The following is a 115343-nucleotide window of genomic DNA, read 5'->3' as shown; positions in this document are numbered from 1 at the left end:
TCTGCCCAAGCAAGGTGAGCGAGATGATGACCGCGGCGGCTTCGAAGTAGACGCCGATACGTCCATCTTGCATGAAGGTGGCGGGAAAGCTTTGGGGTAAGAGCGTTGCCATGACGCTGTACAGGTAGGCTGCGGCGGTACCCAAACCAATCAAAGTCCACATGTTTGGACTGCGATTTCTAATAGAGGCTATGCCCCTTACAAAAAAGGGCCAACCTGCCCATAAGGTCACCGGTGTCGCCAGAGCGAGCTCGATCCAGTTTTGGATCGAGCCGTGGAGGAGTTGTAACGAGTGTCCCGCCATGGCGAGCACGGTCACTATCACGGTTAATGGTAGCGACCACCAAAAGCGGCGGGCGAAATCCCGGAGTTCAGGATTTTCTTCTTCATCGAGCGCGGGCATGACCGGCTCTAATGTCATGCCACATTTAGGGCAGTTGCCGGGTCCGGGTTGGCGTATTTCCGGGTGCATCGGACAGGTAAACTCAGTGCCTGTTTGTACCGCAGACTCTGAAGTGGTGACGCGGGACTCGGCGCTCGAAACATTACCGCCGTAGCGTTCAGGATCAGCTCGAAACTTCTCCTGGCATTTCAGGCTACAAAATCGATACGTCTGTCCCTGATAAGACTCACCGAATTTACTTGATGAAGTGACTGCCATTCCGCACACCGGGTCACGTAGATCATCGTCATTGAGCGGAGCAGCATGGGCGTGACTGTGGTCGTGGTGGCTCGATATGGTAGGCATGGCTATTTCCCTTTTTCGTCCTTGTGGGTTGCTGCCTGATCGCCATGGCTATGTCCGCCATGTCCATGTCCAAAAAAGTGCATCAATGGACAGATCAACAGAATCAGATATGGCCAAAATGGATAAACGTGGCTGAAATGCTCCCGCAAAACGTAAAAGGCACCAATCGCAATGAGCATGATCAGTACAACGCCTGTTTTGCGCCTCCAAAATGGTGCGGTGGTGTTTCCATCCGGATGCTGATGGTTATTCATGATCTAAACCCCACGGTGTGAGCGTTGCTGTGATCTCTGCGACAGAGCGTAGCCAACTCTTGCGTCGAAGCGGTGTTAGCAGCCAGCTCTGGATTATTTCAGGTCAAACTGACCGACCATCCCTGACTGATAATGCCCCGGCACGTTGCAGCCAAACTGAAGCCCAGTGCTGTTGTTGAAGGTCCAGATCAGCTCTTTGGTTGTGCCAGGCTCAATCAGGACGCTGTTCGGGTCGTTGTGCTCCATTCCGACCATCTTCATTCCACCCATGGTGTGGCCCATACCGCTCATCGTTTTCCCGGTACCGGTGGGGTTAAGCGTTCCGTTCTGGAACATGCTTGCCATTTCTTTTTGGTGTGCTGCATGAGCAGCGGCTTTGCCGATGTTGAACTCGTGCAGCAGCGCCCCCTCATTGCGAAGGACAAATCGAATAGTTTCACCAGGCTTTACATCGATGCTTTCAGGTTTGAAGAAAATATCGCCCATCTCGACCTCCACCGTACGAGTAACCTCAGAGGCAACTCCAGGCTGGCCGATGTCCTCTTTCCCATGCCCTGCGCTGGCCATAGCCGTAGCACCGAAGAGTAGAGTGATTGCTGCGATGACAGGGGTAACGAGCTTAGCTTTCATAGTGACCTCGAGAGTAAGAGTGGGAGCATTGGCTATGCTAAAGACACGGAGCTGCCAGTTAACTGACCTGAACACTACATTTCTGTCAGTTTTCGAAATAAATACGGCGTCCAGATGACGCCGCATTCAAAAAGACTGTTCAAAAGCTCTCAACGAGTTGCTCACTGGTGGTTCTCTGAAAGCATCAGCTTGTGCTCACGTTGCATTTGGCTCAAAACGTCATCGACAATTTTGTCGTGCTTTTCCATCCAGGCTAGGTGCTGCTGGGGTGACATTGAGGCGTCGGGATGATCGTTATGGAGCTCCTTCATAAGATCGCCGAGCATTTTCATGTGCTCTGCCATGTGCACATGGCGTTGGCCCGCTGGGGCTTTTTCGGCTTGAATCAGAGCGGCTTCCGCTTTATTACGCATACTTTCCATGCGCTCCATCACTCGGTCTCCGCCCTCTGCAGCCCATACAGAAGCTGAGACGAGTATCGAGCTCACAAAAAACAGCATTTTCAGGCGATTCATGGGGCAACTCCTTATGGAATTGTTTTCCGGCTCCCAAACGTTTCATGCTGAAGAGTCGGTCGAGCACCAGGAAGTACTCATGCTTGAACCCTAGACAGCGCTTGCTGACATCTACCTGAAGCCAATATTACTTTTCTGTCAGTTGCTGGTTGGCTGCCGGTTTTCGTTGCAGACTCCGCTTCACCATTATCTGAGAACGACCCTCATGAGACTTCTTGTCGCTGAAGACGAACCAAAAATAGGTATCTATTTGCAGCAAGGACTCACCGAGGCGGGGTTCAATGTTGATCGCTTTACTAATGGCAAAGTGGCGCTTCAGCACGCTTTGAGCGAGGCCTATGATCTGCTGATTCTCGACGTCATGATGCCCGGGCTGGATGGTTGGGAAGTGCTTCAGAAGGTTCGTGCATCGGGGAAAGACGTTCCCGTGCTCTTTCTCACGGCGCGAGACCGTGTTGAGGATCGAGTAAAAGGACTTGAACTCGGAGCAGATGATTACCTGATTAAACCCTTCGCATTTTCTGAATTGCTGGCCCGTGTCAGAACGTTGCTGCGTCGGGGTAACGGCGCTCCCTCGCAAACCTACATGAAATTGGCTGATCTGGAGGTGGACCTGCTCAAGCGTCGGGCCATTCGTGGAGGCAAGCGCATAGACCTTACGGCCAAAGAGTTTGCGTTGCTTGAGCTGTTGCTACGACGTCGAGGAGAGGTGCTGCCAAAGTCTCTTATCGCCTCCCAGGTTTGGGATATGAACTTCGACAGCGATACCAACGTTATCGAGGTTGCAGTGAGAAGGTTGAGGGCCAAGATAGATGACGACTTTGAGGTCAAGTTGATTCATACCTCAAGGGGAATGGGTTACATGCTTGATGCACCTGATTCGGAGTCGGAATGAACCGAATGTCCCTGACGACCCGCATGAGTCTGATGTTCATGCTCGCGGTAACGGCCGTGCTCACGGTCGCCGGACTCAGTTTCAATAACCTCAGCCGGCATCATTTTAAGATGCTGGATCAGCAGGCATTGAACGAAAAGCTCCACTCGACCCAGAAAATTTTGTCCGGGTTGAACAGCATCGATCAATTCAGCGAATTTAAGCCTGAGCTGGAGGCGCTGCTGGGGGCTCACCGTGATTTGACTGCCCTAATAATCGATGGTGACGGCAAGCTGCTGTTTGCTGATCCCGGTCCTGTAGATATTCCGAAGGAATTCCGCACAACCACAAACAACAACGTCTGGGAGTGGCGGGAGCAAGAGCAGATGTTCCGTGGCGTGACAGCACAAGCCGTGGTGACGGGGCAAGACAAGCCGTTGACCGTTATTTTGATCTTTGACGTTACTCAGCATATGTCCTTTTTCGAGACGCTTGAGCGCTGGTTTTGGATAGGGTTGGTGATCAGCGCATTGGTCAGTGCTGCACTCGGCTGGATGGTAGCAAGCAGTGGCATGCGGCCTATTCGCCAGGTCACGCGGGTCGCTGCCTCAATGTCAGCAAAATCACTCAAAGAGCGCATCCCCTTAGCACCCGTTCCCAAAGAACTTCAGCAAATGGTGCTGTCGTTTAACGCAATGTTGTCCAGGCTCGACGATGCATTTGTCCGGTTATCAAACTTTTCCGCAGACATTGCCCACGAACTACGGACCCCCGTGAGCAACTTGATGACCCACACCGAAGTGGTGCTTTCAAGAAAAAGGAATATTGAGGACTACGAAGACAACCTGTACTCAAATCTTGATGACTTGAAGCGTATGAGTCGGATGATTGATGACATGCTATTTCTGGCGAAATCTGACAATGGTCTGATCACCCACGAGAACAAACCAATAGACCTGGTGGAAGTCGTGGAGAAATTGCTTGAGTACTACCGCCTTTTGGCTGATGAGCGAGGGATTGAACTCAAGGTTTCAGGACGGGGCAGCGTCCGAGGCGATGTCCTTATGCTCCACAGAGCCATTTCTAACCTGCTCTCTAACGCGCTTCGCTACACCTCTGAAGGGAAGACGATCAGTGTCGAAATCCTCCAGAAGGAGATGTCGGTATTGGTCGTCGTGGAGAACCACGGAGAACCCATTGCCCCCGAACATCTTGAAAAGCTTTTCGATCGTTTTTATCGCGTGGACCCAGCGCGGCGAGAAGGGAGTCCAAGCAACGCAGGGCTAGGTCTGTCGATTACCCGATCAATTATTGAGGCGCATGATGGCAAAATCTGGTGTACGTCACGTGACGGGAAAACGGCCTTTCATCTAGAGTTTCCTAGTGTTGACTTGAAGGTCAGCTGATCAACGGCGCATTTGTGATCAACGGCGATCTCTCAGCCTGCGCCCAGCGTCCACTTTCGTTATTTTTGAATGAGTGAGAACCCTAGTATCTGGGGCACGCGGTCTCGTCTTTAAGTCTCGCTACGCCCGCCAATTCGAGGCCAAACACCGCGTCAAGCTGACTGAAATGTAATCGAACAGTTTGCGTTCGTGTGGCATCGTGTTCTTGCACTGTGACGTTGGGGCCTAGTGAGTTTCTCGTGTTCAACCTGACCTAGAACACGGAGGCTACTAGCTAATAATCAGTGGTTTTAACAAGAATCGAAAAGTAAAAATTAGATATTCCCAAACAAACCTCGAATCAACAGCTCTTGCTGTGAGGAGTCTTGCATGTCATTCCTTAAAACTACGACCGTAGCTGTTGCACTTACCGCTGGTTTGCTTCTGAGTGCAGTTGCTCAAGCACATCCAAAGCTCCTTTCTTCCACTCCGGCAGAAGGCTCGAATGCGGCGGCCCCTTCGAAAATTGAACTGCACTTTTCTGAGAATCTCACCACTCAGTTTTCCGGTGCAAAACTGATCATGACCGATATGCCTGGCATGCCGAACTCCCCAATGGGTGTTAAGGCCGCCGTCGCTGGTGGCGGTGATCCGAAAACGATGGTGATTACACCGGCAGCACCTCTGACCACCGGTACCTACAAAGTCGAATGGCGTGCTGTCTCCTCGGACACTCACCCGATCACCGGCAACTTCTCATTTAAAGTGAAATGATTTATGAGCGACTCAATAAATATTGTGGTTCGCTTTGCTCTTTATTTCGACCTGATGTTGTTATTCGGATTGGCAATTTTCGGCTTGTACAGCCTCAGGGGAAAGGAAAGAGTATCGGGCACAGTCTTGAATTTTGAGTCGCTTCTTTACGGTACTTCTGTTGCAGGTGTAGCTCTATCCCTTGTCGCCATGTTGTTGCTTGCGAAAGCAATGAGCGGTGTGTCGGAGCTTATGGAGCTACATCACCATATTTTTGAAATGGTCCTCATGGGGACCGACGTCGGGTTGACCTGGATGGTCCGAATAGCTGTCTTGGTGATGGCAATTATTGGCGTCGCGTTGAATAAGCGATTTCCGACACCCAGTCTCTGGATCGTCACCGTATGCGGAGCGATTGCGTTGGCGACGTTGGCATGGACAGGGCACGGCGCCATGGATGAAGGCAGCCGACGCTACTGGCATTTCATCACCGATATATTCCATCTTTTAGCCGCCGGTGGCTGGTTGGGTGCTCTATTGGCATTCGCTCTACTGCTGCGGTTGAAATCGCTGAAGGGCGAGGAGGAAGCACGAATTCTTGCCCGCGTGCTGACTGGCTTTGAGTCGGCCGGCGGTGTGATTGTTGCGATCATAAGCGTAACGGGAGTCGTGAATTACCTTTTCATCGTCGGTCCAAACCTTGATGAGGTCATGCTGAGTACCTATGGTCAGCTGCTGTTTTTGAAGATCCTGCTCTTTGCCGGAATGATCGTTTTAGCCACACTGAACCGCTTTCACTTAAGCCCTCAGTTGGAGCGCTCAGTTCGCAATGGTCAATACTCTGTAGCGGTTAATGCCTTGCGCCGCAGCATGAAATTCGAATTCCTGATGGCAATCCTCATCATCTGTCTTGTCGCATGGTTAGGCACTTTAAGTCCGGAAATGGAAATGAGCGCGGAATAGAGGTTGGTGACAGCCGACTAAGGAGTCTAGAAGGTGAATTGTAAGGGCCATTTCCACCGGCTACACTCCAGCCCATGAAACGCTACCTACGGTTTTGCCTGATTTTCCTGATTAGCCTGGCGCTCCCCCTCAGCGGGATGGCGGGTGTTCAGGCGCCGACTGAGCCCTGCCCCATGAAAACCATGGGCATGGCGATGATGGACGGCATGGAGCAAGACTGCTGCCAGGACATGAAAAGTCCCACCGAGCACGGCAAACCCTGTAAGTCAGGTCAGGAGTGCAAGACTGGTGGCATGCTGCAAGTCTCCATCATCAAGCCTCCTATCACCTTATCCAGCCCCCTCGTACTGTCCTTCTCCCTAGACTCCCATCCAGTACAAACCCCGTCAGGGGTATGGCGACCGCCCCGCACTTGATTCCTGTACCACACTGAGCCTCATTCCGCGTTAGCGGGATGGCATATCTGCGTGCATGTCTGATGAAGCGCGCAGTGGATCATCACAGGAATCGTGAACATGAACTCCAAGTGCTATTGCACAGGGTGGTCCCTCGTGGCCGGCCTGGCGGCAAGCGTACTGGCATTGCCGAGTCTCGCTGCCGCATTGACACTCGATGAAGCTTTGCAGCTGGCTGAAAACAATGCGCCGTCGCTGACTGCACAAGACGCGAAAATTCAGGCTGCCAGTAGTGCGGCCATCCCCGCTGGTGAACTACCCGATCCCAAGTTGCTGCTAGGCGTACAGAACTACCCCATTGGGGGGCCGGATCGCTGGAGCATCGACCAGGACTTCATGACTATGCGAATGGTCGGAGTCAGTCAGGAGATGCCCAACAGCGCCAAGCGCAAAGCCCGAATCGAGGTCGCTGATGCGGCCATTGACCGCGCCGCCGCTGAGCGCCGGGTCGAACGTCTAAAGGTTCGTCAGGCCACGGCGTTGGCCTGGATCAACAGCTACTCGGTTGAGCGTAAAGACACGCTGTTTCAGGACTTCTACAAAGAAAACCGTCTGCTGGCCGATACCGTCCGGGCACAAATTGCCGGCGGCCGCGCTCAACCTGCTGATGCAGTAACGCCCAAACAGGAAGCGGCACAACTGGAAGAGCAGCAGGACGATCTGATTCGTCAGAGAGCGCAGGCCCGAGCTGCCCTGAAGCGCTGGATTGGACCAGCCGCCAATGGCAAACCTGTGGGCAGCTTGCCTGAATGGCCTGTCGAAGCCTCTGACTACTCTCATAAGCTGCAACATCACCCAGAATTGGCAGCTTTTGCGCCAATGACCCGCGAAGCGCAAGCCAAGGTCCGTGAAGCCGAAGCGGAAAAACAGTCGGATTGGAGCTGGGAAGTCGACTATCAGAATCGCGGCCGACAGTTCGGCGACATGGTCAGCGTGCAATTTTCATGGGATCTACCGCTGTTTCCTGACTCTCGGCAAAACCCAAAAATTGCGGCCAAGCACGCTGAACTCAACCAGCTTGAAGCTGAGCGTGAAGCCCTTTCACGCGAGCACACCCAGCAACTGGAGGACGAGCTGGCCGACTATGAACGCTTGAATCGTACCGTACATCGAACCCAGGACAGTCTGCTGCCCTTGGCCAAGGAGAAGGTCGAGCTCAGCATGGCCAGCTACCGCGCCGGCAAAGGCGATTTGAGCTCCGTCGTGGCCGCTCGGCGCGAGCTCATCGAAGCCCGCCTCAAACAAATTGACGTGGAAGAGCAGCGAGCGCTGACCAGTGCGCGTCTGTATTTTGCTTACGGGGAGTCCAGCCAATGAACCTTAGAAAGTGGAACGGGGCATTGCTGGTAGGCCTCTCGCTGGTATTGGGTGTTGCCGGTGGTTACTGGTTCGCTCAGCAGGGCATGAGCGAAGTACCTGGTGCAGCCCCGGAGCAGAGCCTCCCCTCTCTGGACGAACGCAAAGTGCTGTATTGGTACGACCCGATGTCCCCGCAGCAAAAGTTCGATAAACCGGGTAAGTCGCCCTTCATGGACATGCAGTTGGTCCCTCAGTACGCCGACATCAAAGGGGACAGCGCAGCCGTTCGCATTGATCCAAGCCTGACTCAGAATCTCGGTGTGCGACTGGCTACCGTCAGTCGAGGTGTGTTTGCTTCGAGTCTGGACGTTGTCGGTGTGTTGGCTTTCAACGAGCGGGACGTCGCCGTCATTCAAGCCCGTACAGCGGGTTTCGTCGAGCGCGTGTATGCCCATGCTCCTGGCGACGTGATCAAAGCCAATGCCGCCATGGCAGATATCCTTGTACCTGAGTGGGCTGCGGCTCAGGAGGAGTTTCTTGCACTCAAGCGCAGTGGCGATGCGGGCTTGCTGGCAGCGGCTCGCCAGCGCTTGCGGCTCACCGGGATGCCGGCGGCATCAATTGCTCAAGTAGAGCGTAGTGGCAAAGTCCAACCAAACCTGACCCTCACCAGCCCTATTAGTGGCGTGCTGCAAGAGCTCAATGTACGCGAGGGTATGACGGTGGCCGCCGGCGAGACACTGGCACGCGTTAATGGTTTGAGTAGCGTCTGGTTGGCCCTGGCCGTTCCGGAGACTGAATCTGGATCGATCCTCATGGGGCAAGCGGCAGAGGCGCGTTTGCCCGCGTTCCCTGGGGTTGTGCTCAAGGGCGTCGTCAGCGCGATTCTTCCGGAAACCAATCCGGATAGCCGCACCCTTCGCGTACGCGTCGAGTTACCTAACCCAGAAGGCCGTCTCAGGCCGGGTATGACCGCACGAGTGAGCCTCAATCATTCAACGGAGCAAAGTGTGTTGTGGGTACCGAGCGAGGCCGTCATTCGCACCGGTCGACGTGCTCTGGTGATGCTCGCTGAAGACGCTGGCCGCTATCGTCCTGTTGAAGTGTTGATCGGGCAGGAAAACGATGGCAAGACGGCGATCTTGAAAGGTCTGGAAGAAGGCCAGAAGGTGGTTACCTCTGGCCAGTTCCTGCTCGACTCGGAGGCCAGTCTTAAGGGCATCGTTGCAAACTCAGAGGAACAGTCACCAACCAACGCAACAGCCTCCAGTTTTCATGAGGCGGATGGGCAAATCGTTGAGATCAACGACAAAGAAGTCACACTCGCCCATGGCCCCTTCAAAACGCTGGGCATGCCTGGCATGACGATGACGTTCCCGCTCGCCAATCCGGCTCTGATGCAGGGCCTCAAAACGGGCGACAAGGTCCGGATTGCAGTGAGTCAAACCGACGATGGCTTGCGTGTTGAGCGTCTAGAGAAATCAGGGGGCCAGCTATGATTGCTGCCCTGATTCGTTGGTCAGTAGCCAACCGATTCCTGGTGCTACTGGCGACAATGTTTGTCACGGCTTGGGGCATCTGGTCGGTGCAGAGCACGCCCATTGATGCGCTGCCGGATCTCTCCGATGTTCAGGTGATCATCCGCACCCCGTATCCGGGACAGGCACCGCAGATTGTCGAGAACCAGGTGACCTATCCGTTGGCCACCACCATGCTTTCGGTGCCTGGCGCCAAGACCGTGCGCGGCTACTCCTTCTTTGGTGACAGCTTTGTCTATGTGCTGTTCGAAGACGGTACTGACTTGTATTGGGCCCGCTCGCGGGTGTTGGAGTACCTGAGCCAAATACAAAGTCGCTTGCCGGCCAGCGCCAAACCGGCGTTGGGGCCAGATGCGACAGGCGTTGGCTGGATTTTCCAGTACGCGCTGGTAGATCGCAGTGGCGGACACGATCTGGCGCAACTTCGTGCACTTCAGGACTGGTTCCTCAAGTTCGAACTCAAGACTCTGCCCAACGTTGCCGAGGTGGCCACCGTGGGTGGGATGGTCAAGCAGTACCAGGTGCAGCTTGATCCACTCAAATTGGCCAGCCTCGGTATCACGCAGGCCGAGGTGACCGAAGCGATCGGCAAGGCCAATCAGGAAACCGGTGGCGCCGTCCTGGAAATGGCAGAGACCGAGTTCATTGTGCGGGCTTCCGGCTACTTGAAAACGCTCAATGATTTTCGGGCGATCCCACTCAAGCTGGGATCGGGCGGTGTGCCGGTGACCCTTGGCGATGTCGCCACGATCCAGTTGGGTCCGGAAATGCGACGTGGAATCACCGAGCTCGACGGCGAAGGCGAGACGGTTGGCGGTGTGGTAATTCTGCGCAGCGGCAAGAACGCTCGCGAAACCATTGCGGCGGTCAAGACCAAACTCGACGAGTTGAAAAGCAGCTTGCCGGCGGGGGTGGAAATCGTCACCACCTACGACCGCAGCAAGCTGATCGACCGCGCTGTGGAAAATCTCAGCCACAAGCTAATCGAAGAGTTCATCGTCGTCGCGTTGGTGTGTGGCATCTTCCTCTGGCACCTGCGTTCATCTCTGGTGGCGATCATTTCGCTGCCGGTGGGGGTGCTGATCGCCTTCATCGTCATGCGCTATCAAGGGATCAACGCCAACATCATGTCCCTGGGCGGGATTGCCATCGCCATCGGTGCCATGGTCGACGCTGCCGTGGTGATGATTGAAAACGCGCACAAGAAGGTTGAGGCCTGGCACGTGGCCAATCCTGGGGAGGAACTGAAAGGTGAACGTCATTGGCACGTGATGACTGAAGCGGCAGCGGAGGTAGGACCAGCACTGTTCTTCTGTTTGTTGATCATCACTCTGTCGTTCATTCCGGTGTTCACTCTGCAAGCGCAAGAGGGGCGGCTATTCGGCCCGCTGGCTTTCACCAAGACCTACGCCATGGCCGCAGCGGCGGGATTGTCAGTGACCTTGGTGCCGGTGTTGATGGGCTACTGGATTCGGGGACGAATTCCCAGTGAACAACAGAACCCGTTGAACCGGTGGTTGATTCGGATCTACCAGCCGGCTCTGGATGCAGTCTTGCGACGACCGAAGATCACGCTGCTGGTCGCGTTGCTGGTTTTTATCAGCGCACTATGGCCAATGTCGCGCTTGGGTGGCGAGTTTCTTCCGCCTTTGGACGAGGGCGACCTGCTCTATATGCCTTCGGCTCTGCCGGGATTGTCGGCGCAGAAAGCGGCGCAACTGCTGCAACAGACCGACCGCCTGATCAAGACCGTGCCGGAGGTCGAACATGTCTTTGGTAAAGCCGGTCGTGCTGAAACTGCCACCGACCCGGCGCCGTTGGAGATGTTCGAAACCACCATCCAGTTCAAGCCACAGGAGCAATGGCGCCCAGGCATGACCCAGGAAAAGTTGGTGGAAGAACTGGATCGAGTGGTACGAGTCCCTGGGCTGACGAATATCTGGATACCACCGATTCGCAACCGTATCGACATGCTGGCTACGGGGATCAAGAGTCCCATCGGAGTGAAAGTTGCCGGCACCAACCTGACGGAGATCGATGCCGCGACTCAGGCGGTCGAGCGAGTGGCCAAGGAGGTACCCGGTGTCAGTTCGGCTCTGGCCGAGCGACTGACCGGTGGTCGCTATATCGATGTAGATATCGACCGCAAAGCCGCTGCTCGTTACGGGCTGAATATCGCCGATGTGCAGTCCATCGTGGCCGGCGCTATCGGCGGTGAAAACGTCGGCGAGACCATTGAAGGGCTCGCACGCTTCCCGATCAACGTGCGTTACCCACGGGAGTGGCGTGATTCGCTCGGTGCCTTGGAGCAATTGCCGATCTATACCCCGCTAGGGAGCCAGATCACCCTCGGCACAGTGGCGAAGGTCAAAGTCACGGACGGTCCGCCGATGCTCAAGAGCGAGAACGCACGACCTTCGGGCTGGGTGTACATCGACGTGCGTGACCGGGACATTGCCTCGGTAGTCGCCGATCTACGCAGGGTGGTCAACGAGCAGGTCAAGTTGCAGCCTGGCATGAGCCTGAGCTACTCGGGACAGTTCGAGTTTCTCGAAAGGGCCAACGCACGACTCAAACTGGTGGTGCCTGCCACGCTGTTGATCATCTTCGTGTTGCTGTACCTGACTTTTGCTCGCTTCGATGAGGCCTTGCTGATCATGGCCACTCTGCCATTCGCACTGACTGGCGGGGCATGGTTCCTCTATCTGTTGGGGTTCAACCTGTCAGTCGCCACCGGGGTCGGCTTTATCGCTTTGGCCGGTGTTTCTGCCGAATTTGGCGTGATCATGCTGCTCTACCTGAAAAATGCCTGGGCCGAGCGTCAAGACCTCGGTGACAACACAGAACGCGGGTTGATGGCCGCGATTCGTGAAGGCGCTGTGCAGCGCGTTCGACCCAAGGCCATGACCGTTGCGGTGGTTATCGCTGGTTTGTTACCAATACTTTTGGGAAGCGGTACCGGCAGCGAGGTGATGAGCCGCATTGCCGCCCCGATGATTGGAGGTATGGTTACGGCGCCCTTGCTATCGCTGTTTGTGATCCCGGCGGCCTATCACCTCATGCGTCGTCGACACTTGTCCGTTGAGCCTGGCAAGCACTGACGCGTAAAAATGCATACAAAAGGGGCTGCGCTTGCAGCCTCGTTTGAGCTGCACAGCCCGTTTTCATCAGTCCTACGCGCGGTATGTATCGAAATTAGCAAGTTTATGTCTTTTGCATATACTCGCTAATTTCGATACATACGCTGTGGTCAGTGCCATTACCCACCAGCACTTGCCAGAAAAACGAACGCTGCGACCACTCCGTTTCGATGAGCCACAAACAGCATCCTGCTTATAGCCGACTCAGCATTCGTCACCCTTAGATCTCTCTTGAAATCGAGGCAAATGACCCTAATATGATCTTATCTTGCCATCATCGTTTTCAATCATGGATGTTTCTCGGGGGTAGGTCGGAATGGCAGAACAAGAAGACGCTAAGCCCGCAAGCGGGCGCTTCAACACAAATGATGAGACGAAGCGGATCGTATGGACACAGACCGCTGGTCATTGTGAACTGTGCGGCACGGATCTGACGTTCGATTATCGTGCCGGCAAGCCAATGAAATGGGGCGAAGTGGCGCATATCCTGCCCGCCAGTCCCAAAGGCCCTCGGGGACGCGCGGATCATGATGCTGAGGCGCACACAAACGATACCGCTAATCTGATGCTTCTGTGCCCAGGTTGTCATGACAAAATTGATCGTGACGCAGATGGGTATCCTGAAAATGATTTGAGTGGTTTACACCAAGCGTACCTGGAACGCATCCGACTCGCCGCAACGACCCCCGATGGTGGCAGAGCCATTCCTCTCATCGTCCAGAGTCAGCATTTTCAGACGATCAACGATATCCCCGTTCGCGATCTGTTGACTGCGATGTCCGCCGAGGGATTAACCGCCTTCGATCAAGGCATCAAAATCGCCTTCGCTGCACCCGGACCACGTGGCAGGGACACTACCTATTGGCAGAACGTCAAAGACAGCGTCCAGTATGAGCTGGAGCAGCAACTCAAGCGTCGCGGCGGCACTTATGGCGATTCGCCCGCGCTAGCAGTAGTCGGCTTGGCCGACATTCCGGCCTTGATGATGTTGGGCCAGAGTATCGGCGACCGTTCCAAACGCTTGATCTTCTCTTTTCACCGCGAGCATCTTTTGCGCTGGCCCGATCAGTCTGCTGAGCCGCCTAGTTTTTTGTTTACGCCTCCACCCAACGGCGATGGCCCACTGGCGTTGGTGCTCTCCATTTCTGCGCAAGTTCCAGTTCGCGACGTGACCGACGCTCTACCCGGTGCACGTATTGCAGAGCTGTCGATCCCAGAACCAAGCTACGCGATGGTACAGAACCGTCGGGTGATTCATGCCTTTCGCGACGCACTTCAAATACGACTGAGCCAGCTTGAGGCTCTGACTCCTGACCCTATCCACGTCTTCGCCGCCATTCCTGCGGCATTGGCCATCGAGTTTGGCGCGTTGCTCACAACACAGCATCAACATACATACCTGATCTTCGATCGGGACAAAGAAAACCAAGATCGGTTTACGCAAACACTGCAATTGGGTCCCGTGGCCCAGGAGGCTATGTAATGCTTTTGAGCAACGAACAGACCAAGCGCAGCAGTTGGGAATATTTTCTGCTTCGCGCCGCGCGGGAAATCTCGCTGTCGGAAGCGCAGTACGAAAAAATCAATGACCGCTACTCCCAACTGGAAAAAATCCTCTCGGCTTCCGACAACCCGCTGCTCGCTGAAGCCCATATTTTCGTTCAAGGCTCGATGCGGCTGAAAACGACCATCAAGCCAATCCCCGGCGCGCCTGCGGATCTTGACACCATTGATGCGGACGCAATTATTTGGCTTCCTCACGCTCAGGGCGCTGGTGCAAAGGAAGTTCTAGAAGCGATTGAGCAGCGTTTTAGGGAAGGCTCCCGCGTTCAAGAAGAAGTTAAGCAATTACGTCGTGGCATCCGGATCGTTTATGCCGACGAAAATCCAGGTTTCCACATCGATGTCACGCCTGCCCGCGCGATCAACGGAAATGGCGAAGCAAACGGCGAAGGTAAGCTGGAGGTTCCGGATCGGGTCACAGGGTGGAAAGCAAGCAGCCCTATCCCTTACTCGAATTGGTTACAGGTTGCTTCTGCCCAGGAAATCTCTCTGGAAAGCTTGGTAGTTGCCAAAAGCCAGCGGATGCTCGATGCCGCGACACAAGATCCATTGCCGCATTATCAGGATTACATCGATCAAGATCCCCTGCGTGCGACCATAAAGCTGCTCAAGCGGCATCGCGATGAATGGGCCATCAACACAAGGAGCTCTGATACTCGCCCCATATCTGCGGTCATCACCACCCTGGCCACTCACGCATACCTGGATGTCGTGAGGGAATCGCAGTCCAAGCCTTTGGCTCCGCTCGATGCAATTTTGGAAATCGTCCGCAGAATGCCGCAGCACATCGCGCATAGAGGTAACGATTGCTTTGTCTGCAACCCTGCCGATAACGGCGAAAACTTTGCAGAGAAGTGGAATCGACCGGGCGAGGGGCAAGGCTATCGCCAAGCATTTGCCAAATGGCATGCGGACGCCAGTGCATCTGTTTCATTGGGTTTGGAAAGTTTTGAATCCAACGATTCCTTTGCCGAGGCAGTGAAAAAGAATTTCGGTATTGCACCGGCATTCATTACGGCAGTGAACAATGAGATCCCTGCGAACTGGACGATGCCCGGCCGACCGGATGGCACTACTCGAAACTCTGCTTCGATGGGTTCGCTCTTCGGAGGGGCCAGCGGTGGCGGAACCTCTCAGTCGAGCGTAAAGCCAGTTGGACGCCTTGGCTGATCCTATTAAGACGCCATTGCAGCGCGGAATCGCCGCACTGCGAAACACCCTAGGTCAGGATGCTGCCGATGCATTGCTCCAGCCCGCACCCACGCGGGCTGACGAAGCGGCGTGCTTTCACTTCCCCTTGCCCACCGATTACACGGGGCAGGAGCGCCGACTGCGTATAGGTTTCCCCTCCAACTTTCCCCGTGGACTCTTGCGGCTGAACGTCGAACCCTCTCCATGGCTGGTTTGGCCGCATGCCACCAAGTCGGGGCTTTGCCTTCATGGCTTTCAGGAGCGCCCCATTATGGGCTCCCCGGAGGTCGTGGTAGAGGACAGCCTTGCTCGCTTGGCCCAGATCGTTTCGTTGTCCAAGATGGGATCAAACCAGGCAACGCGCGATATCGAATTTCAGAATGAGATCACTACCTACTGGTCTTTTCAGCACGGTCAGTCATTCCAGAACCTCTTACTGTTGGATCGCCCTCAGGCCGCCTCGCAGTTGTTTGCTCTCAGCGATCCGCGCCGGGTTATGCCATCCGGTCAGGAAACGGTTTGGTTAGCATCGAACGTAGCTGCACTCAAAGGGCATTACCGACGGGTTGTCGGGCGCTCCGCTGTCATTCGCGCGGCCGAAACTCCCGGTTTTTACGTCAAGCTTCAGACTTATCCGGATATCCGCACCCCGGATCCGGAAGATTTATTGCTGTGGCTCACGCCACACCTTCAACCAGACGATGCCGAGCAATTGCTGGCATGGTTTGAGCTGCATGGAACGTTGGCGAGTCGATGGATTGTTCTGGAGCTTCCAGGAGGGGCAGATGCTCCAACATATTGCCTCAATGTGCGCTCGCTCGGCGTACAGCAGGAGCGGGGGGCAAAGTTTGGCTTGCGTACAGCGCGCCGTCGGCCAGCTATCGCAAATGCACATCCTCCGGCGCTCGTCCGAGCAACTGCCCTGGACGTGCTTGATCGAGCGTCCATTCTGTCCCGCGATATAAGCGGTACTGCACAGCACCTTGAAAATGCTCGAGTCGTTTGTGTTGGCGTTGGCTCGTTAGGCAGTGCGGTGGCAATACAATTGGCACGATCCGGTGTCGGCCACCTTACCCTCATCGATCCTGACACTTTGGTGTCAGCCAATCTGGGGAGGCACGTTCTGGGAGCGGATAGCCTAGGTAGACTGAAAGCCTCCGCGTTGAGGGACAAGATTCTGTTAGATCTTCCGACGACAGAATGCACCGCTTATGCGACTTTTGCCGAAGTGGTGATGAGCAGCAAACCAGAAGTGTTTGATAACGCAGATCTGGTGGTGATCACGACAGCAGACTGGCAGTCGGAGGTCACTGTATGGCGAGCCAAATCAAGCGGCGCTCCTTGGGGGCTTTTACAAGCCTGGAGCGAACCGTATACCCAGGTAGGCCATGCGCTATTCGCACCAGCCGGCACCTTTGATGGCCGTCAGTTGTTCACGGACGTCGGCGATTTTCTGCATAGATTTACAGAGTGGCCGGGAGGCGGTGTTGTTCCACTGCCCGCGTGTGGCGAGAGCTTTATCCCAGGCGGCTCGCTGGGAATGACCAATATCGCCTCTATGGTGTCGCACACGGCCTTACGCGCATTGACCGGCAACATCGCCACTGCATCTTGGGTCAGCAGTATCTACAGGCCTGAAGATGTTCTGAGCCTAGGAGGCCAATACCATGGTCCCAAACTGCCAGAGGGAGCGCAGCAAATCTTACTCGAGCGCGGATGGCCGGAAGATAAGGACGAAACGGTATGACGGATATCGCATGGCGCTGGCGATGGCCGGAGGTGAATTCCGAGCTATTGGTGTCCCAAGCTGTCGCGGACATCTTGGATAGTCATCGGCAGGGCCTTTTTGGCGTGGAGCGAGGGGGACAGTTATTTGTCAACCCGGTTGATCCGAAAGGGTTGCTGCTGGCCTTGGCCACGTTGCCTCATCGCGCCGATCGGTCAGGCTGGTCTTGGCTAGAGTTGGATGCGGAGCGGTGCCGTCAGGAAATCCAGGCTGCCAACGAACAAGGGTTACGTCTGGTGGGCTATTGGCATACGCATCCCCAATCCGTTCCGGTGATCTCTCCGGCAGACATCGGAAGTTTCTCCAAATTTGCTGCACGTTACACGCAGGATCTGCCGCACCCAATAGCCGTTATTGTCGGCAAGTCCGAAAAACCAGAAGGTATCAAGGCGTGGTCGTTCAGGGACGGCAGATATGTTGAGGCAACCTGTATCAGATGAGCTTCGAGTCAGTGCGGTGGAAGGTAGGTCAGCGTTTACCTTTACCCGCTAGCATTAGTGCGAAGAGCTCTGCCTGAAAGCGGGCATCATCCAATGCGTTATGGTTCGGTTCGCTGAGTGGCTTCAGCGCAGCGGTCATTTTGGATGATTTTGTTTCCTGCCAGCTGCAACCTACAGCGCCCATAAAGTAGGCCTTCATGTCGATAGCGGTAAAACCAAAGGGGTTGGTTTCCAGGTATTTGTGGAAGTAGTAATTGACGAATGACCAGTCAAACGGTGCATTGAGTCCTACGAAAATGACCTTTTGCCCCGGTTGGCAGGACGATTTCAGCCATTGATCAAATGTCAGCATCGCCTGTTGCGGAGCGAGGCCCTCGCGCTCCAGCTTCTCCAGACTCAGCCCCGATACTGCCAGTGCTTCCGGGTCGTGTTTTGGACTGTCAGGTCGTAGTTCAAGATAGATGGACGTTACAGGTTGGGCTACAAGACAAGCTCCAATGGAAAGCAGACTGTATTCGCCTGGTATAGGCCCAGAAGTCTCGACGTCGACGGAAACATAAAGCTCATCAGGGTGCATGTCATATCCTTTCGTGTAGTTACCTGATCACGCTCAGGCTCTTAGCCATGTGAAGGTGGAAAGGCAGGTATAGCCATTGCCCCATTTTTTGCTGTTTCACTCGCTATCCGGCGTTCGAGCAGCGGCAGTGCCTGTCTACCAGCGGATTGCGCGTTCCTTTGGTCAGCTCTGGGCCCAAGCATAATGATGTGTGTCATTCTCTGATGGCGGATGAGGGCCGGACGATCATGAGTGAAACTGAGCGCTGGATAGTAAAATGCCAGAAAACTGAGGACGGTACTGGCGACATCATCATTGATCTGCCTCAAGAGTTGCTTGACCAAATGAGGTTAGGTGTTGGGGACGACCTGGAGCTAACGGTAGTGAATGGCACATTAGTCCTGACGCCCGTGTGCAACGCAACATCAGTGCGGCCCATGTTTGCTGGCGTCCTGCGTCAGGATGTCTATCATGCTTACCGCATGCGTCTGGAGACGCTTCTTCATATCTCTGTCAATGCTTCGGATCTGGACATTCACGACATGATAGTAGCTGGCTTCTCGGTCAGCCTGATCAAAATGCTTTGTGATGATGGAACCCTCAGCGACGAAGAACGCGACAGAATCATTCAACCCAAAACGCTCAAAACAAAACTGTCAGCCAATCAGCTTTTAACGTTGCATGAGAGCGATCGCCTGTTCCGGTTTGCACATATTACCGCCATGGCCGAGGTGATCTTCGGTGACAAAGGGAAGGCCAAACAATGGCTTTCCAAACCCAAAGCCCGTTTTTTGGGAGAAAGCCCATCGGCGATGGTCACTACAACCTTTGGCACACATCTAGTCGAAGAAATGCTGATTCAAGTGTCTGAGGGCATGTCATTTTGATTCAGCCGCAGCCAAACGGCTTCTACCGCTCCTTGAGTAACATGGATTTCATGCGCCTATACCGGCGTCGCCTTGCCGAATACGACATGCACGGGCATCCATGAAGCACTAGGTTTCACCCACATCGGCACCTACCGCTAGGTAGGGTTCACGCACGGCAATGGCATAGCTGGGTACTGGCGAAAACCCACTTTATCCGGTGACAGCTAGATAGAAATCATCCCGTTCAGTGGGATGAGGGGAGAAGACGGACCAGCTGTGAAATGGCCCAGTCTTCGGCATCGGAACCTCGTGTGTCGATGGGAGCTAAGCTGATTGATGCTTCTCGTTCGAATCGTTTTTTTGATCGGCCGGAGGTACAGATGAATCTGGCAGATTTTGTCTCAGTGCTTTCTGCGGGTGAGAAAATAGATGGGTGCCAACTCACCACCTCAGATGCTGTGGCCCTCGCCAGTCTGCATTTTCCTTCCCATGCCTATTGTCTTGTTGCTGATTGGGCAATATTGGATCTCGACATTCCAACACGTCAGCGAAAAGCCATTACGGATAGACAGCTAATTCCTGCTCTCGTTTACGCTTTGACCGTTATCCAAGACAGTAAAGGCCGCTTCCCGCCTGGTGATTGGGTCCGAACAACGCTGGGTGTTTCCTTCACCCATGACTGCTTATTTCGAACAAAAAACACAGTTTATGTGCTGATGGGGACTGGTCGAAGGTTGCACACGGATTTAGACATCGCACTGAGCCTGTGCTGAAAAAAGACTATTTCCGCACAGGTGAGTGACCGGTCGCGCTCACATAATATTTCGGCCTGAATGAACGCTCTCGCTGTTGTGTCAATCTATGTTGTTACCAATCGAGCCCCGTATTTGAAGTGCGACCCGTCTGTGTCAGTCTATGTTGCTGTCGTGTGGATCCCGGATCATCCTACAGGCCCCGATTTACGAGAGGGGCTGTGTCAAACTATGTTGTTGGTAACCAACCCTTAAAAATCGCAGCCTACGGTTGCGATTTTTTTTATCTGAATAAAGGACATGCCCCATGGACCGATTCCAGGAAATGCAGGTCTTCGCCGCCGTCGCCAAGGCGCAAGGTTTCTCGGCGGCGGCGCGAATTCTGGGGATGTCGGCGGCGAGCGTCACCCGGGCCGTCGCGGCACTGGAGCAGCGCATTGGCACGCAGTTGATCACCCGTACGACCCGCAGCGTGCATTTGAGCGAGGCGGGGCAGCGTTATCTGGACGACTGTCGCAGGATTCTCGCCGAGGTGCAGGAAGCGGAGGATTCGGCGGCGGGGAGTCATGCACAACCCCGTGGGCAATTGACGATCACCGCGCCGGTATTGTTTGGAGAGTTGTTTGTCACGCCAGTGATGGTTGATTACCTGGCGCAGTACCCTGAAGTCTGCATCAATGCGCTGTTGCTTGATCGCGTGGTGAGCATCACGGAAGAGGGCATCGATGTGGCGGTGCGCATCGGCGATTTGCCCGACAGTAATCAGCATGCGATCCGGGTCGGCGAGGTACGGCGGGTGATTTGTGGTTCGCCAGCGCTGATCGCGGCACATGGCCGGCCCTTGCATCCGCAGGAACTGGTACAGGCGCCGATTATTGCAACATCGGCCACGGGCCAATTACGTAACTGGCCCTTCCTTGAAAATGGCGAACCGCTGTCGGTGCGCACGGAGTCTCGGCTGGTGGTCACCGCCAATCAGGCTGCCATCACGGCCGCCTGCCTGGGGCTGGGGTTTACCCGCGTGTTGTCGTATCAGGTCGCGGGAAAGGTGGCGGCGGGTGAGTTGCAAATCATCCTGTCTGAATTCGAATTGGCGCCGTTGCCGATTCACGTGATTTATCAGGGCGGGCGCAAAGCGCCAGCGCGAGTGCGCAGTTTTGTCGACTTCACGGTGAAGGCCTTGCGCGAGCATCCAGCCTTGAAGAGCGAGGCACTATTGCTCCAGCTGAAATAATGGATTGCATTTGCTGGTTATTCTATTGTTTCGATAGCAGGCGGAAGATGGCAACCCATCGGCGCCGACTCTTTCCAAAGGGCGCCTCCACCCAGCGGAGTCGACCATGCAAGCCATCAAACTTTACAACTTCCCACGCTCTGGCCACGCTCACCGTGTGGAGCTGATGCTGTCCCTGCTGCAATTGCCGACAGAGCTAGTCTTTGTCGATCTGGCCAAGGGGGCGCACAAGCAGCCGGATTACCTGGCGATCAACCCGATGGGTCAGGTGCCTGCCATCGATGACCAAGGCGTCGTGTTGGGCGACTCCAATGCGATCCTGGTGTATCTGGCGCAGAAGTATGGCAACGGTCGCTGGCTACCGACTGATCCTGTCGGCGCTGCCAAGGTTCAGCGCTGGTTATCGATTGCTGCCGGGCCGATTGCCTTTGGTGTGGCCAGAGCCAGGTTGATCACCGTGTTCGGCGCGTCCTACAACGCTGAAGAAGTGATCGCCAATTCCCACGCTTTGCTGAAAATCATCGATCAGGAACTGTCTGCCACGCCATATCTGACGGGGAGCGAGCCGACCATCGCCGACGTCTCGGCCTACAGTTATATCGCCCATGCGCCGGAAGGCAATGTCTCGCTCGACGACTACCCCCACATCCGTGCCTGGCTGGCGCGCATTGAAGCCCTGCCAGGGTTTGTCGGCATGCCACGCACGGTGGCCGGCCTGCAAAAAACTGCCTGATGTTCACGGCCCGATCCGCTCGGGCCGTTCACGATGCGCCATGGGCGCAGGGGAGGAGCCGTTATGGAACATTCACCTTGGCACGCCGGCGAGAAACAGTTGCAGGCTCATGTGGGGGTTGCCGAGCGAATGGAGGCGTTCGGACGTAAGGTGATTCGCAGCCAGATGCCGGATCAGCACCGCACGTTCTATCAGCAACTGCCTTTCATGCTGTACGGCGCCGTTGATGTCGAAGGCAACCCCTGGGCCAGCATTCTTGAAGGGCAACCGGGTTTCGCTCATTCCCCCGATCCATCGCTGTTGCAGTTCGACCACCTGCCGGGCGCCGATGACCCTGCGCAGCTGCAAGACGGTGCTGCCATCGGTTTGCTCGGTATTGAGTTGCACACCCGGCGCCGCAATCGCCTCAATGGCCGAGTCAGCGCCGTTACGGCCAGCGGATTCGGCGTCACGGTGGAGCAATCGTTCGGCAACTGCCCGCAATACATCCAATTGCGCCAGTTTCGTTCGGTGCCCTTGGCGGACCCTTCGAGTCGCGTTGCGCAGCACCTGACTGAACTGGATGATGCGGCCAGGACCATGATCGTCGACGCCGACACATTCTTTGTCGCCAGCTACGTGGACGTCGATGGACAGCGTTCGGTGGATGTTTCTCACCGGGGCGGCCAGGCCGGTTTCGTACAGGTGGAAGGGAATCGCCTGACGATCCCTGACTTCGCCGGCAACCTGCATTTCAATACGCTGGGCAATCTGCTGGTCAATCCTCGCGCCGGTTTGTTGTTCATCGATTTCAATTCTGGTGACCTGCTGCACCTCAGCGGGCGTACCGAAATCATCCTCGACGGCCCGCTAATCGAAGCCTTTCAAGGTGCCGAGCGGCTGTGGACCTTCGAAGTCGAGCACGTGGTGCGCCGGCCTGCAGCGCTGGCTTTGCGCTGGCGCTTTGACGGCGTATCGCCCACCAGTCTGCTGACCGGCACCTGGGCGCAGGCCAATGCACGCCTGCAAGCCAAGGCTTTGGGCGATCATTGGCGGTCGCTGCGGGTGGCGCGAATCGAACAGGAAAGCCACCACATTCGTTCGATCTACCTGGAGCCTGCCGATGGCGCCGGATTGCCGGTGTTCCAGGCCGGGCAGCATTTACCTTTGCGGTTCAACATTGACGGTGACGTGCATATCCGCACGTACAGCCTGTCGAGTGCGCCGTCCGATGACTTTTTCCGTATCAGTGTGAAGCGTGACGGATTGGTGTCATCGCACCTGCATGAGCGGATTCGTGTCGGTGACGTGCTGGAAGCCCGTGCGCCTCAAGGGCATTTCACCGTGGCACCGCATGAGCGGCGCCCGCTGGTATTGCTGGCCGCTGGCGTGGGCATTACGCCGCTGCTGTCGATGGTGCGTGAGGTGGTTTATCAAGGCCTGCGCACGCGGAGCATCCGCCCGACCTGGTTCATCCAGAGCTCGCGAACCCTGGCCGATCAACCATTCCGCCCTGAACTGAACCGCTTGCTCGACGGGCTCGGCGACGCGGTGCGAGTCCTGCGTTTGCTCAGTCAGCCGGAGCCCGAGGCGCGCGAAGGGGAAGATTTCGACCTGACCGGTCGAATCGACGCCGACCTGCTCAAGAACGTGCTTGAGGTGGAAGACTACGATCAGCTGGATTTTGTCCTCTGCGGCCCAGGAGCGTTCACCCAGGCGATGTACGACAGCTTGCGTGACATGGACATCCGCGATTCAAGGATTCACGCCGAGACCTTTGGGCCGTCGACGTTGCGCCGGGTAGCCGATCCGGATGCAGTGATCATCGAGCAACCACCGGCCGCCACGACGTCAGTACCGGTGGTGTTCGAGCGCTCGGCCAAAGAGGCGCGCTGGAAACCCGATAGCGGCAGTTTGCTGGAGTTGGCTGAAAGCCGTGGTTTGCGCCCGGAATTCAGCTGCCGTGGCGGTTCCTGCGGGACCTGCAAGACGCGCCTGATCAGCGGCGAAGTGACTTATCCACAAGTGCCGGCAGAAGTGCCCGGCGCTGGAGAGGTACTGATTTGCTGTGCGGTGCCGGCGCAGGGTTCGAAGCCGCTGGTGCTGGATCTGTAACCCCAGGTCCTGCGGCTCAACCCCTGTGGGCGCCGGGCTTGCCCGCGATGACGGTTTAACATTCAACATTCATGTTGACTGACACGCCGCCATCGCGGGCAAGCCCGGCTCCTGCAGGAAAGCAGTCAGGCGTAAGACAGGGATTTTTCCTCAAGCAGCTCTTCGTACAATTCGGTCCATTTGCGACCCATGTCGTCGGCTGTGAATAACTGCCGATACCGGGCCTCAGCCTTCACGCCCATTTCTGCCGCACGTGTCGGGTTTTCCCACAGCGTGCGCATCGCTTCACGGAAGGCCTGTGGATGACTTGGAGGCACCACCAGCCCGGTTTCATTGTGGATGTTGATGTAACTGGTGCCGGTGCCGATCTCGCTGGAAATCATCGGCTTGCCATACATCGCACCTTCCAGCAGCGAAATGCCGAACGCTTCAGAGCGCAAATGCGACGGGAACACCACGGCATAGCTCAGTTGCAGCAAGGCCACTTTATCCTCATCACCCAAACGTCCCAAAAAGTGCAGGTTCTGCAAACCCAGTTTTTTGGCCTGAGCATGCAGTTCAGCTTCCAGGGGGCCGGCGCCGACGATCACCACCGGATAATTCAGCCCCTGCATCGCTTCGAGAAGAATGTGCAGTCCTTTGTAGTAACGCATAACGCCGACGAACAAGAAGAACTTGTCGCCCAACTGTCGACGCCAGCGGTCAGTGCGCTCCATTTCAGGCTGTGGATAACCTGCCTTGTCCAACCCATAGGTGATTACCCGGGTTTTTTCGCGGTAATCCTGAAGAATTTCACTGGTATGAAAGTAGTTGGGTGAAGCGGCGACGATTCGATCGGCGCTGTCCAGAAACCGGCGCATCAAGGGTCGATACAGTTTGAGTAAATGACGCTGGCGAATGATGTCCGAGTGGTAACTCACTACGCAGGGCTTTTTGGTTGCGCTACAAAAATGCACCAGATCCATGAATGGCCATGGGAAGTGGTAGTTGACCACGTCGGCCTCTGCCGCCAGCTCACGAAATTGCTTGAACACACTGTAGGAGAAGCCGGTGGACGCCAGTTGAAAGTCCATTCTGGCCTGATGGACCTGATGTTCACGGATCTGGATCACGCCAGGTGCCGGGTTGTTACTCAAGGTCAGGACAGTGCTGTCGACCCCATGTCGCGCGCCGCTTTCGCACAACTGAAAAATGACCTGTTCGATACCGCCCATGGAGTCGGGCAAGTAGGTTTTGTAAAAGTGCAGTACACGCATATCAGTCTCCCATAACCTGACGGTAGGCTCGGGCCGTGACCTTCGCGCAACGCTTCCAGGAAAAAAGCTTCGCTTGTTGCAAACCGGCGTCGCGGCATGCCTGCCAGTGAATGGGGTCGTCGATCAACCGGTTCATGGCATCGCGTAAATGGTCTGGATTATCCGGCTCGATGTAGTTGCCAGCGGTTGCAGCGACCTCCGGCATGGCCGAATGGCGCGTCAGAATGACCGGCGTTGCGCTCGCCATGGCTTCAAGAACGGGCAGCCCGAACCCTTCGTACAGCGAAGGAAAGATCAATGCCCGGGCACCGGCCAACAGTTGCGCCAGATCTTCATCCGGAAGATACCCGAGCAGGCATACGTCGCCTGTGGCCAGGGCTGTGCGCAATTCTTCACTGAACTGCTCGTGTTGCCAGCCGGCCATACCGACGATCAGCAGCGGAAAACGCTGACGCACCGCCTCCGGCAACAAAGCGTGGGCGCGCAGGGCGAGGGTCAGGTTCTTGCGCGGTTCCAGGGTGCCGACGCAGAGGAAATATTCCCGCGCGACGACGCCATGGGCCTTGAGAACGGCGTCGATGGCCTCGGGAGTCCGAGGGTGGAAACGCGCCGCTGCACCCAGTGGTGCGACGACAAACCGCTCGGCTGGCAGCCCGAAATGCGCTTGGGCTTCGTCGGCAATAAACTGCGAGTCGGTAAGAATCAGGCTCGCCTGGCGTACGCCGTCGGCCAGCCGCCGTTCGATTTCCCGCAAACGCGCGGGCGGCTGTGTGTCGGGGTAGTGCAGGTGAGTCAGGTCATGCAGAGTGATGATCGTCGGGCCGTCGAACGACAGCGGCCACAAACTTGGTTCGTGGTAGAGGTCGATGGATTGCGCGCGACCTTGATCGAAGCGTTTCTGCTCCAGCCAGCGCCGGGCCTGATAGGCCCCTGGAATCTGGCGCAGCAGCGGCGTCAGTCGCGAATAACCGGGCATGGCCGCTTCCGGCAGAGCCGAGCTCCAACCCCAGCCATGAAACAGCGCCAGTTCGATATCCGGCTCATCGGCTAACGCGTTCGCCAGTTCGGCGACGTAGTGGCCAATGCCGGTACGCGGAGCCTGGAGGATCCGGGCATTAAGGGCAATTCGCATGTTGCCTCTCTGTCATGACCGGCGCTTCTACAAGATTGTGCAGGGTTCGTTCGGCCAACTGGGCACTCGCTTCACGCCAGCCGATCCAGCGCCAGTGCGCGACGTCGCGGGTGGCCGGGAATTGACCGCTGCGCTCGAAATCCACGACCAGGTCGCACAGGCTGTGTGGCTCGGCCAGATCGAAGTACGCCATGAACTCGCCACCGATTTCGCGAAAGACCGGAATATCGCTGCCCATGGCCGGCAGTCCGCGCTGCATGGCTTCCACCAGTGGCAGGCCGAAGCCTTCGACATACGATGGAAACACCAGTGAGCTGGCGTGGCTGTAGGCGTGTTCGAGGCTGGTGTCACTCAGGTCGTTGAACATGAACAGACGCTGGTTCAGTTGCGGGTGATTGCGTACCCGCGCGAGCAGGGCGTCGCACTTCCAGCCGATTCGACCGGCAATGCACAACCGGGCCTTGGAGCCCGCCGCCCAAGCCAATTCGAAAGCGTCCAGCAGGTAATCATGGTTCTTGCGCGGCTCGATAGTACTGACCATCAAGAACACCGGTTCCGGTGTTTCAAATAGCCGGGCAAGGCGCGGTTCCACAGCCGCGGTTGCTTCGCTGAGGTCGAGTTCGGAACCAAGGTGGAAATAGTCGAACCACAGCTCATTGGCCTTGGCAGGACCGAGACGGCGCTGTAATTCCTCACGCACCTGGTCACACACCGTGGCAGAAATTGCCATGTAGCCATCGGCCGTTCGGGTGATCCAATCGAACCATTCGTTGAAAACCTGGACTAGCCGGGTGTCGTAGAACTGCGGGTGAGTCAGGGGAATCAGATCGTAGACCACCGAAATGATGCCCACGCCTTCACGTTTCAGCTGTTCGGCAAACGGGAAAAAGTCGGTATGCCAGGACGAGTCCAGCAACACCAGTTGATCCCCTGGCTGGTGCAGCAACGGCGTGCAGCGTTTGGGCAGTTGATACTGGTTGATGCCTTCGATCACCCGCAGTGGAATGCTGAAGCAGGTGATCGCCGTCAAACGGTAGGCCACGTGCAGCAAGCGTTTGATCACTCGCGAGTGGCTGCGGTTATGCAGGCGTTGGTGCAGTTGCCAGATACGGTGAGCCAGGCGTTCCAGGCGTCCACCGAAGGTCATCAAGTGATCGAAAATCGGGATGTTCAGCGCGCCGAGCATCAGTACTCGATAGAGCTTGCCTTTGAGCATCACTACCGGGATGCAGTCGACACCATCCACCGATTCCGGCAATTGATTGACGACGTTGCGCACCACTCGCTGGATGCCCGAGTTGACCTTGGGGTGCTGGAAAACGTGGGTGCATTCCACCAGAAGGCGCGTCATGGTGTGTTTTCCGGCATCAGCGTTTCAACGGAGCGGGTGATGGTGGTTTTCGCCCCCAGCCACGAGCAGCCCACGAAGTCTTCGTGGCGGTTATTGATCACGTGGAACACCAGACCGTAGTCCCGCCATTCGAAATTGCGGTCCAGGTGCGAATCCAGACGGGACAGACTCAGGGCCACCGAATAGTTACCCTTGCCCAGTCCCATGATGAAAGCAAAGCGGTAGGTCACGCGCTCCCCGGCCTTCAGATCATTCAGCGCCTGGTCCTGGCGATGGGTGTTGATGCCGTACATAGCCTGGCCCAGGCGATCCTTGATCATAAAGCCCAGCACCAGCCGCTCGATGTCCTGGCGGATTTCGACGTCCACCTCCAGCACCACCGGCTGACCGACTTCCGCCGCATCGATGGACCGTTCGTGCTCGTCCAGCAAGCGCACCCGCAAAATCCCGGCTTCACCGGTGCCTGAAATAGTGCTGACCTGGCCGCCTGAGAGCATTTCCTGACGCACCGTCTGGCCTTCACGCTCGGCGAGTAGCGCGTTGTAGTAATCCATGACGGCTTCGGGTGTGCTGTGCATGGCCATCCGTCCCTTTTCCAGGAGGATCGCCGAGTCGCAGATCGACTGAATTGCCGAGCGGTCGTGGGACACGATCAACAGCGTGGTACCGGCTTTGCGGAAGCTGCGGATGCGGTCGAAACTTTTGTGCTGGAAGTAGGCGTCGCCCACTGACAGTGCTTCGTCGACGATCAAAATGTCCGGTCGCCGCGCGGTGGCCACGCTGAATGCCAGGCGCATCTGCATGCCGCTGGAATAGGTACGCACGGGATGATCGATGGCGTCGCCGATTTCCGCGAAGCGTTCGATCTCGGGCATCAATGCTTCGATTTCTTCGACTTGCATGCCCAGCAGTTGGCCGGCCATGACCGCGTTCTGCCGGCCGGTGAAGTCCGCATGAAAACCCATGCCCAGTTCCAGCAGGGCGGCAACGCGGCCTTCGAGCTGGATGCTGCCGCAGGTGGGTTGGGTGGTGCCGGTGATCATTTTCAGCAGGGTGCTTTTGCCCGCGCCGTTGACTCCGACGATGCCCACGGACTCGCCGGGCGCAATTTCGAAGGCCACGTCTTGCAGCACCCAGTGCTGGCGATGACGGATCGGCGAAAACGGGATCAGCCATTCAGCCAGTCGGCTCCAGCGATTGGGGTATTGCTTGTAGGCCTTGCCCAGGCCGGTGACGCGTATGTGCCCCATCAGAGTTCATCCACCATTTCACCGACCCGCTGACGGAACAACCGCAGCCCGATCACGCAGAACACCGTGCCGCTCACGAATATTGGCAGCAGAGAACTCCAGACCGGCCATTGGCCGTAAAGGAACACATTCTGATAGCTGGTAATCAGATTGGTCAGGGGATTGAGTTGCAGCAGGCGTTGTACCCATTCCGGCAGGATGCTCATCGGATACACGATCGGCGTCAGCCAGAACCAGAATTGCAGGCAGATGGCGAAAAATTGTCCGACATCGCGAAAGAACACATTCAATACACCCAGAATCATCCCCAACCCGGCACAAAACATAACCTGCAAGGCCAAAAGCGGAATAAGCGCCAGCAGCGCCATGCCGGGCAGTCGCCCGCTAATCAGCAGAAAGCCGATGAACAAGCCGATGATGATCGCGAAGTTGATGCCGGCGTTGAACAACACGATCACTGGCAGGCAGATCCGCGGGAAGCTGATTTTCTTCAGCAGGTTGGCGTTGTCGAGAAACATGTTCTGACTGCGCACGGTGATTTCTGCGAACAACCCCCACGTCAGGAGGCCGGCGCAGAGGTAAACGCTGTAGGCCAAACCGTCATCCACCCCTGGCAAACGGGCGCGCATGATGTGGGAGAAGATCACTGTGTAGACGATGATCATCGACAGCGGGTTAAGCACGGTCCACAGGGCACCGAACAACGAATTTCGGTAACGCGCCTGGAATTCTCGCTTGACGCTACCGAGGATGAATCCCCGATAGCCCCACAGCGAGCGGTACAAAGAAAGCAGCATTCAAACCGTCCTGCCGTATTGGTCTTCGAAGCGGACGATATCGTCCTCTCCCAGGTATTCGCCGCTTTGCACTTCGATGATCACCAGGTCAATCACGCCGGGATTTTCCAGGCGATGCCTGTGGCCGGCGGCAATGAACGTTGATTCGTTCTTCGCGACCAGATGAGTACCGGTGCCGTTGTTGGTGACCTTGGCCATGCCTTCGACCACCACCCAATGTTCATTGCGATGGTGGTGCATCTGCAGCGACAACTTACCACCGGGCTTGACCACGATGCGTTTGATTTTGAAGCGAGGGCCTTCTTCGAGCACGGTGTAGGTGCCCCACGGCCGGCTGACCGTACGGTGCAGGCGATAGGCTTCGTGCTTCTTGTCCTTGAGCTGCTTGACCACCCGACGCACGTCCTGCGCGCGATCGGCGTGGGCGACCAACACGGCGTCGGCGGTGTCGATGATGATCAGGTTATCCACACCTACGGCCGCTACCAACCGTTCTTCGCTCTGGACAAAGTTGTTGTGGCTGTCGATGAACACGGCATCGCCGCTGGCACGGTTGTTTTGTGCATCGGCAGGCACGAGTGCGGCCACTGCGCCCCAGGAGCCGATATCACTCCAGTCGAATCGGGCGGGCACCACGACCACTTTGTCGGAGTGTTCCATCAGCGCGTAGTCGATGGAGATGTCGGTGATCTCGGCGAACAACGCCGGGGACAATTCCTGTTGCAGGCAACCGACGGTTTCCACCGGGCTACTGGCCGCCATGCAGGTTTTCGTCTGCTCGAGCAACTCGGGGGCGTGGATCTGCAATTCGGCCAGCACGGTGGCGATCGAGAAGCAGAACATCCCGGAGTTCCACAGGAAATGGCCGCTCTCCAGGTAATGTGTCGCGGTTTGCAAATCAGGTTTTTCGACGAAGCGCTGCACTTTGGCCGCGCCTTTTCCGTCCAGCGCAGCGCCGGTTTCGATGTAGCCGAAACCGGTATCCGGCGCGGTCGGCACCACGCCGAAGGTCACCAGGAAACCCTCCCTGGCCAGTGCCACGGCGTGTTCCACGGCGGTCTTCAAAGCATCTTCGTTGAGGATCAAATGGTCGGCGGGCATCACCACCATGATCGCTTCATCGCCGTGCAGGGCTTGCAGTGACAGGGCGGCGGCGGCGATGGCCGGGGCCGTGTTGCGGCCCGTCGGCTCCAGCATGAAGTGCCCGCGATGACGGCTGAGCTGCGCCTCCTGATAGTGATCCTTGCTCTGGAAGTAGTAGTCGCGGTTGGTCACCGTGACGATATCGCCCCAGCCATCGAGCAGGCCGGCGGCCCGCCGATAGGTTTTGCCCAGCAGCGACTGACCGTCGGGCAAGGTCATGAACGGCTTGGGATGGCCCTCGCGGGACACCGGCCACAAGCGCGTACCGGCACCGCCGGAGAGAATCACGGGAATCAGCATGGCCTACTCCTTGGCGACGCGTTTCATGTCCGCATCCATCATCATGCGGATCAAGGTATCCAGATCGGTCTTCGGCTTCCAGCCCAGTACGCGCTGGGCTTTGGCCGGGTTGCCCAGCAGCACTTCCACTTCGGCCGGGCGGAAAAACGCCGGGTCGATTTTCACGAAGTCGCGGTAGTTCAGGTCGACGTGTTCGAAGGCGATCCGGCACATTTCGCGCACGGTGGTGGTGATGCCGGTGGCGACCACAAAGTCATCAGGCTTGTCTTGTTGCAGCATCAGCCACATGGCTTCGACGTAGTCGCCGGCAAATCCCCAGTCGCGTTTGGCGTCGATGTTGCCCAGGCGCAGTTCCTGCTGTTTGCCCTGCTTGATGCGGGCAGCGGCGTCGGTCACTTTGCGGGTCACGAACTCGATGCCGCGCAGGGGCGATTCGTGGTTGAACAGGATCCCGCTGCTGGCGTGCAGATTGAAACTTTCGCGGTAGTTCACGGTGATCCAGTGGCCATACAGTTTGGCCACGCCGTACGGGCTACGCGGATAGAACGGAGTGTTTTCGTCTTGCTGCTCGGCCTGGATCAGGCCAAACATTTCGCTGGTGGACGCTTGATAAAAACGCGTGTGCGGACTGAATTGGCGAATGGCTTCGAGCAGGTGAGTCACGCCCAGGCCGTCGACGATACCGGTGGTGACGGGTTGGTCCCAGGAGGCGGCGACAAAGCTTTGCGCCGCCAGGTTATAGACCTCGTCCGGGGCTGACTTGATGACCGCGCGCTGCACCGAGCAGGCATCGGCCATGTCGCCGTCCAGGTAAACGATGTCGCCCTCGACGCCCATTTCACGCAAGCGCCAGCGTGAATCGCTGCTGCGCCGCGCCACCAGGCCGTGGACTTTATACCCCTTGTCGAGCAGCAGTTTGGCCAGATAAGCGCCGTCTTGGCCGGTGATCCCTGTGATCAGTGCACTTTTAGTCATTCTTGTCGTACTCGCTTCTCCCAGTCGGACAGGATCGCCCGCAGGGATTGTTGTGTTGTGATTTCAGGCGTCCATCCTGTGGTCTGGGCAAGCTTGGCATGGCTGCCACAAACGCGACGCTGATCTGCGCGACGAAGGCGCGCGGGGTCTTGAATCAATTGCATGTCGACCTGGGCGAGGTCCCCCAGTTGTTCGATCAAACTGCGAATGCTCTGCTCGTGTCCCGAGCAGATGTTGTAGACCTGTCCCGGCACGCCCTTTTCCAGCAGCGCCAGGTAGGCCGAAATCACGTCGTCAACGTCGAGAAAATCGCGCGTGACGTCGATGTCACCGACTTCCAGTTGCGGCGCTTGCAAGCCTTGTTTGATTCGGCTGATCTGCCGGGCTGCGCTGGCGATGGCGAAGCTTTCATTCTGGCCGGTGCCAATGTGGTTGAACGGACGGGCAACCATGACCGGCCAGCCTTCGCTCAGGCCCCATTGCAGGCTAAGGAATTCCGCCGACAGTTTGCTCACGGCATAGGGATTGCGCGGGCAGGGTGGCTGTTGTTCGGTAATGGGCAGGTCGGTTTCGATGACCTGGCCGTAGACGTCGCCAGAACTGATGTACAGAAACGTCCCGGTGAAACCGCGGGCCTTCAGGGCTTGCAGCAGGTTCAGGGTGCCGAGCAGGTTGATGTTGAGCGTGCGCGCCGGATCGCGGAAGGCTTCGGGGACGAAGGTCTGGCCGGCCAGGTGAATGACTGCATCGGGCATCTCGGGCCACAGGCCTTCGAGGCTGCCGGGCTCGGCGAGATCGTAACGGGAAGCGGCAGGCAGAAGTGTCCATGCCGAGGCATCAGCGTTCAGGCGAGATTGGATGTGTTGTCCGACGAATCCACTCAGACCCGTCACGAACAGACGCTTTTTCAAACAGCAGCCCCTTGGTCATTCATTTCGTCCGTTTCCCCACAGGCTTTATGGAGATGTCTGACAGACCGGGTGGATGGGTTGGTCGAAAGACAGGAGAAATGCATTGTTGTAGTTGTTTGGTATCCAATCTGTGCCAATTGCTCATCAATTTCAACAGGTCCAACCGTGACTGGTCAGTTCTCGTTAGCGTAGGCTGATTTATTCTCGCCGGGCGGTTCACGAATCCTCGACGGATGTGTTTAGAATGCCCCTCGTCACGATTATCCAGTGTTCGTGCGGGTTGCTCCCGGACCCCACGAGACTGACCATTAAAACAAGAACGTAGACGAGCAAAAAGACGATGGACGACGACCGGCAAACACCGGCGCTCTGTTGGCTTTGCCGTCATAGAGTGGGGCTGCCGGGATGGCGGTTTCATCGTGGGATGCCATGAATTTCATTCTTTACTCGGACGTCAACGACAGCTCGATCAGTCAGAGCCTCGGTCGTCCCGAATACAGCTACTACTTCGTGCTCAAGGCGTATCGCCCGGTGCTCGAAAGCCTTGGGCGCGTGCACGTGGTGTCCTCCACCGCCGAGGTCGATCCCCTCTACAAACAACTGCTGGCCGCTGGCGAGGACAGTCTGTTCCTGTCTTTTACGCCGCCACAGAAAACCCCGAACGACCTTGAGTGCCCGACGATTTGCGTGGTGGCCTGGGAGTTTGATTCGATTCCCGATGAGCAGTGGGACAACGACCCGCGTCAGGACTGGACGCAAATGCTCGCGCGTCAGGGCCGGGTGATCACGCTATCCACTCATACCGCCCGGGCGATTCGTCGGTCCATGGGTGAGGACTTCCCGGTGCTGGTGTTGCCGACGCCGTTGTGGGAAAACTTTGCGGCCATTCGCAGCCAGCACACCAGCGTCCCGGTGAACGCCGGTTCGACGCTGGACATCAAGGGCTGCATATTCGATTCGCATACCCTCGGGCTCAGCGCCGATGCGCTGATTCCGGCGCCGCCCACGGCCGAGGAACTCGCGGCGCTGGAAGCGTTGAAGCCGCCGCCACTGACACTGAAACGCCGCTTGGTCATTGCCCGGCATTACCTGCACATGTGGCGCCGGGACATGGGCAAAACGCTGCCGGTTCCATTGCCTCGCACGCACTATCTCAGCCAGTGGTACTGGGAAGGCATCCGCGATTTGCTCTCCGATGCAGCGCATGCTCGAGTGGCCGAATACCTGCCAGCCATCGCCGGCCCGCTGACAATTGCTGTGCCAGAACCTGAACCGCGCAATTGGCCAGACACCACCTCTTTGGTAGAAACCCGGGTCGATGGCGTGATCTACGTCACCGTGTTCAACCCGCGTGACGGGCGCAAGAACTGGCATCACTTGATCACCGCATTCTGCTGGGCCTTTCGTGAAACGTCTGACGCCACGCTGGTGCTGAAGATTACCCAAAGCGACCTGTCGTCTTACTACGACGAGCTGATGACCTTGCTCGCGCAACTCTCGCCATTCGCCTGTCGGGTGGTGGTGATGCACGGTTACCTGGACGATCCGCAATACGCCCGGCTTTACGCAGCGGCCAGTTTCTACGTCAATGCCTCGCGCTGCGAAGGGCTGTGCCTGCCGCTGATGGAATTCATGGCCAGCGGCAAACCGGTGATCGCCCCGGATCACACGGCCATGGAAGATTACATCGATGAGCGCGTGGCCTTTGTGGTCAAGTCCAGCGAAGAACTGACCATCTGGCCGCAGGACACCCGGATCATCTACCGCACCCTGCGCTATCGACCGGACTGGGGTTCGCTTAAAACAGCCTACGAAAACAGCTACCGGATGGCCAAGGCGCAACCGCAGGACTATCGGCGCATGTCCCAAGCCGCCGTCGAGCGTATGCACGACTATTGCGCTTTCGCCCCGGTGCAAAAGCGCCTGGCGGATTTTTTCGGGCTTGCGCCACAGGGCTCGCCGGCAGCGACCGCAACGGATAACGCCGCATGCTGATCATCATTCATTCGGAAACCAACCAGCACACCATCGCCCAGAACCTGGGCCGTTCGGAATACAGCTACTACTTCGTGCTCAAGGAGTACCGGCCCGTGCTGGAAAGGCTGGGGCGCGTGGTGGAAGTCCGCGACCCGCAGACTGAAGTTGATGCCTTGTACCGGGAGTGTCTGTCCCGAGGCGAAGACTGCGTGTTTCTGTCGTTTTCGCCCCCTCATCGCACGCCGGTCAATCTTGCTTGCCCGACGCTGCCGGTGTTCGCGTGGGAGTTCAGCACCATCCCCAACGAGCCCTTTGCCGGTGACCCGCTCAATGACTGGCGCACGGTGTTGCGGGCAGCAGGTGCGGCGATTACGCATTCCAGCTACACCGTGACGGCAGCGCGCGAGGCGATGGGCGCCGACTATCCGATCGTCGCGGTGCCGGCTCCGGTGTGGGACCGGTTTGCCGAGCGCGGCGCGCAATTGCAGCGTCAGCCCTTGGCCAGCCAGGTGCGATTGAAGATCAAAGGGCTGCTGGCCGACAGCCGCGAACTCGACTTGCGAGCCTTCGGGCCTGCGTCATCGCGCGAAGGCGTAGGCATCGACTTCGAGGCCCCGCCACGTGAACACGAGTTGGTTCTGGACGGCGTGATCTACACCTCGGTGTTCAACCCCGGCGACGGGCGCAAGAACTGGGAAGACATGCTCAGTGCTTTTTGCGTGACGTTCCGCGAAGTGGATGACGCGACACTGGTGCTCAAACTGACCCACCACGATGCCGAAGCCGCGCTGACCGACATCCTTCACCACCTGTACAAAAACCAGTCCTATCGCTGCCGCATCGTGCTGATTTATGGCTACCTCGCGGATGCGGATTATGAGCGTCTGGTGCAGGCGACCAGTTACGCAGTCAACACGTCCTACGGCGAGGGCCAGTGCCTGCCGCTGATGGAGTTCATGTCCTGTGGAAAACCGGCGGTGGCGCCACGGACCACGGCGATGATCGATTACCTGGATGTCGACAATGCGTTCCTCATCGAGTCCACGGACGAACTGACCGCCTGGCCGCATGATCCGCGCCGGGCGTTCCGGACATTGCGATACGTCACCAACTGGTCGTCGTTGTGCCGCGCATACCGGACAAGCTACGACGTCGCCAGGAACGACCCTGAACGTTATGCGCAGATGTCCGCGCACGCCGTGGCCAGCCTCAAGGCATTCTGCAGCCAGGCCACTGCCGAGCAGCGCCTGAAGGCCTTTTTTGCCCGGCTGTTCGAAACCCGCGCCGTGGAAACCCCCGAGGCATGATCCGCGCATTGGTCAGACGTTTCTTTCCTGAAGCGAAGCCAGAACCCGCGCCGTTGCTGGTTGAGCCCACCCGTGTGTCGCCAAGAGAAGTCGGTTTGCATGATGCGATGCATGACGGCTGGTTTTCAGGTGACAGTGGCGAACTGCTCAAGGGGTTTGCCATTACCGCCGACGACACCTTGCTGGACGTCGGCTGTGGCGAAGGGGTCGCCACCTTGTTTGCGGTGCGCCAAGGCGCGTCGGTGATCTTCACCGACAGCGAACATGACAAGGTCCGCGACCTGGCCCGGCAAGTGGAGACGCAATCGGATAAAGCCAATCTCGGTCTGGTCAGCAACAGCCTGCCATTGCCGCTGGCGGACGGTTGCGCGAGCAAAGTGGTGTGCATGGAAGTGCTGGAGCATATCGATCAACCGGAGCCGTTCATGGCCGAGTTGGTGCGCATGGGCCGACCTGGTGCGTTGTACCTGCTCAGCGTTCCGGCACCGGTGGGCGAACATTTGCAAAAGGGCATCGCCCCGGCGAATTACTTCCAATCGCCCAATCACGTACACATTTTTACCCCGGAACGCTTTGCCGCACTGGTGGAGGACGCGGGGCTGGTGATCGAGCATCGTCAGGCCACCGGGTTTTTCTGGGTGATGGGCATGATCTTCTTCTGGGCCAGCGAGCGGGCTGCCGGTCGGGATCTGGGCGGCGCGGTGCGTGACCGCATTCAGGCGCCGTACCCGCCGCTGATGGAAAGCTGGGCGAAAACCTGGCAAGACTTGCTGGCGCAACCCGACGGCTTGGCGATCAAGCAGATGCTTGATCAGTTCATGCCCAAGAGCCAGGTGATCATTGCGCGCAAACCGGTGAATGCCGATGCAGCGTCCAGGAGGACGGCATGAGTAATGACAAACGGATCATGGACATCGAGTTGTTGCGCGGTATCGCGGTACTTGGCGTGCTGTTTCATCACCTGCAAGACAGCCTCTTTGCAGCCTCGGTGCCGTTGCTGCAAACCATTACCGCGTTCGGTCAGCCGTGGTGGGGCGTCGATCTGTTTTTCGCGATCTCGGGATTTGTCATCGCGCGCAGTTTGATCCCGGCGTTGCAAGGGTGCAGCACCCGTCAGGAGTACTGGCAGCAGACGCGTAATTTCTGGCTGCGCCGAGCCTTTCGATTGTTGCCGTCGGCCTGGTTGTGGCTGGCGCTGATGTTGCTGGCGTGCCTCTTTCTCAACCGCTCCGGTGCGTTCGGTACGCTGCACGCCAACGTGCAGGCGACGCTGGCCGGTGTGGCGCAATACGCCAACTTCCGCTTCGCCGACAGCTTCTATCACTACGAATACGGCACCAGTTTTGTGTACTGGAGCCTGTCGCTGGAAGAGCAGTTCTACCTGCTGTTTCCGCTGCTGATCCTGGTCTGCCGCAAGCATCTGGTCTGGGCGTTGCTGGCGTTGGTCGCGGTGCAGATTTTCACGTTGCGCACACCGATCCTGATGGTGGTTCGCACCGATGCGCTGGCCCTCGGCGTGTTGTTGGCGATGTGGAGTGCGCAGCCTTCGTACCGGCGCTGGGAACCGACGTTTCTGCGTCGCCCCTGGGCTGGCGTATTGGCGTTGATCGTGCTGTCGCTGGCGCTCAGTTTCATGGCGACTGATCGCTTTACCTTTACCCAATACCGCATCGGCGTGATTGCCGTGTTGTGCGCGGTGCTGGTTTGGGTCGCGTCTTACAACCGTGATTATCTGCTGCCTCGAGGCCTGCTGAAAAATGTCATGACGTGGGTCGGCAGCCGGTCTTACGGGATTTACCTGATCCACATCCCGGCCTACTTGCTGGTGCGTGAATTCACGTTCCGCTTACAGGCTGCCGGGCTGCCCAGCCCGGCGGGCCATCCGGTCCTGACGTTGCTGATGGCCGGCGGCCTGATCGTGCTGCTGAGTGAACTCAACTACCGCTACATCGAAATGCCCATGCGCAACCGCGGCGCCTCGCTGGTCAAACGCCTGAGCACGTCCCGAACAGCCGTCCCATCCTCTGGAGCTACCTCATGCTGAGCCTTTTGAAGAAACTCACGGCGGGCACGCCCGCTCCCGCGACGCCTGCGGCAGACAAGGTCGAGAAAGTCGACCCGTACATGCTCGGCCTGCACGATGCGATGCTCAGTGGCTGGTTCAATCAGCAAACCGGCGAGCTGTTCACCGGGTTCCCGGTGAGCGCCGAAGACACGCTGCTGGACGTGGGCTGTGGTGACGGCGGCAACGTGCATTTCTGCGGCATGCGCGGGGCGAAGATCATCATCGCCGACATCGACGCGGCCAAGGTCGAAGCCACCCGCCAGCGCCTCGGCGATACCCCGGCGCGCGATGTTGAATGTCATGTCACCGACTGCAATCCGCTGCCGATTGCCGACGCCACCGCTACCCGTGTGGTGTCCACCGAAGTCATCGAGCATGTGGACGATCCTGCGCAGTTCCTCGCCGAACTGGTGCGGGTCGGCAAGCCGGGGGCGCTGTATTTGCTCAGCGTTCCGCACCCGAGCTCCGAAGACCTGCAAAAGGACATCGCCGCGCCGGAGTATTTCCAGAAGCCCAACCACATTCGCATCATCAGCGAAGAGCAGTTCAAGGCGATGGTCAGCGATGCCGGCCTGGAAGTGCTCAGCCACAGCCAGTACGGGTTTTACTGGTCGATGTGGATGTTGCTGTTTTGGGAAGCCAAGGTCGACTTCAGCAATGCCGACCACCCGTTGCTCAACCACTGGGCCGACACTTGGCAAGCGGTGCTGGCGTCCCCTCGCGGCGCACAGATCAAACAGGCGCTGGACGCGGTCGTGGCGAAAAGTCAGGTGATCATCGCCCGCAAGCCGATGGTGTAGACGCCCAGGTAGCCGCAGCCTACGGCAGCTGCTACAAAGGTCGGTTTTGGCTCAAGGGTTTCAATGGTGTTTTCCCCGCGTTTGATCGTCTGGCTGACGGTGCTGATGCTGCTCAACGGCTGCGAGCAACACGACGTGCCGCCGCTCGATCAACAACTCTACGTCTGGCAACGGCAATGGACGCCCGCCCATGACGCGGCCCTGCGCGACAGTCGGGGGGACTTTTCGACGTTACGGGTGTTGGCCTTACAGGCGTTTCCCAAGGACGGCTGGCGTCGTGCACGGGTCGATGCGGCGTTGCTTAAACGCGATGATCGGCCGCTGATCGCGGTGATTCGCCTAGATGGTCAGCTCCAGTCGTTGGACCAGGATGAGGTCACTGCGCAAATCCAACAGCTGCTCAGCGACTGGCAAGGCCAGGGGCTGACGCTGTCTGGTGTGGAAATTGACCATGATGCGGGGAATGCCCGGCTAGCAGCCTATCGAGCATTTCTAACGCACCTGCGCGCGGCTTTACCGACCACATTACCGCTGAGCATCACGGCGCTGCCGGCCTGGCTGGACAGCCCCGAACTGCCGGCGCTGTTATCGACCGTCGACAGCAGCGTGTTGCAGGTGCACGCGGTGAGCGATCCTCGGCGCGGGTTGTTCGACCCGGATCAGGCACGAAAGTGGGCCAAGGGCTGGGGGCGCGTCACGACGAAGCCTTTCTATCTGGCACTCCCGGCCTACGGCGTGGCCTTATTGTCCGGCGCCAGTGGTGCGCCGGTGGTGGAAAGCGAAGTGCCGGTGGGACGCGGCGGCGAACGCCGTGAACTGCTGGCTGATCCATTGCAACTGCGCACACTCGCCATGGATTTACGCGCCGATCCGCCGGCTCATCTGGCCGGCCTGATCTGGTTTCGCCTGCCGCTGGCGGGCGACCGTCGGGCCTGGAGTTTGACAACCCTGGCTGCGGTGGCACGCGGTGACGCACTCGACAGCCGCTTGAGTGTGAAACTTAGTGCGCAAGACGGCCTCTATGACATCAGCGTCAGCAACCAGGGCAACCTCGACAGCCCGTGGCCCGAACGCGTGACCCTGGCCGCGCAGGGTTGTGACGGCGCCGATGCGCTGGCCGGTTACGCGTTGCAACAAAGCCCCGATCTGCTTACCTTCACCCGCCTTAGCGACGGCCGAATAGCCGCCGGTGGGCAGCGTGCAATCGGTTGGGCACGCTGCACAAAAATTGATCAAGGAGGTTCGAATGTTTCCCCGTAACTGGCCCCGCCATCTGCTCTGCCTGAGCCTTAGCCTGCCGCTGGGTTCGGCGCTGGCCTGCGGGCCGGACTTCCCGATGCGCCTGCTGGATAACCGCAGCCAGTCATTGGCGGAGCTGCCGGAAGGCAACTTCCAGTTTGAAGTCAATCGACTCGGGCATGCGATCGCGGGGCTCAAGAATGTCGCGCAGTCGCCCTACAGTATGGAGGCGACGGATTACGCAGCGCAGCGGGACACCGCTGAGCAGACCGGGCTGACGGCGGAACAGCAAGCGCTGGTGAAACAATTGCGCAGCCTGCCGCAGGCGCATCAGGTCGAAGAACAAGGTGCGAGCCTGCCGGCCGAGCTCAAGCTGTATCTGGCGGGCGCTGCGGCATTCAGTGCGGGCGATCATCGTTTGGCTGCCGAATACTTCGAAAAAGTGCTGGCGCTGCCGGCCGATCAACGCGCCTTGCGCAGCACCTGGGCCGCGTATTCGCTGGGCCGGACGCTGTTTGCCATGAGCGCCGAGGTGGACGCATCACCCGATCGGCTGGCGCAGTCGCGCAAGGCGTTCGAGCAAACCCGTCAGCTGAGTATCGATGGCTTCAGCGATCCGCTGGAACTGGGTGTCGCCAGCCTCGGCGAAGAAGCTCGGGTGGCCCGTACCGCTGGCGACTGGGACAGCGCCATCGAACTCTACGCCACGCAAAACCTGCACGGCTCGGCGGTGGGTTACACCTCATTGAAGCTGCTGATGGCCGATCTGCTGGCGATGCCTGACGATCAATTGACCGCGTTGCTCAAAGGTAAACCGGTACAACAACTGGTCACCGCGTCGTTGATCAGCCGCCTGGGCTGGTCATTTGGTGATCAACCACCCAACGAATTGAAACTGATCAAACTGCTGCAAAGCAGCACCCGCGGCAGCCTGGATAACGCGGATCGACTGGCCGCGATGAATTATCAACAAGGCGATTACGCGAGCGCCAAGGCCTTCCTGGAACACGCCGGTGACGGCGGCCTGGCGTGGTGGTTGCGGGCGAAACTGGCGTTGCGCGATGGCGATAAAACCGCGGCGGCTGCGGCGTATGCGAAGGCGGCTCAAGCGTTCCCGCAGAATGAATCGTGGGGTGAGCGTCGCACGCCGGACTACGATTACGAAACGCTTCAGCCCAAGTGTCGGGTCGAAGGCGAAAGCGCAATTCTGGCGCTGCAACGCGGGGATTATCTGCAAGCGTTCGATCAGTTGTATCGCAGCCAAAGCCTCTACTGGTTCGATGCCGCGACGGTGGCCGAACGGGTGCTGACCGTCGATGAACTCAAGCATTACGTCGACACTCAGGTGCCCAAGCCACCGCCGTTGACCCAGCAGGACCGTGACAACTACGTGCCACTGCCGGTGGCGGCGAAACTGCGAAATCTGCTCGGCCGTCGGTTGTTGCGCGAAGAGCGTTACGACGAAACGCTGGTGTACTTCGACAATCCTGATCTGCAGAAGAAAGCCCGGTTGTATGCGCAACAGCGTCAATTGGCTGATGCAGCATGGTGGCCGACCAAACGCGCCGCCGCCCTGTTCAATGCCGCCTGGACGGCGCGCGAGTGGGGCATGGACATTCTCGGTTACGAGATGGCCCCGGACTACGCCACGTTTGGCGGCAATTACAGCCTCGAAAACACTGAGCTGAAGGTCGGACCGTTAGTGGCTGAAGGTGAAGTCCGGCGCCAGCAAGCCAGTGCCGCCAAACCTGACGAGCGCTATCACTATCGGTTCGTGGCCACGGCATTGGCCCGTCGCGCCGCTGATAACTTGCCGCACACCAGCCAGGCGTTTGCGGCGGTGCTGTGCGCGGCGGCGGGCTGGAACAGCAGCCTTGAAGAGCAAAGTGCGCTGTACCAGCGCTATGTAAAAGAAGGACCTTATGTGGATTGGGCGGTGGATTTTGGTCACCAGTGCCCTTATCCCGACTTCGAAAACGCCAGCAAGCGATATGTAACCCAGGCCACTGACGCAACGCGTTCCATACTGCGGCCCTACAAGTGGCCGCTGCAGATCGGCGGTGTCGTCGGCGTGACGGCGGTGGCATTGCTGTTGATCAACCGTCGCCGTCGTCGGACGCGGTAAGGCTTACGCTTGTTGCACAAAGGTCAGCCGCACTGCGAAACCGATCAACAGGCTGCCAAACAGCCATTGCTGGAGTCGCTGGGCCGAAGGACTGCGTTGCAGCCAACGGCCCAGTGCCGCGCCGACCAATGCGTAGGCGCTGTCGAAGAGGAAGCCGACACTGACCAGCACCATGCCCAGGATCGCGAATTGCCTGAGGACTGAACCGGTGTGTGGATCGATGAACTGTGGCAGCAGCACCGAACAGAACAGCAACGCCTTGGGGTTGAGCAAATTGGTGAGCAGGCCGCGCTGAATCGACGCCGACCAGCGCGGTTTTACTGCCGTCGTTTCGGTGCCGTTCAGGTTCGGCAGCATCGTCGTCCGCAGACATTGAATACCCATCCACAGCAGATACGCGGCCCCGGCCAGACGTACCACATCGAACGTCCAGGGCGCCGCTTTGAACAATGCCGCCAACCCCAACGCGGCCAACGCCACATGGCAGCCACGGGCAATCCCCAAGCCCACCGCCGTCGCCAATGCCGCTCCTTTTCCCTGACGGGCGCCGGTTTGCAACAGCAGGATCATGTCCGGCCCAGGCAACAAATACACCACCGCCAATGCCATGAAAAACAGCCAGAGTCCTGCCATGTTGCGCCCCTTTCGTTGTCGATTCGGTAGGGCCAGTCTAGGACGCAAGGGCAGGGCAGGTGGTTGCGAAGTCAGCTTCTAAAGCATGGAAAATTGGCATAACCTGCTGCTTATATAGGATCAAACCATCAGGATCTGCCAAACCATGAAACTGGACGCCTACGACCGCAAGATCCTCGCGGCCCTGCAACGGGACGGTCGACTGAGCAATGTGCAATTGGCTGACGAAATCGGTTTGTCTGCCTCGCCCTGTTTGCGTCGAGTGCGGATGCTGGAAGAGGCCGGGGTGATTCGCGGTTATCAGGCGAATCTGGATCGCGATGAAGTGGGGCTAGGGCTGACGGTGTTTGTCGGGGTCAAGGTCGAGCGTCACAACGACGAGCAAGCCGAAGCGTTCCGTGTGGCGGTAACGGCGTTGCCGGAAGTGATTTCGGCGTTTCTGGTGTCTGGCGAATCGGATTTTTTACTGCAGGTGGTGGTGCCGGATTTGCGTGGGTATGACCGCTTTCTCACCGAGAGGCTGCTGAAGTTGCCGGGTGTGAGCGATATCCGCAGTAACTTTGCGATTCACACGGTGAAGACGCCCGGGGCGTTGCCGTTGGGGCATCTTCCGCTTTAGACCGCATCGCCCCCATCGCGAGCAGGCTCACTCCTACACGGTTTTGTGAACGCCACAAATCAACTGTGGGAGTGAGCCTGCTCGCGACAGCGGTAGACCGGATAACGAAAACCTACAGTCTTACATCTGCGTCGCCATCCCCTCCACATTCATCGCCGCCTGACGCAACGCCTCCGACCGTGTCGGGTGCGGATGGCACGTCAGCGCAATGTCCTCGGCCGAGGCGCTGAATTCCATCGCCACGCAATACTCGCCAATCATTTCACTGACGCTCGGGCCTACGAGATGCACGCCGAGAATTTCGTCCGTGCGTTCATCGGCCAGCACTTTGGCGAAGCCTTCGGTTTCGTGGTTGATCTTGGCTCGGCTGTTGGCAGTGAACGGGAATTTACCGACCTTGTACGCGCGACCTTCGGCCTTGAGCTGCTCTTCGGTCTTGCCGACGCTGGCCAGCTCCGGTTTGGTGTAGATCACGCTGGGAATCAGGTTGTAATTCACTTCGCCGGCCTTGCCGACAATCTGTTCCACGCAGGCCATGGCTTCGTCTTCGGCCTTGTGGGCGAGCATCGGCCCGGACGTGACGTCACCGATTACCCACACGCCAGGCGCTTCGGTGCGGTGACCCTTGTTGGCGAGCATGCCGCGCTTGTCCGTGACGAGGCCGACGTTTTCCAGACCCAGGCCTTGGGTGTACGGCCGGCGCCCGATCGACACCAGCACGTAATCGGCCTCCAGCCACTCGGCGGTGCCGCCGGCCGCCGGTTCAATGCTGAGCTGAACACCGCTCGCCGTTGACGTGGCGCTGGTGACTTTCGAACTCAACTTGAAGGTGATGCCCTGTTTGCTCAGCGAGCGCTGCAGGGTTTTGCCTGCCTCAATGTCTACCCCCGGGCAGATGCGATCGAGAAATTCGACTACCGTGACTTGAGCACCCAGGCGCCGCCACACGGAGCCCAGTTCCAGGCCAATGACGCCGGCACCGATCACCACCAGGTGTTTGGGCACCTCGGCGAGCGACAGCGCCCCGGTGGAATCGAGAATGCGTTGGTTATCGATGTCGACGCCCGGCAGGGGAGTGGGCTCGGAGCCGGTGGCGATGATGATGTCCTTGGCGCTCAGCTCGGTCTTGCCGCCGGCACTGTCGGTGACCGTGACTTTGCCCGGCCCGTCGATGTGGCCCCAGCCCTTGATCCAGTCGACTTTGTTTTTGCGAAACAGAAACTCGATGCCCTTGGTCAGCCCAGTAACGCTTTCATCCTTTTGTTTCATCATCTGGGCGAGGTTGAGGGTGGGTTTGACGTCGATGCCCAGGTTGGCGAATTCCGCGCCCATGGCCGCGTCGTAGAGTTCGGAAGCGTGCAACAGCGCCTTGGACGGCATGCAGCCGACGTTCAGGCAAGTGCCGCCCAGGGTCGCGCGACCTTCGACGCAGGCCGCTTTCAAGCCCAGCTGGCCGGCACGGATCGCGGCGTTATAACCACCGGGGCCACCGCCCAGAATCACGACGTCGTAGCTGCTCATGGATGTACTCCTGAAGTGAAGGGATCGGGCTGGTTAACCGTAGTAGTTGATAAAAATTACGAGCGTAATATGAGCGTTTATCGCAGTTTCGGTCAAGGCTTCAGCCTAGCGACAGGTTCCGCGCCTTTAGATAACAGGATTTAGTACAAAAATTTCACCGTTTTCGTTATATCGTAACGAAACGCGATGTCCGCATTGAATAAGCACTGGGGTGGTATGCAAGTCGATCTCGAAGTCGATGGCGCGCAGGTAGCAGGGCTGCCGCGCTTTCAGCAGGCGCTCTTTCAGGGGCGGCGATTGCGCCAGTTCGCCATTGGCCTGAGTGCTTTGGCAGCGGCCGGGCTGGTGCTGGCGTTGTTTGTCGGGTTGTTTGCGCCGCAGTCATTGTGGGGCGCGTTGTTGGTGAGTCAGAGCGCCGCTTTACTGGTGCTGGTCGCCGGTCTGCAATCCGCCTGGTGGGTGACCCGGTGGCGAACGCAGGCGATGGACCCGCCGCTGTCCGTGGTCGTGGTCGAAGAAGCCGTTGCACCGCAAGGGTGGTATGAGCGGCTGCTGGAGCGACTCAGTCAGGGCTCGATGAGAATGCTTGGCCAGATCGGCGCGCCAACGCTCTGGCTCGGCGGTTGGGCGCTGTTGACGTTGTTCAGCATCAGTCAGTTCTGGAACCTCGCATTACCGCCCGCCGCGCTGGGGTTGTCGGCCAGCGTCGGCGCGGCGCTGGCATTGCTGCTGGCGTTTGGTCTGCTGGTGGTCGAGCGGCAACTGGCCCAGGAAAACATCGCTCAATGGCCCGAAGCCGGGCCGTTGGCGCAATTAACGCGGGTGGCAATCATTTGCCTGGTGATCGGCGCGTTGTGTCTGTTGTTCGCCAGTGAAACCTCGGTCTGGCCGGTGCGATTGGCGGTGCTGATCGGTTTGCTGCCGGGGCTGGTCGCGGTCGAGTTGCTGCTACGTGCGGTGTTGTCGCTGTTCAGCCCGAAGCGTGAACAACTGGAACCGACGTTGCTGGCGCGCAGTTTTGTCGCCGACATGCTGCGCTGGCCGCCGCAACCGCTGCTTGCGTTGCAACACGAACTGCACAACCGTTTTGGCATCGACTTGCGGCAGATCTGGGCCTTCACTTACATGCGCCGGGCGTTTTTGCCGGTGCTGGCGGTGATTGCCTTTGTCGGCTGGTCACTTACCGGTATTCACGAAATACCGTTGCAAGGGCGGGGCATCTACGAGCGTTTCGGCAAACCGGTGGAGGTGTTTGGACCTGGCTTGCACGCTGGTTTGCCGTGGCCGTTGGGGCGCGTGCTGAGTATTGAAAATGGCGTAGTTCACGAGTTGGCTACCAGTGTTGGCGAAGCGTCGACACCGGTCGTGCCCGAGCCTGCCGAAGGCCCGGCGCCGGCGATTGCCAATCGGCTATGGGACGCCAGCCACGTGAACGATAAATCCCAGGTCATCGCCAGCAGTCGCGCCGACAAACAGAGCTTCCAGATCGTCAACATGGACGTGCGTTTTGTCTATCGCATCGGCCTGACCGATCAAGCGGCGCTGGCGGCCACCTACAACAGCGCGGACGTGCCAACGCTGATTCGCAGTACCGCCAGCCGGATTCTGGTGCATGACTTCGCCTCGCGAACCCTCGACGGTTTGCTCGGCGAGGACAGGGTAGGGCTCGCTGAAGAGATCGGCCGGGCAGTGCAGGCTGACTTGCGGAAACTCAATAGCGGTGTGGAAATTCTCGCCACCGTGGTCGAGGCGATTCACCCACCGGCCGGCGCCGCCAATGCCTATCACGGTGTGCAGGCTGCGCAGATTGGCGCGCAAGCCTTGATCTCGCGGGAACGCGGTGCGGCTGCGGAGGCGACCAACCAGGCGCAACTGCAGGCCAGCATTGCCCGCGACCAAGCGACCGCCAGCGCGCATGAAATCAACGCCACGGCCCAGGCGGCAGACCTGAAATTCAACGCCGAACGGAAAGCTTACGCCAGCGCCGGCCAAGCCTTTGTGCTCGAACAATACCTCAGCCAACTGAGCCAGGGCCTGGCCAACGCCAAGCTGCTGATTCTTGATCATCGTCTGGGTGGCAGCAGTAATGCGCCGACCATCGACCTCCGTACATTCACGCTGCCGGCTGATCCTGCGTCGCCGCGTACGAGCGCCCAGCCAGGAGCTACCCATTGAGCCAGTCGCACACACACGATCACGATGACCACGCCGGCCACGATCACGGCCATGGCGGACATGGGCATCACCACGGGCACCACCATCACCACCACGGCGATCCACAAGAAGCCGGCCCGTTCCCATGGCGGCGCATGGGCTGGGCGGCGTTGCTCGTGGCGTTTGCCATCGCTGCCGCCAGCCTGGTCCAGGTGCGCTCGGGGGAGGCCACCGTGATCACGCGCTTCGGCAATCCATCGCGAGTATTGCTGGAGCCGGGTCTTGGCTGGCGCTGGCCGGCACCGTTTGAAGCGGCCATTCCTGTCGACTTGCGGCTACGGACCACTTCCAGTGGTTTGCAGGATGTCGGCACCCGCGACGGTTTGCGCATCATCGTTCAGGCCTACGTGGCGTGGCAGGTGCAGGGCGATCCGGACAACGTGCAACGCTTCATGCGCGCCGTGCAAAACCAGCCGGATGAAGCGGCACGGCAGATCCGCACGTTTGTCGGCTCCGCGCTGGAAACCACGGCCAGCAGTTTTGATTTGGCAAACCTGGTTAATACCGATGCGAATCAAGTGCACATTGCCGACTTTGAGGCGCAACTGCGGCAGCAGATCGATCAGCAATTGCTCACCACTTATGGCGTGCGCGTGCTGCAAGTCGGCATCGAACGTTTGACCCTGCCGTCGGTAACGCTCACTGCCACGGTTGATCGCATGCGCGCCGAGCGTGAAACAATTGCGACCGAACGCACCGCAATCGGCAAGCGTGAAGCTGCGCAAATCCGGTCCGCTGCCGAGCGGGATGCGCGAATTGTGCAGGCCGATGCAACGGTAAAGGCGGCTGACATCGAAGCTCAATCGCGGGTCGAAGCAGCACAGATTTACGGCCGTGCGTACGCCGGATCTCCGCAGCTCTACAACTTGCTGCGCTCCCTCGACACCTTGGGCACCATCGTTTCGCCGGGCACCAAACTGATATTGCGCACCGATGCCGCGCCGTTCCGGGTGTTGGTTGACGGCCCGCAGACCCTCGAAAACAAGTCCGGGTCGCAGCCATGAGTTTAGTTCCACGTGGAACACATGAGTTAAGCAGTCCCTGGATTCAGGCCGGACGCCTGGCTTTTCTGGCGCTGTATGCCGTAACGGTTCTGGCTGCATTGGCTTGGGCGTTCTCCAATGTGCGGCAGATTGATCCACAGAATCGCGCAGTGGTTCTGCATTTCGGGGCGCTGGATCGCATTCAGAATGCCGGTTTATTACTGGCGTGGCCGCGACCGTTTGAGCAGGTGGTTTTACTGCCCGCCGCTGATCGGGTCATAGAACGCCGGGTGGAAAACCTGTTGCGCAGTGATGTCGCCTTGCAGGCTGATCGCGTGGCCACGTTCGCCACACCGCTCAGTGATGCACTCGCCGGGTCCGGCTATTTGCTGACGGGTGATGCCGGCGTGGTGCAACTCGATGTGCGGGTGTTCTACAAAGTCACCGAGCCCTATGCGTTCGTGCTGCAAGGTGAACATGTGCTGCCCGCGCTGGATCGGTTGGTCACCCGCAGTGCCGTGGCCCTGACCGCCGCGCGAGATCTGGACACCATTTTGGTGGCGCGTCCGGAGCTGATCGGCGCCGACAATCAGGCTGCCGAACGCCGTGAACGTCTGCGCGGTGATCTGGTGCAGGGCATCAATCAGCGGTTGGCCGAACTGAGGGCAACAGGGCAGGGCTTGGGCATCGAAGTCGCCCGAGTCGACGTGCAATCGAGTTTGCCCGGCCCTGCGGTTAACGCCTTCAACGCGGTACTGACCGCGAGTCAACAAGCCGACAAAGCCGTGGCGAACGCACGTACCGAAGCCGAGAAGGCAACTCAGGCCGCTAACGAACAAGCGGATCGAACGTTGCAAGTGGCCCATGCCCAAGCCAGCGAACGACTGGCAAAAGCGTCTGCCGACACCGCCACCGTCCTGAGTCTGGCCACGGCTCAACAGCAGGGCACCGACCCGCAAATGCTGCTGCGTATTTACCGCGAACGGATGCCGAAAATTCTTGGTCAGGCCGGTTCCGTGACCACGGTTGATCCGAAAGACGATTCCCGCCTGATCATTCAGGGAGCTGCACAATGACCGCGCAATCCGCCGCCGCACCGAGCATGTTGTCCTCGGCCGAACAACGCAGCGCCGCTCGCCAACTGACGCTGGCCATGCTCGCACTGGGCTTGCTCGGGCTCGGTCTGATCTGGCGCTGGCTGTCACCGGAACAGACCGGCGTCAGTCAATTGCTGCTTGGCTTTGCTTCGCTGTTGGTGGCCGTGCCGGTCATGCGTTCGGCGTGGTACAGCCTGCGTTACCCAAGCTTGCACGGGATCACCGACCAGTTGATCGCACTCGCCATGCTGGGTGCCTGGGCCACGGGTGATCTACTGACCGCCGCGTTGTTGCCGATCATCATGATCTTCGGCCACGTGCTGGAAGAGCGTAGCGTGATCGGTTCTCAGGAGGCGATTCATGCGCTTGGCAAACTGACCCGCAGCCATGCGCGCAAGGTGCAGTTGGATGGTTCGATCCTCGAAGTCGACAACAGCACCCTCAAGGCCGGCGATCTGGTCGAGGTGCGGGCCGGTGATCGCGTACCGGCGGACGGTCGGGTGTTGTCCGGTCAGGCGAGCCTCGATACCGCTTCGATTACCGGGGAATCGGTGCCGATGGAAGCCGCCGTGGGCATGCCGGTGTTCGGCGGTGCGATCAACCTCGATGGGCTGCTGCGCATTGAAGTGACCCGCACCGGCAACGAGTCGACCCTGGGTAAAGTCATCGCGCTGATGCAAAGCGCCGAGCGTTCCAAGCCGCCGATTACTCGTTTGTTGGAGCGTTACGCTGGCAGCTACATGGTGTTGGTTCTACTGCTGGCGGCAGTGACGTGGTTTGTCACCAATGACGCTCAGGCAATGCTCGCGGTGCTGGTTGCGGCGTGTCCCTGTGCACTGGTGTTGTCGGCACCGGCAACGGCCATTGCCGGGGTGGCGGTGGCGGCGCGGCACGGCATTCTGATTCGCAGTTCGGCGTTCCTTGAAGAGCTGGCGGACCTCACTTCGCTGGTGGTCGATAAGACGGGTACGCTGACGTTCGGCACACTACGCTTGCAGTCGATCGACAGTCCACTGGAAGACCGCAGTCATGTTCTGAAACTGGCCGCCAGCCTCGGATCCGCCAGCAGTCATCCGGTCAGTCGTGCGCTCGCCGGGCTGGTCACGCAGGAGCATTTCCTGTTGCTGTCGGACATCCATGAGCGCCAGGGATTGGGCGTGGTAGCGATGACTGAACAGGGTGAGGCCGCCCTCGGTCGTCCGGAGTTGTTCGCGCAATTGGGCATTGCCACGTCGGCGGTTCCTGAGCACGACGGTCCGATTGCCGGGCTGGCGCTTAAAGGTGAATTTCTCGCCTGGCTGTTACTGGCCGACAGTGTCAAACCCGAGGCGCGATTTGCCCTGAATGAGTTGCGAGAACTGGGCCTGGGTCGGCAGTTGCTGCTCACCGGGGATCGGCAGAGCGTCGCGCATACGCTGGCCCGCGATGTCGGCATCAGCGATGTCGAGGCGCAGGCGTTGCCGGAGGACAAGCTTAATCGCGTGCTCAAGGAAATCGGCAGCGGCTTTCGGCCGATGGTGGTCGGGGACGGGATCAACGACTCCCTGGCGCTCAAGGCCGGTGTCGTCGGTGTGGCCATGGGCGCGGGTGGGGCGGACATTGCGCTGGCCTCGGCTGACATTGTATTGATCGGCAGCGATCTGCGTCGGCTCGGCACCTGTGTGCGTCTGAGTCGCCAATGTCGCCAGACCTTACAGGTCAATGTGATCATCGGTTTGGGCTGGACCCTGGCGATTGTGGCCTTCGCTGCGTTTGGCTGGCTCGGTGCGGCGGGCGCGATGATTGCGGCGTTGCTGCATAACTTGAGCACGTTGCTGGTACTGGGCAACGCTGGGCGTTTGCTGCGCTTTCAGGAGCCTTTGCTCAAGCTCAAAGACGAGAGTTGAACGATCTGAATTTTTTTTGCATGCCTCTGTAACTCCGTTGGGGCCGCGCTCTCTAGTGCTGTGTCGGGACTGAACAACGTTCCAGCCGACAACCCTGACGATCACCGAGGATACAAAAATGAACTTCAAATCCGCTACCGCTGGTGCCGCTCTCGCCTTCGCCGCTGCAACCTTGTTTGCCGGTGTTGCCACGCAGGCCCAAGCCGCCGACGCGGCTCAGGTTCACTGCTACGGCGTGACTTCCTGCAAAGGCATGAACGATTGCAAAACCGCAGAAAACGCCTGCAAGGGTCAGGGCGTCTGCAAAGGGCACGGCTTCAAGGCGATGACTCAGGCCGAATGCATGAAAGCGGGCGGCAAGGTCGGCGAATAACCGACCGCCGCTTGGCGCCGCAGTGGCTACCCATGGCCACTGCGGCTTTTTTTGCGAGGAGTCCGCAAATGTCTGCATCCCTTCCTTGTCTGGGTTATGGCCTGGGTTTGCGCAGTGCCTACTACCAACAGATTCTTGATCAGTCGCCGGCCGTGGACTGGTTCGAAGTTGTCTCCGAAAACTTCATGGTGCAGGGCGGCAAAGCCCTCTACTACCTTGATGCCATCGCCGAGCGTTATCCGCTGGTGATGCATGGTGTGTCGCTGTCCATTGGCGGGCCGCATGCTCTCGATCCGGGCTATCTGCAACAGCTCAAACGGCTGGCTGATCGCGTCAAACCGGCGTGGATTTCCGATCACTTGTGCTGGAGCCGTGGCAACGCCCATCAGTTGCATGATTTGTTGCCATTACCGTACACCGAAGAAAGCCTGTATTACGTGGCAGGTCGAGTGCGCCAGGTGCAAGACGTTTTGCAGCGCCCCTTGGTATTGGAGAACGTCTCCAGCTATGTGCGCAGTGCCGGCGATGATTTCAGCGAGTGGGAATTTCTTCGCGCCCTGAGTCAGCTGAGCGATTGCGAGCTGTTGCTGGACGTCAACAATGTCTATGTCAGCTCACGCAATCATGGCTTCGATCCGTGGACCTTCATTCAAGGTTTGCCGGCGAACAGGATTCGCCAGCTCCACCTGGCCGGCCATAGCGATTACGGCGATTACGTCATCGACACCCATGACCATCCCGTCAGCGATCCGGTCTGGGCGCTTTACCAACGAACCCTCGATTACCTCGGTCCTGTTGCTACGCTGCTGGAGCGCGATGACCATTTTCCGCCGTTTGCAGAACTGCTCACTGAACTGCAAAAAGCCCGGGAGCTGGGCGAGAGCGTGCTGGCCCGGAGGCACAAATGCGCCTGAACGAATGGCAACAGTCCTTTGAGCGTTACCTGTCGGGAGAGTCTTCGGTAGCTGACTTGGCGCTGGGCTCAAGCTTGATGGGTGGGCCGACGCTGGATGTCTGCACGGGGCTGGCGATTTATCACAACGCTTACCAAGCCCGGCTGCAGGAAGTGCTGCGCGGCGACTATCCCGCAGTCCTTAACTGGCTAGGTGACGACGAGTTCGAACGGCTCGCCACCACGTACATCCGTCAAAATCCCTCGGCTCACTACAGCCTTCGCTGGTTCGGCGAAGGCTTCAAAGCGTTTATTCGCCAGCACTTGGTGCAAGAGCAAAGTGCACCACTGGCCGAACTCGCCGCTCTGGAGTGGGCTTTCACGCTGGCATTCGATGCGCCACCGGGAACGCCGTTGACGATGCAGGACATGGCGGAGCTGGCACTGCACGACTGGCCGACGCTGCGAGTCAGCCCAAGTCCTTCGCTGCAATGGCTTGAGTGTGCTTTCAACAGTGTGGCGCTTTGGCGATCAGCCAAGGATGAAACGCAGTTCCCTGGCAGTACGGGACTCGACGCTCCCAGCGTTGTGGTGATCTGTCGAAATGATCTGGTTTGCCACTATCGAAGCCTGGAACCTGAAGAGGCCAACGCTCTAAAAGGACTGTTTGAACAGGGATGGAATTTTGCTGAACTGTGCTCCGAATTGACAGTCATCTATGGAGAGGGCGCACCACTTCAAGCTGTGACATGGCTCAAGCAGTGGATTCACGATGGTTGGTTGCAGCGTGGCAAATCATAGAAGTCGGCTATTAATTCGATAGCCAGCTAATTTTCCAGGATGGTCTACCCTCACATCAGACGTCTGAAACCAGGGGAACACTCCATGCTCGCGCATCTTCCACCGGCCTTACAGAATCTGCAGCTACCGCTACGCCTGCGACTCTGGGACGGCCATGAATTCAATCTGGGGCCGACGCCCAGCGTCACGATTGTGGTCAAGGACCCACAAATGGTTACCCAGTTCACCCATCCAAGCCTGGACGCGCTCGGAGCGGCGTTTGTCGAGGGTAGACTTGAGCTGGAAGGCTCCATCAGCGACGTTATCCGCGTCTGCGATGAGTGGAGTCAGGCGATGCTGGACGAAAACGACGACAATCAGCCGGTTCGTACCGTCCACGACAAGGAAACCGACGCCAAAGCCATCTCCTATCACTACGACCTGTCCAATGCGTTTTACCAGCTGTGGCTCGACAGTGACATGGCGTATTCCTGTGCGTACTTCGAGACCGGTAGTGAAACCCTGGAGCAGGCGCAACAAGCCAAATTCCGTCATTTGTGCCGCAAGTTGCGGTTGCAGCCGGGTGAATATTTGCTGGACGTCGGTTGCGGTTGGGGCGGACTGGCGCGGTACGCGGCGCGGGAGTTCGGCGCCAGGGTATTCGGCATTACGCTCAGCAAAGAACAACTCGCCCTGGCCCGTGAACGCGTGAAAGAGGAAGGTCTGGAGGATCTGGTCGAGCTGCAACTGCTCGACTACCGCGACCTGCCTCAAGATGGGCGCTTCGACAAAGTGGTCAGTGTCGGCATGTTCGAACACGTCGGCCACGCGAATCTGGCTGAGTACTGCAAAACCTTGTTCGGCGCGGTGAAAGAAGGCGGCCTGGTGATGAACCACGGGATCACCGCCAAACACACCGACGGCCGTCCGGTGGGACGCGGTGCCGGCGACTTCATTGAGAAATACGTGTTCCCCAACGGCGAGCTGCCGCACCTGTCGATGATCTCGGCCGAAATCAGTGAAGCAGGTTTGGAGATCGTCGACGTCGAGAGCCTGCGCCTGCACTACGCGCGTACCCTGGACCACTGGAGTGAACGCCTGGAAGACAATCTGGAAGCGGCGTCCAGGCAAGTGCCGGAGCAGGCCCTACGGATCTGGCGGCTGTACCTGGCGGGATGCGCTTATGCGTTTGCCCGGGGCTGGATCAACCTGCACCAGATCCTCGCGGTCAAAGCCCACCCCGATGGCAGCCATGAATTGCCATGGACCCGCGACGACATCTACAACCCTTAGAGAATCGGTGAAATAAGCCGGGCGACCCGCATGCCGATCTGTTGCAGGCGGTGGGTCTCCCGGCTTTCTTCCTTGGCGATTTCATGGGCCTGATTGAAGTCTTCGTTGAGCATCTGCTCCACCTCCGCGGCAAATGCGCTGTCGACCGTCAACAACATCACTTCGAAGTTAAGCCGGAACGAGCGGTTGTCCAGGTTGGCACTGCCGATGGCGCTGATTTCATTGTCGATCAATACCACTTTCTGATGCAGGAAACCGGGCTCGTAGCGGAACACCCGCACCCCCGCGCGAACGGCCTCGAAGGCATAGAGGCTGGAGGCGGCATAGACGATGCGGTGGTCCGGACGCGAGGGCAGCAATAGACGCACATCGACACCGCGCAGCACTGCCAGCCTGAGTGCGGCAAACACCGCTTCGTCGGGGATGAAGTAGGGGCTGGTGATCCACACCCGCTCGGTCGCGGCATGGATGGCTTCGACGAAGAACAATGAACAGGTTTCGTAGGAATCCGCCGGGCCGCTCGCCAGCAATTGGCAAAGCACACCGTCGTCCGGATACGCATCCGGCAGGATCAGCGGCGGCAATGACCGTGCAGCCCAGAACCAGTCTTCGGCAAAAGACTCCTGCATGCAGGCCACCACCGGACCGCGGACTCGAACATGGGTATCTCGCCAAGGCGCGAGCGGTGGTTTCTCGCCCATGTATTCGTCGCCAACGTTATGTCCACCCACGAATCCCAGGACACCATCGACCACCACGATCTTGCGATGGTTGCGGAAATTCACCTGGAAGCGATTGAGCCAGCCACTGCGAGTGGCGAACGCTTTGACTTCGACGCCGGCATCGCGCAACGGTTGCACGTAGCTGTGGGGCAGGGAGTGGCTGCCAATGCGGTCGTACAGCAAGTAAATCGCGACGCCTTCGGCCGCTTTTTCCAGCAGCAGGGTTTGCAGGCGTTGGCCGAGACGATCATCGTGGATGATAAAAAACTGAATCAGCACGGCTTCTTTCGCCTGGCTGATAGCCTCGAAAATCGAATCAAAGGTGGCTTGGCCATTGATCAACAAATGCACTTCGTTGTTCGCCAGGCACGGCATGCGGCCCAGTTTCGGCATCGCCCGCAACGACGCGTAGGCGTTGGAAGCACGAGCGGTCAGCGCCTCCTCGACCCAGGGGCGCCAGTTGAGCTCGGAGATGGCTTTGCGCATCTCTTCGTTGGCCTGGCGCCGCGCCTTGATGTAGCCATCAAAGGTACTGCGGCCGAAGACCAGATAGGGGATGAGCGTGAGATAAGGAATAAACACCAACGAAAGCGCCCAGGCAATCGATCCCTGGGCGGTGCGGACGGTGAGCACGGCGTGAATGGCAGCAATCAGGCCCAGCGTGTGAAGCAGTGCAATGGTGTAGCCGAAAATGTGCGGTCCAAAGTAATCCATGGGGCAGCCTTGCTCCTGAAGATTCAGTGCTTAACAGACCATGTTCCGTGCAGAATGTCGCTATTTAATTGGCCCATGAACCGAAGCCGATGCCCGGCGTCTAACGGCCACAACTGATCAGGAGTTACTCGATGAACGTTCGTCTGCTGGGTTTGGCCATGGCTGTTGGTTTGTCACTTCCGGTGGCGGCTCAGGCACAGATGCTGCAACCGGGGTTATGGGAATTGACCACCAGCAACATGAAGGTCGATGACCAGAACCTGCCGGACTTGCAACTGATCCTCGGGCAGTTACAGAGCCAGATGACCCCGGAACAGCGCGCACAATTGGAGAAACAGGGCATCACCATGGGCGGCAAAGGGATTCGGGCGTGCCTGACACCGGAGCAGGTGAAGACCGACAATATTCCACTGACCGACCCGCAATCGGGCTGCAAGCAGGAAATCACTGATCGCTCTGGTAACCAGTGGAAATTCCGTTTCAGCTGTCCGAAAGCGCAAGGCGCCGGTGTGGCTACTTTCCTCAGCGACCGTGAGTTCACCACCAAGGTCAACGGCACTTTCAACGCTACCGGCATTAATCAAAAGGGCAGCCTGGAAAGTCGTGCCGTGTGGCTGGGACAGGATTGCGGAACGGTCAAGCCTCGCGCTTAAGACCTTCGTCGTTACGCCCGCTCCCTACACGCTTGTGCGGGAGCGGGCTTGATTCAGCCACTGACACGCTGCCTCAATACCCATCCTGCCGAAATCCTCGCCCGCACCGCTGCGCAAACTGACGAACTCTCCTTCCTGTTCCTTCTCGCCCACGACCATCAGGTACGGCACTTTTTGACCGTGCTCACGAATCTTGTGGCGGACCTTTTCATGGCGCAGATCCACATGGACGTGCACACCGCTTCGGCGCAATGCCTCGGTCACCGACTGGACATAACTCGCCTGGCGCTCCGCCATGCTGACAATCATGACCAGGGGCGGTGCTCGCCAGCTGTCCAGTTCCTGTTGGCAAGACCAACACGTGCCGTAGATCCGTTGTTCAGACGTACCGCTGATGTAGTCGAGGGAAAACGCCTGCAACACCTTCGTGGCTGGAACCTGTGGGCCTGCCGTTAAATGCTCGAAATCTCCCAGGCGGTATAGCGACCGTCGATCTTCTGCCTTCGAGGCTCGGCGGCGGATTGAGTGGTTGGTCGCGGCCAGCAGCTGCATGCGGGCTTCGATCAGCGGCAGGTCGTCGCGGGTTAACGATTGATTGAGGGTAAACCCGCAGAAGAAACCATCCCCCAGCGCCGACCCGGCCTTCAGCTGAACATGGGGATGAAGTTGCTTGACCGCCATCGCCAGTATCAATGCACAAGAGCGTCGAAGAATCTCCAGGCCATCGGGTTCTTGAGGCGTGACGATGTTGACCCGAGCATCGCCTCTGATCACGTATTCGCAGTCCACCAACACGCCGTCCACCCGACCGGCCACCGCCGCTTTGGCCAGCGCGGGGCTGATGCTCGCGGCGAGTTCGTACACGGACAATGGCTGATCGTATTCACGCAATGAACCATCGGGCAGGCGGATCTGAATCATGGTGATGCTCTCGAGTGCTTCTGTATTACGCGCTAGCGCATAAACCGTAATGGTAATCCCTGACAGTTGTCATTAAGACGTTTGTCGTGCCAGGCAATTTGCCCGGACACCAGCGTGGTGCTGACACTGTGACGAAAACGCTGCCGGGCGAAAGGCGTCCAGCCGCATTGAGACAGGATGGGCTGTTGGGAAACGGCAACGCCATCGGGTTCGGATTTGATCAGAACGAGGTCGGCCCAATAGCCCTCGCGCAGATAACCGCGGTCGGGAATAGCGAACAAATCGGCTACGCGGTGACTGGTCTTGGCCACGAGGGTGGTTATCGGCAGGACTTTGTCAGCCATTAATTCCAGCAACGCGGGCAGGGCGTGTTGCACCAGCGGCAGGCCGGAAGGAGCCTGATGATAAGGCTGTTGTTTCTCCGCCCACGTGTGCGGCGCGTGGTCGCTGCCGATCACATCGAGTCGATGGCTGTGCAGTGCCTGGCGCAATGCATCGCGGTCGGCTTGAGACTTGATGGCCGGGTTGCACTTGATCAGATTACCGAGGCTGGAGTAGTCCCGATCATCGAACAGCAAGTGGTGCAGGCACACTTCGGCGGTAATGCGTTTGTGGGCCAGCGGCTTGTCTTCAAACAGCGCCAGTTCGCGGGCGGTGGTCAGGTGCAACACATGCAATCGCGTGCCATGCCGCTTGGCCAGGTCCACGGCCATCGAAGACGAGCGAAAGCACGCCTCGGCGTTGCGGATCAATGGATGGGCGGCCGCAGGAATGTGTTCGCCGAACAGGTCTCGAAGGTTTGCGTCGTTGGCCTCGATGCTGGGCGTGTGCTCGCAATGGGCCAACAGAATCGTCGGCACTTGGGCGAATAGCCGCTCCAGAATCCGAGGATCATCGACCAGCATGTTGCCCGTGGAGGCGCCCATGAACACTTTGACGCCGGCCACTTCGCAAGGGTTGAGCGCTGCGATGGTGTCGAGGTTGTCATTGCTGACGCCGAAATGGAAACCGTAATTGGCCACTGAACTGATCGCCGCGCGCCGCTGCTTGTCAGCCAGGTCTGCGAGGGTCAGGGTCGCCGGACGGGTGTTGGGCATGTCCATGAAACTGGTGATTCCCCCAGCCACCGCGGCCCTCGATTCCGTGTAGAAACTGCCCTTGTGCGGTGCGCCGGGATCGCGAAAGTGCACTTGGTCGTCGATCATTCCGGGTAGCAGCCATTGACCGTCGGCATCGATTTCCACGTCGGCATTTTCACCCTGGATGCTGCTGGCGATCTTCACGATTCGACCATTGCTGACCAGCAGATCTCCCTCGAACTCACGGCCTTCGTTCACCAGCCGGGCATTGCGAATCAGCACACTGGTCATGGTCAGAACTCGTTTTGCAGCGCTTTGTAACCGCGCACCAGGTCGACGTTGGTGCGCGCCACGTCTTCGGAAAACTCCGAGGCGCTGACGCTGACAGGGGGGAACTGCGACAGGTCGGTGTTCGGTCCGATGCGGGTGGTGGAGGGGACGTAGAAGTCATCGGGCAAGTCGCGACCGTCGACCACCGAGTTATGCCGCACGACGCAACCATCACCGACCGCGCAATTGAACAGCACACTGTTGAAGCCGATGAACACCCGGTCACCCACGGTGCAGGGGCCATGCACAATGGAGCGATGGGCGATCGAACTGAACTCGCCGATGGTGACGGCGGCGCCGGACTTGGAATGAATGACCACACCGTCCTGGATGTTCGAGTTGGCGCCGATGGTGATCGGCTCCATCTCACCGCTGGCGTCTACTTCGTCGGCGCGAATCACCGCGTAAGGACCGACGAAGACGTTCTCTCCAATCAGCACTTTGCCGCAAATGATGGCGGTCTTATCTACGTAGGCGGACTCCGCAATTTGCGGCAAATCCCCTGAAGGGTTCTTGCGGATCATGGTTTGCTCAACGCTTGGTAGAGGGTGTTGAGGTTGTATTCGAACAGCCCGGCAAAGGTGCTGGCCGGCCCGGTGGCGGCGAGTGCATCGGAGTACAACGTGCCACCGATCTGCGCGCCGCTTTCATCGGCAATCTGTTTCAGCAGGCGGGCGTCCTTGATGTTTTCCATGAACACCGCTTTGACCTTGGCTTGGCGAATCTGGGTGATCAGTGCAGCGACTTCAGCGGCCGACGGTTCACGTTCGGTGGACAGTCCTTGCGGTGCCATGAAGTCGATCCCGTAGGCCTGACCCAGATAGCCGAAGGCGTCATGGGAGGTGACGATTTTTCGATTGCCCGGCGGCAGGGAGCCGAGCTTGGCCTTGGCTTCGGCAAGCAGGGCGTAGATCTGTTTCAGGTAGGCCTGACTGTTGCGTTGGTAGTCGGCGGTGTTCGCCGGGTCGGCGGCGATCAACGCTTTGGTGATGTTGGCGATGTACAGTTCGGTGTTCGCCAGGTTGTGCCAGGCATGAGGGTCAGGAATGGTCTCGCCGTCTTCATCCAGCGAGCGCGGAATGACACCGTGACTCGCACTGATCACCGGCGCCTTGGTTTCGGTACTGGTCACCAGACGGTCCAGCCATGGCTCAAAACCCAATCCATTCTTGATGATCAGCTTGGCCCTGAGCAGTGCCTTGGCGTCATCCGGCGTCGGCTCGTAGGTATGGGCGTCGGCGTCCGGACCGACCATATTGGTGATCTGGATATGCTCGCCGCCGACCTGATGGGTCATGTCGGCGAGGATGCTGAAGCTGGTGACCACCTGAAGTTTTTCCGCCGCAGACAGCGACATCGACAGCATCAAACTGAACAGTACGAGTAGAGCGCGCATCGGGCAACACCTCATTGGGATGTGAGCAAAGGCGGGCGGCGCAATAAACCGTGCACCGGCCCCAACACCACGGACAACAGATAAAAACCACCGGCCACCAGCACAATCGCCGGACCGCTGGGCAGCGAGTAGAAGAACGACAGCAGTAATCCGAGCCACACCGAGAGGCAGCCGAGCACGGCGGCGATGGCAATCAACACCGGCAAACGGCGGCTCCAGAAACGAGATGCGGCGGCGGGCAACATCATCAGACCGACCACCATCAGCGCGCCGATAGCCTGGAAACCGATCACCAGATTCAGCACCACGAGCGTCAGGAACACACCGTGGGCCAGCGGTCCGAGACGGCTGACGGTTTGCAGAAAGAGCGGGTCGAGGGTGTCCAGCAACAGCGGTTTGTAGATCAGGCCCATGGCGATCAGGCTGAAGCCCGAGACCCACAACATGCCGGTCAACGTCGGGCCATCGACCGCCAATGCGGAACCAAACAACAGGTGCAAAAGGTCCAGGCGCTTGCCGGCAATGCCCAGGATCAGCACTCCGCTGGCGAGGGAAATCGGGTAGATCGCTGCCAGACTGGCGTCTTCTCGCAAGCCGGTACGACGGGTGATCCATGCGGCCAGTCCGGCCATGCTCAGGCCTGCGCCCAAGCCACCAAACGTCAATGCCGGCAAACTCAATCCCGCGAACCAGAAGCCGAGCGCGGCGCCGGGCAAGATGCCGTGAGCGACGGCATCGCCGATCAGGCTCATGCGTCGCAAGATCAGAAATACCCCCAGCGGAGCCGTGCTGCAGGCCAGGACGAGTCCGCCGATAAGTGCCCGACGCATGAACACAAACTCGTGGAAGGGCTGCCAAAGCTGAGTGGCTGCGAGCATCAGGCCACCTGCGTTTGTGGTTGTTGGCGGATCAGTTCGGTACTAGGCCCGAGTAGGCAGCCGCTGCTGTTGATCAGCAGTGTGTGTGGAATGTGTTGGCGAACGGCGGCGAGGTCATGGCACACCACAACCAGGGTTCGACCCTCGGCATGCCATTGGTGGATATGTTTCCAGAGCAGCGATTGACCGAGTTCGTCGAGCGCCGCGTGCGGTTCATCGAGCAACAACAAGGGCGTTTGCGCAAGGCTCAATCGGGCGAGCAGGGCGCGTTGCAGTTCTCCTCCGGACAAGGCCATCAAAGGGCGTTGCTCCAGACCGCTGAGGCACCAATCTTCCAACACTGTTTTCAGGCGTTGGCTGCGCAGTTCGGGCGATTGCTTGCTACCCCAAAAACCTGCGGCTACCAACTCTTGGAGACTGATAGGAAATTGCCGGTCCAGGTGTTGTTGCTGAGGGAGGAAGGACAGCGAGCCCTGGCGTGGAACATCGAGGAAGATTTTGCCTGTGAGTGGTTTTTGCAATCCTGCGATGACTTTCAGCAAGCTGCTTTTCCCCGACCCGTTGGCACCGATCACGGCGGTCAGGCTTCCCTTGGGCAATTCGAAATCCACGGGCGGTGTGAGTGGCTGGCCGGGGGCGCCCCAGCGCAATGCCTGGCAACGGATCATGCAGCCTCCCAATTCCAGCGGCTTTCGGCAACGGCATCATGGGCGTGCAGGCTTTCGGCGTGGATGACCCGGACGTGAAAGGCGTGGATGCCGGGTGCGCGTTTCAGGGCGAGGTTCAGGCGTCGCGCGGCGTCTTCGCAGAACATCAGGTTCTGACCATTGGCCAAGGCGAAGGCTTGTTCATCGGCGCGCTTGACCGCGGTTTGTACGGCAGTACCGAGAGCGGCTTCGGCGTCGTTGATGAGGGTGATCAGTGGCAGGTCATCCAGATAATCGTCCAGACGCACGCTCAAATGTGCGGTGCTGCGTTGGCTATGGGGCGTCGCAACGATGCCTTTTGTGGAACCGAGCCATGCCAATACATCGGCGTGTTGCAGTGACTGGTTGGCAAAGTCATCGACGAATTGCTGCTGAATCAACTGCCGGGACAGTGCCGCTGAACACGGGCAAGTCGAGGAATAAGCAACGCCGATTTTTAGTTCCACGTGGAACATCGCGTTTTTCAATCGCGCTTCGATGCTCACCGGGTAGCTTTTCCAACCGGCCAACGGGCTGATTAACGCTGGCCGTTTGAGCAGCAAATCAGCGTGAATTTTTAAGTAAGCGTTGCGGGACAGTCCTTCATGGCTGTCGAGAAAACTTTGCAGGATTCGTCGCAACAAGGTCGGTGTCAGGTTTTCCTGCTCGAGCATTTCCAGCGCCAGATACAACCGCGACATATGAATACCGCGTGCCTCTCCGTCATCGAGGCTCACGCCCGCATCTGCTGTTGCGCTCAGGCGTTGGCCATCGAACAGAACAGGAAGAGCAATGCCGCACATGCCCACCCAGTCGAGTGGCAGAGCTTGGCGAGAGGCTTGCGCGGCGATATCCGGCAGAGTCAGCGCATTCATGAGCAGGTCCATCGTGGGAATCGATTTGGCATGTTATGTTATTACATTAAATTCGACTACGCCTTTTTCTCGAGCGGTCCTCTTCATGCACAGACGTCACTTGCTCAACCTGATTCTGGCCAGCGCAGCCTTCGCGTTGCCCTTTGGTGTCTCGGCCACGCAAATTCGCAACGCACGGTTGTGGCGGTCGGATGACAAGCTGCGATTGGTGTTTGATCTGAGCGGGCCGGTGCACTACAAAACCTTTTCACTCAGTTCGCCCGAGCGGCTGATCATTGATCTGAGTGGCGCCAACCTCAGTGGCGATTTCAGTCAGCTATCCCTCGCCAATACGGTGATCCACTCGATCCGCTCCGGGCATTTTGGTCTGGGGGATACGCGAATCGTCCTCGACCTCAGCGGCCCGGTGCAGCTCAACAGCTTTTTGCTCCCGCCGCAGGAGGGGCAAGGCCATAGGCTGGTGCTCGATCTGAAGTCCGCTGCGTCATTGCCCGTTGCTGTGCCCTCAGAGGTGATCCAGGACACGGCGCACGCCAAACGCGACATCATCGTGGTGGTCGACCCTGGTCATGGCGGGAAAGACCCTGGCGCGGTCGGCGCCAAGGGGGAGCGAGAGAAAGACGTGGTGTTGTCCATCGCTCAGCTGCTGGCCAAGCGTCTAAAACGCGAAAAGGGCTTTGACGTGAAGCTGGTGCGCAACGACGACTTTTTTGTTCCGCTGCGCAAACGGGTAGAGATAGCGCGCAAGCACAACGCCGACATGTTCATCTCGGTGCATGCGGACGCAGCCCCGCGTCTTACGGCTTCCGGTGCTTCGGTGTATTGCTTGTCTGAAGGCGGTGCGACCTCGGCCACGGCGCGCTTCATGGCACAACGTGAGAACGGCGCGGATTTGCTGGGCGCCACTCGTTTGCTCAATCTCAAGGACAAAGACCCGATGCTCGCCGGGGTCATTCTCGACATGTCGATGAACGCCACCCTGGCCGCCAGTTTGCAGTTGGGCAGTACGGTCCTGGGGAGCCTGGCGGGGATCACCACGCTGCATCAAAAGCGCGTGGAACAAGCAGGATTTGCGGTGTTGAAGTCGCCGGACGTGCCGTCGATCCTGGTGGAGACCGGCTTCATTTCCAACGCTCGCGACAGCCAGCGACTGGTCACCGCACGTCATCAACAGGCCGTGGCGGACGGTTTATTCGAAGGGTTGCAGCGCTATTTCCAGAAAAATCCGCCCGCCAACAGCTACATCGCCTGGCAACAAGCGCAGAAAAAAACGCAGGTCTAGCAGCCGGTAATCCGGCTGCAGGTGAACTTGGCGCTGCTGCCACCCGAACTGGAGAAGCGATTGATGGTGGTCCAGCCCACCCGACGGTTGTAGCCAACCCAGGCCTCGCCGTCGGAAGCGATGCCGGTGAAAAAGGTCAGTTGCCCGTAGCGGCTGTTGGTCTGTGCCCAGTAGCGCTTGCCCGCCATTTCGAAGCCGCGCAGATAGATCGTGCTGCCGACGGTGTTGACGCTGTAGGCGTTGCCGTCGACATCCACGCAGGCCAGCAGATTGGCGCTACGGGTGCATTGGGCCAGGCTCGGAATCTGCGCCCAGGCCTGTGTGGCCATCAGCAGCGAAACACTCATCAGCGCCAGTTTCAGGGCAATACGCATGGGATTTCTCGGGGACTGGACGGCCTTTAGCATCGGTCGCTTTGGTGTCATGGGCAAGAAGAGAGTGGCTTGATTGTGTTGTTATACTATAACATTTAAAAAAGCCCGACTCTGCGACCGGGCATCCTTGTGAGGAATATCTGATGCCCAATCGTCTACCCGTGACCGTCCTCTCGGGCTTTCTCGGTGCCGGAAAAAGTACGCTGCTCAACTACGTCCTGCGCAATCGCGACAACTTGCGGGTCGCGGTCATCGTCAACGATATGAGCGAGATCAACATCGATGGCAGCGAGGTCCAGCGTGATGTCAGCCTGAACCGCGCCGAAGAGAAACTCATCGAAATGAGCAACGGCTGCATTTGCTGCACCTTGCGCGAAGACCTGCTCGAAGAAGTCAGCAAACTCGCCAGGGACGGGCGTTTCGACTACCTGTTGATCGAATCCACCGGCATTTCCGAACCGCTGCCCGTGGCGGAAACCTTTACCTTCCGTGATGAAGAAGGGCAAAGCCTGGCCGACATCGCGCGGCTCGACACTATGGTCACCGTGGTGGATGGCATGAACTTCCTGCTCGACTATCAGGCCGCCGAAAGCCTTGCGTCCCGTGGCGAAACGTTGGGTGAGGAGGACGAGCGTTCGATCACTGATCTGTTGATCGAGCAGATCGAATTTGCCGATGTCATCCTGATCAGCAAGATCGACTTGATCAGCCGCCGCGAGCGCGAGGAGCTGATTGCGATTCTTCAACGCCTCAACGCGCAGGCAGACATCATTCCCATGGTCATGGGCGAAGTACCCCTGGGAAAAATCCTCAATACCGGTCGCTTCGACTTTGAAAAAGCCGCTCAGGCGCCGGGCTGGTTGCAGGAATTGCGTGGCGAGCATGTGCCGGAAACCGAGGAATATGGCATCGCCTCGACTGCTTACCGGGCCCGCCGCCCCTTTCATCCGCAACGCTTTTTCAGCTTTATCGACCGCCCTTGGGTGAACGGAAAACTGCTGCGCTCCAAAGGGTTTTTCTGGTTGGCGAGTAAGCCCATGGACGCGGGCAGCTGGTCCCAGGCGGGGGGCTTGATGCGTCATGGTTTTGCGGGGCGCTGGTGGCGATTTGTGCCGAAAACCCAGTGGCCGCAGGATGAAGAAAGTACCGCCGGGATCATGGAGAACTGGACCGCCGCCACCGGCGATTGCCGCCAGGAATTGGTGTTCATCGGCCAGAACATCGACTTCGCACAACTCACCGCCGAACTCGATGATTGTCTGCTGACTGAGGCCGAAATGGCCTTGGGTGTCGACGGTTGGCGATTGCTGCCAGATCCGTTTGGCCCCTGGCACGAAGAGGTCGCCGCCTGATGTTGGCGCCGAGTCTGAAGCGGCGTTCGGTCGTTCATTCTGTCCAGGACGAAACGCCGCAAACGCTCGCGAGAATCCTCGATGACGAGGTAAACCTCGCCGTTTGGCAGCGCCAGCTTCCGGTGCATATCAACGATTTCGGCCAGTTGTTGCTGTCCCTCAACGTACCGTTAGCCGAGTCGCTGGTTGTGGAGCTGCCCAGCGATGACGCCGAACCCAATCTACACGGGTTGGCGGCTGGGTTCAGCGATCTGCACGGGTATGAGGGCTTCATTGCCGACGTGTCGTGGCTGGTCAGCGCGTTTGCCTGTTTGTTAGGCGTCCAGCGCATCGGCCTGCGTTTGCGGGCGCTGGACAAGGCCATGTGCCCGCGTTTCCACGTCGATCATGTGCCGGTGCGGTTGATCACTACGTACTCCGGTATCGGCAGTCAGTGGCTGCGAGAGGGCGTGATGGATCGTCGCCAATTGGGTAAGCCTGAGGCTGAGCCTGTAGAGGATTCGCTGATCGAGCAGGTCGCCTGCGGGGACGTGGCGCTGTTCAAGGGCGAGAAGTGGCACGGCAACGAGGGTTTCGGCCTGATTCACCGCTCGCCGCAACTCGCTTCGGGTGAGCGTCGATTGATCCTGACCCTAGATTGGCTCGGCTAACGCCTCAAGGCGTGAGCCAGCTGCCTTGGCTCTGCGCTTCGCAAAACGGCTTCAAATAGGCCGCATCGGTGGCTACGCCGTAATAGTGAATGTCCTGCCGGTAAGGCATATTGGCGACTTGAGCGTTGCTGCACACCCCGAAGGCGCCGGTTGGGCATTGCTCAACATACTGCACGTCGACGGTCTGCCCGGCCAGATTGGGCTGGCAGAAGCCGTCGGCGAAGAGTTTTTCCGGGATATTGCGGTTTTGCTGGCAGACTTTCACGTCCAATCTCGCGGATGTGGTATGTACCACGCAGGCTTGGGCGAACACCTCGCTGGAACATAGCGCCAGCAGTAACGACAATCCCATCAACCGCATCTTTTACCTCCTCAGAAAACACCGACCATGTTGCAGAACATTCCCACTCACGTCATTGCCGGTCCATTAGGTGCCGGCAAAACCAGCCTGATCAAGCACCTGTTAACGCAGCGGCCGGTCGGCGAGCGTTGGGCGGTGTTGATCAACGAATTCGGGCAGATCGGCCTCGACGCTGCGCTGCTGACCTCCGACGCCGATGGTATCGCACTGGGCGAAGTGGCCGGCGGCTGTTTGTGTTGCGTCAATGGTGCGCCGTTTCAGATCGGGCTTGGGCGCTTGCTGCGCAAGGCCAAGCCGGATCGGTTGTTCATCGAACCCTCTGGCCTCGGCCATCCGGCCCGGCTGCTTGAGCAGTTGAGTGAGGCACCGTGGGTCGGTGTACTGGCGGTACAACCCTGCGTACTGGTGCTGGATGCCCAAGCGCTCGCGGCTGGCAAACCGCTGCCTGCGGCGCAACAGGAGACATTGAACAGCGCCGGCTTGTTGGTGTTGAACAAGGCGGAAGATCTCGACGCCGATGATCGCCAGCGCATCGCCGCGCCGTTACTGCCGCGTCCTCTGTACTGGACGCAGCACGCTCAGTTGCCATTGAGCCACTTGCCGGGACTCCAGGCTCAGGCCTTAGCGGGTGTGGATAACTTCATCGTGCCCAAGGGGCTGGCGCAACTGCCGGCCATCTGGACGGATCCCGCGCTGCCTATTTGCTTGAGTCAGGAACAGGAGGGTGGCTGGAGTATCGGCTGGCGTTGGCACCCGAGCCAGAGGTTCGACGTGGCGCGCATCGGGCTGTGGCTTGAAAGCCTGTCCTGGCGGCGGGCGAAGCTGGTTATCCACAGCGTCGACGGTTGGGTGTCGGCCAATGCTTTGGATAATTCGGTACTGGAGTGGAAGCCCAGCGAATGGCGCCAGGATTCGCGGATAGAACTGATTTTCAACGAGCCGCAGGAAGTGGATTCACTGCAAAGCGCCCTGGCTGACTGTCGGTCGAGTTAAGGGCGCCACTTGGTGTGTTCTTGCCGCCACTGGCTCAACTCGATCACCTCGGCGCGAGGCTTCACCACATCGACGATCGCAGGCGTGTCGTCGAACGGCATCGGGTAGGGCGCCAGTTCGATCTGCGCGCTGTGGGCGCCGAATTGGGTGATGGTGCCGTTGTGGCGGGTTTCGCCGGTCACGGTGAACTCAAAGTTGTACACGCGAGCCAGGCGCCGCCGGCCGTTGGCATCTTTGATGAACGCGATCTTTTTCAAGGCCACGTTGCCGTCCAGCAACTCGATGCCGAGCTTGGCGCAATGCTGTTTGACCCGCTCCAGCGCACGCTCGCGCAAGCCGTGGTTGTGCCACAACCACGCGCCACCGGTGGCGAGCAACATCAGCACGAAGATATTTCCGAGGGTCAGCATCAACAGGTTGCTCCAACTAGATGGTGTCAGCTTAACTGCGTCTCTGGTCTGTCGTACAGGCTGCTTTTCGTCGCATACTGCGCGGCTTGAATTTCAATCGTTTTACGGAAAACTCACCGCATGAAACGTACGCCCCATCTGCTCGCCATTCAGTCCCACGTGGTGTTCGGCCACGCTGGCAACAGCGCCGCGGTTTTCCCGATGCAGCGGGTCGGGGTGAATGTCTGGCCGCTCAACACCGTGCAGTTTTCCAACCACACCCAATACGGCCAGTGGACGGGTGAAGTGCTGGCGCCGCACCAGATCCCTGAGTTGGTCGAAGGCATTGCCGCGATTGGCGAGCTGGGCAACTGCGATGCGGTGCTGTCCGGTTACCTGGGCAGTGCGGCTCAGGGCCGGGCGATCCTGACCGGCGTGGCGCGCATCAAGTCGATGAACCCCAAGGCGCTGTATTTGTGCGACCCGGTGATGGGCCATCCGGAGAAGGGCTGCAGCGTTCCGGCTGAAGTCAGCGATTTCCTGCTGGAAGAAGCGGCGTCGGTGGCTGACTTCATGTGCCCGAACCAGTTGGAACTGGACAGCTTCTCTGGACGCAAACCGCAGTCACTGTTCGACTGCCTGGCCATGGCGCGAGCGCTGTTGGCGCGTGGGCCTAAGGCGGTATTGGTCAAGCATCTGGATTACCCCGGCAAACCGGCGGATGGCTTCGAGATGTTGTTGGTGACTGCCGAGGGCAGCTGGCATCTGCGGCGTCCGCTGCTGGCGTTTCCGCGTCAGCCGGTGGGCGTGGGCGACCTGACGTCCGGGCTGTTCCTGGCGCGGGTGTTGTTGGGCGACAGTCTGGTCGCTGCATTCGAGTTTACGGCCGCAGCGGTGCATGAAGTGTTGCTGGAGACTCAGGCCTGTGCCAGCTATGAGCTGGAACTGGTGCGGGCGCAGGACCGGATTGCTCATCCGCGGGTGCGGTTTGAGGCGACGGCGATCAGTCTTTAATCCGCGTTGCTTGCCCCCACAGTGGATTTGTGAACGACACAGATCCAATGTGGGGGCGACGGTGCGACCTGCTCGCGATGGCTATCTAAAACAGGTCAAAGCCCTCAGGCATCACCCTTGATTTCCTGATAGCGCTTTTCCAGCTCCTGACGAATCTGCCGACGCTGCTGTGCCTGGATGAAGCGGCGCTTTTCTTCGCTGTTGTGCGGTTGCAAAGGCGGTACGACCGCGGGTTTGCGGTTGTCATCCACCGCGACCATGGTGAAAAAGCAGCTGTTGGTGTGGCGCACCGAGCGCTCGCGGATGTTCTCGGTCACCACCTTGATGCCCACCTCCATGGAGGTATTGCCGGTGTAGTTGACCGACGCCAGAAAGGTCACCAGTTCGCCGACATGAATCGGCTCGCGGAAGATCACCTGGTCCACCGACAGCGTCACCACGTAGCGACCGGCATAACGGCTGGCGCATGCATACGCGACTTCGTCGAGGTACTTGAGCAAGGTACCGCCGTGGACATTGCCAGAGAAGTTGGCCATGTCGGGGGTCATCAATACCGTCATCGACAGTTGTGCGTTTCCGGGTTCCATAGCGTTCTCACGGTTCAAGGCAGAATTTCAGGGGCGCACCTCTGCGGGTGCCTTGTCAGCTTTTCAAAACCAACAGTTATCGGGACGCCGGGTAGCTGGCTGCCGTCACGCCTGTTTCGATCTGTTTCCATATATTGCACCGCCTTTGCGGCACAAGTCCCGGTGTTAACCTCCAAAAGTCCCCGCTTAAGGAGCACACGCCATGCATGCCATCAGTTTCATTCAGGATTTGGCAGTGATCATGTTGATCGCCGGCGTGGTGACCGTGCTGTTCCATCGCTTCAAGCAGCCCGTGGTGCTGGGCTACATCGTCGCCGGTTTCATCATCGGCCCGCACACGCCGCCGTTCGGGCTGATCCACGACGAAGAAACCATCAAGACCCTCGCGGAGCTCGGGGTGATCTTCCTGATGTTCTGCCTCGGTCTGGAATTCAGCCTGCGCAAGTTGTTCAAGGTCGGCGCGACGGCGTTCATCGCGGCGTTCCTTGAAATCGTGTTGATGATCTGGATCGGCTACGAGATTGGTCGCTGGTTTGACTGGAACACCATGGATTCGCTGTTCCTCGGCGCGATCCTGGCGATTTCCTCGACCACCATCATCGTCAAGGCACTCAACGACCTGAAGATGAAGAACGAGCGTTTCGCGCAGTTGATCTTCGGTGTGCTGATCGTCGAAGACATCCTGGGCATTGGCATCATTGCGTTGCTGTCGAGCATCGCCGTCAGTGGCACGGTCAGCTCTGGCGAAGTGTTTTCCACAGTCGGCAAGCTTTCGCTGTTCATGATTGTTGCGCTGGTCATCGGGATATTGCTGGTGCCGCGGCTGTTGGCTTACGTGGCCAAATTCGACAGCAACGAGATGCTACTGATTACCGTTCTGGGGCTATGTTTCGGTTTCTGCCTGCTGGTGGTGAAGCTGGAATACAGCATGGTGCTCGGTGCGTTCCTGATTGGCGCGATCATGGCCGAGTCTCGACAACTGTTGAAAATAGAGCGCCTGATCGAGCCGGTTCGCGACTTGTTCAGTGCGATTTTCTTCGTCGCCATCGGCCTGATGCTGGATCCGATGATCCTGCTGCAATACGCCTGGCCAATCGCCGTGATCACCGTGGCGGTGGTGCTTGGCAAGATGCTGTCCTGCGGACTCGGGGCATTTATCGCCGGCAATGACGGGCGCACCTCACTGCGCGTGGGGATGGGGCTTTCGCAGATCGGCGAATTTTCTTTCATCATTGCGGCGTTGGGCATGACGTTGCAGGTGACCAGCAACTTCCTCTACCCAGTCGCCGTGGCGGTTTCGGTGATCACTACGCTGCTGACTCCGTACCTGATCCGCGCGGCCGATCCGTTGTCGATCAAGCTCGCCGCCGTGATGCCGCAACGGCTGGGAAGGGTGTTCGGGATGTACGGCGAATGGCTACGCAGCATTCAACCGCAGGGCGAGGGCGCGCTGCTGGTGTCGATGATTCGGCGGATTTTGTTGCAGGTGGGGGTTAATCTGGCGCTAGTGATTGCGATTTTCTTCTCGGGGGCGTTCTTCGCCGAGCCTGTGTCCGCGTATCTGCAAGACTGGATCAGCGACCCGAGTTGGCAGAAAGCATTGATCTGGGGTGGCGCGTTGCTGGTGTCGCTGCCGTTCCTGATCGCCGCCTATCGCAAGCTCAAGGCGCTGTCGTTGTTGTTGGCAGAGATGGGCGTGAAGCCGGAAATGGCCGGACGCCACACGCAGCGAGTGCGTCGGGTGATCGCCGAAGTGATCCCGATCCTCTCGCTGCTGGTGATTTTCCTGCTACTGGCAGCCTTGTCGGCCAGTATTCTGCCGACCAACAAGTTGCTGGTACTGATCATCGTGGTCGCTGCCGCCGTGGCAGCATTGCTCTGGCGCTGGTTCATCCGCGTGCATACGCGGATGCAGGTGGCCTTGCTCGAAACCCTGGACAACCACAATGATGCACCCGGTCACTGAGACCTGCGCCAGCTGCTACAAAGTCTGGATAGGCTAAATCAGCTTTCCAGCCAGACGTCCCGCGCCCAGTGCCACACCGATTCCCAGGTTTCTTCGGCGATCAGTTCTTCTTCGGCCTGCCACAGCACCACCGTGCCGTCTTCTTCAACGAGGTAATAGTCATCACCGTCCTGGCAGATCGGGATCATGCTGCGGTCAACGCCAGCGTCCCAGGCGTTGGCGGCAACGTCTGGCAGGTAGGTGTGGGATTGCGGGTCGGTGACAGTCACCGGTTCCAGGCTGCCGTAGACCACGTCGCTGACGGTCAGCAAAAATTCTCTGAAGACGAACGGAATGTCGATGAACAGTTGTTCTTCGATTTCCACGATTTGATCTTCGTCGGGCAGCTCCAAGGGGACTGGTACCGGTTCGTTGGCTTCACGCAGTTGTTCGATGATTTCTTCCACGTCCGGGATCCTCTTGCTTGATGGCGCGGTTTAGTTGGGGCGGTTTATACAGTAGCTCGCTATAGATGCAACCGCGAAATAGAAAACCCCAGCCGAGGCTGGGGTTTTTATTACAACACGCTTAACGCTGTGGGGGATCAGCCGTTCTGGCGGATACCGGCCACCAGCCAAGGCTGGTTTTCGCCTTGTGGACGTTCCATGTTCCAGCTTTCGCTGAACACTTCGCCCTGGTCGAAACGTGAAGTCTTCGACACGCCGCTGAAGGTCAGGGTGGCGATGGTCTTGTCGGCACGATCATCCACGCCGTCCAGTTGAACATTGAGGTTATCAATGTAGGTGGACTGGAAACCGTCGCCCAGGTCAGCACGTTCGCGCTTGAGGAACTCGAGCATTTGCGGGGTCACGAACTCGGCGATCTTGTCCATTTCGTTGGCGTCCCAATGCTGTTGCAGGGACTGGAAGTGGTTGCGAGCCGCTTCAATGAAGTTCTTTTCATTGAACCAGGCCGGAGCATTGATGACCGGACGAGCGGCAACCGGTGCAGCCGAGCCGCCGAAGATCGACCCCCCCGCAGGCTTCTGGTCGAACACTTCACGCTGCATTGGCGCGTGGCCAGCGGGAGCCATGTGCTCCTGCTGCTTGCGACGACGAGCGGCGATGAAGCGGAAGACCAGGAAGGCGATGACCGCCATGATCAGGATGTCGAAGATCTGCATGCCCTGGAAGCCGCCGCCCATGAACATGGAGGCCAGCAGGCCACCGGCAGCGATGCCGGCCAGAGGGCCGAGCCAGCGCGAAGCACCGCCAGCCTTGGCCGCAGTGCCCGCGGCACCGGCAGCACCAGCGGTCGCCGCAGCGCCGCCCATGCCTGGAGAAGAAGGCGCCATTTGGCTGGTCTGGTGGGTCGGCGCAGCGCCGACGCTTTTGCCGCCACCAAAGCGCTTGGCGTTGGCGTCGAGGCTCATCGTCAGGCCGATGCACAACGCCATGGCGATGCTAAGAAAACGTTTCATAAAGGGTAATCCCATTTGTGGATGGCACGCGCGCCATGTTGCACAGCTGAAGTGTTACTGGCTAGCGGCAGAGTGTTTCGGGCTTTTGCCTGACAGGTTGCGTTCAGCTTCAGTCAGCGCAATAAGGCCTTTTGAGTTCGGTCCGTAGGACGAGTGGATAGCTTCAGTAGGATGGATGCCTAGCGGCGCAGCGCCAGCATGATCACACCGGCCGTGATCAGGCCGATTCCACCCCATTGGCGCAGGTCGAGTTTTTCGCCCAGCAGGATCACGCCGAGCACCGCCACCAGCACCACGCTGAGCTTGTCCACCGGAGCGACCAGCGAGGCCGGCCCCCGTTTCAGCGCGCGGAAGTAGCAGATCCACGAGGCGCCGGTGGCCAGTCCCGACAGCAGCAAGAACAGGTAGCTCTTCGCCGAGATCGATCCTAATGATTGATATTGGCCCGTGGCGTACAAAATCAAGGCCAGGCTGACCAATACCACTACGGTGCGCAGCAGGGTGGCAAAGTCGGAATTGACGTTTTCGATACCGATTTTGGCGAAGATCGCGGTCAGGGCGGCAAACACCGCCGACATCAGGGCCCAGAACGTCCAGGAAGAAAAGAAGCCTGAGCCCATTATTTCGCGCCTTACAAGATCAACCTGCTGGGGTGGGGGGGGAGCACAAACCCTGTGGGAGCGAGCCTGCTCGCGAAGGACGCACCACGGTTTATCAGATACACCGCGGCGCTTTCATTCGCGAGCAGGCTCGCTCCCACAGAAAAGCTATTAAACAGCTTCCAGCTTCGCGTAACCCAGCATCAGCCACTTGCTGCCTTCGCTGAAATTCACCTGCACCCGCGCCTGCGCACCGGAACCCTCGAAGTTGAGGATCACGCCGTCGCCAAAGATCGAGTGCCGTACAGTCTGACCCAGGCTGAAGCCGGTATCCGGAATCTCGCTGCCGCTGAACAGGTTGCTGCCGCTCATCGATTGATTGCCACCGAACGGACGGCTGACACTGTTGGACAAACGCACTTCCTGGATCAGGCCTTTAGGCACTTCCCGTACGAATCGCGAGACCTTGTTGTAGGTTTCGCTGCCGTACAGGCGTCGGGTTTCAGCATAGGTCATCACCAGATTCTGCATGGCCCGGGTGATGCCGACGTAGGCCAGACGGCGTTCTTCCTCAAGACGGCCGGGTTCTTCCAGGCTCATCTTATGCGGGAACAGGCCTTCTTCCATGCCTACCAGGAACACGTAAGGGAATTCCAGGCCCTTGGCGCTGTGCAAGGTCATCAACTGAATGCTGTCTTCGTGCTCTTCGGCCTGAGTATCACCGGCTTCCAGCGACGCATGGCCAAGGAATGCCGCCAGCGGCGTCAGGTCTTCGTCTTCTTCGGCGTTTTCGAAGTTGCGCGCGGCGCTGACCAGTTCCTCAAGGTTTTCTACCCGAGCCTGGCCTTTCTCGCCTTTTTCCGCCTGGTGATAGGCGATCAGCCCGGATTGCTCGATGACCGTTTGGGTCATCAGGTGCAGGGGCATTTCCATGCACTTGGCAGCAAGGTTCTCGATCAACTCGATAAAGGCACCGAGCGCGCCGGCAGCGCGACCGGTCAGGCCTTTATTGGCGACCAGCAGGCGCATGGCTTCCCACATCGACACATCGCTGTGACGGGCGTGGTCGCGGATGGCTTCGACGGTTTTCTCGCCGATGCCACGGGCCGGGACGTTGATCACCCGCTCCAGCGCCGCATCGTTGCCTCGGCCTTCCAGCAAACGCAGGTAAGCCATGGCGTTCTTGATTTCTGCCCGCTCGAAGAAGCGCTGACCGCCATAGATACGGTACGGAATGCGCTCACGCAGCAGGGCTTCTTCCAAAACGCGCGATTGGGCGTTGGAGCGGTACAAAATCGCGATATCGCTGCGAGCCAAGCCGGTTTTCAGCGCGCTTTCAATGGTTTCCACCACGTAACGTGCTTCATCGTGTTCGTTGAACGCAGCGTATAGATTGATCGCTTCGCCTTCGCCGCCATCGGTCCACAGCTCTTTGCCCATGCGCCCGGTGTTATTGGCGATCAGGGCGTTGGCGGCCTTGAGAATACCGGCGGTGGAGCGGTAGTTCTGCTCCAGGCGAATGGTCTCGGCATCCGGAAAATCATCGGAATACTGATAGATGTTCTCGATTTTTGCGCCGCGCCAGCCGTAGATCGACTGATCGTCGTCGCCCACCACCATCAGGCTGTCGCCGCCCTTGGCCAGCAGACGCAACCAGGCGTACTGCACGGCGTTGGTGTCCTGGAACTCGTCCACCAGGATGTGGCGGAAGCGTTTCTGATAATGAGCCAGCAAACCCGGGTGGTCGCGCCACAGATCGAGGGCACGCAAGAGCAATTCGGAGAAATCGATCACACCCGCGCGCAGGCAGGCAGCCTCGTAGGCCTCATAAATGCTGCGCATGGTCGCCAGGAACATATCGCCGCTGGCTTGAATATGTTGCGGACGCAGACCTTCGTCTTTCTGCCCATTGATGAACCACTGGGCCTGGCGGGCGGGCCAGCGTTGTTCGTCCAGTCCTAGCTCGCGTATCACTCGCTTGACCAAGCGTTGCTGGTCATCGCTGTCGAGAATCTGGAATGTCTGGCTCAGCCCGGCCTCCTGCCAGTGCGCCCGCAGCAAGCGGTGCGCCAGGCCGTGGAAGGTGCCGACCCACATGCCGGCGGGGTTGAGCCCCATCAGCTGCTCGATGCGCTGACGCATCTCGGCCGCGGCCTTGTTGGTGAAGGTCACCGACAGGATTGAGTGCGGCGAGGCGTTTTCGACCTGGATCAACCAGGCGATACGGTGCACCAGCACTCGGGTTTTACCGGAACCAGCACCGGCCAGGACCAACTGACGACCCACGCGGGCAGCTACGGCCTGGCGTTGGGCGTCGTTGAGGGAGTTCAGCAGAAGGGAGAGATCATCGCGCATCGGGGCATTCTAGGGTGCGCCGCCACACCGGGCAAACCGAGCTTTGCATTAGCCGATGAAAGATGCACGGAGGACGACCGGTCAGTCACTGGCTGCAGGCGTTGGCGGGCCGCGCTCCAAGGGTTTTGGCGGGGCGTCGGAGGGCTGAAATATTGTCGAATTTATGATCCGGGGCAGTTTGGTAAGGGCATTGGCTTGTGTATGCTCCGTCGACGTTTCGGGCTCATGCTCATCATTATAAGAACAAGAACATTGCCTATGACCCTCAGCATCGACCTGTCGGGCCCCACGGTGGAGCCGCGGGTCATCCGCAAGCAGTACGCCATGGAAATGGCGGTCGAACGCACGCGCCTGCTTTATCAGGGGTCACTGCTGCCCACGTTATTCATGTTGATCAATGGTCTGGTCTGCGCCGGTTTGCTCTGGAGCCCGCAGCGCTATTTCCTGGTCAGCGTCTGGATGGTGTGGCTGCTGTCGCTGGTGGCGTTGCGGGTGATTCAAGTCGCGGCCTTCGATTCGGCGATTCCCAACCGCCAGGCACATCCGATCTGGCGCCGCATGTTTTTGCTCGGCTCTGGCCTTACCGGCCTGACCCTGGCCGGTGCCGGTATTGCGTTGGTGCCCGCCGACAATTTCATGCAGCAAGCGTGGGTGTTCGGCCTGATCGGCGCCGCCGCACTTTCCGCCAGTGTTGCCTACGCGGTCAGCCTGCCGGCATTCCTGTCCTTTACCTTGCCCTGCCTGTTACCGGCCATTGCCTATTTATTCTGGGGCGGCGACGCACAGGATCATGGCTGGGGCTGGTTCGGCCTGATTTTGTTGGGCGCGCTCAGCGTGATTGCCTGGCAGGTCAATCGGTTGATCGACAGCGGATTGCTGCGTCGTTTTCAGAATCAGGCGCTGATCGAGCATTTACAGCAAGCGCAAAGCTGTAGCGATCAGCTCAATCACGAGTTAGCCAAAGAGATCGATCACCGTCGATGCGCCGAAGAAAAACTGCGCGAAGCCCAGGTCGAGCTGGAAAACCGTGTTGCCCAGCGCAGCCTGGAGCTCGACGTCGCCAACCAGGCCTTGAGCAAGAGTGAAGCGCGACTGGCGTTGGCGTTGAAGGCCAGCGAACTCGGGCTGTGGGACTGGAACCTGCAAACCGATGAAGTCCATCACACGCAGATCCAGGAATTGTTCGGCCTCGCGCCGGAATATGTGACAGCCATGCTTCGCCACCTTCGCCCGCGGTTGCACCCCGAAGACCTGCCGGCGCTGAAGCGCGCGTTGATCGAGCATTTGAAAGGCCGCAGTGAGGATTACCAGATCGAATACCGCGTGCGGCATGGCGACGGTCACTGGGTCTGGATCGAGGACCGTGGCCGGGCTGTCGAGCGAAGCAAAACGGGTCGGGTGATCCGCATGGTCGGCACCCGTCGCGACATCAGCGCGAGCAAAGTCCAGGAAGAACAACGCCAACTGGCGGCAACCGTGTTCGAAGCCGCCAGCGAAGGCATCGTGATTTTCGACCCCGATTACGCCTTGATCGCCGTCAATCAGGCCTTCAGTCGAGTCACCGGTTATGACATCGACGACATGCTGGGGCGCAACGTCGTCGAACTCCCCTGCAGTCGCGATGCTCGCCGCCACTACGGCGCTATCCATCAGGCGCTGGAGCAGCACGGGACATGGCAAGGCGAATTGGTCGAGACCCGTAAAAACGGCGAGCTCTATCCGCAATGGTTGCAACTGAACGCAGTTCGCGATTCCCGAGGAAATGTCAGCCATATTGTCGGCTTCTTCGCCGATCTATCGGCTCGCCGCGAATCCGAAGAACGCATGCGCTACTTGACCCACTATGACGAACTGACGGGCCTGGCAAATCGCTCGTTGTTCCGGGAACGGTTGCGCGAGGCCCATCAGCGGGTGCGCCAGGGCGGACGTAGCCTGGCGTTGCTGCACATCAACCTGGACCGTTTCAAACTGCTCAATGACAGCCTCGGGCATGACGTCGCCGACCAACTGCTGCAGAAAATGTCCCGGCGCCTGGTCAACGCACTGCCAGAGGCCGACACGATCGCCAGGCTTTCCGGCGACGAATTTGCGGTGCTGTTTGATACCTACGGCAACCTGTCGAGCCTGGCGCGGGTGGCGACGCGGTTGTCGACCAAGTTGCGTTTGCCGGTCTCCGTCGATGGCCATGAACTGGTGATCAGTGCGTCCATGGGCATCAGTATGTTGCCGGACAACGCGCGGGAAATTTCTGCGTTGGTCAGTCAGTCGAACATGGCCATGCAGCACGCTAAACACTTGGGCGGCGACAACTTCCAGTTTTATACCGAAAGCCTGCAAGCCAGCACCCTGGAGCGTTTGCAGCTGGAAAACCAGCTGCGCAAAGCCATCGAAGAAAAGCAGCTGAAAGTCTTTTACCAACCCAAACTTTGCCTCGCCACGGGCCACTTGAACGCCGCCGAAGCGCTGGTGCGCTGGGATCATCCGACCATGGGGCGGGTGCCGCCGGGGGACTTTATCGGTCTGGCCGAGGAAACTGGGCTCATCGGCCCAATCGGCGAGTTCGTGCTGCGCCAGGCTTGCTGGCAAGCCTGCGAGTGGCAGCGGCAGGGGCTGGAGCCGATCCGGGTGTCGGTCAACCTGTCGGTGCATCAATTGCGTCAGGGCAAACTGGTCAGCCTGGTGCGCCAAGTATTGGAAGAAACCGGCCTGGCGCCGCACTACCTGGAGCTGGAACTGACCGAAAGCCAGTTGCTGGACAGCGTCGAGCACATCATTGCGACCTTCCAGCAGCTGCGGGATCTGGGGGTGAAGTTGGCGATCGACGATTTTGGCACCGGGTATTCGTCCCTGAGCTACCTCAAACGAATTCCGGTGGACTACGTGAAGATCGATCAGGCGTTTATCCGTGGGTTGGGGGAGGGCACTGTGGATGCGGCCATTACCCGGGCGATCATTGCGATGGCGCATGGTTTGTCGCTGAAAGTGGTGGCCGAAGGCGTGGAGCGGCAAGAGCAGCTGGAGTTTTTGAAAGCCGAGTGCTGCGATGAAGTGCAAGGCTATTTGATCAGTCGGCCCGTTGAGGCTGATGAACTGGCCAAGCTGTTACAAAAGGACGCGAACCCCTCGTAGGGGCTACATGGAGCGTATGAGGCGTGGAATGGGGGCATCGAGTTACGCATTGAGCAGGCAAAAAGCGAATTCTTGTAGTATAACTACAAGCTTGCTACATCCCCGGCAACTGCCAATAACAAAGAGTCCAGCCCTTTGAATCTGCTGCAACACATCGCCCAGTCACGCCACCTCTTACGCAAGTCGGAGCTCAAGGTCGCCGACCACGTGCTGCTTGATCCTGCGGCGGTGATGCACAGCTCCATGGCCGACCTGGCCCACAGCGTCGGCATCAGCGAGCCGACCATCGTGCGCTTTTGTCGCGCCATCGGTTGTTCCGGTTTTCAGGATCTGAAACTCAAACTGGCGCAGAGCCTGGCCGCCGGTGCCAGCTTCGGTCAGTTTGCCATCCATGAAGACGATTCCGTTGCCGACTACAGCCTGAAAATCTTCGACACCACCCTGCACACCTTGATGGAGGTTCGCGAGAAACTCGATCCGGTGGAGTTGCAGCGGGCGGTCTCGCTCATGTCCCAGGCCCAGCGCGTCGAGTTCTATGGCTTTGGCGCATCGGGTGCGGTGGCGGCTGATGCCCAGCACAAATTCTTTCGTTTGCTGCTGACCGCGGCGGCGTACTCCGACCCGCACATGCAAGCGATGTCGGCCGTGACGTTGAAGCCGACTGATGTGGCGATCTGTATTTCCCAGTCCGGGCGCTCCAAGGATTTGCTGATCACGGCCAACCTGGTGCGTGAAAGTGGCGCCTCGCTGATCACCTTGTGCCCGAGCCAGACGCCGCTGGCCGAGCTCTCGACCGTCAACCTGGCGATTGATGTGCATGAAGACACCGAAATCTATACCCCGCTGACCTCGCGTATCGCTCACCTGGTGGTGATCGACGTGCTGGCGATGGGCGTGGCCATGGCGCGCGGCCCGAGCCTGGTCAATCACCTCAAGAGCGTCAAGCGCAGCCTTCGCAGCCTGCGGCTGTCGCCCAAGTCGGTGAAAGCGCTGGATGATTGATTCTGCTGGAATTGTGGCGAGGGGGCTTGCCCCCGTTCGGCTGCACAGCAGCCGCAAAGATTTTGGGGCCGCTTCGCGACCCAACGGGGCGATGCGGCGTTCCGACAAGCCCCCTCACCACACAGTAACCTTCATCTCTCTGTAACCCACCCGCCGCCAAACCGTCATCCCCCGCGCCTATCTTGAAACTCCCGTAATCGCCTTGGGAGACTCGAAATGGCCCAGCCCTACGAAGAACGCAACAGCGCTGCCAAAACCCGTCGTCAGCAAGAAGATCAGCGTCGCATGGAATTCCGTCGCGCCATTGAAGATCGCTGCGAACGTCGCCAACTGCTGGCCGAGATCGGTGATTTTCCAGAGCTGGAACTCAATTACTGGCAGGCGGCACCGACAACTTCCCGTCGAAACGCTCAACCAGCGCGCTGATCTGCACCCGCTCACTGCGGATAAACGCAAGGAATGCGTGCGCCACGGGTGACAGCCTTTTTGCCTTGGCTTGCACCAGGCACCAGCTGCGGTAGAGCGGCAACTCTTCGACCGGCAATTCAATCAAGCCGCCGGTCGCCAACTCAAGGTTCAGGGCGTGACGCGTCAACAGCGCTACGCCCAGACCCGCCAGTACACATTCACGCTGGGCTTCGGCTGATGAGACCTCCTGGGTCTGGTTGAAGTGCACACGCTTCTCCTTGAAATACTCTTCGCACGCCAGTCGCGTCCCGGAACCGGATTCGCGCATCAGCAGGGTGTAGGGCTCAAGGTCTTGCAGGCGCAGTGGCCCCATGTGGCACAGCGGATGATCCGGTGGTGCAACCGCGACAATCGGGTTGTTGAGGAACGGCAGGAATTCCAGCCCCATGTCTTGCGGCACCATCGACATGATCACCAGGTCATCGCGGTTATCGGACAGACGACGAATCACTTGGCCCCGATTGACGACCGTCAGTTGCAGATTGACCTCGGGATGCTGGCGCTTGAACGCGGCAAACAGGTGCGGCACGAAATACTTGGCGCTGGACTCCACCGCCAGTTTCAGCTGTCCTTGCAGAGAGCCCTGCATGTCCGAAAGCTGCATGTCGAGGTTTTCCAGGCGCCCGAAAATATCCCGGCTGGCGCGCTGGAGTGCTTCGGCGGCCTCAGTCATGTAGAGTTTTTTGCCGACGTAATCGAACAAGGGCTGACCAATCAGCTCTTCAAGTTGCCTGATCTGTAGGCTGACGGCCGGTTGTGTGAGCGACATTTCGTCGGCTGCCCGACTGTAGGACCGCAAATCACAGACTTCATTGAAAATCTGCAATTGACGCAATGTCATACGCATCAATGACTTACGCATTATCTGGTCGCTCTCGGCACGGGCTGATGCCACGACTATAAGTCTTTACTTATGCCTAACCCAATAATTATTCATTTTTGTTAATCCCTTACGAGGGCTAGTGTGGGCCTGCGACTGAATTGAAACATTTGGTCACGCGTCGACCTGGTCTAGCAGGTCGTGGTTACCACCGGCTCAAGGGAACCTCCAAAAGTGATAAAAAAGATCCTGATCGCCAACCGTGGTGAGATTGCCGTACGAATCGTGCGTGCCTGCGCCGAGATGGGCATTCGCTCGGTCGCGATCTATTCCGACGCCGACCGTCATGCCTTGCATGTGAAGCGCGCGGACGAGGCCCACAGCATTGGTGCCGAGCCACTGGCCGGTTACCTGAATGCGCGAAAACTGGTGAACCTGGCCGTGGAAACCGGTTGTGATGCGTTGCATCCCGGCTACGGATTCCTCTCGGAAAACGCTGAACTGGCTGATATCTGCGCAGAGCGCGGCATCAAGTTCATTGGTCCATCGGCTGAAGTCATTCGCCGCATGGGCGACAAGACTGAAGCCCGCCGCAGCATGATCAAGGCCGGCGTGCCGGTCACGCCGGGCACCGAAGGCAACGTCGCGGACATCGCCGAAGCCTTGCTCGAAGGCGACCGCATTGGTTACCCGGTGATGCTCAAGGCAACCTCCGGTGGTGGTGGTCGTGGTATCCGTCGCTGCGACAGCCGCGCAGAACTCGAACAGGCTTTCCCTCGCGTGATCTCGGAAGCCACCAAGGCATTCGGTTCGGCGGAAGTGTTCCTGGAAAAGTGCATCGTCAATCCAAAGCACATCGAAGCGCAGATTCTCGGCGACAGCTTTGGCAACGTGGTGCACCTGTTCGAGCGTGATTGCTCGATCCAGCGCCGCAACCAGAAACTGATCGAGATCGCCCCGAGCCCGCAACTGACCCCTGAACAGCGCGCCTACATCGGCGACCTGTCGGTGCGTGCAGCCAAGGCCGTGGGTTACGAGAACGCCGGCACCGTGGAGTTCCTGCTCGCCGAGGGCGAGGTGTACTTCATGGAGATGAACACCCGGGTGCAGGTGGAACACACCATCACCGAAGAAATCACCGGCATCGACATCGTGCGTGAGCAGATCCGCATCGCGTCCGGCCTGCCGCTCTCGGTGAAACAGGAAGACATCCAGCACCGCGGTTTCGCGTTGCAGTTCCGGATCAACGCCGAAGACCCGAAAAACAACTTCCTGCCGAGCTTCGGCAAGATCACCCGTTACTACGCGCCCGGCGGTCCCGGCGTGCGGACCGACACGGCGATCTACACCGGTTACACCATTCCACCGTTCTACGATTCGATGTGCCTGAAACTGGTGGTGTGGGCGCTGACCTGGGAAGAGGCGATGGACCGTGGCTTGCGCGCCCTCGATGACATGCGTCTGCAAGGGGTCAAGACCACCGCCGCGTACTACCAGGAAATCCTGCGTAACCCGGAATTCCGTAGCGGCCAGTTCAACACCAGCTTCGTTGAAAGCCACCCTGAACTGACCAACTACTCGATCAAGCGCAAACCCGAAGAGCTGGCCCTGGCCATCGCTGCCGCCATCGCCGCCCACGCAGGCCTGTGAGGAATATAACAATGACCAAGAAGATTCACGTAACCGACACCATCCTGCGCGACGCCCATCAATCGCTGCTCGCTACCCGCATGCGCACCGAAGACATGCTGCCGATCTGCGACAAGCTCGACAAAGTCGGCTACTGGTCGCTGGAATGCTGGGGCGGCGCGACGTTCGACGCCTGTGTACGTTTCCTCAAGGAAGATCCGTGGGAGCGTCTGCGCCAACTGCGCGCGGCGCTGCCTAACACACGCCTGCAAATGCTCCTGCGCGGCCAGAACCTGCTGGGCTACCGCCATTACAGCGACGACGTGGTCAAAGCTTTCGTCGCCAAGGCCGCGGTCAACGGCATCGACGTGTTCCGCATCTTCGACGCCATGAACGACGTGCGTAACCTGCGCACGGCCATCGAGGCAGTAAAAGCAGCCGGCAAACACGCTCAAGGCACCATCGCTTACACCACCAGCCCGGTGCACACCATCGACGCTTTCGTGGCGCAAGCCCGACAAATGGAAGCCATGGGTTGCGACTCGGTGGCGATCAAGGACATGGCCGGCCTGCTGACGCCATACGCCACGGGCGAACTGGTCAAGGCGTTGAAATCCGAGCAGTCGCTGCCAGTGTTCATTCACTCGCACGATACCTCTGGCATGGCCACCATGTGCCAACTGAAGGCTATCGAAAACGGCGCCGATCACATCGACACCGCGATCTCCAGCTTCGCATCCGGCACTAGCCACCCAGGCACCGAATCGATGGTCGCCGCCCTTAAAGGCACCGAATTCGACACCGGCCTGAACCTGGAACTGCTGCAAGAGATCGGCCTGTACTTCTACGCCGTGCGCAAGAAGTACCACCAGTTCGAAAGCGAATTCACCGCCGTCGACACCCGTGTCCAAGTCAACCAGGTACCGGGCGGGATGATTTCCAACCTGGCCAACCAGTTGAAAGAGCAGGGCGCGCTGAATCGCATGAGCGAAGTGCTCGCTGAAATCCCGCGCGTTCGCGAAGACCTCGGCTTCCCGCCGCTGGTAACCCCGACCTCGCAAATCGTTGGCACCCAGGCGTTCTTCAACGTGTTGGCTGGCGAGCGCTACAAGACCATCACCAACGAAGTGAAGCTCTACCTGCAGGGCGGCTACGGCAAGGCGCCGGGCACCGTGAACGAACAACTGCGTCGCCAGGCCATTGGCAGCGAAGAAGTGATCGACGTGCGTCCAGCCGATCTGCTCAAACCGGAAATGTCCAAACTGCGTGCTGAAATTGGCGCCGTGGCCAAGTCCGAAGAAGACGTGCTGACCTATGCGATGTTCCCGGATATCGGCCGCAAGTTCCTCGAAGAACGCGCTGCCGGCACCCTGACACCTGAAGTACTCCTGCCGATTCCCGAAGCCGGCGGCGTGGCCTCGGTCGGTGGCGAAGGCGTGCCGACCGAGTTCGTCATCGACGTCCACGGCGAAACCTACCGCGTCGACATCACCGGTGTCGGCGTCAAGGCCGAAGGTAAGCGTCACTTCTACCTGTCCATCGACGGCATGCCGGAAGAAGTGGTGTTCGAACCGCTCAACGAATTCGTCAGCGGCGGCAGCAGCAAGCGCAAGCAAGCCACCGCGCAAGGCCACGTCAGCACCACCATGCCGGGCAACATCGTCGATGTGCTGGTCAAGGAAGGCGACACTGTGAAAGCAGGGCAAGCCGTGCTGATCACCGAAGCGATGAAGATGGAAACCGAAGTCCAATCGGCCATCGCTGGCAAAGTCACCGCCATCCACGTGGCCAAGGGCGATCGGGTGAATCCGGGCGAAATCCTGATCGAGATCGAAGGCTGATTTAACAGCCTCGATACAACGCTTTAAACCTCGGGGGGGCATGTGCTCCCCTTTTTTTTTGCCGCGTATTTGTGACGATTAGAAATTCATCCGCCATTGGCCGGTGACGCCATGACTCCGGCTTTCCGTGCCGACGTCCCCGTTAAGACTGACGCCCAAGGTATGTCTGGCTGACAATCCCAGGTCCAGCCCTGCATCGACGCTCAGGTTGTTACGGTCCAGCAGCGCACCGGAAACGGTGTAGTTTCGACCGCCCGTTGCCAGTTGTTGGCGAGTGTCGCTGGTGACATCACCGTAGGTGTGTTTCCAACTGGCACTGAATCGCGGCGTCAGTTGCATGCCGTTGTCCAGCGCATTGGTTTTCGCTGCGCGCAGACCGAACGTGCTGCTCAGGTTGTTCTGGGTCTGGCCGTGAACTTTCAACGCCGCTGCACCACCTTTTTCCGTGTAGGTGTCACGCTGATAGCGTTCGTAGCCAAGGCTGGCGAACGGTTCGATGCTGACATTGGCTCGCCCCAGGTTGTAACCCACTTCAGCGAAGGCTTGTTGGGTGTTGGCGTCGTAACGGCCTTCAGGGCGATCGCTGAAACCATTGAAGGCCACCCGGCGCTTGGTGTTGCCGTCGTGATTGCCATAGGTCGCGCCCACTCGCAGCGACATGGGGCCGTTCTGGCGCAGGGCGTAGGCGCCCAGATACCAGCTGTCGAGACCGCCATCGAGGTCGCGACTGTCGAGGCGTGTTTCGGCTTTACCGCCCATCACACCGATACGCCATTCATCATCGATGCCCCAATCGGCGCCCAGGACCAAGCCTTGGGTGGAGTGTTTCAGTGGCTCAAAGTCACGGTCCAGTGTGCCGCCATGCCCTAACGCTTGAAGCCAGACCCGGCCATTGTCTTCGCTACCCGCTGCCAGGCTTGGTGCGTTCCTGCGGTTGCTGCCTTTGTTGTAGGTGCTGGTGCTGCCCGGTTGGCGCATGGCCGAGAGCACGGTAGTGCCCACCGGGCTGGCGCTGGCGAGCGTTGCCTTGGCGAGGTTGGCGGTACTGCCGCCGGCCAGTTGTTCAATGGCCTGAGCTGCGGTTGTTTTATCGCTACCCAGCAGCGCCACGACTGCGGCATTTGCAGTGTGCGATGGCGAAGGTGCTGCGGCGCCGGGAGTTGTCGCTTGTGAGGTTGAGGCGGTGACGGGGGTACCGATGTTCTCGGCGGGATTCAGGGGCGCAGCAATTGGGGCGGTATCGTCCGGTGACGTCTGAGTTGGTTCAACGCCCCTTGGCTCCTCAAGACTTCCTCCAAATTGCCGTCCGTTTTCTGAGTCCGCGACGCTCTCGATAGGCACATCGTTTCGAATCAAAAGCAGGTCGACTGTCCTATCACTGTATTGGACATCGGGTTCCAAAAAGGCAAGGTTGTTGATCACGTTGCCAAATTTGCCTTCGACGTTATTGGCCACAAGAATGCTGTTTTCGCTGACTAACGGGTAGTTACCGGGCGCTGCAACAATGTTCAGTGTGGCGCCACCGAGAATGGCGGTGCCATCGACTAATATCGTTTCACTTTTGCGATCGGCGCTGACCTCGTAGAGCAGTTCGGCAGTATTGGAAAGCTTCAGGTCACCCTTAACTTTTGGCGCGCCGTGGGATTCGCCCACCGAAAATTTTCCGTTTACCTCCAGCGAACCCGTGCGACCTCTACCCGCAAAAGCCCCTTTCTCGTGAATAAACACGTCGCCTTCGATCGCCCCAGAGTTACTCAGGGTGCCACCTGATAGCACCGTCACCCCGCCGCCAATCCTGCCGTTATTGACGAGAGTACCCTGGGTCAACGCACCTCCCCGGATGTCACTCTCGTTTACCAGTGTTGCTTTGGGGCGTACCAAGGCACCTGCGGTGAAATCACCACTGGAACCGTTCAAGGTCCAGGTGCTTCGTTTGAGCTCCAGGCCGTCGAAATTGCGGCTGTCGCCTAACGTGCCACCGCTCGCTGTATCGAGTTGTAGAAAATTGGTGCCACCACCACCGTCAACCCATCCGGTGATACTCCCGCGACGGGATAAAGTGACCAGATCATTGTCATCGCTGAACGTTCGATTGATACCGTCCTCTGCGTTACCGATAGTGGTCTTTTTGGTGTCAGGGTCTTTGATGAATGCATCGAGCGCTGCCAAGACCTGATCTGGCGTTTCAAGCGCAGGGAGAGTGCTTTCGGCAGGACTTTGTTGGGCAAAAATTTCAGTGCAACCCAACGCAAGCGCAATGGCTAGCGCCAGATGATGTGGTCGGTATTTGTGTTGAACAGACATTGAATTTGGCCTCAATTGAAAGGAGACCAAACTCTAAGGAGAGCGCTTCGATACCGATGTCAGCCCGTTCCGGAGGGTTTGCAGGTGGCGTCAGAAGCTCGATGCAGAAAATCCGCCGCTGGTGGGACGCAGCGGTTTTTTACGCTTGGGACCGATGACCTTTTCCTACGATAAATCGAGACGCTTCCCGCAACACCCTCTCAGAAACTCATCTGCCATTGTCCGATCAGCCCGTGGTTACGGCTGTTGTTGCCGATCTCGCCGCTATAGCCGATGCCCACCGAGTGGCGAGCCGAAATGCCCAGATCCAAACCAGCCTCCAGCACCAGGCTGTCTCGATCCAGCGAGCTGCCATCCACACTGAACGCCGTGCCACCTACCACAAACGCCTGACGTGTCGAACTGCTGACATCGCCATAGGTGTGCTTCCAGCCGGCGGTCATGCGTGGGGTCAGGCTCATGCCATTGTCCAGAGTATTCAGATGCGCCAGGCGCAGGCCAAAAGTGCTGTTGAAGTTGTCTTGGGTTTGTTCGTCGACTTGAAGCGAGGCTGAACCGCCTTTTTCCTGATAGCTGTCGCGGTGATAACGCTGGTAGCCAAGACTGGCGAAGGGTTCGGCGCTGAGACGGCCGCTGCCCATTGCATAGCCGAACTCGGCGAAGGCCTGTTGGCTATCGGCGTCGTAATCGCCTTTCGGTCGGTCGCTGAAGCCGTTGAAGGCAACGGTGCGTTTGCTTTCACCCTGGTGACCGCTGTACGCCGCACCGAGGCGCAAGGCGAACGGGCCGCTTTGACGTGATGCATAGACGCCGGCGTGCCAGCTTTCGACATTGCCATCGACACCCGTGGCATCAAGATCTGTCTTCGAGTAACCGCCAAGCACCCCCAGGCGCCAGTGCGGATTGAGCGCCCAATCGACCCCGAGCACGCTGCCTTTGGTGCGTTGCTCCAAACCGCTGCTGCCATGCTCGCCATCGAGCTTGCCGTAACCGCCAATGGCTTGCAGCCACAGCCGACCTTGGGCGTTGGGATCATTGAGGTTGCGGGCTTCGAGCGGTACACCGTTGGCGGCCAGTACCGGGGTGTCACCTTGATCGAGGCCGACCAGCAATCCCGAGCCGCCGCCCATTTGTTGCATCGCCGACAGCATGCTGCTGCCGATCTGGCTGCTGGCTCCGAGCGTCGCGCTGGTCAGGTTGGCGTTGCTGGCGCCGGACAGTTGCTCGATCGCGTTGCCAGCTGTGGCGTTGGTGGTGTTGAGCAAGGCGTTGTAGAGCGCGTTGTTGTTGCCCATCGACGCCAGGCTGTTGGCGGTGTTGCTGCTGTTGTTGGTCACCGCGAATTCGTTGAAGGCGACATCGTTGCGGGTGTAGGTCAGGTCGATCTGGGTCGGCGTGTAAGCGAGCGTTGGCGTGAGGAACGCGTAGTCGCTGGTGATCTTGCCGAAGCTGCCGCTGATGCTTGCGGCTTGCAGCACGGTGTATCGGCTTTGCCACGGATACGTGCCGCTGCCGGGATTCACTGCCAGGGTGGCGCCATTCAGAGTGGCCACGCCACCGACCTTGATCGGCGCGCTGCTACCCTCTGCGGTGACGCCATAAGCCAGGGTGGAGCCACTGCCCATGGTCAGGTCATGGGTGATGGTCGCAATGCCGAGTTGGGTATTGGTACGCAAGGTCCCGTTGACCTGCAAATTACCCACCGAACCGCCGCCGGCATACACACCGCCTGCATCGACGGTCACGGTCCCGGCGATTACGCCCTGGTTGATCAGCGTGGCGCCGTTGCGTATAGCGCCGCCGTCGCTGAAATCACCGGTGCCGGTCAAGGTCCAGGCACCTTGCTTGACCTCCAGCCATTCGAAGTTGCGGCTCGAGCCGAAGCTGCCTCCCCGCGCATCGTCCATCAGCACGCGGTCGTAACCGCTGCCGCCGTCGACCCCACCGACAAAACGGCTGCCATTGCGCAAAGTCAGGCTGTCGTTGCCGCCGCCCAGGTCCAGCGCCAGGCCGTTGCTGCCGCTGATCGTGCCGCCGTTGATCACGCTGTCATTGAACTCGCCGACAAATTTCACGCCGAACCCATCGAGGCCTTGAATCGTGCCGAAGTTTTCCAGCGTGGTTGCCGCCACGCCCGAACCGCCGCTGCCATCGTCCACCAGAATCGCGCTGTTGGCGCCGCTGATCAGCGCGCCGTTGGCGTTCAATACATAACCGCCGCCCAAGGCGATGCCTTCACTGCCGTTGGCGAAACCACCCTTGTCCACACCGCCCGCGCCCACACCTTGAACGGTGCCGTAGTTTTCGATGTGCGCGAGTTTGTCGATGTCCACGCCATCGCCGTCACCGTTCGGTTGCAGGCCCGAGTAAGCGCCGGTGATGGTGCCGTGGTTGATCACTGTGCCGTCGCCATCGGAGCCATACCCCGAGCCGTTGCGACCGGTGACTGTTCCGTAGTTGAGGAGCGTGGCGCCGAAGTCGGTGGTGATGCCGTGACGGCCACCGGAAATGCTGCCGTAGTTGGTCACTGTCACGCCGGTTGCAGTGTCGATATCGATACCGTCGAATTTCTCGTCAGCAGTGTGCGAGTCGCCGGTGGAAATCTCGCCGTAGTTGGTAATCGTCGCGTTGGCGCCGGTCTTCATACCGTCGCTGGCATCCCCGCGAATCAACCCGCCCGCGCGGTTGATGATCGTCGTTTTGATGCCCGCGCTGCGCAATGCATCCAGATCCAGCCCTTGCCCGGTGGTGGAGCGGATGATGCCGCTGTTGTCGATCAACAGACTGCCGCTGGCGAAGTTGCTGTCGATGCGCAGCGCGTCGTTGAAGCCAAGGATTTGCCCGCCAGCGCGGTTGTAAATGCTGTAGTTGCGCGCTTGCGTCAGGTCGCCGCTGCTGTCGATCGCCCGGCCGCCAGTGGAAATAATCTTGCCTGCGTTATCGATCACCACGCCGACGCCGCTGGTGCCGTCCTTCAGGCTCACCGTCTTGCCAGCGTTGGTGATGCTGCCCGGCGCCGAAATCTTCAACGTGTCGCTGCCGCCCAGCGTTTGCGCTGTCGTGGTGGGCGTGTCGATCTGCACGTTTTTGAAGGGGACGGCGAGGGTGTCGGTGCTGATCAGCAAAGCGATGCTGAACGCGAGGCGCTGGGGCGAGAAGGGCATGAGGGGACAGCCTTTTTGTTATAAGCGGGCTGTGTTGTATAGCGGATGGTTTTTACAGAATGATGTCTGGTGACAAATGCATTCTTTTGCGTTTTTTCGGGAGATGGAGACATCTGTAGGCAATTAAATGCAAATTTAGGGTTTTTGGTTCAGGCGTACACGCAATTTGTGGCAAGGCAGCAAGCTCCCTCGCCACAAATCGTCAGCGCTTACCCGCGGCACTCGGCAAGCGTTTTCACCTGCCCCGACCCCGTCTGATTCTCATCGCTCAACCAGCGCTCAAACCCCGCGCCAATCGCCGGCCATTCCGAGTCCAGAATCGAATACCACGCGGTATCGCGGTTCTGTCCCTTCACCACCATGTGCTGACGGAACACCCCCTCAAAACTGAAGCCCAGACGCTCGGCCGCGTATTTGGAGCGGGCGTTGCCGTTATTGCATTTCCACTCCAGGCGCCGGTAGCCCAGGGCAAAGGATTCCTTGGCCAGCAAGTAAACGGCCTCGGTGCTTTTCGGCGAACGCTGCATCGGTGCGCCGAAGGTGACGTGGCCGATTTCGATGCGACCTTGGGCCGGGACGATCGACATCAGACTCAGGAGGCCCTGTACATCACCGCTGGCACGGTCGATCACGCTGAAGAAATACGGATCGCTATTGGCCGCATGGTTGTTCAGCCAATCGTTGAACGCGCTATGTTCCGGGAAAGGCCCGTACGGCAAATAGTCCCAGAGTTTCGGGTCGGCGCCGGGGCCTTGCAAGGCCTTGAACAGACCCTCGGCATGACGGGCCGGGTCGAGTTTTTCCAGGCGAATGAAGCGTCCTTCGAGGGTTTGAACGGTGGGCGCCGGGACGCCTTTCCAGTCCGCGAGTGATGTCGACATGTTGTTCTCCTTGAACCTTAAAGGGCTTTGCGAAACTGGATGTAACCGGGGCGTTCGGCGATGCGCTCGTAGAGCTGGATCGCGGTGGCGTTGGTTTCGTGGGTCAGCCAGTGGACTTTGCAGCAACCATCCGCTTTGGCGGTGGCGTAGACGAACTCGATCAGTTTGCGGCCAACGCCGGTGCCGCGGGTGTCTGGCGTTACCAGCAGGTCTTGAAGGTAGCAGGAATTTTCGATGCTCCAGTTCGAGCGATGGTAAATGAAGTTCACCATGCCGACCGCTTTGCCATCGCTCCACGCCAACGCCGAATGCGTCGTTTCAGTCGGGTCGAGCATGCGTTGCCAGGTGCTGTCAGTGACCGCCTCGGGCAATTCGGTGTTGTAGAAGCGCAGGTAGGCTTGCCACAGCGGCAGCCAGGCGGCGTGATCGTCGGCGCTGACCGGGCGGATTTCAATCTGACTCATGTTCATGTCCTTAACGCATCAAGTGGGCGAGGGCCTGATCGTGCACATCGGGGCTGGAGACAAGCCCCTCGCGCACACCGGCGATGTCTTCGGCGCTGCGGTTCTGGCTGAGTTTGCGTTTGCCTTCCAGGCGCTGGATCGGCAGGGCAAACCCGACGATCGCCTTGAGCATGCCGTCGATGTAATCAGCGGGAGCATCGGCGACCTTCCAAGGCAGGGCTCGGCCGGCTTCGTGACGATCAGTCAACGCGCTGACCAGGTTGAGCAAGCGCTCGGCATCGGTGAACACGTCGGCGGTGCCGTAAGCGTGTACCGCGACGTAGTTCCAGGTCGGCACGACTTTGCCGTGCTCGGCTTTGCTCGGATAAAACCCCGGGCTGACGTAAGCGTCGGCACCGGCAAAGATCACCAGCGCTTCAGCGCCGCTCTGCAATTCCTTCCACTGCGGATTGGCCCGGGCGAAGTGGCCGTAGAGGGTGCCATTCGGGCCTTCGTCAGGTTTGAACAGCAGCGGCAGATGGCTGGCTTGCAGGCCTTGATCGCCGTGGGTAACCACCATGGCGAGGCGGGTGACGAGGAGCTGCTGGCGCAGGTCATCCAAATCTTTGATGGCAAAGCTGCTGGGGTTGTACATGGAAATATCCCTTGGCGAATGCCTCCATCCTAGGCAGGCTATTGGTCTGTTGTAAGAGCCATTAATGACCAATTTCACAGGTCCATTGCCATGACCGATGCGCCGCTTTCCTTGTCGTTCAACCCTGCCGGTATCGAACTGGATCGCCGTCAGGGCCTGAGTCGTCAGCTCTACCAAGCCTTGCGCGTGCGCGTGCTGGACGGACGACTGGCCAGCGGCACGCGATTACCGGCCAGTCGCGATCTGGCAGCGGCACTGGCGATTTCTCGCAACAGCGTGGTGCGAGCCTACGATCAGCTCTATGCCGAAGGCTTTATCGAAGGGCGTGTGGGTGACGGGACTTACGTTGCTCAACTGCCCCAGGCCTCGATCCCTGCCAAAAAATTATCCACAAAAGTATCCACAGGGTTGTCAACAGGGTTACCCACAGCCTTATCCACAAATTGGCTGGATTTACCTGTGGTTTCATCCAGTAAAGTTATCCACAGCGGTGCGTTGGGGCGCGTTGAAAAGAACCATTTGGCCCTGCCGCCGAGTGGGCCGCCGCGTGCATTTCGGGTGGGTGTCCCGGCATTTGATCTGTTTCCTTTCGAGGTCTGGGCCAAGCTGAATGCGGCTTTCTGGCGTAAACCGGATTTACAGCAGCTGTGTTATGGCGATCCGGCGGGTGATGAGCGTCTACGTGGAATGATTGCCGCGTATTTGCGCAGTTCACGCGGCATGCAGTGTTCGGCTGAGCAAATAGTGATCACCAGTGGCGCGCAGCAGGGGATTAGCCTTTGTGCACAGCTGTTGGTAGAGCCCGGCGATGGGGTGGCGATCGAGAATCCGGGGTATCGGGCGGCGGGTCATGCGTTCGCCGTGGCGGGTGCGCGACTGCACGGGGTGGCGGTGGACAGCGAGGGGATTAATTGCCGCGAATTGGCAGCGATCGAGGCGTGTCGCCTGGCGTATGTCACGCCGTCGCATCAATACCCGACCGGGGTGGTGATGAGCCTGGCGCGACGTCTGGAATTGCTGGCCTGGGCCGAGCGCACTCAGGGCTGGATTGTCGAGGATGACTACGATGGCGAATACCGTTACAGCGGCGCGCCATTGGCGCCGTTGGCGGCACTCGACCGACAGGGGCGGGTTTTGTACGTCGGGACGTTTGGCAAAGTCGCCTTCCCGGCGCTGCGCCTGGGTTACCTGGTGTTGCCGCCAACGCTGGTTCAGGCGTTCTCGCAACGGCGGGCGGTGGACGTCCGGCATTCCGAGGTCAGTACCCAAGTGGTCATGGCCGAGTTCATGGCCTCCGGGCATTTCCAGCGGCATATTCGCCGCATGCGCCGGGCGGCCCTGAGTCGGCGTAATACCGTACTGGCCAGTTGGCCGCAGAACATTCCCGGCATCGGCAGTCTGCCGAGTGTCGCGGCAGGACTGCATCTGACGGTGGCGGTCGACTCACAGGCCCGCGAGCGCGAGCTGGTGGAACAGGCGGCGAGCGTCGACGTCGAGATCAATGCCCTGAGCGGCTATTGGCTGCCGGATTCGACAACACCTATGGACCAGCGCGCGGGTCTGGTCCTCGGTTTCGCGGCGGTGCCCGAGGCGGCCATCAGCGCCGCGCTCGGGCGGCTGGAACAGGTCTGGCGTCCTTAGCTGGCTGCTGCGGTGTTTGCCTGGGGTTCCAGGTCCAGGAACAGTTTTCGTAGCGCAGGATCCTCTAACTTTCTGAACACCCCATCGATGGGTTCGAAGGTGGTCAACGCTTGTTGCTGGTCCAGCGGCAGCGTTTTCAGGTAGTCATCTGAAACTTTCAAATGGGCCGCGGTGGGTGCATTCGCCGGACTCGACAGCGTCTCGTAATGGAAATGCGCTACCCACAACGGCTGATTGCGGGTCTTGTCGACAATCCGGTACTCCTGGAAATAGTCGCCGAGCCCTCGGGTCTGGATACGCCCTCGTCTGTCGCGACTGAGGTCGAGCTGGCCGTTTTCATGCATCCATTTGAAAGTGCTCTGGGTCGGTTTGCGCCGGGTGTAAAGATCGGCGCGAACGGTCACACCTTCTTTGCGCAGACGACTGGCCCCATCACGTAACTCGCGGCTCAGCGTGGCAACCGGAAAAGAGAATGCGTTGTCTTTCCTGCCGTTGATCACGGCTTGATCGACGCTGCTGGCCGCTTGCTCAAGTTTCAAGGCCTGCTGATCGAACACATCCTGAAGATCGGCCGGTATGCGCCTTGGGCGCAACGCGTCCTTACGGGTGCGTTCGATGAATGGGGCCGTGTCCAGGTTCAGCTCGATGCCGGCCTCGATCGTTCCGGCGTCATCCAGCACGGGAGCGGGTTGCTGATAAACGGCGGGGGTAAACGACCTGAGCGGATCTTCCGTGGTTTTTTCCGGTTCGTTTTTATCGGGATCGCGGGGCCGGGTCTTGCGTACTTTGATCAGTTGTCGTGACGAACTCGGTTGCATTCGTTGTACAACAGGCTGCATGGGCAAGGGTTCCGGCTCGGGCAGTAACGCCTGTAACCGGTTTTGTGCGAGCTGCGCGAATTCGTCGATGAGCGATTGCACATGATCGAGCCTGGTTTGTTTGACCAGTCCAGGGTACGTGCCAGGCAATTCCTGAATGCGCTGATCAGCGTCGGCAAATGTCTCCACGAGACTGTTCAATTCCTCGATTTGCGCCTGCACATCGGAATGTTCGCCTTCGCCTTTCATCAGGTCCGCCATGTGAATCGCCGCCTTCGCGGCGCTCATTGCAATATGCCCCACTGCGGCTCGAGCCTGCTGCATCAGGGGGCTGGCCTGTTCATCGAGGCACAGCTCCTGCGACATGCCGATCTCGTTGGCCTTGATATCCAGCACGGTAAAGGCAGGCGCGAGTTTTCTGATTTGCATGGCGCGCTCAATGCCAGGGCGTCCCGCTACGTGCATGTCCTCGAGTGTCGACGAAAACAGGGTCAGCCTTTCAATCATCTCCTCACCGATGTCTGATGCCTTCTGCACATTGTCGACGAGCGATTGCCTGGCAACGGGTTCGTTTTCGTTGCCTTGGGTCAGGACACGGGTGGCCTGACTGTATTCGGATCGTTTCAGCACAAACCACAAGGACAGATTCTTCTCCAGCACCACGCTCATGCGAAGCAAGTCTTCCCGGTAGTTTTCCGTCCCCCCGAGGGTGCGCCATTCGCGTAGTTGTTCGAGTGCCTGGCGATACTCGTCGATCGTTTTATCCAGTTTTTCCATGTAAATCGCCGTCCGCTGATCGTAGTTTCCGGCGTTGGCCTGCGTGATGCCGTCATGTAACGTTTTCAGCTCGGTTTCCTTGGTGTTTTCCTGGCTTTTGAAGGCGCTCAGGATCTCCCCCAACGTGTCTTTGCGCTGTTCGTCAGCTGCTTCCTGATGGCGGCTGACCGCATTTCCGGCCCCGCCTCGCAACCGCAGACGCAGGTCGAGCACCCATTGCCCGTGGCCGTTATCCCTCAGCATCGGACCGTTTCGCTCCGGCTGATCCGGGTAAACGATATGGATTTCATCGTCGCCTTTGACGTCGACGTAAAACCACCGATCACCCACCTGTGCGTAGTTGCGGAAGTTATGTTGGTAAAAATGCGGAGGGGCTTCTTTAACTTTCGTCACGTTGGCGCTGGCAATATCCGGAGCCGTGACTGTGAGCGTGTCCAGGTAAGCGCCCAGAGCGGTCGGTGTTCGGCGTGGAACCGAGCCGGCCAGCTCCAGGGAGGAAAGGTGACTGGGTGGAAGGTCCGGAGGCAGCGGGACGGGATTGAGCGTGACGGCGACGGCCTCATGGGGTTCTGGCGATTTTCGCTTCGGCACCTGTTCGATCCGGGGCTTGCTCGAAAGCCTCCTGCGTCGCATCACGGCGTGATGGCTGAGAATAATGCCGATCGCCAGCAGAATGTCCGACACCGACGTCCATTCGATGAAGCGGTCATCCTGGTCATGGGCGTCGAGTGCCTGTTGAATCTGGTTGATGGTTTGCCAGACCCAGACGGCTGTGCCGACCGCACCGCTAAGAACATTCGAAGCGACGTTGAAGAGCGCCCAGCCGCTGTCCTTCAACACACTCCAGCGTCGTTCGGCGTTGGATCGCGATTGTCGGTCGGCGAGGTTGACCAGCATCCGCGCATTGCTTTTGAACAGCGCAGACAGAATGTCGCCGGTGACCTCGACGCTTTCGAAAACCACACGCCCGAACTTGTCTGCGCGCTGCAATGGATTGACGATCTGTTCCGCGATCAGCCACGGCGAGGGCAGTCCGGTGGGAAATACAGACTGGGCATATTCAAAGCTCAGGTGTTTGTCGGGCAACCACGCCAGCACCGTATCCCTGAGGTCACCGGGTTGGTGCAGCGCATATAAAAGGTTTTGCCTTGAGGGGAATTGCAGCAGAGGTGCATCGAGCATTGGCCGATAGAGCAGGCAAGGCCCGCTGTGTGCATTTCGTGGGCTTATGATGAACATGTTGTCCACGGTGTCGCTGCTGCTGACCAAGCGATGTTGCGGCGTCATTGTGAGCGGGTAGAGGGCGACGGTACTGGTGGCGACCTCGGGATCGAGCAGCTCGCAGACGTAGCGGTATCCGCGTTCGTCCACACCGGTTTCAGGCTTGAATCTGGCTTCTAATGCCTGCAGTGGCAGCAAAATGCGTAATTGATCGCGATAGAAGTTTTCCTGGCGTCGGGAGGCGATCGGGTCCTCCAGCAACGTGGGTTTGATCAGTTCGGGGTAAGCCTTGCCGATGTCCACTCGCGCTGACACGGTGGTGAGAAATTCAACGGTCAGCCAATCCGGAACGGTCTCCCCGCCCTTGAAAAATACGGTCGCCATGTAGGGCGCCTGGTTCTCCAGCGCGAAGTCGGCCAGCGTTTCAATGCGTTGGTCGAAGGGGTTGGGGAGGGTGAAATTGTCGGCGGTAAAACTGTGGGTGATTTTGATCCGCAGATCATCCAGTGCAAGATTCGCGGCACCGACCGCCCGTGGATCCGCGATGATCGCTTCACGCATCAACCGCTGGGCATAGTCGGTGACGGAAGGGATCTCGGTGTTGGCCATTTGGCTGTCCGGTTGACGGTACAACTTGCCCAGTGCACTGATGTAACGGCCGTAATCTTGAATGTCCTGGGAGGCGGCGCTGCGCAACCAGTCGGGAATTGCGCTGTTCAATTGCAGGAATCGTGCTTTTTCGTTGGGGTCGAGTCCGGTTTCGGGTTCGGCTTCATCTGCCGGGGCCTCAATAAACCGCAAGGAGTCAATGGCATCCATTTGCGAGGAGACCAACGCCCACGCCATGTGGTCGAAGATGTTGCCTTCCGGCTCGTAAAACCGCCACGTCAGATCGCGTCCTGACCGTTGTTCTGCCAGGCGTGCGGGAAGCGAGTTACCCAATTCTTCCATTGAACTGAACGACTCATACGCGCGCTCGATGGTGTACATCACCAGCAAAGGGCGCTTGCGAAATGTGGCCTTGAGCACCAGCGCACCGCCGATCAACAGATGTTGGGTGATGTCATTCTCGACGGTATCGATATCGAGAAGGCACGCCTGAATGGCGGAAAATTCTCTGTTTACATTTTTACGGGTGGTTTTGTCCGGGGCGTTGAACACTTCCCGGGCCATCGCGCATTCATCGGTGTCCCAGCCTTTGACCTTCTGCACGTTCAACGCCTTGCGCAGCGTGTCGGACAGCTCCTGCCAGCGGGGGATTGAATGCCCCTTGGCATTCCAGAACTCGAGTTGCCGTGCTTGAGACTCGATGAACAGGATCGTCGCCAGGTCATTGAGCATCTTTGCAATGTCCTCGATGCAGACCGCGAGATGAACCGGGTTTTTGCTGTCCGGCTCAAGGGTGAGGAAATGCTCGCCTTCGAGGTAGTTGGCCGTCGTTCCATACAGGCCCTGGCGCATCAGTGCCAGGGTCAGTGATTCGAACCCGGTTGGGCCCGCCTCGACATGGTCGTCCACCATGAGCCATCGGGGGGTGCCGACGAAGGCGTTTTCAGGGTCGATCTGCAATTCTGGCCAGGCTGCTTCCATCGCTTGGCGCAGCAGGTGCGAAGCCACGTTGCTGAGCGTGGGGCCGTGGCTGGTCAGGCTCACCAGGTCACTGGTTTCCAGCAAAGGGGCCGAGTCATGTTGAGGCAGAGAAATGTTGTTGCTCATGGCGGATACCTCGGCGCAATGACGAGGCCGGGAAAGCCTCTGGATGCATCGACAGTAATCAGGCATCGCCTACAGGGGGTGGTAGATAGATATCGCGGGGGAAAAAGACCCGCGAATGCGGGTCTCGGGTTCAGCACAAGATCAGGCTTACGACCCAGATGCCGAGGTCGGCACTTTTGCGAAGAACAGGGTGGTCGCCAGTTGCGGGCTGATTTCGCTGCGGTAGATCGAGATCGCCAGGAGATCGTCGTTGGCGTTGCGGGCCTCGGTTGCGCCGCCCAGCAGCCGTTGTTGCACTGTTTTCAGGTGTGCCGCGGTGAAGGTGTGTGCAGGCGAAGCGGGCTCCGAGTAGTGGAAGTGGGCATACCACAGAACACTTTGGTTGCTGTGATCGCGGACCTCATATTCCTCGAGATAGTCTCTTTTACGGCTTTTGAGCAAGCGTCGGCCGGGGGTCTTGACGATATCGACCTGACCTTCGCTTTGCAGCCAGCGGACGCGCTCCGCCGTCGGCGGCTGTAGTTTGGTCATGCTGATTCGCGTCAAGCGTCCCTGACTATAGAGTCTGGTGGCCCCGTCGTTCAGTTGCTTGGCCAGCGTCACGGCGGACCCCGAACCACCTTCGGTGGAATTACTGGCGGTCAGCGCATCTTCGATTGCGCTGGCGGCGTCCTGCAGTCGGTGAGCCTGCTGATGAAACATTTCCTCTATTTCCACAGGTATTCGTCGCGTACCTTTGGAGTGGGCCTGCGTTCGACGAATAAACGCATCCAACCCCTCCAGCAATGCCTGGCCTTGAGCCGTGCTTGCACTCAAATCGGGTTGGCTAACGTCGAGGGGAGCCGGTCTAGGGGGCACTCTTTCAACCCAGACCCCCGGGGTCTTTTCGTGAAAGGTCGAGATGACTTTGCCGGTCAACGCCGAGGTCACGTCGATCAGTTCTGACCCTTGCGTCACGGAGTCGACACGTGGCTGGCCCACCACCGTACCTTTGTAGCGGGTCTTGATGATTCGCTTGGCGGGAGCGCTCGGCAGGCGGGAAGGGCCGGGTAGCGGCTCAAGTGCCTTGCGTTCGCGCAGCAAGCCGGCCAGTTGCTTCACGGTGCGCTGTTGAAAAACTTCGAGACGTTGGCGCATCACGTCGAGGGGGATTTGCAGGAACTGCCCGGGAAACTCCGTGGGCAGATCAACGATGCGCTGGTCAGTGATCGTGAGTTGCTCCACCAGGTCGCTGAGTCCATCGATGCGCTCCGGCAAGTGCAGCACCTCTTCGTCAGCGGCCAGGTCCAGTGAAGCCTGAATCGCGAGGCCTGCATTTTCGACAATGCTCTCCAGTGCCTGGCGCGCTTCAGGTGCGGGTTCAACGCTGTTGTCGAGGCACAACTCTTGACCGAGTGTGATCTGGAACAGTTTGAGGTCCAGCAAATCGAACGACGGCATGTTGGCTTTGACGTCGCGGATCACTTCGATGGCTTCTTTGCCGAGCAGGTTCAGTTGCTCGAAGCACGCATGCGCAGTCTCGATTTTGTTGATGTAGCTGGCGGTCAACTCGCCCGTGAGTTGATGGGTTTGCCGGCCGGTCTGTGTGTTTTCCGTTGGCGGGTGGTCGAGAAGATCGAGGGAAAGGCGCATTTGATTGCCGAAAACCGGCTGCTGGTGAACGAACCATTTTTGCAGCAGCGAAAGCTGGAAATCCAGGCGGCTGATCATTGCTTTTCGGTAATTGGGAATCGCCTCGCGAGCATTGAAGGCTTTCATCTGTTCCATGTTGGTGCTCAGGAATGACATCTGCGCATCGAGCGTTTCAAGGTACAAGCGACGATGGGTGTCGGTGGCGGTAATCGCCTGCGCGTTTTTTTCCGCTTCCTTGAGTGCTGTCTCGCGGCTTTTGGTCTGGCGCTCGAACGCTATCATTTGCTGCTTCAGTTCAGCCTGGCGTTGCCGGTTTTGTTGCTCCAGCCGTTGTTTTTCCTTGCCCCCGGCCTTGAGCCTCAGCCGCGTATCGATAAACCATTCGCCCCTGGCATTCTTGACCAGCAAGGGCCCCGTGCGTGCGGGTGACCGGCTAGAGTCAATGATCTGCACATCGTCATTGTCGTTGAAGGTGACCTCGAACCATCGCTGGTCAACCTTCGCATACCACTTTCCCTTGAGTGAACTGAGGTGTTGGTGAGGGCCGGGCTCGCTGGAGGCGGCCATTCCTTTGGGTTCGGCGATGGCCAGTCCATCAAGCAAGACACCCAGGGATGATGACGGCAGCGCAGCGATTGCGTGCAGAGACGTCTCATGGGTGGATGGCAGTTGATCGAGGTCGGGCAGACGGGTGACCGTGAGGGTGTGGTCAGGTTTGCTTTCGGGTGTTACGGGTGGCGGCTCGACCTTCTCGGGCAACCGCGAGACGGGCTTGTTGCGAGTGGCAGCCCGATGGGCCAATACCATGCCGAGCGTCAACAGCAGATCGGTCAGGGCGGACCAGGCGAGTAAGCTGTCGTCGTTTTCTTCGGCATCGGTAATGTTCTGCAAGTCATCCATGATCTGCCAGATCCACGCGGCCACCCCGGCGGTGCGACCGAGGAAGGGCAGCGCGACATTGAACAGCATCCATGTGCCTTGCTTGAGCGTTGCCCAGCGAGCTTGTGCATTGGACACCGATTGATGGTCCGCCAGGGTAATCATGGCGTTGGCGTTGGCTTTGAACAACGCCGCCAGCGGCGCGTCATCGAGGGCCGTTGCACTGAGTGTCACCGTGCCCATCTTGCCCAGGGCTGAGGTGGGATCGACCAGCAATTGGGTCAGCGTCCAGACCGAAGGCAACTCACCGGAAAACACGTACTGGGAATAGTTGAAGCGTACATCGTCGGAGAGCCAGGCCAGGATCGATTGGCGAAGCGGTTTTTCGTGCTTGATTGCATACAGCAGATTGGCCTCGCTCGGGTACTGCATCAGCGAGGGGGTGAGTAACGGTCGGTAGAGCAGGCACGGTCCTCTATCGGTGAGTCGCGGACCGATGACGAACATGTTGGCGACTTCATCGCCTTTGCTGCCAGCGCGATCACCGGTCATAAAGGCCAGTGGTCGAATGACAATCTCCTGCCCGTTCACCCTGCGGTCGGCCGCGTTTTCCTGCATGACGGCATTGACGTACTGATAACCACGTTCATCAATACCCGCCTCGCCGCGCATCTTGTGCTGCAGCGCCTGCAAGGGCAGCTGGGTACGCAGATGGCGGGTGTAGAGCACCTGTCTTCGCTGCGCTTCTTGCGGATCATCAAGCAATTTTTGCTTGATCAGCGTCGGGTAAACCCCACCGATATCGACCTGCGTGACGAGCTTTTCAAGATAGGCAGGAGTCATCCAGACGGGCACTGCGTCGCCACTTTTGCAGTTCACCGTCTTGTTTCCCAGCGGAACGGCAATCAGGTTTTGCAGCGCCAGTTCGATCAGCGACAGCGTGGTGGTTTGCGTCTTGCCGGGTATCACGACAGCGCCCAGCACAACGACGCTGGTGATGCTGATTTCAATGTCTTGCAGATCCAGGTCCGCTGCCGCGGGATGATCCTTGATCATCTGCTCTTGCAAGGTTTGCAGCGCAAACGCCGGCAGTGACGAGATGCCTTCGTCGAAGGTTTTTCCAGCGTCCTGTTCCCGCAGCTGCGCCAGGTCCATCAAGTGTCGGCTGTAGCGGGTGAGGTCCGCCGACAAGGCGTTTTTCAGCCAGCCTGTCAGTAACCCCTGAACCTTGCTGAAGCGTGACGACGGCAGGGCTTCAAATTCAGTGAAGCTTTTTGCCGCGGCACTGATTTGTGGTGAACGTTTCGTGACAGAAGCGTGCTGAACCGCACTGAGTGCACCGATGGCTTCGACCTCGAGCGCAATCAGCGCGCAGGCCTGGTGGTGAAAGAAGTTGCCCTCGGGTTCATACAGTCGCCATTGCAGGGTTTGCTCGATGCTTGACGTTCCAAGGGGGGCGAACACTGTTTCACCCAATGCCGCAACAGAGTCATAACGCTTGAACCCTTCGGCAATCGAGTGCGTCAGCACCAGGGTCCGCTCGCCCAATGTGCCCACGAACACGGCGATATCCAGAACGCGCAGGTGTTCGCTGACCGCGCTCTCAACCCAATCGGTGTCGATCAGGCAGGCCTTGGTCAGGTACTTGTCCTGTGGCCGTGTGGCGCGCTCCGGATGAGCGAACACGGCCTGGGCCATGGCTTTTTCATCGGCATCCCAGTTCGAGGCGGGATCGGGGCTCCAGATGTCCTGCAGCGATTGCGCGAGCGAATGCCAGCGCGGCGTCGAAGGGCTTGTCTCCTGATTCCAGTAATCAAGCTGCTGGTGCTGATAGGCGATGAACAGCTGGGGGGCGAGCGCGTTGAGCAGGCACCCGATGGCATCGATTTTCACCGGCAATTGAGCCAACGGTTCAGTGCCCGGTTGCAGGGTGAGGAAATGTTCTCCATCGAGGAGCGTCACCGTCGATCCCGACAAACCGAGTCGTACCAGCACATCGGTGAGCGATTCAAACAGGTCAGGGCCGGGCACGACGTTGTCGCCGGTATCGATCCAGGTCGGGGTGACGACCGTGGCAAGCGTCGGGTCAATCTTCAGCAGCGGATACAGCGCGTTGAGCGCAGGGCTCAGCGCGGTCGCTGCGACCTCTCTGATCGAAGGGCCGGTGACCAACTGGGTCAGTACCTCTTCTGCACTTGGGGCAACGGTTTCGGACATGCTCGTCTCCTGACTGAGAACGCGCCGCTGCTGATTGCGCCGCGCGGGATCAGTGGAAGGTATCGGGCGGCCCAAAGTGCCGGGTGGTACATAAATATCGCAGGCAAAAAAAAGACCCGCGTCGCCGCGGGTCTTCGTTTTTGAGTCGGGTATCAGGTCCCGGACTTGATCTTGGTCCAGGCTCGTGTGCGCGCACGTTCGGCATCGCGCGGCAATGGTTGCAGGGTGTACAGCGTACCCATCGCCGTTTCGGTCGGGTACAGGTTCGGGTTGTTGCGGATCGCCGGGTCGACCAGTTCCGTGGCGTCCTTGTTCGGGTTCGGGTAACCGACAAAGTCGCTGACCGGCGCGATGACTTGAGGTTGCAGCAAGTAGTTGATGAAGGTGTAGGCGTCTTGCGGGTTCTTCGCGCCTTTGGGAATCGCGAGCATGTCGAACCAGATCGGTGCGCCTTCCTTAGGCAGGCGCATGTCGACGATCACGCCGTTCTTGGCTTCCTTGGCGCGGTTGGCTGCCTGGGAGAAGCTTCCGGAGTAACCGACCGCGACGCAGATGTCACCGTTGGCGATGTCGGCCATGTATTTCGAAGAATGGAAGTAGGTGATGTACGGACGGATTTTCATCAACAGGGCTTCAGCCTTGTCGTAGTCCGCAGGCTTTTTGCTGTTGGGGTCGAGGCCGAGGTGTTGCAGGGCCAGCGGCAGGATCTCCGACGGCGAGTCGAGCAGGGCGACGCCGCACTGCTTGAGCTTGCTGATGTTCTCTTCCTTGAAGATCAGGTCCCAGCTGTCCACCGGCGCGTTGTCGCCGAGAGCGGCTTTGACCTTGTCCGGGTTGAAGCCGATCAGGATGGTGCCGTACATGTAGGGCACGGCGAATTTGTTGCCCGGGTCGTTGGCTTCGATCAGCTTCATCAGCTTCGGATCGAGGTGATTCCAGTTCGGCAGCTTGCTACGGTCCAGCGGCTGGAACACACCGGCTTCGATCTGCTTGGCGAGGAACACATTGGACGGCACCACCACGTCGTAACCGGAGTTACCGGTCAGCAGCTTGGCTTCCAGCGCCTCGTTGGTGTCGAAAATGTCGTAGACCAGTTTGGTCTGGGTGTTCTGGGCCTTGAAGTCTTCCAGCGCCTTGGGGGTGATGTAGTCGAACCAGTTGTAGACGCGCAACGTTCGCTCTTCAGCGTGTGCAGCGCCACTGAGCACCAAGGCACCCAGGGCCGGAACGATAAAACGCTTGAGTCTGTTCATTGTTCTAATTCCTCATTGGGCGCTTTCAAAACCTTCGAGTACGTTCACGGCATTGATGCCGATTTCTTCTACCGCGTAACCGCCTTCCATCACGAACAGCGTCGGCTTGCCCAGACGCGCGATGCGCTCGCCCATGGCCAGGTAGTCGGGGCTGTCGAGTTTGAATTGAGAGATGGGATCGTCCTTGAACGTATCGACGCCCAGGGAGACGATCACAATGTCGGCGCCGTAGTTTTCGATTTCCTGGCAGGCCTGATCCAGCGCTGCACTCCAGGTGTCCCAACCAGAGCCGGCGGGCAGAGGATAGTTGAAATTGAAGCCTTCACCCGCGCCTTCGCCGAGCTCGTCTTCATAGCCGAGGAAGAACGGAAACTCGGCTTCCGGGTGGCCGTGGATCGAGGTGAACAGCACGTCGCTGCGTTCGTAGAAAATCGATTGGGTGCCATTGCCGTGGTGGTAGTCGACGTCGAGGATCGCGACTTTTTTATGGCCCTGATCGAGGAACGCCTGGGCGGCGATGGCGGCATTGTTGAGGTAGCAATAACCGCCCATCAAATCGCTGGCAGCGTGGTGTCCCGGTGGACGGCACAGGGCGAAGGCACTGCGCGCGCCACGCTGGATTTGCGCCTGGGCAGTCAGCGCGACTTGCGCCGCGCTGTACGCTGCTTGCCAGGTACCGGCGGTGATCGGTGCGCCGCCGTCGAAGCTGTAATAGCCGAGTTGGCCATGCAGGCTGGTGGGTTTGATGGCGCGCAGGGTTCGGGCCGGCCAGGTTTAGGGCAGCAAGTCGCCATCGGTGTTGAATTCGGTCCAGCGTGCCCAGGCACCCTTGAAGAAGTCGAGGTAGTCGCGGCTGTGGATTCGCGCGATCGGGTCGAGGCCGAAATCCTGCGGCGCTTCGACCGGGCCGAGGTTCTGATTTTTTACGCGTTGCAACACATGGTCGGCACGCGACGGCATTTCGAAGCAGGGCTTGAGTTGCCCGTCTATCAATTCGCAACGGCCGTGGTGCAGGTGGTGATCGTCCGAGTAGATCGTCAGCATTTTCTTGTTCTCCGCAGGCTGATTCGGTTGAACACAGTCTTGCGGCAGGCGGCGTTGGAGAGAACGGCAGGAAAGGCCAAAAGGGGATGGATATGGCCAAAAAGTCTGACCGAAATTCGCCCCTTGATGGTGCGCTGCTCTTGAAACCGCTATCGCGAGCAGGCACCAAATTCCTCAAGGCCTGAACTGACTTGGCGCCACCCCACTCCAGCGCACAAACGCATGCCGAAAACTCGCGGTCTCGCTGAAGCCCAGTGCCTCGGCGATTCGGTAGATCGGCATCTGGTCTTCACAGAGCATTTGCTTGGCCTGCTCGAAACGCAGCTCATCGAGCAATTCCTGATAGCTGCACCCCGAATCCTTGAGGTGACGACGCAATGTCCGCGCCGAACAATTCATCTGCTCGGCCAACCCCTCAAGCCCCGGCGCTGCATTTAACTGGGCGCTGAGCAACTGCCGAATCCGCCCCAGCCACGCCTGGCGACCGGTGAACTCAGTGTTCTGTTTGCGGCAGCGTTCGGCCATGGCCTGATGGGTGATGGCATCGGCGAGCGGCAAAGGTCGGTCGAGCCAGTTGCGATCGAACGCAAACGCGTTGTCCCGCGCCTCGAAGCTCAACCTGCAAGCGAAATGTTCGGCGTAGGTGGCCTGATAGTCCGGCGCGGGGTGTTCGAAACGCGCGGCCAGCAGCGGCAGCGGATGACCGAGCAGGTCGTCGCAGATCACTTTCAACGACACCAGGCAGAATTCAGCATTGAACACCGCCATCGCCGGGCTTTCCCGGTAGTCCGCCGCGACGAACCAGACACGCTCGCCGTCGTCTTCCAGGCTCAGCTCGAAAAGTGTTCCCAACAGCGCCGGATAGCGCATCGCCAAGCGTAAAGCGTCACCGAAGGTGGCACTGGTGAGCAACGCATAACCCAGCATTCCGTAGCACGAAACGTGCATTCGCCGGCCCAGTTCCAGGCCGATGTCACGCTTGAGCGCGACTGCGTTGGCGCAGACTTGCATCTCCTGATTTGTGGTGATGCGCGTGTCCGCCCGGTTCAGGTCCGCCGCGCTGATGCCGCTTCCGGCGAGCAAGTCTTCGCTGGACAGGCCTTGGTCCTTGAAGGTGTTGAGCACCAGGGAGACGGCGTTGAGGGTGGTGAGGTGGGAGTGGAGCATGGGTGGCTTCCAGCCTTGGGGTGACCGGAACGCAGCAAGTTATATGCCGAGCTAAGAACCTGTAGGCGTGAGCCTGCTCGCGATGGCGTCGGCACATCCAGCATCGATGTGTCAGACATACCGCTATCGCGAGCAGGCTCGCTCCCACTGGGTTTTGTGTGGTGTCAGATGAGCTCGCCGCAGAGGTCGAGTTCTACGAGGCGACGCACTTCTGCGTTATCCAGCCCCGAACCCAACAACGCATGCAACTTGCCGAACGCCGCCTCGCGGGTCATGCCGCCACCCGACAGCACGCCAACGCCACGCAAACGGCTGCCGGCCTCGTACACATCCAGCTCAACACCACCTTCATGGCATTGCGTCACCGCAACAACCACAACACCCTTGTCCCGCGCCCGCTCCAGGCTGGCGAGAAACTCGGGGTTATCACTCGGGCCGGTGCCACTGCCGTAGCACTCCAGTACCAGACCCTGAATGCCGCTGGCGAACAAACCGTCAAGAATCTCAGCGCCGATACCTGGGAACAACGGCAGTACGGCGACTTTCGCCAGTTGCTTGGGCTGGTTATAGGTCAGCGATGTCGGCAGGGAAGCAGCTTTCACACCGCCACCCTGACGCTCAAGCCGCTTGAACGGATGGCGACCGAAACTGCGCACTTTCGCGCAACGGGTCGGGTCCAGCAGTTCGCCGTGGAAGTACAGATGAACGCCCGGCGCCAGGCCATGGCCAAGGGCAACCAGCGCACCGCTGAGGTTTTCCCAGGCATCGCTGTCGGTTACGCCGGCCGGCAGCATCGAGCCGGTGAAACACACGCGGGCATGCAGGCCGAGCCATTGAAAACTCATGGCCGCCGCGCTGTAGGCGAGGGTGTCGGTGCCGTGCAGGATCAGCACGCTGTCGCAGCCCTGTACATCAACAGCGTCGACCACGGCTTCGCGCAGTTGCTGCCAGTACGTCGGGGTCATGTTGGCGCTGTCAATCAGCGGCGACATCTCGCGAAAGCGCCACTGCGGCACCACCAGTTCAGGCTGACTGTGCAGGTATTCACGCATCCGCGCTTCGAAACCGGACGCCGGGGCCAGGCCGTGGGCGCTGGCTTGCATACCGATGGTGCCACCGGTGTAGAGCACCATGACGTGCTGGGCGGCAGGGTAGGTCGAGGAATTCATGGTGGTTCTCCGAGAACAATGAGTTCCTGTGGGAGCGAGCAAGTCGAATCGTCGCACCGTCGCTCCCACATGGGATACCGCACTTTAACCGATCAGCGTTGCGCTGCGGGTACGCCTTGTGGCTCGGCTTCAGCCTTGGTGGCCGCCGCTGGCGGGTTGGCCGGCCAGGCTTTCAGGTCCAGGTCCAGATCCGGGAACTTGCTCGAATCGAACACCGGGGTCTTGATCCCGGCAGCACGCTGGTCATCGTAGTCACGCAGGATGCGCATGCCGACCTTGAACAGCAGGAACAGCGCGATCAGGTTCACGAACGCCAGCAGGGTCATGGTGATGTCGGCGAAGGCGAACACGGTGCTCAGGTTTTCGATGGCGCCCCAGAAGATCAACACCAATACCAATGCGCGGTAGCCGATCAGCGCCTTGCGGTTTTCACCGATCAGGAAGCGCAGGTTGCTCTCGCCCAGGTAGTAGTTGTAGAGAATCGAGGTAAACACGAACAACGACAGGGCCACGGAAATGAACATCCGGCCCCAGTCACCAACGACCGCTGCCAGCGAGTTCTGGGTCAGGGCAATGCCGTCGCCTTCGAAGCCCGGGGTGTAGAAGCCCGAGAGCAGAATCAGCAGCGCGGTGCAGGTGCAGATCACGAAGGTGTCGAGGAACACGCTGAACGCTTGAACGACACCCTGAGCAACCGGGTGTTCGACCGACGCGACTGCCGCCACGTTAGGCGCACTGCCCAGGCCCGCTTCGTTGGCAAACACGCCACGCTTCACGCCCATGACAATCGCGCTGCCGATCAGGCCGCCAAACGCCTGGTCGAGACCGAATGCGCTTTTAACGATGGTCATCAACATCGCCGGCACGTGATCGAATTGCAGCACGATCACGTAAATGGTCACGCCGATGTAGACCAGGGTTTTCACCGGCACCAACAGGTCGGCGACCTTGGCGATGCGCTTGATCCCGCCGATGAACACCAGGCCCAGCAATACCGCCAGCGCGATGCCGGTGTAAGTGGTGTCGAGGCCGAAGGCGTTGTTCAGCGAGTGGGTCACGGCGTGGGATTGCAGGCCGTTGAAGGCGAAGCCGAAGGTGATCAGCAGCAGGAACGCCATGATCATGCCCAGCCAGCGTTTTTGCAGGCCGTGCTGGATGTAATAGGACGGGCCGCCACGGTAGGTGCCGTCGGAGTCGCAGCGCTTGTAGAGCTGGCCGAGGGAACATTCGAAGAAGCTGCTGGACATGCCGACCAGCGCGGTCACCCACATCCAGAACACCGCACCGGGCCCGCCCAGGGTCACGGCAATCCCGACACCGGCGATGTTGCCCGCGCCGACGCGGCCGGCGAGGCTGAGCATCAAGGCCTGGAACGAACTGAGTTGCCCGGCGCTGCTTTTGAGGCTGTCGCCGAAGACCGCGAACATGTGGAAGAAGTGGCGCAATTGAACGAAACGCGAGCGGATCGTGAAGTAGCTACCGAGCCCGACAATGAGCACGATCAGTACTTTCCCTGAGAGGAAGTCGTTAATGACTTCGAGCATGGATTATTCCTCGCTGTTTTTTGTGTAGGCAAATGTTGGGCAGGCAGCAACATCGAGTTACACCGCTGTGCGCGTGGCACAACAGGTGAGGCGCGTGTTCGTCCCGGTCCCATTTCGCAGGTTTGTTATTAGTTCGGGTTTCGCATGGGTTTGGGCCTCGTTACCGACGACCGCTCATGCGAAGAGGGGCGGCACTATACCTAGGAGAGTGCCGTCCGTCTGCACAGTTGTGGTGCAAGCGATGACGAGAAGCCTTTGAAACACCTGACATTTTTGCGCCAGGCTTGTGTAGGCGTGAGCCTGCTCGCGATGCAGACACTGCGGTATTTCAGTGACACCGCGTTATCGTTCATCGCGAGCAGGCTCACTCCTACAGAAGACGGTTGTTCTTTCAAAAGTTAAAAAAAAGGGCCTGGGGAAATATCCCCAAGCCCTCAAAAGGTGAGAGGTGTCTAGTCCCTCGACCTGGTGAGCGGTGCTACAAGTAACGCGTCCGTTCAGGCTTTAAGCGGAACCAGACGCGGAGCAATCATGTTTTCCGGGCGCAGGATGTCGGCGAGCATGGCGTCGTCGAGCAAACCTTCTTCGCGCACCAGTTCCAGCACGCCGCGGCCGCTTTCGAGGGCGATACGGGCGATGCGGGTGGCGTTTTCATAGCCGATGTACGGGTTCAGTGCGGTGACCAGGCCGATCGAGTGCTCGACCAGTTCGCGGCAACGCTCTTCGTTCGCGGTGATGCCGGTGATGCAGTGCTCGCGCAGCATGTCCATGGCGCGTTGCAGCAGACGGATCGAGTCGAAGATCTTGAACGCGATCAGCGGCTCCATCACGTTCAGTTGCAACTGGCCGCCTTCGGCCGCGATGGTCAGCGCCAGGTCGTTACCGATGATCTGGAATGCCACCTGGTTAACGGCTTCCGGAATAACCGGGTTGACCTTGCCTGGCATGATCGAGCTGCCTGGCTGACGCGCTGGCAGGTTGATTTCGTTGATGCCGGTGCGTGGGCCGCTGGACAGCAGGCGCAGGTCGTTGCAGATCTTCGACAGTTTGACCGCGGTACGCTTGAGCATGCCGGAGAACAGTACGAAGGCGCCCATGTCGGACGTGGCTTCGATCAGGTCGGCGGCCGGAACCAGCGGTTGACCGCTGATCAGGGCCAGGCGCTGAACGGCCAGGTGCTGGTAACGCGGGTCGGCGTTGATGCCGGTACCGATCGCCGTACCACCCAGGTTCACTTCGGTCAGCAGCTCGGGTGCCAGTGTTTTCAGACGCGCCAGGTCTTCGCCCAGGGTCGTGGCGAAGGCACGGAATTCCTGGCCCAGGGTCATCGGCACGGCGTCTTGCAGCTGGGTACGACCCATCTTCAGGACGTGGCTGAATTCTTCACCTTTGGCGGCGAACGACTGGATCAGGCTGTCGAGGCTGGCCAGCAACGCGTCGTGACCCAGCAGCAGACCCAGGCGGATCGCCGTCGGGTAGGCGTCGTTGGTCGACTGCGCCATGTTCACGTCGTTGTTCGGGTGCAGGTATTGGTATTCGCCTTTCTGGTGACCCATGGCCTCCAGTGCGATGTTGGCGATGACTTCGTTGGCATTCATGTTGGTCGAAGTGCCAGCGCCGCCTTGAATCATGTCCACCACGAACTCTTCGTGGAAATCGCCGCGGATCAAACGTGCACAGGCTTCGCTGATGGCAGCGTGCTTGGCTTCGCTCAGGTGACCCAGTTCGCGGTTGGCGTCAGCGGCGGCCTGTTTGACCATCGCCAGACCGACAACCAGCTTCGGGTAATGCGAAATCGGAACGCCCGAGAGGCGGAAGTTATTCACCGCTCGCAGGGTCTGGATGCCGTAATACGCTTGCGCAGGTACTTCGAGTACGCCAAGCAGGTCTTTTTCTGTGCGGAAAGATGCAGCGGAGGACATGATAGAAATCATCTCGATATGGACCCGGTCTGTGCCGGAACACTGCAAATGCTAGGCTTGTGGAGAATTTTCGGCCAATGCTGTTAAACACTGGCCTATGCACATTCGGCATAATGCCCATGTGACGCCGCGTCTGTGGCGAGCGTGTGACCTTGGTGCGTGTCCGGGAGGGCGTGATGAATCTGGAAAGTAAATGGCTTGAGGACTTCAGCGCCCTGGCCGCCACTCGCAGCTTCTCCCAGGCTGCCGAACGACGCTTCGTGACGCAACCGGCGTTCAGCCGGCGGATCCGCAGCCTTGAAGCCGCGCTGGGGTTGCAACTGGTCAATCGCTCGCGCACGCCTATCGAGCTGACGGCGGCGGGGCAATTGTTTCTGGTGACGGCGCGGACCGTGGTCGAACAGCTGGGCGAAGTACTGCGCCATCTTCATCACCTCGAAGGCGGGCAGGGCGAAGTCATGCAAGTCGCCGCCGCTCACTCATTGGCGCTGGGCTTCTTTCCGCGCTGGATCGCGCAGTTGCGTAACGAAGGTTTGAACATCGCGACGCGTCTGGTTGCGACCAACGTCGGCGACGCGGTGCATGCCCTGCGTGAAGGCGGTTGCGATTTGATGCTGGCGTTCTACGACCCGGATGCGGCGTTGCAGATGGACCCGGAAATCTTCCCTTCGCTGCACCTCGGCCATACCGAAATGCTCCCGGTGTGCGCGGCGGATGCGGACGGCAAGCCGTTGTTCGATCTGGAAGGCGAGGGCAGCGTGCCTTTGCTCGCCTACAGCGCCGGCGCGTTTCTCGGTCGTTCGGTGAACATGCTGTTGCGCCAGCGGGCGCTGCGCTTCACCACTATTTATGAAACCGCCATGGCCGACAGCCTGAAAAGCATGGCGCTGGAAGGCTTGGGGATTGCCTGGGTGCCGCAACTCAGTGTGCGCGCCGAACTGGCTCGGGGTGAGCTGGTGGTGTGTGGTGGCCCGCAATGGCATGTGCCGCTGGAAATCCGCCTGTACCGCTGCGCACTGGTGCGCAAGGCCAACGTGCGATTGTTGTGGCGTAAGCTCGAAGGCGGCGCCGCGCAAGGCACTTGAACACACCGACGCTCCCACAAGGGATTTGTGGTGTAGTTGGCTGACTCGCAAGTCAATAAAACCGGCCCTTTGCGCCGTATGACAGATGGTCGTTTCGGGGGCTGTTTATCTGTGTCATTACGGTATACTGCGCGGCCTTCGGCCGGTTCGCCCGGCCATAATTCGTACAATCAAGCCACGCATCCTGCGTGGCTTGTTGTTTTTTGACGCGCCTGCGGGCGCCCAGAGAGAAGAGGCACGACGATGAGTGCACTGGTTGGCGTGATCATGGGCTCCAAGTCCGATTGGTCCACCCTTAGCCACACCGCCGATATGCTGGAAAAGCTCGGCATCCCTTACGAGGTGAAAGTGGTCTCTGCCCACCGCACCCCGGACCTGCTGTTCCAGTACGCCGAAGAGGCTGAGGCCCGTGGCATTGAGGTGATTATCGCCGGTGCCGGTGGCGCAGCCCATTTGCCAGGCATGTGTGCGGCCAAGACCCACCTGCCGGTGCTGGGCGTGCCGGTGCAGTCGGCGATGCTGTCCGGCGTCGATTCGCTGCTGTCCATCGTGCAGATGCCGGCCGGCATCCCGGTTGCGACCCTGGCCATCGGCAAGGCTGGCGCGATCAATGCCGCACTGCTGTCGGCGAGCATCCTGGGCGCCAAGCACCCGCAGTTCCACGAAGTGCTGAAAACTTTCCGTGCTGAGCAGACAGACAGCGTCCTGGACAATCCAGACCCACGCATCGCCTGAGGTTGTTGACGATGAAGATCGGTGTAATCGGTGGCGGCCAGTTGGGTCGCATGTTGGCGCTGGCGGGCACCCCGCTGGGTATGAACTTCGCTTTCCTGGACCCCGCGCCGGATGCTTGCGCAGCCGCGTTGGGCGAACACCTGCGGGCCGATTACGGCGATCAGGATCACCTGCGTCAGCTCGCCGATGAAGTCGATCTGGTGACCTTCGAGTTCGAAAGCGTCCCGGCCGAAACCGTGGCGTTCCTCTCGCAATTCGTGCCGGTCTACCCGAGCGCCGAAGCCCTGCGCATTGCCCGTGATCGCTGGTTCGAGAAGAGCATGTTCAAGGACCTGGGGATTCCGACCCCGGCGTTCGCCGACATCCAGTCGCAAGCCGATCTGGACGCCGCCGTGGCTTCGATCGGTCTGCCGGCCGTGCTGAAAACCCGCACCCTGGGTTACGACGGCAAGGGCCAGAAAGTCCTGCGCAAACCGGAAGACGTGGTCGGCACCTTCGCCGAGCTGGGCAGCGTTGCTTGCCTGCTGGAAGGCTTCGTGCCGTTCACTGGCGAAGTGTCGCTGATCGCCGTGCGCGCTCGCGATGGCGAAACCCGCTTCTATCCACTGGTTCACAACACCCACGACAGCGGCATCCTCAAGCTGTCCGTGGCCAGCACCGATCACCCGCTGCAAGCCCTGGCGGAAGACTATTCCAGCCGCGTGCTCAAGCAGCTGGAGTATGTCGGCGTGATGGCGTTCGAATTCTTTGAAGTCGACGGGGGTCTCAAGGCCAACGAAATCGCCCCGCGCGTACACAACTCCGGGCACTGGACCACCGAAGGCGCCGAGTGCAGCCAATTCGAAAACCACCTGCGCGCCGTTGCCGGTCTGCCGCTGGGTTCGACGGCCAAAATCGGTGAGAGCGCGATGCTCAACTTCATCGGCGTTGTACCGCCGGTGGAGAAGGTGATCGCGATTGCCGATTGCCATCTGCACCACTACGGCAAGGCGTTCAAGGCCGGTCGCAAGGTTGGTCACGCCAACCTGCGCTGTGCAGACCGCGAGACACTGGCGGCACAGATCCTCAAGGTCGAAGCGCTCATCGCCGAATAAGATAGTTTCATGTGGCCGCGGCGGAACCATTCTGGGGCCGCCGTTCTCTCATGGCAGGATGCCAAAGTCTGACTAGGCTTTCGCATAACCAACCAATCAGAGGGAAATGCCATGGGAATTATCGGAACCATCTTTATCGGCTTGATCGTTGGCCTGCTGGCTCGGTTCCTGAAACCGGGCGATGACAGCATGGGCTGGATCATGACCATCCTGCTCGGTATCGGCGGTTCGCTGGCGGCCACTTACGGCGGCCAGGCTCTGGGCATCTACCACGCGGGCGAAGGCGCTGGTTTCATCGGTGCGCTGGTTGGCGCGGTGGTGTTGCTGGTGATCTACGGTTTGATCAAAAAGAACTGATCCAAAGCGACAAAGCCCCCTCTGCGCCGCACGCAGAGAGGGCTAGAATGCTCGGCGACTTATCGCCTCTCCCTTTACCGAGCACCTCAATGCGCCGTCTTCTGTTGACTCTCCTTTTTCTGGGCAGTGGTTTGGCCCATGCCGGCGAACTGCCGGAAACCGACTGGCTGGAACTGATGCCCAAGTCGGACCAGAAAGCCCTCGAAGCCATGCCCGAGATCGACCACAACTCCCCTGAAGGCGATGGCACCTTTACTGCGAAAGGTGGCATGAAGCAGAGCAAAGGCTTGCCGGCGGTGATGTATTCGACCAAGACCGTGCCGTCGATGAACGACAAGAACATCCGCATCGGGGGTTACCCGGTGCCGCTTGAGTCCGACGCCAAGGGCCGCAGCACGCTGTTCTTCCTC

At 59.0% G+C, this 115343-nt stretch carries 95 protein-coding genes and 1 pseudogene (2 of these 96 cut by a window edge); 51 read left to right on the top strand and 45 right to left on the bottom strand.

The window, feature by feature from the left end:
* From H8F22_RS17995 to H8F22_RS17980, 4 genes are all read right to left on the bottom strand, one after another.
* Positions 1-748, bottom strand: the beginning of a protein-coding gene (locus H8F22_RS17995) for a heavy metal translocating P-type ATPase (protein WP_102595274.1). Its footprint begins 1610 nt before the window's first position; only the first 748 of its 2358 coding nucleotides appear in the window; it begins with the start codon at positions 746-748; its stop codon lies off the left edge, out of view.
* A 2-nt stretch (positions 749-750) separates the two neighbouring features.
* The gene (locus H8F22_RS17990; protein ID WP_102595275.1) at positions 751-1002 is read right to left on the bottom strand and encodes a DUF2933 domain-containing protein; all 252 of its coding nucleotides are present in this window, start codon (positions 1000-1002) and stop codon (positions 751-753) included.
* 93 nt (positions 1003-1095) lie between these two features.
* Positions 1096-1632, bottom strand: a complete 537-nt coding sequence (locus tag H8F22_RS17985) for a cupredoxin domain-containing protein (RefSeq protein WP_102595287.1) — start codon at positions 1630-1632, stop codon at positions 1096-1098.
* 161 nt (positions 1633-1793) lie between these two features.
* The gene (locus H8F22_RS17980) at positions 1794-2147 is read right to left on the bottom strand and encodes a co-regulatory protein PtrA N-terminal domain-containing protein (protein WP_102595276.1); all 354 of its coding nucleotides are present in this window, start codon (positions 2145-2147) and stop codon (positions 1794-1796) included.
* Positions 2148-2352: 205 nt separating this feature from the next.
* Between H8F22_RS17980 and H8F22_RS17975 the strand changes: the two genes are divergently transcribed.
* From H8F22_RS17975 to H8F22_RS17925, 12 genes are all read left to right on the top strand, one after another.
* Positions 2353-3042: a heavy metal response regulator transcription factor gene (locus H8F22_RS17975; protein WP_024078225.1), complete on the top strand. Its 690-nt coding sequence runs from the start codon at positions 2353-2355 to the stop codon at positions 3040-3042.
* Positions 3039-4427: a heavy metal sensor histidine kinase gene (locus H8F22_RS17970; protein ID WP_102595277.1), complete on the top strand. Its 1389-nt coding sequence runs from the start codon at positions 3039-3041 to the stop codon at positions 4425-4427. The genes H8F22_RS17975 and H8F22_RS17970 overlap by 4 nt, the downstream gene beginning before the upstream one ends.
* A gap of 369 nt (positions 4428-4796) precedes the next feature.
* Positions 4797-5180 (top strand): copper homeostasis periplasmic binding protein CopC, encoded by a 384-nt coding sequence (gene copC / locus H8F22_RS17965; protein WP_019821291.1) that lies wholly within the window; start codon positions 4797-4799, stop codon positions 5178-5180.
* Between the two features lie 3 nt (positions 5181-5183).
* Positions 5184-6122: a copper homeostasis membrane protein CopD gene (copD, locus tag H8F22_RS17960; RefSeq protein ID WP_102595278.1), complete on the top strand. Its 939-nt coding sequence runs from the start codon at positions 5184-5186 to the stop codon at positions 6120-6122.
* 74 nt (positions 6123-6196) lie between these two features.
* A complete protein-coding gene (locus H8F22_RS32680) occupies positions 6197-6538 on the top strand; it encodes a hypothetical protein (protein ID WP_102595279.1) in 342 nt (113 codons plus the stop codon).
* Positions 6539-6637: 99 nt separating this feature from the next.
* Positions 6638-7894 (top strand): TolC family protein, encoded by a 1257-nt coding sequence (locus H8F22_RS17955; RefSeq protein ID WP_102595280.1) that lies wholly within the window; start codon positions 6638-6640, stop codon positions 7892-7894.
* The gene (locus tag H8F22_RS17950) at positions 7891-9375 is read left to right on the top strand and encodes an efflux RND transporter periplasmic adaptor subunit (RefSeq protein WP_102595281.1); all 1485 of its coding nucleotides are present in this window, start codon (positions 7891-7893) and stop codon (positions 9373-9375) included. Before H8F22_RS17955 ends, H8F22_RS17950 begins: the two co-directional genes overlap by 4 nt.
* Complete coding sequence (locus H8F22_RS17945) at positions 9372-12515, top strand: efflux RND transporter permease subunit (protein WP_102595282.1); 3144 nt, start codon at positions 9372-9374, stop codon at positions 12513-12515. Before H8F22_RS17950 ends, H8F22_RS17945 begins: the two co-directional genes overlap by 4 nt.
* Positions 12516-12870: 355 nt before the next feature.
* The gene (locus tag H8F22_RS17940) at positions 12871-14037 is read left to right on the top strand and encodes an SAVED domain-containing protein (protein WP_019821280.1); all 1167 of its coding nucleotides are present in this window, start codon (positions 12871-12873) and stop codon (positions 14035-14037) included.
* Entirely contained in the window at positions 14037-15287 is a 1251-nt protein-coding gene (locus H8F22_RS17935) for a nucleotidyltransferase domain-containing protein (protein ID WP_017341629.1), read from the top strand. Before H8F22_RS17940 ends, H8F22_RS17935 begins: the two co-directional genes overlap by 1 nt.
* Complete coding sequence (locus H8F22_RS17930; RefSeq protein WP_031319187.1) at positions 15271-17055, top strand: HesA/MoeB/ThiF family protein; 1785 nt, start codon at positions 15271-15273, stop codon at positions 17053-17055. The genes H8F22_RS17935 and H8F22_RS17930 overlap by 17 nt, the downstream gene beginning before the upstream one ends.
* The gene (locus tag H8F22_RS17925) at positions 17052-17534 is read left to right on the top strand and encodes a Mov34/MPN/PAD-1 family protein (protein WP_017341627.1); all 483 of its coding nucleotides are present in this window, start codon (positions 17052-17054) and stop codon (positions 17532-17534) included. Before H8F22_RS17930 ends, H8F22_RS17925 begins: the two co-directional genes overlap by 4 nt.
* 28 nt (positions 17535-17562) lie before the next feature.
* Here the strand turns inward: H8F22_RS17925 and H8F22_RS17920 are convergent, their stop codons facing one another.
* Positions 17563-18111 carry a 3'-5' exonuclease gene (locus tag H8F22_RS17920; protein ID WP_017341626.1) on the bottom strand — a complete coding sequence of 183 codons (549 nt, stop codon included), beginning with the start codon at positions 18109-18111 and terminating at the stop codon, positions 17563-17565.
* Positions 18112-18338: 227 nt separating this feature from the next.
* Here H8F22_RS17920 and H8F22_RS17915 point away from each other — a divergent pair, with 227 nt between their 5' ends.
* The 5 genes from H8F22_RS17915 to H8F22_RS17895 all read left to right on the top strand — a co-directional run bounded on the left by H8F22_RS17915 (position 18339) and on the right by H8F22_RS17895 (position 23772).
* Complete coding sequence (locus tag H8F22_RS17915) at positions 18339-18977, top strand: antitoxin Xre/MbcA/ParS toxin-binding domain-containing protein (protein ID WP_228758830.1); 639 nt, start codon at positions 18339-18341, stop codon at positions 18975-18977.
* Positions 18978-19339: 362 nt separating this feature from the next.
* Entirely contained in the window at positions 19340-19732 is a 393-nt protein-coding gene (locus H8F22_RS17910; RefSeq protein WP_074059250.1) for a DUF6957 family protein, read from the top strand.
* Between the two features lie 286 nt (positions 19733-20018).
* Positions 20019-20945 carry a LysR family transcriptional regulator gene (locus tag H8F22_RS17905; RefSeq protein WP_194940515.1) on the top strand — a complete coding sequence of 309 codons (927 nt, stop codon included), beginning with the start codon at positions 20019-20021 and terminating at the stop codon, positions 20943-20945.
* A gap of 106 nt (positions 20946-21051) precedes the next feature.
* Positions 21052-21678: a glutathione S-transferase family protein gene (locus H8F22_RS17900; RefSeq protein WP_027926220.1), complete on the top strand. Its 627-nt coding sequence runs from the start codon at positions 21052-21054 to the stop codon at positions 21676-21678.
* A 63-nt stretch (positions 21679-21741) separates the two neighbouring features.
* Positions 21742-23772, top strand: a complete 2031-nt coding sequence (locus tag H8F22_RS17895; protein ID WP_027926221.1) for a 2Fe-2S iron-sulfur cluster-binding protein — start codon at positions 21742-21744, stop codon at positions 23770-23772.
* A 125-nt stretch (positions 23773-23897) separates the two neighbouring features.
* Here H8F22_RS17895 and H8F22_RS17890 read toward each other — a convergent pair whose 3' ends face one another.
* Genes H8F22_RS17890 through H8F22_RS17855 form a run of 8 tightly spaced genes read right to left on the bottom strand, consistent with a single transcriptional unit; the run spans position 23898 to position 32887 of the window.
* The gene (locus H8F22_RS17890; protein ID WP_027926222.1) at positions 23898-25028 is read right to left on the bottom strand and encodes a glycosyltransferase family 4 protein; all 1131 of its coding nucleotides are present in this window, start codon (positions 25026-25028) and stop codon (positions 23898-23900) included.
* Between the two features lies 1 nt (position 25029).
* Positions 25030-26160 (bottom strand): glycosyltransferase family 4 protein, encoded by a 1131-nt coding sequence (locus H8F22_RS17885; RefSeq protein ID WP_027926223.1) that lies wholly within the window; start codon positions 26158-26160, stop codon positions 25030-25032.
* Complete coding sequence (locus H8F22_RS17880) at positions 26144-27511, bottom strand: glycosyltransferase family 4 protein (RefSeq protein ID WP_194940514.1); 1368 nt, start codon at positions 27509-27511, stop codon at positions 26144-26146. The genes H8F22_RS17885 and H8F22_RS17880 overlap by 17 nt, the downstream gene beginning before the upstream one ends.
* Positions 27508-28761, bottom strand: a complete 1254-nt coding sequence (locus H8F22_RS17875; protein ID WP_027926225.1) for an ABC transporter ATP-binding protein — start codon at positions 28759-28761, stop codon at positions 27508-27510. The genes H8F22_RS17880 and H8F22_RS17875 overlap by 4 nt, the downstream gene beginning before the upstream one ends.
* Entirely contained in the window at positions 28761-29558 is a 798-nt protein-coding gene (locus H8F22_RS17870; RefSeq protein ID WP_027926226.1) for an ABC transporter permease, read from the bottom strand. The genes H8F22_RS17875 and H8F22_RS17870 overlap by 1 nt, the downstream gene beginning before the upstream one ends.
* Positions 29559-31001 (bottom strand): mannose-1-phosphate guanylyltransferase/mannose-6-phosphate isomerase, encoded by a 1443-nt coding sequence (locus H8F22_RS17865; RefSeq protein ID WP_027926227.1) that lies wholly within the window; start codon positions 30999-31001, stop codon positions 29559-29561. It lies immediately after the preceding gene.
* Between the two features lie 3 nt (positions 31002-31004).
* Positions 31005-31976 carry a GDP-mannose 4,6-dehydratase gene (gene gmd, locus H8F22_RS17860; RefSeq protein ID WP_027926228.1) on the bottom strand — a complete coding sequence of 324 codons (972 nt, stop codon included), beginning with the start codon at positions 31974-31976 and terminating at the stop codon, positions 31005-31007.
* On the bottom strand, positions 31973-32887 hold the full coding sequence (locus H8F22_RS17855) for a GDP-mannose 4,6-dehydratase (protein ID WP_027926229.1): 915 nt from the start codon (positions 32885-32887) through the stop codon (positions 31973-31975). The genes gmd and H8F22_RS17855 overlap by 4 nt, the downstream gene beginning before the upstream one ends.
* A gap of 429 nt (positions 32888-33316) precedes the next feature.
* On the opposite strand from H8F22_RS17855, the gene H8F22_RS17850 reads away from it, so the two are divergent.
* The 7 genes from H8F22_RS17850 (at position 33317) to H8F22_RS17820 (ending at position 42400) form a co-directional block, all read left to right on the top strand.
* Complete coding sequence (locus tag H8F22_RS17850; RefSeq protein WP_228758829.1) at positions 33317-34882, top strand: glycosyltransferase; 1566 nt, start codon at positions 33317-33319, stop codon at positions 34880-34882.
* Positions 34876-36171, top strand: a complete 1296-nt coding sequence (locus tag H8F22_RS17845) for a glycosyltransferase (RefSeq protein WP_027926231.1) — start codon at positions 34876-34878, stop codon at positions 36169-36171. Before H8F22_RS17850 ends, H8F22_RS17845 begins: the two co-directional genes overlap by 7 nt.
* Entirely contained in the window at positions 36168-37061 is an 894-nt protein-coding gene (locus H8F22_RS17840) for a class I SAM-dependent methyltransferase (RefSeq protein WP_027926232.1), read from the top strand. Before H8F22_RS17845 ends, H8F22_RS17840 begins: the two co-directional genes overlap by 4 nt.
* Positions 37058-38215: an acyltransferase family protein gene (locus tag H8F22_RS17835; RefSeq protein WP_059181907.1), complete on the top strand. Its 1158-nt coding sequence runs from the start codon at positions 37058-37060 to the stop codon at positions 38213-38215. Before H8F22_RS17840 ends, H8F22_RS17835 begins: the two co-directional genes overlap by 4 nt.
* Complete coding sequence (locus tag H8F22_RS17830) at positions 38209-39036, top strand: class I SAM-dependent methyltransferase (protein ID WP_027926234.1); 828 nt, start codon at positions 38209-38211, stop codon at positions 39034-39036. The genes H8F22_RS17835 and H8F22_RS17830 overlap by 7 nt, the downstream gene beginning before the upstream one ends.
* Positions 39037-39099: 63 nt before the next feature.
* Entirely contained in the window at positions 39100-40296 is a 1197-nt protein-coding gene (locus H8F22_RS17825; protein ID WP_194940512.1) for a DUF3142 domain-containing protein, read from the top strand.
* Entirely contained in the window at positions 40283-42400 is a 2118-nt protein-coding gene (locus H8F22_RS17820) for a hypothetical protein (protein ID WP_194940511.1), read from the top strand. Before H8F22_RS17825 ends, H8F22_RS17820 begins: the two co-directional genes overlap by 14 nt.
* A 3-nt stretch (positions 42401-42403) precedes the next feature.
* On the opposite strand, the gene H8F22_RS17815 is transcribed toward H8F22_RS17820, so the two are convergent.
* On the bottom strand, positions 42404-43033 hold the full coding sequence (locus H8F22_RS17815) for a LysE family translocator (RefSeq protein WP_194940510.1): 630 nt from the start codon (positions 43031-43033) through the stop codon (positions 42404-42406).
* 145 nt (positions 43034-43178) lie between these two features.
* Here H8F22_RS17815 and H8F22_RS17810 point away from each other — a divergent pair, with 145 nt between their 5' ends.
* Entirely contained in the window at positions 43179-43652 is a 474-nt protein-coding gene (locus H8F22_RS17810; protein ID WP_027926238.1) for an Lrp/AsnC family transcriptional regulator, read from the top strand.
* Positions 43653-43772: 120 nt separating this feature from the next.
* Here the strand turns inward: H8F22_RS17810 and lpdA are convergent, their stop codons facing one another.
* The gene (gene lpdA / locus H8F22_RS17805; protein ID WP_194940509.1) at positions 43773-45173 is read right to left on the bottom strand and encodes a dihydrolipoyl dehydrogenase; all 1401 of its coding nucleotides are present in this window, start codon (positions 45171-45173) and stop codon (positions 43773-43775) included.
* Between the two features lie 216 nt (positions 45174-45389).
* Here lpdA and hflK (H8F22_RS17800) point away from each other — a divergent pair, with 216 nt between their 5' ends.
* The 8 genes from hflK (H8F22_RS17800) (at position 45390) to cfaB (ending at position 54691) form a co-directional block, all read left to right on the top strand.
* The gene (hflK, locus tag H8F22_RS17800; protein ID WP_194940541.1) at positions 45390-47348 is read left to right on the top strand and encodes a protease modulator HflK; all 1959 of its coding nucleotides are present in this window, start codon (positions 45390-45392) and stop codon (positions 47346-47348) included.
* Positions 47345-48391, top strand: coding sequence for a protease modulator HflC (gene hflC, locus H8F22_RS17795; protein WP_059181912.1), 1047 nt, complete (start codon positions 47345-47347; stop codon positions 48389-48391). The genes hflK (H8F22_RS17800) and hflC overlap by 4 nt, the downstream gene beginning before the upstream one ends.
* Entirely contained in the window at positions 48388-49446 is a 1059-nt protein-coding gene (hflK, locus tag H8F22_RS17790) for a protease modulator HflK (protein WP_027926242.1), read from the top strand. Before hflC ends, hflK (H8F22_RS17790) begins: the two co-directional genes overlap by 4 nt.
* Positions 49443-51353: a cation-translocating P-type ATPase gene (locus H8F22_RS17785; RefSeq protein WP_027926243.1), complete on the top strand. Its 1911-nt coding sequence runs from the start codon at positions 49443-49445 to the stop codon at positions 51351-51353. Before hflK (H8F22_RS17790) ends, H8F22_RS17785 begins: the two co-directional genes overlap by 4 nt.
* Positions 51354-51471: 118 nt before the next feature.
* The gene (bufA2, locus tag H8F22_RS17780) at positions 51472-51726 is read left to right on the top strand and encodes a BufA2 family periplasmic bufferin-type metallophore (RefSeq protein WP_027926244.1); all 255 of its coding nucleotides are present in this window, start codon (positions 51472-51474) and stop codon (positions 51724-51726) included.
* Between the two features lie 68 nt (positions 51727-51794).
* On the top strand, positions 51795-52640 hold the full coding sequence (gene bufB / locus H8F22_RS17775; protein ID WP_194940508.1) for an MNIO family bufferin maturase: 846 nt from the start codon (positions 51795-51797) through the stop codon (positions 52638-52640).
* On the top strand, positions 52631-53419 hold the full coding sequence (locus H8F22_RS17770) for an HvfC/BufC N-terminal domain-containing protein (protein WP_194940507.1): 789 nt from the start codon (positions 52631-52633) through the stop codon (positions 53417-53419). Before bufB ends, H8F22_RS17770 begins: the two co-directional genes overlap by 10 nt.
* 84 nt (positions 53420-53503) lie before the next feature.
* Positions 53504-54691, top strand: coding sequence for a C17 cyclopropane fatty acid synthase CfaB (gene cfaB, locus H8F22_RS17765; protein ID WP_027926247.1), 1188 nt, complete (start codon positions 53504-53506; stop codon positions 54689-54691).
* On the opposite strand, the gene cls is transcribed toward cfaB, so the two are convergent.
* Positions 54688-56127, bottom strand: coding sequence for a cardiolipin synthase (gene cls, locus H8F22_RS17760; RefSeq protein WP_194940506.1), 1440 nt, complete (start codon positions 56125-56127; stop codon positions 54688-54690). The genes cfaB and cls overlap by 4 nt on opposite strands.
* 131 nt (positions 56128-56258) lie before the next feature.
* Between cls and H8F22_RS17755 the strand changes: the two genes are divergently transcribed.
* Entirely contained in the window at positions 56259-56780 is a 522-nt protein-coding gene (locus H8F22_RS17755) for a DUF3617 domain-containing protein (protein WP_027926249.1), read from the top strand.
* 24 nt (positions 56781-56804) lie between these two features.
* Here H8F22_RS17755 and H8F22_RS17750 read toward each other — a convergent pair whose 3' ends face one another.
* From H8F22_RS17750 to folE2, 7 genes are read right to left on the bottom strand one after another with little or no spacing between them, the layout of a single operon-like run.
* Positions 56805-57701, bottom strand: coding sequence for a His/Gly/Thr/Pro-type tRNA ligase C-terminal domain-containing protein (locus tag H8F22_RS17750; protein WP_194940505.1), 897 nt, complete (start codon positions 57699-57701; stop codon positions 56805-56807).
* Between the two features lie 32 nt (positions 57702-57733).
* The gene (locus H8F22_RS17745) at positions 57734-59071 is read right to left on the bottom strand and encodes a dihydroorotase (RefSeq protein ID WP_194940504.1); all 1338 of its coding nucleotides are present in this window, start codon (positions 59069-59071) and stop codon (positions 57734-57736) included.
* 2 nt (positions 59072-59073) lie between these two features.
* Positions 59074-59634 (bottom strand): gamma carbonic anhydrase family protein, encoded by a 561-nt coding sequence (locus tag H8F22_RS17740; RefSeq protein WP_027926252.1) that lies wholly within the window; start codon positions 59632-59634, stop codon positions 59074-59076.
* Complete coding sequence (locus H8F22_RS17735; RefSeq protein ID WP_027926253.1) at positions 59631-60506, bottom strand: metal ABC transporter substrate-binding protein; 876 nt, start codon at positions 60504-60506, stop codon at positions 59631-59633. The genes H8F22_RS17740 and H8F22_RS17735 overlap by 4 nt, the downstream gene beginning before the upstream one ends.
* Positions 60507-60517: 11 nt before the next feature.
* Positions 60518-61384: a metal ABC transporter permease gene (locus tag H8F22_RS17730; RefSeq protein ID WP_027926254.1), complete on the bottom strand. Its 867-nt coding sequence runs from the start codon at positions 61382-61384 to the stop codon at positions 60518-60520.
* Positions 61384-62052 carry a metal ABC transporter ATP-binding protein gene (locus tag H8F22_RS17725; RefSeq protein ID WP_027926255.1) on the bottom strand — a complete coding sequence of 223 codons (669 nt, stop codon included), beginning with the start codon at positions 62050-62052 and terminating at the stop codon, positions 61384-61386. The genes H8F22_RS17730 and H8F22_RS17725 overlap by 1 nt, the downstream gene beginning before the upstream one ends.
* Positions 62049-62945 (bottom strand): GTP cyclohydrolase FolE2, encoded by an 897-nt coding sequence (folE2, locus tag H8F22_RS17720; RefSeq protein WP_194940503.1) that lies wholly within the window; start codon positions 62943-62945, stop codon positions 62049-62051. Before folE2 ends, H8F22_RS17725 begins: the two co-directional genes overlap by 4 nt.
* Positions 62946-63030: 85 nt before the next feature.
* Here folE2 and H8F22_RS17715 point away from each other — a divergent pair, with 85 nt between their 5' ends.
* The gene (locus H8F22_RS17715) at positions 63031-64227 is read left to right on the top strand and encodes an N-acetylmuramoyl-L-alanine amidase (protein ID WP_059181915.1); all 1197 of its coding nucleotides are present in this window, start codon (positions 63031-63033) and stop codon (positions 64225-64227) included.
* On the opposite strand, the gene H8F22_RS17710 is transcribed toward H8F22_RS17715, so the two are convergent.
* A complete protein-coding gene (locus H8F22_RS17710; RefSeq protein WP_027926258.1) occupies positions 64224-64601 on the bottom strand; it encodes a hypothetical protein in 378 nt (125 codons plus the stop codon). The genes H8F22_RS17715 and H8F22_RS17710 overlap by 4 nt on opposite strands.
* A 143-nt stretch (positions 64602-64744) precedes the next feature.
* On the opposite strand from H8F22_RS17710, the gene zigA reads away from it, so the two are divergent.
* Together zigA and H8F22_RS17700 are read left to right on the top strand one after the other, a co-directional pair.
* The gene (gene zigA / locus H8F22_RS17705; protein WP_194940502.1) at positions 64745-65953 is read left to right on the top strand and encodes a zinc metallochaperone GTPase ZigA; all 1209 of its coding nucleotides are present in this window, start codon (positions 64745-64747) and stop codon (positions 65951-65953) included.
* Positions 65953-66603: a DUF1826 domain-containing protein gene (locus H8F22_RS17700; RefSeq protein ID WP_194940501.1), complete on the top strand. Its 651-nt coding sequence runs from the start codon at positions 65953-65955 to the stop codon at positions 66601-66603. Before zigA ends, H8F22_RS17700 begins: the two co-directional genes overlap by 1 nt.
* 4 nt (positions 66604-66607) lie before the next feature.
* On the opposite strand, the gene H8F22_RS17695 is transcribed toward H8F22_RS17700, so the two are convergent.
* The gene (locus H8F22_RS17695; protein WP_027926261.1) at positions 66608-66964 is read right to left on the bottom strand and encodes a hypothetical protein; all 357 of its coding nucleotides are present in this window, start codon (positions 66962-66964) and stop codon (positions 66608-66610) included.
* 27 nt (positions 66965-66991) lie between these two features.
* Between H8F22_RS17695 and H8F22_RS17690 the strand changes: the two genes are divergently transcribed.
* Complete coding sequence (locus H8F22_RS17690; protein ID WP_194940500.1) at positions 66992-67957, top strand: CobW family GTP-binding protein; 966 nt, start codon at positions 66992-66994, stop codon at positions 67955-67957.
* Here H8F22_RS17690 and H8F22_RS17685 read toward each other — a convergent pair.
* The gene (locus tag H8F22_RS17685) at positions 67954-68367 is read right to left on the bottom strand and encodes a DUF3301 domain-containing protein (RefSeq protein ID WP_027926263.1); all 414 of its coding nucleotides are present in this window, start codon (positions 68365-68367) and stop codon (positions 67954-67956) included. The two genes, H8F22_RS17690 and H8F22_RS17685, sit on opposite strands and share 4 nt — an antisense overlap.
* A gap of 120 nt (positions 68368-68487) precedes the next feature.
* Here H8F22_RS17685 and pdxY point away from each other — a divergent pair, with 120 nt between their 5' ends.
* Complete coding sequence (gene pdxY / locus H8F22_RS17680) at positions 68488-69360, top strand: pyridoxal kinase PdxY (RefSeq protein WP_027926264.1); 873 nt, start codon at positions 68488-68490, stop codon at positions 69358-69360.
* A 104-nt stretch (positions 69361-69464) separates the two neighbouring features.
* Here the strand turns inward: pdxY and H8F22_RS17675 are convergent, their stop codons facing one another.
* Entirely contained in the window at positions 69465-69947 is a 483-nt protein-coding gene (locus H8F22_RS17675) for an acyl-CoA thioesterase (protein ID WP_027926265.1), read from the bottom strand.
* A 202-nt stretch (positions 69948-70149) separates the two neighbouring features.
* On the opposite strand from H8F22_RS17675, the gene H8F22_RS17670 reads away from it, so the two are divergent.
* On the top strand, positions 70150-71913 hold the full coding sequence (locus tag H8F22_RS17670) for a cation:proton antiporter (protein ID WP_027926266.1): 1764 nt from the start codon (positions 70150-70152) through the stop codon (positions 71911-71913).
* A gap of 38 nt (positions 71914-71951) precedes the next feature.
* Here H8F22_RS17670 and H8F22_RS17665 read toward each other — a convergent pair whose 3' ends face one another.
* The 4 genes from H8F22_RS17665 to uvrD all read right to left on the bottom strand — a co-directional run bounded on the left by H8F22_RS17665 (position 71952) and on the right by uvrD (position 76326).
* Complete coding sequence (locus H8F22_RS17665) at positions 71952-72359, bottom strand: SMI1/KNR4 family protein (RefSeq protein WP_007943369.1); 408 nt, start codon at positions 72357-72359, stop codon at positions 71952-71954.
* Between the two features lie 137 nt (positions 72360-72496).
* On the bottom strand, positions 72497-73372 hold the full coding sequence (locus tag H8F22_RS17660; RefSeq protein WP_027926267.1) for a Tim44 domain-containing protein: 876 nt from the start codon (positions 73370-73372) through the stop codon (positions 72497-72499).
* Positions 73373-73551: 179 nt separating this feature from the next.
* Complete coding sequence (locus H8F22_RS17655; RefSeq protein ID WP_027926268.1) at positions 73552-73992, bottom strand: EamA family transporter; 441 nt, start codon at positions 73990-73992, stop codon at positions 73552-73554.
* Positions 73993-74142: 150 nt separating this feature from the next.
* Positions 74143-76326, bottom strand: a complete 2184-nt coding sequence (gene uvrD / locus H8F22_RS17650) for a DNA helicase II (protein WP_027926269.1) — start codon at positions 76324-76326, stop codon at positions 74143-74145.
* A gap of 258 nt (positions 76327-76584) precedes the next feature.
* Here uvrD and H8F22_RS17645 point away from each other — a divergent pair, with 258 nt between their 5' ends.
* The 3 genes from H8F22_RS17645 to H8F22_RS17635 all read left to right on the top strand — a co-directional run bounded on the left by H8F22_RS17645 (position 76585) and on the right by H8F22_RS17635 (position 80883).
* Complete coding sequence (locus H8F22_RS17645; protein ID WP_027926270.1) at positions 76585-79455, top strand: EAL domain-containing protein; 2871 nt, start codon at positions 76585-76587, stop codon at positions 79453-79455.
* A gap of 135 nt (positions 79456-79590) precedes the next feature.
* Positions 79591-80457 (top strand): transcriptional regulator HexR, encoded by an 867-nt coding sequence (gene hexR / locus H8F22_RS17640; protein WP_008027445.1) that lies wholly within the window; start codon positions 79591-79593, stop codon positions 80455-80457.
* 216 nt (positions 80458-80673) lie between these two features.
* Complete coding sequence (locus tag H8F22_RS17635; protein WP_027926271.1) at positions 80674-80883, top strand: PA3496 family putative envelope integrity protein; 210 nt, start codon at positions 80674-80676, stop codon at positions 80881-80883.
* Here the strand turns inward: H8F22_RS17635 and H8F22_RS17630 are convergent.
* Complete coding sequence (locus H8F22_RS17630) at positions 80825-81787, bottom strand: LysR family transcriptional regulator (protein WP_027926272.1); 963 nt, start codon at positions 81785-81787, stop codon at positions 80825-80827. The genes H8F22_RS17635 and H8F22_RS17630 overlap by 59 nt on opposite strands.
* 192 nt (positions 81788-81979) lie before the next feature.
* On the opposite strand from H8F22_RS17630, the gene H8F22_RS17625 reads away from it, so the two are divergent.
* Both H8F22_RS17625 and oadA read left to right on the top strand, forming a co-directional pair.
* Complete coding sequence (locus H8F22_RS17625) at positions 81980-83395, top strand: acetyl-CoA carboxylase biotin carboxylase subunit (protein WP_027926273.1); 1416 nt, start codon at positions 81980-81982, stop codon at positions 83393-83395.
* Between the two features lie 11 nt (positions 83396-83406).
* Positions 83407-85215, top strand: a complete 1809-nt coding sequence (gene oadA / locus H8F22_RS17620) for a sodium-extruding oxaloacetate decarboxylase subunit alpha (RefSeq protein WP_027926274.1) — start codon at positions 83407-83409, stop codon at positions 85213-85215.
* Between the two features lie 78 nt (positions 85216-85293).
* Here oadA and H8F22_RS17615 read toward each other — a convergent pair whose 3' ends face one another.
* The 5 genes from H8F22_RS17615 to H8F22_RS17595 form a co-directional block, all read right to left on the bottom strand.
* Positions 85294-87519 (bottom strand): autotransporter family protein, encoded by a 2226-nt coding sequence (locus tag H8F22_RS17615; protein WP_194940540.1) that lies wholly within the window; start codon positions 87517-87519, stop codon positions 85294-85296.
* Positions 87520-87719: 200 nt separating this feature from the next.
* On the bottom strand, positions 87720-90683 hold the full coding sequence (locus H8F22_RS17610) for an autotransporter outer membrane beta-barrel domain-containing protein (RefSeq protein ID WP_194940499.1): 2964 nt from the start codon (positions 90681-90683) through the stop codon (positions 87720-87722).
* 209 nt (positions 90684-90892) lie between these two features.
* Positions 90893-91564 (bottom strand): GNAT family N-acetyltransferase, encoded by a 672-nt coding sequence (locus H8F22_RS17605; protein ID WP_194940498.1) that lies wholly within the window; start codon positions 91562-91564, stop codon positions 90893-90895.
* Between the two features lie 17 nt (positions 91565-91581).
* Complete coding sequence (locus H8F22_RS17600; protein ID WP_059181922.1) at positions 91582-92028, bottom strand: GNAT family N-acetyltransferase; 447 nt, start codon at positions 92026-92028, stop codon at positions 91582-91584.
* A 10-nt stretch (positions 92029-92038) separates the two neighbouring features.
* On the bottom strand, positions 92039-92662 hold the full coding sequence (locus tag H8F22_RS17595) for an FMN-binding negative transcriptional regulator (RefSeq protein ID WP_027926279.1): 624 nt from the start codon (positions 92660-92662) through the stop codon (positions 92039-92041).
* A 90-nt stretch (positions 92663-92752) separates the two neighbouring features.
* Between H8F22_RS17595 and pdxR the strand changes: the two genes are divergently transcribed.
* Positions 92753-94303 (top strand): MocR-like pyridoxine biosynthesis transcription factor PdxR, encoded by a 1551-nt coding sequence (pdxR, locus tag H8F22_RS17590; RefSeq protein WP_059181923.1) that lies wholly within the window; start codon positions 92753-92755, stop codon positions 94301-94303.
* On the opposite strand, the gene H8F22_RS17585 is transcribed toward pdxR, so the two are convergent.
* The 8 genes and pseudogenes from H8F22_RS17585 to aspA all read right to left on the bottom strand — a co-directional run bounded on the left by H8F22_RS17585 (position 94300) and on the right by aspA (position 111662).
* Positions 94300-98835: a dermonecrotic toxin domain-containing protein gene (locus H8F22_RS17585; protein ID WP_194940497.1), complete on the bottom strand. Its 4536-nt coding sequence runs from the start codon at positions 98833-98835 to the stop codon at positions 94300-94302. The two genes, pdxR and H8F22_RS17585, sit on opposite strands and share 4 nt — an antisense overlap.
* Positions 98836-98982: 147 nt before the next feature.
* Positions 98983-103563, bottom strand: a complete 4581-nt coding sequence (locus tag H8F22_RS17580) for a DUF4200 domain-containing protein (protein WP_194940496.1) — start codon at positions 103561-103563, stop codon at positions 98983-98985.
* A gap of 152 nt (positions 103564-103715) precedes the next feature.
* Entirely contained in the window at positions 103716-104816 is a 1101-nt protein-coding gene (locus H8F22_RS17575; protein ID WP_027926283.1) for a polyamine ABC transporter substrate-binding protein, read from the bottom strand.
* 12 nt (positions 104817-104828) lie between these two features.
* Positions 104829-105860: pseudogene (locus H8F22_RS17570) on the bottom strand (histone deacetylase family protein).
* Between the two features lie 174 nt (positions 105861-106034).
* Positions 106035-107027, bottom strand: coding sequence for an AraC family transcriptional regulator (locus H8F22_RS17565; RefSeq protein ID WP_027926285.1), 993 nt, complete (start codon positions 107025-107027; stop codon positions 106035-106037).
* 164 nt (positions 107028-107191) lie between these two features.
* On the bottom strand, positions 107192-108196 hold the full coding sequence (locus H8F22_RS17560; protein ID WP_027926286.1) for an asparaginase: 1005 nt from the start codon (positions 108194-108196) through the stop codon (positions 107192-107194).
* A 92-nt stretch (positions 108197-108288) separates the two neighbouring features.
* Positions 108289-109740, bottom strand: a complete 1452-nt coding sequence (locus H8F22_RS17555) for an alanine/glycine:cation symporter family protein (protein WP_059181929.1) — start codon at positions 109738-109740, stop codon at positions 108289-108291.
* A 497-nt stretch (positions 109741-110237) separates the two neighbouring features.
* A complete protein-coding gene (gene aspA / locus H8F22_RS17550) occupies positions 110238-111662 on the bottom strand; it encodes an aspartate ammonia-lyase (protein WP_027926288.1) in 1425 nt (474 codons plus the stop codon).
* A 176-nt stretch (positions 111663-111838) separates the two neighbouring features.
* Between aspA and H8F22_RS17545 the strand changes: the two genes are divergently transcribed.
* The 5 genes from H8F22_RS17545 to H8F22_RS17525 form a co-directional block, all read left to right on the top strand.
* Positions 111839-112747, top strand: a complete 909-nt coding sequence (locus tag H8F22_RS17545) for a LysR substrate-binding domain-containing protein (protein WP_027926289.1) — start codon at positions 111839-111841, stop codon at positions 112745-112747.
* A gap of 243 nt (positions 112748-112990) precedes the next feature.
* Positions 112991-113482, top strand: coding sequence for a 5-(carboxyamino)imidazole ribonucleotide mutase (gene purE / locus H8F22_RS17540; RefSeq protein ID WP_008030713.1), 492 nt, complete (start codon positions 112991-112993; stop codon positions 113480-113482).
* Between the two features lie 11 nt (positions 113483-113493).
* Complete coding sequence (locus tag H8F22_RS17535; RefSeq protein ID WP_027926290.1) at positions 113494-114576, top strand: 5-(carboxyamino)imidazole ribonucleotide synthase; 1083 nt, start codon at positions 113494-113496, stop codon at positions 114574-114576.
* A 111-nt stretch (positions 114577-114687) separates the two neighbouring features.
* On the top strand, positions 114688-114933 hold the full coding sequence (locus tag H8F22_RS17530) for a GlsB/YeaQ/YmgE family stress response membrane protein (RefSeq protein WP_027926291.1): 246 nt from the start codon (positions 114688-114690) through the stop codon (positions 114931-114933).
* 89 nt (positions 114934-115022) lie between these two features.
* Positions 115023-115343, top strand: the 5' portion of a protein-coding gene (locus tag H8F22_RS17525) for a DUF3299 domain-containing protein (RefSeq protein WP_059181930.1). The gene runs 216 nt beyond the window's last position; only the first 321 of its 537 coding nucleotides appear in the window; it begins with the start codon at positions 115023-115025; its stop codon lies off the right edge, out of view.

Origin of the sequence: Pseudomonas mucoides, from assembly GCF_015461845.1 — a bacterium.
In the GTDB taxonomy this organism is placed as follows: Bacteria; Pseudomonadota; Gammaproteobacteria; order Pseudomonadales; family Pseudomonadaceae; genus Aquipseudomonas; species Aquipseudomonas mucoides.
The sequence above is the reverse complement of the archived record's forward strand: the minus strand, read 5'-3'. Positions and strand labels throughout refer to the sequence as shown.

Excerpts from the sequence above, each read along its gene's own strand:
- H8F22_RS17990 (WP_102595275.1), bottom strand. The coding sequence starts at position 1,002 with ATGAATAACCATCAGCATCCGGATGGAAACACCACCGCACCATTTTGG.
- H8F22_RS17985 (WP_102595287.1), bottom strand. The coding sequence starts at position 1,632 with ATGAAAGCTAAGCTCGTTACCCCTGTCATCGCAGCAATCACTCTACTC.
- H8F22_RS17980 (WP_102595276.1), bottom strand. The coding sequence starts at position 2,147 with ATGAATCGCCTGAAAATGCTGTTTTTTGTGAGCTCGATACTCGTCTCA.
- H8F22_RS17975 (WP_024078225.1), top strand. The coding sequence starts at position 2,353 with ATGAGACTTCTTGTCGCTGAAGACGAACCAAAAATAGGTATCTATTTG.
- H8F22_RS17970 (WP_102595277.1), top strand. The coding sequence starts at position 3,039 with ATGAACCGAATGTCCCTGACGACCCGCATGAGTCTGATGTTCATGCTC.
- copC (WP_019821291.1), top strand. The coding sequence starts at position 4,797 with ATGTCATTCCTTAAAACTACGACCGTAGCTGTTGCACTTACCGCTGGT.
- copD (WP_102595278.1), top strand. The coding sequence starts at position 5,184 with ATGAGCGACTCAATAAATATTGTGGTTCGCTTTGCTCTTTATTTCGAC.
- H8F22_RS32680 (WP_102595279.1), top strand. The coding sequence starts at position 6,197 with ATGAAACGCTACCTACGGTTTTGCCTGATTTTCCTGATTAGCCTGGCG.
- H8F22_RS17955 (WP_102595280.1), top strand. The coding sequence starts at position 6,638 with ATGAACTCCAAGTGCTATTGCACAGGGTGGTCCCTCGTGGCCGGCCTG.
- H8F22_RS17950 (WP_102595281.1), top strand. The coding sequence starts at position 7,891 with ATGAACCTTAGAAAGTGGAACGGGGCATTGCTGGTAGGCCTCTCGCTG.
- H8F22_RS17945 (WP_102595282.1), top strand. The coding sequence starts at position 9,372 with ATGATTGCTGCCCTGATTCGTTGGTCAGTAGCCAACCGATTCCTGGTG.
- H8F22_RS17940 (WP_019821280.1), top strand. The coding sequence starts at position 12,871 with ATGGCAGAACAAGAAGACGCTAAGCCCGCAAGCGGGCGCTTCAACACA.
- H8F22_RS17935 (WP_017341629.1), top strand. The coding sequence starts at position 14,037 with ATGCTTTTGAGCAACGAACAGACCAAGCGCAGCAGTTGGGAATATTTT.
- H8F22_RS17925 (WP_017341627.1), top strand. The coding sequence starts at position 17,052 with ATGACGGATATCGCATGGCGCTGGCGATGGCCGGAGGTGAATTCCGAG.
- H8F22_RS17920 (WP_017341626.1), bottom strand. The coding sequence starts at position 18,111 with ATGCACCCTGATGAGCTTTATGTTTCCGTCGACGTCGAGACTTCTGGG.
- H8F22_RS17915 (WP_228758830.1), top strand. The coding sequence starts at position 18,339 with ATGAGTGAAACTGAGCGCTGGATAGTAAAATGCCAGAAAACTGAGGAC.
- H8F22_RS17910 (WP_074059250.1), top strand. The coding sequence starts at position 19,340 with ATGAATCTGGCAGATTTTGTCTCAGTGCTTTCTGCGGGTGAGAAAATA.
- H8F22_RS17905 (WP_194940515.1), top strand. The coding sequence starts at position 20,019 with ATGGACCGATTCCAGGAAATGCAGGTCTTCGCCGCCGTCGCCAAGGCG.
- H8F22_RS17900 (WP_027926220.1), top strand. The coding sequence starts at position 21,052 with ATGCAAGCCATCAAACTTTACAACTTCCCACGCTCTGGCCACGCTCAC.
- H8F22_RS17895 (WP_027926221.1), top strand. The coding sequence starts at position 21,742 with ATGGAACATTCACCTTGGCACGCCGGCGAGAAACAGTTGCAGGCTCAT.
- H8F22_RS17890 (WP_027926222.1), bottom strand. The coding sequence starts at position 25,028 with ATGCGTGTACTGCACTTTTACAAAACCTACTTGCCCGACTCCATGGGC.
- H8F22_RS17885 (WP_027926223.1), bottom strand. The coding sequence starts at position 26,160 with ATGCGAATTGCCCTTAATGCCCGGATCCTCCAGGCTCCGCGTACCGGC.
- H8F22_RS17880 (WP_194940514.1), bottom strand. The coding sequence starts at position 27,511 with ATGACGCGCCTTCTGGTGGAATGCACCCACGTTTTCCAGCACCCCAAG.
- H8F22_RS17875 (WP_027926225.1), bottom strand. The coding sequence starts at position 28,761 with ATGGGGCACATACGCGTCACCGGCCTGGGCAAGGCCTACAAGCAATAC.
- H8F22_RS17870 (WP_027926226.1), bottom strand. The coding sequence starts at position 29,558 with ATGCTGCTTTCTTTGTACCGCTCGCTGTGGGGCTATCGGGGATTCATC.
- H8F22_RS17865 (WP_027926227.1), bottom strand. The coding sequence starts at position 31,001 with ATGCTGATTCCCGTGATTCTCTCCGGCGGTGCCGGTACGCGCTTGTGG.
- gmd (WP_027926228.1), bottom strand. The coding sequence starts at position 31,976 with ATGACTAAAAGTGCACTGATCACAGGGATCACCGGCCAAGACGGCGCT.
- H8F22_RS17850 (WP_228758829.1), top strand. The coding sequence starts at position 33,317 with ATGAATTTCATTCTTTACTCGGACGTCAACGACAGCTCGATCAGTCAG.
- H8F22_RS17845 (WP_027926231.1), top strand. The coding sequence starts at position 34,876 with ATGCTGATCATCATTCATTCGGAAACCAACCAGCACACCATCGCCCAG.
- H8F22_RS17840 (WP_027926232.1), top strand. The coding sequence starts at position 36,168 with ATGATCCGCGCATTGGTCAGACGTTTCTTTCCTGAAGCGAAGCCAGAA.
- H8F22_RS17835 (WP_059181907.1), top strand. The coding sequence starts at position 37,058 with ATGAGTAATGACAAACGGATCATGGACATCGAGTTGTTGCGCGGTATC.
- H8F22_RS17830 (WP_027926234.1), top strand. The coding sequence starts at position 38,209 with ATGCTGAGCCTTTTGAAGAAACTCACGGCGGGCACGCCCGCTCCCGCG.
- H8F22_RS17825 (WP_194940512.1), top strand. The coding sequence starts at position 39,100 with ATGGTGTTTTCCCCGCGTTTGATCGTCTGGCTGACGGTGCTGATGCTG.
- H8F22_RS17820 (WP_194940511.1), top strand. The coding sequence starts at position 40,283 with ATGTTTCCCCGTAACTGGCCCCGCCATCTGCTCTGCCTGAGCCTTAGC.
- H8F22_RS17815 (WP_194940510.1), bottom strand. The coding sequence starts at position 43,033 with ATGGCAGGACTCTGGCTGTTTTTCATGGCATTGGCGGTGGTGTATTTG.
- H8F22_RS17810 (WP_027926238.1), top strand. The coding sequence starts at position 43,179 with ATGAAACTGGACGCCTACGACCGCAAGATCCTCGCGGCCCTGCAACGG.
- lpdA (WP_194940509.1), bottom strand. The coding sequence starts at position 45,173 with ATGAGCAGCTACGACGTCGTGATTCTGGGCGGTGGCCCCGGTGGTTAT.
- hflK (WP_194940541.1), top strand. The coding sequence starts at position 45,390 with ATGCAAGTCGATCTCGAAGTCGATGGCGCGCAGGTAGCAGGGCTGCCG.
- hflK (WP_027926242.1), top strand. The coding sequence starts at position 48,388 with ATGAGTTTAGTTCCACGTGGAACACATGAGTTAAGCAGTCCCTGGATT.
- H8F22_RS17785 (WP_027926243.1), top strand. The coding sequence starts at position 49,443 with ATGACCGCGCAATCCGCCGCCGCACCGAGCATGTTGTCCTCGGCCGAA.
- bufA2 (WP_027926244.1), top strand. The coding sequence starts at position 51,472 with ATGAACTTCAAATCCGCTACCGCTGGTGCCGCTCTCGCCTTCGCCGCT.
- bufB (WP_194940508.1), top strand. The coding sequence starts at position 51,795 with ATGTCTGCATCCCTTCCTTGTCTGGGTTATGGCCTGGGTTTGCGCAGT.
- H8F22_RS17770 (WP_194940507.1), top strand. The coding sequence starts at position 52,631 with ATGCGCCTGAACGAATGGCAACAGTCCTTTGAGCGTTACCTGTCGGGA.
- cfaB (WP_027926247.1), top strand. The coding sequence starts at position 53,504 with ATGCTCGCGCATCTTCCACCGGCCTTACAGAATCTGCAGCTACCGCTA.
- cls (WP_194940506.1), bottom strand. The coding sequence starts at position 56,127 with ATGGATTACTTTGGACCGCACATTTTCGGCTACACCATTGCACTGCTT.
- H8F22_RS17755 (WP_027926249.1), top strand. The coding sequence starts at position 56,259 with ATGAACGTTCGTCTGCTGGGTTTGGCCATGGCTGTTGGTTTGTCACTT.
- H8F22_RS17750 (WP_194940505.1), bottom strand. The coding sequence starts at position 57,701 with ATGATTCAGATCCGCCTGCCCGATGGTTCATTGCGTGAATACGATCAG.
- H8F22_RS17745 (WP_194940504.1), bottom strand. The coding sequence starts at position 59,071 with ATGACCAGTGTGCTGATTCGCAATGCCCGGCTGGTGAACGAAGGCCGT.
- H8F22_RS17740 (WP_027926252.1), bottom strand. The coding sequence starts at position 59,634 with ATGATCCGCAAGAACCCTTCAGGGGATTTGCCGCAAATTGCGGAGTCC.
- H8F22_RS17735 (WP_027926253.1), bottom strand. The coding sequence starts at position 60,506 with ATGCGCGCTCTACTCGTACTGTTCAGTTTGATGCTGTCGATGTCGCTG.
- H8F22_RS17730 (WP_027926254.1), bottom strand. The coding sequence starts at position 61,384 with ATGCTCGCAGCCACTCAGCTTTGGCAGCCCTTCCACGAGTTTGTGTTC.
- H8F22_RS17725 (WP_027926255.1), bottom strand. The coding sequence starts at position 62,052 with ATGATCCGTTGCCAGGCATTGCGCTGGGGCGCCCCCGGCCAGCCACTC.
- folE2 (WP_194940503.1), bottom strand. The coding sequence starts at position 62,945 with ATGAATGCGCTGACTCTGCCGGATATCGCCGCGCAAGCCTCTCGCCAA.
- H8F22_RS17715 (WP_059181915.1), top strand. The coding sequence starts at position 63,031 with ATGCACAGACGTCACTTGCTCAACCTGATTCTGGCCAGCGCAGCCTTC.
- H8F22_RS17710 (WP_027926258.1), bottom strand. The coding sequence starts at position 64,601 with ATGCGTATTGCCCTGAAACTGGCGCTGATGAGTGTTTCGCTGCTGATG.
- zigA (WP_194940502.1), top strand. The coding sequence starts at position 64,745 with ATGCCCAATCGTCTACCCGTGACCGTCCTCTCGGGCTTTCTCGGTGCC.
- H8F22_RS17700 (WP_194940501.1), top strand. The coding sequence starts at position 65,953 with ATGTTGGCGCCGAGTCTGAAGCGGCGTTCGGTCGTTCATTCTGTCCAG.
- H8F22_RS17695 (WP_027926261.1), bottom strand. The coding sequence starts at position 66,964 with ATGCGGTTGATGGGATTGTCGTTACTGCTGGCGCTATGTTCCAGCGAG.
- H8F22_RS17690 (WP_194940500.1), top strand. The coding sequence starts at position 66,992 with ATGTTGCAGAACATTCCCACTCACGTCATTGCCGGTCCATTAGGTGCC.
- H8F22_RS17685 (WP_027926263.1), bottom strand. The coding sequence starts at position 68,367 with ATGCTGACCCTCGGAAATATCTTCGTGCTGATGTTGCTCGCCACCGGT.
- pdxY (WP_027926264.1), top strand. The coding sequence starts at position 68,488 with ATGAAACGTACGCCCCATCTGCTCGCCATTCAGTCCCACGTGGTGTTC.
- H8F22_RS17675 (WP_027926265.1), bottom strand. The coding sequence starts at position 69,947 with ATGGAACCCGGAAACGCACAACTGTCGATGACGGTATTGATGACCCCC.
- H8F22_RS17670 (WP_027926266.1), top strand. The coding sequence starts at position 70,150 with ATGCATGCCATCAGTTTCATTCAGGATTTGGCAGTGATCATGTTGATC.
- H8F22_RS17660 (WP_027926267.1), bottom strand. The coding sequence starts at position 73,372 with ATGAAACGTTTTCTTAGCATCGCCATGGCGTTGTGCATCGGCCTGACG.
- H8F22_RS17655 (WP_027926268.1), bottom strand. The coding sequence starts at position 73,992 with ATGGGCTCAGGCTTCTTTTCTTCCTGGACGTTCTGGGCCCTGATGTCG.
- uvrD (WP_027926269.1), bottom strand. The coding sequence starts at position 76,326 with ATGCGCGATGATCTCTCCCTTCTGCTGAACTCCCTCAACGACGCCCAA.
- H8F22_RS17645 (WP_027926270.1), top strand. The coding sequence starts at position 76,585 with ATGACCCTCAGCATCGACCTGTCGGGCCCCACGGTGGAGCCGCGGGTC.
- H8F22_RS17635 (WP_027926271.1), top strand. The coding sequence starts at position 80,674 with ATGGCCCAGCCCTACGAAGAACGCAACAGCGCTGCCAAAACCCGTCGT.
- H8F22_RS17630 (WP_027926272.1), bottom strand. The coding sequence starts at position 81,787 with ATGCGTAAGTCATTGATGCGTATGACATTGCGTCAATTGCAGATTTTC.
- oadA (WP_027926274.1), top strand. The coding sequence starts at position 83,407 with ATGACCAAGAAGATTCACGTAACCGACACCATCCTGCGCGACGCCCAT.
- H8F22_RS17615 (WP_194940540.1), bottom strand. The coding sequence starts at position 87,519 with ATGTCTGTTCAACACAAATACCGACCACATCATCTGGCGCTAGCCATT.
- H8F22_RS17610 (WP_194940499.1), bottom strand. The coding sequence starts at position 90,683 with ATGCCCTTCTCGCCCCAGCGCCTCGCGTTCAGCATCGCTTTGCTGATC.
- H8F22_RS17605 (WP_194940498.1), bottom strand. The coding sequence starts at position 91,564 with ATGTCGACATCACTCGCGGACTGGAAAGGCGTCCCGGCGCCCACCGTT.
- H8F22_RS17600 (WP_059181922.1), bottom strand. The coding sequence starts at position 92,028 with ATGAGTCAGATTGAAATCCGCCCGGTCAGCGCCGACGATCACGCCGCC.
- H8F22_RS17595 (WP_027926279.1), bottom strand. The coding sequence starts at position 92,662 with ATGTACAACCCCAGCAGCTTTGCCATCAAAGATTTGGATGACCTGCGC.
- pdxR (WP_059181923.1), top strand. The coding sequence starts at position 92,753 with ATGACCGATGCGCCGCTTTCCTTGTCGTTCAACCCTGCCGGTATCGAA.
- H8F22_RS17585 (WP_194940497.1), bottom strand. The coding sequence starts at position 98,835 with ATGAGCAACAACATTTCTCTGCCTCAACATGACTCGGCCCCTTTGCTG.
- H8F22_RS17580 (WP_194940496.1), bottom strand. The coding sequence starts at position 103,563 with ATGTCCGAAACCGTTGCCCCAAGTGCAGAAGAGGTACTGACCCAGTTG.
- H8F22_RS17575 (WP_027926283.1), bottom strand. The coding sequence starts at position 104,816 with ATGAACAGACTCAAGCGTTTTATCGTTCCGGCCCTGGGTGCCTTGGTG.
- H8F22_RS17565 (WP_027926285.1), bottom strand. The coding sequence starts at position 107,027 with ATGCTCCACTCCCACCTCACCACCCTCAACGCCGTCTCCCTGGTGCTC.
- H8F22_RS17560 (WP_027926286.1), bottom strand. The coding sequence starts at position 108,196 with ATGAATTCCTCGACCTACCCTGCCGCCCAGCACGTCATGGTGCTCTAC.
- H8F22_RS17555 (WP_059181929.1), bottom strand. The coding sequence starts at position 109,740 with ATGCTCGAAGTCATTAACGACTTCCTCTCAGGGAAAGTACTGATCGTG.
- aspA (WP_027926288.1), bottom strand. The coding sequence starts at position 111,662 with ATGTCCTCCGCTGCATCTTTCCGCACAGAAAAAGACCTGCTTGGCGTA.
- H8F22_RS17545 (WP_027926289.1), top strand. The coding sequence starts at position 111,839 with ATGAATCTGGAAAGTAAATGGCTTGAGGACTTCAGCGCCCTGGCCGCC.
- purE (WP_008030713.1), top strand. The coding sequence starts at position 112,991 with ATGAGTGCACTGGTTGGCGTGATCATGGGCTCCAAGTCCGATTGGTCC.
- H8F22_RS17535 (WP_027926290.1), top strand. The coding sequence starts at position 113,494 with ATGAAGATCGGTGTAATCGGTGGCGGCCAGTTGGGTCGCATGTTGGCG.
- H8F22_RS17530 (WP_027926291.1), top strand. The coding sequence starts at position 114,688 with ATGGGAATTATCGGAACCATCTTTATCGGCTTGATCGTTGGCCTGCTG.